This window comes from Amycolatopsis sp. SB7-3, from assembly GCF_041021335.1.
GTDB classification, from domain to species: domain Bacteria; phylum Actinomycetota; class Actinomycetes; order Mycobacteriales; family Pseudonocardiaceae; genus Amycolatopsis; species Amycolatopsis japonica.
The window spans coordinates 1,023,300-1,136,729 of sequence record NZ_JBFPJQ010000002.1 but is presented as its reverse complement, the minus strand read 5'-3'; the positions used below and the strand labels follow the sequence as shown (position 1 = coordinate 1,136,729).

103 protein-coding genes and 2 tRNA genes (2 of these 105 running past the window's edge) are annotated in these 113,430 nt (G+C 69.6%); 67 read left to right on the top strand and 38 right to left on the bottom strand.

Annotated features, from left to right (window positions below; translation table 11 throughout):
* The 3 genes from AB8M46_RS23395 to AB8M46_RS23385 all read left to right on the top strand — a co-directional run.
* Nucleotides 1-1,718, top strand: partial view of a protein kinase gene (locus tag AB8M46_RS23395; protein ID WP_394361573.1) — the 3' portion only. It extends 127 nt beyond the left edge of the window; only the last 1,718 of its 1,845 coding nucleotides appear in the window; the start codon falls outside the window, past its left edge; it ends in the stop codon at nt 1,716-1,718.
* 79 nt (nt 1,719-1,797) lie between these two features.
* Nucleotides 1,798-1,872, top strand: a tRNA-Val gene (locus tag AB8M46_RS23390).
* A 36-nt stretch (nt 1,873-1,908) separates the two neighbouring features.
* Nucleotides 1,909-1,980 (top strand) — tRNA-Val (locus tag AB8M46_RS23385).
* Between the two features lie 159 nt (nt 1,981-2,139).
* On the opposite strand, the gene AB8M46_RS23380 is transcribed toward AB8M46_RS23385, so the two are convergent.
* Entirely contained in the window at nt 2,140-2,724 is a 585-nt protein-coding gene (locus AB8M46_RS23380; RefSeq protein ID WP_125736062.1) for a TetR/AcrR family transcriptional regulator, read from the bottom strand.
* An 88-nt stretch (nt 2,725-2,812) separates the two neighbouring features.
* Here AB8M46_RS23380 and AB8M46_RS23375 point away from each other — a divergent pair, with 88 nt between their 5' ends.
* Complete coding sequence (locus AB8M46_RS23375) at nt 2,813-3,232, top strand: VOC family protein (protein WP_125736061.1); 420 nt, start codon at nt 2,813-2,815, stop codon at nt 3,230-3,232.
* Here AB8M46_RS23375 and AB8M46_RS23370 read toward each other — a convergent pair.
* From AB8M46_RS23370 to AB8M46_RS23355, 4 genes are read right to left on the bottom strand one after another with little or no spacing between them, the layout of a single operon-like run.
* Nucleotides 3,207-4,697 (bottom strand): MFS transporter, encoded by a 1,491-nt coding sequence (locus AB8M46_RS23370; RefSeq protein ID WP_394361572.1) that lies wholly within the window; start codon nt 4,695-4,697, stop codon nt 3,207-3,209. The genes AB8M46_RS23375 and AB8M46_RS23370 overlap by 26 nt on opposite strands.
* Nucleotides 4,694-8,890: a beta-ketoacyl synthase N-terminal-like domain-containing protein gene (locus AB8M46_RS23365; protein ID WP_394361571.1), complete on the bottom strand. Its 4,197-nt coding sequence runs from the start codon at nt 8,888-8,890 to the stop codon at nt 4,694-4,696. The genes AB8M46_RS23370 and AB8M46_RS23365 overlap by 4 nt, the downstream gene beginning before the upstream one ends.
* The gene (locus AB8M46_RS23360; RefSeq protein WP_394361570.1) at nt 8,887-10,623 is read right to left on the bottom strand and encodes a fatty acyl-AMP ligase; all 1,737 of its coding nucleotides are present in this window, start codon (nt 10,621-10,623) and stop codon (nt 8,887-8,889) included. The genes AB8M46_RS23365 and AB8M46_RS23360 overlap by 4 nt, the downstream gene beginning before the upstream one ends.
* Nucleotides 10,624-10,660: 37 nt before the next feature.
* A complete protein-coding gene (locus AB8M46_RS23355; protein WP_394361569.1) occupies nt 10,661-11,320 on the bottom strand; it encodes a hypothetical protein in 660 nt (219 codons plus the stop codon).
* A 447-nt stretch (nt 11,321-11,767) separates the two neighbouring features.
* Here AB8M46_RS23355 and AB8M46_RS23350 point away from each other — a divergent pair, with 447 nt between their 5' ends.
* From AB8M46_RS23350 to AB8M46_RS23330, 5 genes are read left to right on the top strand one after another with little or no spacing between them, the layout of a single operon-like run.
* Nucleotides 11,768-12,805, top strand: a complete 1,038-nt coding sequence (locus tag AB8M46_RS23350) for an alpha/beta hydrolase (protein WP_394361568.1) — start codon at nt 11,768-11,770, stop codon at nt 12,803-12,805.
* Complete coding sequence (locus tag AB8M46_RS23345) at nt 12,802-13,635, top strand: SDR family NAD(P)-dependent oxidoreductase (RefSeq protein WP_394361567.1); 834 nt, start codon at nt 12,802-12,804, stop codon at nt 13,633-13,635. Before AB8M46_RS23350 ends, AB8M46_RS23345 begins: the two co-directional genes overlap by 4 nt.
* Nucleotides 13,632-14,858 carry a glycosyltransferase gene (locus AB8M46_RS23340; protein ID WP_394361566.1) on the top strand — a complete coding sequence of 409 codons (1,227 nt, stop codon included), beginning with the start codon at nt 13,632-13,634 and terminating at the stop codon, nt 14,856-14,858. The genes AB8M46_RS23345 and AB8M46_RS23340 overlap by 4 nt, the downstream gene beginning before the upstream one ends.
* A gap of 28 nt (nt 14,859-14,886) precedes the next feature.
* A complete protein-coding gene (locus AB8M46_RS23335; protein WP_394361565.1) occupies nt 14,887-15,261 on the top strand; it encodes a hypothetical protein in 375 nt (124 codons plus the stop codon).
* Complete coding sequence (locus tag AB8M46_RS23330; protein ID WP_394361564.1) at nt 15,258-15,689, top strand: MarR family winged helix-turn-helix transcriptional regulator; 432 nt, start codon at nt 15,258-15,260, stop codon at nt 15,687-15,689. The genes AB8M46_RS23335 and AB8M46_RS23330 overlap by 4 nt, the downstream gene beginning before the upstream one ends.
* Here AB8M46_RS23330 and AB8M46_RS23325 read toward each other — a convergent pair.
* Nucleotides 15,655-16,095: an SRPBCC domain-containing protein gene (locus AB8M46_RS23325; RefSeq protein WP_394361563.1), complete on the bottom strand. Its 441-nt coding sequence runs from the start codon at nt 16,093-16,095 to the stop codon at nt 15,655-15,657. The genes AB8M46_RS23330 and AB8M46_RS23325 overlap by 35 nt on opposite strands.
* 220 nt (nt 16,096-16,315) lie before the next feature.
* On the opposite strand from AB8M46_RS23325, the gene AB8M46_RS23320 reads away from it, so the two are divergent.
* The 5 genes from AB8M46_RS23320 to AB8M46_RS23300 all read left to right on the top strand — a co-directional run bounded on the left by AB8M46_RS23320 (nt 16,316) and on the right by AB8M46_RS23300 (nt 21,699).
* Nucleotides 16,316-17,119 (top strand): LLM class flavin-dependent oxidoreductase, encoded by an 804-nt coding sequence (locus tag AB8M46_RS23320; RefSeq protein WP_394361562.1) that lies wholly within the window; start codon nt 16,316-16,318, stop codon nt 17,117-17,119.
* Between the two features lie 159 nt (nt 17,120-17,278).
* Nucleotides 17,279-18,262 (top strand): TerC/Alx family metal homeostasis membrane protein, encoded by a 984-nt coding sequence (locus AB8M46_RS23315; RefSeq protein WP_394361561.1) that lies wholly within the window; start codon nt 17,279-17,281, stop codon nt 18,260-18,262.
* Between the two features lie 256 nt (nt 18,263-18,518).
* Entirely contained in the window at nt 18,519-19,742 is a 1,224-nt protein-coding gene (locus AB8M46_RS23310) for a PP2C family protein-serine/threonine phosphatase (RefSeq protein ID WP_394361560.1), read from the top strand.
* Nucleotides 19,739-21,265 carry an ATP-binding protein gene (locus AB8M46_RS23305; RefSeq protein WP_394361559.1) on the top strand — a complete coding sequence of 509 codons (1,527 nt, stop codon included), beginning with the start codon at nt 19,739-19,741 and terminating at the stop codon, nt 21,263-21,265. The genes AB8M46_RS23310 and AB8M46_RS23305 overlap by 4 nt, the downstream gene beginning before the upstream one ends.
* On the top strand, nt 21,262-21,699 hold the full coding sequence (locus tag AB8M46_RS23300; RefSeq protein ID WP_038512078.1) for a response regulator: 438 nt from the start codon (nt 21,262-21,264) through the stop codon (nt 21,697-21,699). Before AB8M46_RS23305 ends, AB8M46_RS23300 begins: the two co-directional genes overlap by 4 nt.
* Nucleotides 21,700-21,701: 2 nt before the next feature.
* Here the strand turns inward: AB8M46_RS23300 and AB8M46_RS23295 are convergent, their stop codons facing one another.
* Nucleotides 21,702-22,004 carry a hypothetical protein gene (locus tag AB8M46_RS23295; RefSeq protein WP_172843588.1) on the bottom strand — a complete coding sequence of 101 codons (303 nt, stop codon included), beginning with the start codon at nt 22,002-22,004 and terminating at the stop codon, nt 21,702-21,704.
* Between AB8M46_RS23295 and AB8M46_RS23290 the strand changes: the two genes are divergently transcribed.
* The 3 genes from AB8M46_RS23290 (at nt 21,961) to AB8M46_RS23280 (ending at nt 25,127) form a co-directional block, all read left to right on the top strand.
* On the top strand, nt 21,961-22,503 hold the full coding sequence (locus AB8M46_RS23290; RefSeq protein ID WP_394361558.1) for a hypothetical protein: 543 nt from the start codon (nt 21,961-21,963) through the stop codon (nt 22,501-22,503). The genes AB8M46_RS23295 and AB8M46_RS23290 overlap by 44 nt on opposite strands.
* Nucleotides 22,504-22,674: 171 nt before the next feature.
* The gene (locus tag AB8M46_RS23285) at nt 22,675-23,463 is read left to right on the top strand and encodes a hypothetical protein (protein ID WP_394361557.1); all 789 of its coding nucleotides are present in this window, start codon (nt 22,675-22,677) and stop codon (nt 23,461-23,463) included.
* The gene (locus AB8M46_RS23280; RefSeq protein WP_394361556.1) at nt 23,460-25,127 is read left to right on the top strand and encodes a serine/threonine-protein kinase; all 1,668 of its coding nucleotides are present in this window, start codon (nt 23,460-23,462) and stop codon (nt 25,125-25,127) included. The genes AB8M46_RS23285 and AB8M46_RS23280 overlap by 4 nt, the downstream gene beginning before the upstream one ends.
* 21 nt (nt 25,128-25,148) lie before the next feature.
* Here AB8M46_RS23280 and AB8M46_RS23275 read toward each other — a convergent pair whose 3' ends face one another.
* Nucleotides 25,149-25,961 carry a DUF2382 domain-containing protein gene (locus AB8M46_RS23275; RefSeq protein WP_394361555.1) on the bottom strand — a complete coding sequence of 271 codons (813 nt, stop codon included), beginning with the start codon at nt 25,959-25,961 and terminating at the stop codon, nt 25,149-25,151.
* A gap of 370 nt (nt 25,962-26,331) precedes the next feature.
* Here AB8M46_RS23275 and AB8M46_RS23270 point away from each other — a divergent pair, with 370 nt between their 5' ends.
* Complete coding sequence (locus AB8M46_RS23270) at nt 26,332-27,933, top strand: ABC-F family ATP-binding cassette domain-containing protein (protein ID WP_394361554.1); 1,602 nt, start codon at nt 26,332-26,334, stop codon at nt 27,931-27,933.
* Nucleotides 27,934-27,937: 4 nt separating this feature from the next.
* On the opposite strand, the gene AB8M46_RS23265 is transcribed toward AB8M46_RS23270, so the two are convergent.
* The 3 genes from AB8M46_RS23265 to AB8M46_RS23255 form a co-directional block, all read right to left on the bottom strand.
* Entirely contained in the window at nt 27,938-28,759 is an 822-nt protein-coding gene (locus AB8M46_RS23265; protein ID WP_394361553.1) for a class I SAM-dependent methyltransferase, read from the bottom strand.
* A 211-nt stretch (nt 28,760-28,970) separates the two neighbouring features.
* Nucleotides 28,971-29,984, bottom strand: coding sequence for a YdcF family protein (locus AB8M46_RS23260; protein WP_081975836.1), 1,014 nt, complete (start codon nt 29,982-29,984; stop codon nt 28,971-28,973).
* Between the two features lie 109 nt (nt 29,985-30,093).
* Complete coding sequence (locus tag AB8M46_RS23255) at nt 30,094-31,713, bottom strand: ATP-binding cassette domain-containing protein (protein ID WP_350599033.1); 1,620 nt, start codon at nt 31,711-31,713, stop codon at nt 30,094-30,096.
* A 63-nt stretch (nt 31,714-31,776) separates the two neighbouring features.
* Here AB8M46_RS23255 and AB8M46_RS23250 point away from each other — a divergent pair, with 63 nt between their 5' ends.
* The 3 genes from AB8M46_RS23250 to AB8M46_RS23240 all read left to right on the top strand — a co-directional run bounded on the left by AB8M46_RS23250 (nt 31,777) and on the right by AB8M46_RS23240 (nt 33,584).
* The gene (locus tag AB8M46_RS23250; protein WP_016335128.1) at nt 31,777-32,133 is read left to right on the top strand and encodes a DUF6412 domain-containing protein; all 357 of its coding nucleotides are present in this window, start codon (nt 31,777-31,779) and stop codon (nt 32,131-32,133) included.
* Between the two features lie 68 nt (nt 32,134-32,201).
* Complete coding sequence (gene yidC, locus AB8M46_RS23245) at nt 32,202-32,984, top strand: membrane protein insertase YidC (RefSeq protein ID WP_394361552.1); 783 nt, start codon at nt 32,202-32,204, stop codon at nt 32,982-32,984.
* Between the two features lie 42 nt (nt 32,985-33,026).
* Nucleotides 33,027-33,584 (top strand): hypothetical protein, encoded by a 558-nt coding sequence (locus AB8M46_RS23240; protein WP_394361551.1) that lies wholly within the window; start codon nt 33,027-33,029, stop codon nt 33,582-33,584.
* 63 nt (nt 33,585-33,647) lie between these two features.
* On the opposite strand, the gene AB8M46_RS23235 is transcribed toward AB8M46_RS23240, so the two are convergent.
* A complete protein-coding gene (locus AB8M46_RS23235; protein WP_394361550.1) occupies nt 33,648-35,996 on the bottom strand; it encodes an excinuclease ABC subunit UvrA in 2,349 nt (782 codons plus the stop codon).
* 57 nt (nt 35,997-36,053) lie between these two features.
* Here AB8M46_RS23235 and AB8M46_RS23230 point away from each other — a divergent pair, with 57 nt between their 5' ends.
* Nucleotides 36,054-37,019, top strand: coding sequence for a helix-turn-helix transcriptional regulator (locus AB8M46_RS23230; protein WP_394361549.1), 966 nt, complete (start codon nt 36,054-36,056; stop codon nt 37,017-37,019).
* A gap of 104 nt (nt 37,020-37,123) precedes the next feature.
* Here AB8M46_RS23230 and AB8M46_RS23225 read toward each other — a convergent pair whose 3' ends face one another.
* Nucleotides 37,124-37,588 carry an Lrp/AsnC family transcriptional regulator gene (locus tag AB8M46_RS23225; RefSeq protein WP_125736038.1) on the bottom strand — a complete coding sequence of 155 codons (465 nt, stop codon included), beginning with the start codon at nt 37,586-37,588 and terminating at the stop codon, nt 37,124-37,126.
* Nucleotides 37,589-37,750: 162 nt separating this feature from the next.
* Here AB8M46_RS23225 and AB8M46_RS23220 point away from each other — a divergent pair, with 162 nt between their 5' ends.
* Both AB8M46_RS23220 and AB8M46_RS23215 read left to right on the top strand, forming a co-directional pair.
* Nucleotides 37,751-41,200 (top strand): indolepyruvate ferredoxin oxidoreductase family protein, encoded by a 3,450-nt coding sequence (locus AB8M46_RS23220; RefSeq protein ID WP_394361548.1) that lies wholly within the window; start codon nt 37,751-37,753, stop codon nt 41,198-41,200.
* A 423-nt stretch (nt 41,201-41,623) separates the two neighbouring features.
* A complete protein-coding gene (locus AB8M46_RS23215; RefSeq protein ID WP_394361748.1) occupies nt 41,624-42,748 on the top strand; it encodes an HAF repeat-containing protein in 1,125 nt (374 codons plus the stop codon).
* A gap of 233 nt (nt 42,749-42,981) precedes the next feature.
* On the opposite strand, the gene AB8M46_RS23210 is transcribed toward AB8M46_RS23215, so the two are convergent.
* Nucleotides 42,982-43,395: a hypothetical protein gene (locus AB8M46_RS23210; RefSeq protein ID WP_394361547.1), complete on the bottom strand. Its 414-nt coding sequence runs from the start codon at nt 43,393-43,395 to the stop codon at nt 42,982-42,984.
* 419 nt (nt 43,396-43,814) lie between these two features.
* Here AB8M46_RS23210 and AB8M46_RS23205 point away from each other — a divergent pair, with 419 nt between their 5' ends.
* The 3 genes from AB8M46_RS23205 (at nt 43,815) to AB8M46_RS23195 (ending at nt 48,916) form a co-directional block, all read left to right on the top strand.
* Nucleotides 43,815-44,690 carry an aminoglycoside phosphotransferase family protein gene (locus AB8M46_RS23205; protein ID WP_394361747.1) on the top strand — a complete coding sequence of 292 codons (876 nt, stop codon included), beginning with the start codon at nt 43,815-43,817 and terminating at the stop codon, nt 44,688-44,690.
* A 37-nt stretch (nt 44,691-44,727) separates the two neighbouring features.
* Nucleotides 44,728-45,255, top strand: coding sequence for a hypothetical protein (locus AB8M46_RS23200; RefSeq protein ID WP_037339374.1), 528 nt, complete (start codon nt 44,728-44,730; stop codon nt 45,253-45,255).
* A gap of 346 nt (nt 45,256-45,601) precedes the next feature.
* Nucleotides 45,602-48,916 (top strand): fibronectin type III domain-containing protein, encoded by a 3,315-nt coding sequence (locus tag AB8M46_RS23195; RefSeq protein WP_394361546.1) that lies wholly within the window; start codon nt 45,602-45,604, stop codon nt 48,914-48,916.
* Here AB8M46_RS23195 and AB8M46_RS23190 read toward each other — a convergent pair.
* Entirely contained in the window at nt 48,894-49,334 is a 441-nt protein-coding gene (locus tag AB8M46_RS23190; RefSeq protein WP_394361545.1) for a DUF6463 family protein, read from the bottom strand. The two genes, AB8M46_RS23195 and AB8M46_RS23190, sit on opposite strands and share 23 nt — an antisense overlap.
* Nucleotides 49,335-49,433: 99 nt before the next feature.
* Between AB8M46_RS23190 and AB8M46_RS23185 the strand changes: the two genes are divergently transcribed.
* Together AB8M46_RS23185 and AB8M46_RS23180 are read left to right on the top strand one after the other, a co-directional pair.
* Nucleotides 49,434-50,024, top strand: coding sequence for a TetR/AcrR family transcriptional regulator (locus AB8M46_RS23185; protein ID WP_394361544.1), 591 nt, complete (start codon nt 49,434-49,436; stop codon nt 50,022-50,024).
* A gap of 106 nt (nt 50,025-50,130) precedes the next feature.
* On the top strand, nt 50,131-52,554 hold the full coding sequence (locus AB8M46_RS23180; RefSeq protein ID WP_378428868.1) for a glucan 1,4-alpha-glucosidase: 2,424 nt from the start codon (nt 50,131-50,133) through the stop codon (nt 52,552-52,554).
* A gap of 450 nt (nt 52,555-53,004) precedes the next feature.
* On the opposite strand, the gene AB8M46_RS23175 is transcribed toward AB8M46_RS23180, so the two are convergent.
* Nucleotides 53,005-53,640: a DUF1345 domain-containing protein gene (locus tag AB8M46_RS23175; protein WP_394361543.1), complete on the bottom strand. Its 636-nt coding sequence runs from the start codon at nt 53,638-53,640 to the stop codon at nt 53,005-53,007.
* 208 nt (nt 53,641-53,848) lie between these two features.
* Here AB8M46_RS23175 and AB8M46_RS23170 point away from each other — a divergent pair, with 208 nt between their 5' ends.
* Both AB8M46_RS23170 and AB8M46_RS23165 read left to right on the top strand, forming a co-directional pair.
* A complete protein-coding gene (locus tag AB8M46_RS23170) occupies nt 53,849-55,072 on the top strand; it encodes a hypothetical protein (RefSeq protein ID WP_394361542.1) in 1,224 nt (407 codons plus the stop codon).
* The gene (locus AB8M46_RS23165; RefSeq protein WP_394361541.1) at nt 55,069-55,494 is read left to right on the top strand and encodes a hypothetical protein; all 426 of its coding nucleotides are present in this window, start codon (nt 55,069-55,071) and stop codon (nt 55,492-55,494) included. Before AB8M46_RS23170 ends, AB8M46_RS23165 begins: the two co-directional genes overlap by 4 nt.
* On the opposite strand, the gene AB8M46_RS23160 is transcribed toward AB8M46_RS23165, so the two are convergent.
* A complete protein-coding gene (locus AB8M46_RS23160; RefSeq protein ID WP_394361540.1) occupies nt 55,476-55,877 on the bottom strand; it encodes a winged helix-turn-helix transcriptional regulator in 402 nt (133 codons plus the stop codon). The genes AB8M46_RS23165 and AB8M46_RS23160 overlap by 19 nt on opposite strands.
* A gap of 98 nt (nt 55,878-55,975) precedes the next feature.
* On the opposite strand from AB8M46_RS23160, the gene AB8M46_RS23155 reads away from it, so the two are divergent.
* The 3 genes from AB8M46_RS23155 (at nt 55,976) to AB8M46_RS23145 (ending at nt 58,692) form a co-directional block, all read left to right on the top strand.
* Nucleotides 55,976-56,839 carry an alpha/beta fold hydrolase gene (locus AB8M46_RS23155; protein ID WP_394361539.1) on the top strand — a complete coding sequence of 288 codons (864 nt, stop codon included), beginning with the start codon at nt 55,976-55,978 and terminating at the stop codon, nt 56,837-56,839.
* Nucleotides 56,840-56,938: 99 nt separating this feature from the next.
* Nucleotides 56,939-57,277, top strand: coding sequence for a type VII secretion target (locus tag AB8M46_RS23150; protein WP_037339362.1), 339 nt, complete (start codon nt 56,939-56,941; stop codon nt 57,275-57,277).
* A complete protein-coding gene (locus tag AB8M46_RS23145) occupies nt 57,274-58,692 on the top strand; it encodes a WXG100 family type VII secretion target (RefSeq protein ID WP_394361538.1) in 1,419 nt (472 codons plus the stop codon). The genes AB8M46_RS23150 and AB8M46_RS23145 overlap by 4 nt, the downstream gene beginning before the upstream one ends.
* Here the strand turns inward: AB8M46_RS23145 and AB8M46_RS23140 are convergent, their stop codons facing one another.
* A complete protein-coding gene (locus AB8M46_RS23140) occupies nt 58,693-61,635 on the bottom strand; it encodes a BTAD domain-containing putative transcriptional regulator (protein ID WP_394361537.1) in 2,943 nt (980 codons plus the stop codon). It abuts the gene before it with no gap.
* Between the two features lie 172 nt (nt 61,636-61,807).
* Between AB8M46_RS23140 and bluB the strand changes: the two genes are divergently transcribed.
* A complete protein-coding gene (gene bluB / locus AB8M46_RS23135) occupies nt 61,808-62,467 on the top strand; it encodes a 5,6-dimethylbenzimidazole synthase (protein ID WP_394361536.1) in 660 nt (219 codons plus the stop codon).
* A gap of 78 nt (nt 62,468-62,545) precedes the next feature.
* On the opposite strand, the gene AB8M46_RS23130 is transcribed toward bluB, so the two are convergent.
* The gene (locus AB8M46_RS23130) at nt 62,546-63,046 is read right to left on the bottom strand and encodes a MarR family winged helix-turn-helix transcriptional regulator (RefSeq protein ID WP_037339351.1); all 501 of its coding nucleotides are present in this window, start codon (nt 63,044-63,046) and stop codon (nt 62,546-62,548) included.
* Nucleotides 63,047-63,242: 196 nt separating this feature from the next.
* Between AB8M46_RS23130 and AB8M46_RS23125 the strand changes: the two genes are divergently transcribed.
* The 9 genes from AB8M46_RS23125 to AB8M46_RS23085 are packed head-to-tail and all read left to right on the top strand — an operon-like array spanning nt 63,243 to nt 73,602.
* Nucleotides 63,243-64,289 (top strand): hypothetical protein, encoded by a 1,047-nt coding sequence (locus AB8M46_RS23125; protein ID WP_016335108.1) that lies wholly within the window; start codon nt 63,243-63,245, stop codon nt 64,287-64,289.
* Nucleotides 64,286-65,083, top strand: a complete 798-nt coding sequence (locus AB8M46_RS23120) for an aspartate/glutamate racemase family protein (protein WP_037339347.1) — start codon at nt 64,286-64,288, stop codon at nt 65,081-65,083. Before AB8M46_RS23125 ends, AB8M46_RS23120 begins: the two co-directional genes overlap by 4 nt.
* On the top strand, nt 65,061-66,332 hold the full coding sequence (locus AB8M46_RS23115) for an FAD-dependent monooxygenase (RefSeq protein WP_378429084.1): 1,272 nt from the start codon (nt 65,061-65,063) through the stop codon (nt 66,330-66,332). The genes AB8M46_RS23120 and AB8M46_RS23115 overlap by 23 nt, the downstream gene beginning before the upstream one ends.
* Before the next feature lie 34 nt (nt 66,333-66,366).
* Entirely contained in the window at nt 66,367-67,755 is a 1,389-nt protein-coding gene (locus AB8M46_RS23110) for an MFS transporter (protein WP_037339342.1), read from the top strand.
* Entirely contained in the window at nt 67,752-68,618 is an 867-nt protein-coding gene (locus AB8M46_RS23105) for an FAD binding domain-containing protein (protein ID WP_394361535.1), read from the top strand. Before AB8M46_RS23110 ends, AB8M46_RS23105 begins: the two co-directional genes overlap by 4 nt.
* On the top strand, nt 68,615-71,020 hold the full coding sequence (locus tag AB8M46_RS23100) for a xanthine dehydrogenase family protein molybdopterin-binding subunit (protein WP_394361534.1): 2,406 nt from the start codon (nt 68,615-68,617) through the stop codon (nt 71,018-71,020). The genes AB8M46_RS23105 and AB8M46_RS23100 overlap by 4 nt, the downstream gene beginning before the upstream one ends.
* The gene (locus tag AB8M46_RS23095) at nt 71,017-71,517 is read left to right on the top strand and encodes a (2Fe-2S)-binding protein (protein WP_038512183.1); all 501 of its coding nucleotides are present in this window, start codon (nt 71,017-71,019) and stop codon (nt 71,515-71,517) included. The genes AB8M46_RS23100 and AB8M46_RS23095 overlap by 4 nt, the downstream gene beginning before the upstream one ends.
* Nucleotides 71,514-72,146: an SRPBCC family protein gene (locus AB8M46_RS23090; protein WP_394361533.1), complete on the top strand. Its 633-nt coding sequence runs from the start codon at nt 71,514-71,516 to the stop codon at nt 72,144-72,146. The genes AB8M46_RS23095 and AB8M46_RS23090 overlap by 4 nt, the downstream gene beginning before the upstream one ends.
* On the top strand, nt 72,133-73,602 hold the full coding sequence (locus AB8M46_RS23085) for an isochorismatase family protein (RefSeq protein WP_394361532.1): 1,470 nt from the start codon (nt 72,133-72,135) through the stop codon (nt 73,600-73,602). Before AB8M46_RS23090 ends, AB8M46_RS23085 begins: the two co-directional genes overlap by 14 nt.
* A 184-nt stretch (nt 73,603-73,786) precedes the next feature.
* Here AB8M46_RS23085 and AB8M46_RS23080 read toward each other — a convergent pair whose 3' ends face one another.
* Nucleotides 73,787-74,887 (bottom strand): cytochrome P450, encoded by a 1,101-nt coding sequence (locus tag AB8M46_RS23080; protein ID WP_394361531.1) that lies wholly within the window; start codon nt 74,885-74,887, stop codon nt 73,787-73,789.
* Between the two features lie 10 nt (nt 74,888-74,897).
* On the bottom strand, nt 74,898-75,419 hold the full coding sequence (locus AB8M46_RS23075) for a MarR family winged helix-turn-helix transcriptional regulator (RefSeq protein WP_125736016.1): 522 nt from the start codon (nt 75,417-75,419) through the stop codon (nt 74,898-74,900).
* 264 nt (nt 75,420-75,683) lie between these two features.
* Here AB8M46_RS23075 and AB8M46_RS23070 point away from each other — a divergent pair, with 264 nt between their 5' ends.
* The 3 genes from AB8M46_RS23070 to AB8M46_RS23060 are packed head-to-tail and all read left to right on the top strand — an operon-like array spanning nt 75,684 to nt 77,703.
* Nucleotides 75,684-76,388 carry an ABC transporter ATP-binding protein gene (locus AB8M46_RS23070; RefSeq protein ID WP_394361530.1) on the top strand — a complete coding sequence of 235 codons (705 nt, stop codon included), beginning with the start codon at nt 75,684-75,686 and terminating at the stop codon, nt 76,386-76,388.
* On the top strand, nt 76,385-77,101 hold the full coding sequence (locus AB8M46_RS23065; protein WP_394361529.1) for an ABC transporter permease: 717 nt from the start codon (nt 76,385-76,387) through the stop codon (nt 77,099-77,101). The genes AB8M46_RS23070 and AB8M46_RS23065 overlap by 4 nt, the downstream gene beginning before the upstream one ends.
* Nucleotides 77,098-77,703, top strand: a complete 606-nt coding sequence (locus AB8M46_RS23060; protein ID WP_394361528.1) for a hypothetical protein — start codon at nt 77,098-77,100, stop codon at nt 77,701-77,703. The genes AB8M46_RS23065 and AB8M46_RS23060 overlap by 4 nt, the downstream gene beginning before the upstream one ends.
* Here AB8M46_RS23060 and AB8M46_RS23055 read toward each other — a convergent pair.
* From AB8M46_RS23055 to AB8M46_RS23045, 3 genes are read right to left on the bottom strand one after another with little or no spacing between them, the layout of a single operon-like run.
* On the bottom strand, nt 77,678-78,373 hold the full coding sequence (locus AB8M46_RS23055) for a response regulator (protein ID WP_394361527.1): 696 nt from the start codon (nt 78,371-78,373) through the stop codon (nt 77,678-77,680). The genes AB8M46_RS23060 and AB8M46_RS23055 overlap by 26 nt on opposite strands.
* Nucleotides 78,370-79,230, bottom strand: a complete 861-nt coding sequence (locus AB8M46_RS23050) for a sensor histidine kinase (RefSeq protein ID WP_394361526.1) — start codon at nt 79,228-79,230, stop codon at nt 78,370-78,372. The genes AB8M46_RS23055 and AB8M46_RS23050 overlap by 4 nt, the downstream gene beginning before the upstream one ends.
* Before the next feature lie 27 nt (nt 79,231-79,257).
* A complete protein-coding gene (locus AB8M46_RS23045; RefSeq protein WP_394361525.1) occupies nt 79,258-79,968 on the bottom strand; it encodes a TSUP family transporter in 711 nt (236 codons plus the stop codon).
* 178 nt (nt 79,969-80,146) lie between these two features.
* Here AB8M46_RS23045 and ald point away from each other — a divergent pair, with 178 nt between their 5' ends.
* From ald to AB8M46_RS23020, 5 genes are all read left to right on the top strand, one after another.
* Nucleotides 80,147-81,262, top strand: coding sequence for an alanine dehydrogenase (gene ald / locus AB8M46_RS23040; protein ID WP_394361524.1), 1,116 nt, complete (start codon nt 80,147-80,149; stop codon nt 81,260-81,262).
* Between the two features lie 64 nt (nt 81,263-81,326).
* On the top strand, nt 81,327-82,787 hold the full coding sequence (locus AB8M46_RS23035; protein WP_073844680.1) for a PLP-dependent aminotransferase family protein: 1,461 nt from the start codon (nt 81,327-81,329) through the stop codon (nt 82,785-82,787).
* A 103-nt stretch (nt 82,788-82,890) separates the two neighbouring features.
* On the top strand, nt 82,891-84,537 hold the full coding sequence (locus tag AB8M46_RS23030) for an amidohydrolase (protein WP_394361523.1): 1,647 nt from the start codon (nt 82,891-82,893) through the stop codon (nt 84,535-84,537).
* On the top strand, nt 84,534-84,746 hold the full coding sequence (locus AB8M46_RS23025; protein ID WP_394361522.1) for a DUF3311 domain-containing protein: 213 nt from the start codon (nt 84,534-84,536) through the stop codon (nt 84,744-84,746). Before AB8M46_RS23030 ends, AB8M46_RS23025 begins: the two co-directional genes overlap by 4 nt.
* Complete coding sequence (locus AB8M46_RS23020) at nt 84,746-86,185, top strand: sodium:solute symporter (protein WP_394361521.1); 1,440 nt, start codon at nt 84,746-84,748, stop codon at nt 86,183-86,185. The genes AB8M46_RS23025 and AB8M46_RS23020 overlap by 1 nt, the downstream gene beginning before the upstream one ends.
* A 140-nt stretch (nt 86,186-86,325) precedes the next feature.
* On the opposite strand, the gene AB8M46_RS23015 is transcribed toward AB8M46_RS23020, so the two are convergent.
* Nucleotides 86,326-87,564: a polysaccharide pyruvyl transferase family protein gene (locus AB8M46_RS23015; protein ID WP_394361520.1), complete on the bottom strand. Its 1,239-nt coding sequence runs from the start codon at nt 87,562-87,564 to the stop codon at nt 86,326-86,328.
* Nucleotides 87,561-88,166: an OmpA family protein gene (locus AB8M46_RS23010; RefSeq protein ID WP_394361519.1), complete on the bottom strand. Its 606-nt coding sequence runs from the start codon at nt 88,164-88,166 to the stop codon at nt 87,561-87,563. The genes AB8M46_RS23015 and AB8M46_RS23010 overlap by 4 nt, the downstream gene beginning before the upstream one ends.
* Nucleotides 88,167-88,475: 309 nt before the next feature.
* On the opposite strand from AB8M46_RS23010, the gene AB8M46_RS23005 reads away from it, so the two are divergent.
* Entirely contained in the window at nt 88,476-88,673 is a 198-nt protein-coding gene (locus AB8M46_RS23005; RefSeq protein WP_037339279.1) for an antitoxin, read from the top strand.
* On the opposite strand, the gene AB8M46_RS23000 is transcribed toward AB8M46_RS23005, so the two are convergent.
* From AB8M46_RS23000 to AB8M46_RS22990, 3 genes are read right to left on the bottom strand one after another with little or no spacing between them, the layout of a single operon-like run.
* Nucleotides 88,656-90,344: a cobalt chelatase gene (locus AB8M46_RS23000; RefSeq protein ID WP_394361518.1), complete on the bottom strand. Its 1,689-nt coding sequence runs from the start codon at nt 90,342-90,344 to the stop codon at nt 88,656-88,658. The genes AB8M46_RS23005 and AB8M46_RS23000 overlap by 18 nt on opposite strands.
* Nucleotides 90,341-91,273 carry an AAA family ATPase gene (locus AB8M46_RS22995; protein WP_394361517.1) on the bottom strand — a complete coding sequence of 311 codons (933 nt, stop codon included), beginning with the start codon at nt 91,271-91,273 and terminating at the stop codon, nt 90,341-90,343. Before AB8M46_RS22995 ends, AB8M46_RS23000 begins: the two co-directional genes overlap by 4 nt.
* 9 nt (nt 91,274-91,282) lie before the next feature.
* Entirely contained in the window at nt 91,283-92,083 is an 801-nt protein-coding gene (locus AB8M46_RS22990; protein WP_394361516.1) for an IclR family transcriptional regulator, read from the bottom strand.
* Between the two features lie 144 nt (nt 92,084-92,227).
* Here AB8M46_RS22990 and xsc point away from each other — a divergent pair, with 144 nt between their 5' ends.
* The 3 genes from xsc to AB8M46_RS22975 all read left to right on the top strand — a co-directional run bounded on the left by xsc (nt 92,228) and on the right by AB8M46_RS22975 (nt 96,711).
* A complete protein-coding gene (gene xsc / locus AB8M46_RS22985) occupies nt 92,228-94,036 on the top strand; it encodes a sulfoacetaldehyde acetyltransferase (protein ID WP_063271618.1) in 1,809 nt (602 codons plus the stop codon).
* A 247-nt stretch (nt 94,037-94,283) separates the two neighbouring features.
* Nucleotides 94,284-95,648 carry an aspartate aminotransferase family protein gene (locus tag AB8M46_RS22980; protein ID WP_394361515.1) on the top strand — a complete coding sequence of 455 codons (1,365 nt, stop codon included), beginning with the start codon at nt 94,284-94,286 and terminating at the stop codon, nt 95,646-95,648.
* Nucleotides 95,649-95,718: 70 nt separating this feature from the next.
* Nucleotides 95,719-96,711, top strand: a complete 993-nt coding sequence (locus AB8M46_RS22975) for a phosphotransacetylase (protein ID WP_394361514.1) — start codon at nt 95,719-95,721, stop codon at nt 96,709-96,711.
* Here AB8M46_RS22975 and AB8M46_RS22970 read toward each other — a convergent pair.
* The gene (locus AB8M46_RS22970; RefSeq protein ID WP_394361513.1) at nt 96,689-97,684 is read right to left on the bottom strand and encodes a YeiH family protein; all 996 of its coding nucleotides are present in this window, start codon (nt 97,682-97,684) and stop codon (nt 96,689-96,691) included. The two genes, AB8M46_RS22975 and AB8M46_RS22970, sit on opposite strands and share 23 nt — an antisense overlap.
* Before the next feature lie 72 nt (nt 97,685-97,756).
* On the opposite strand from AB8M46_RS22970, the gene AB8M46_RS22965 reads away from it, so the two are divergent.
* Together AB8M46_RS22965 and AB8M46_RS22960 are read left to right on the top strand one after the other, a co-directional pair.
* On the top strand, nt 97,757-98,644 hold the full coding sequence (locus AB8M46_RS22965) for a LysR family transcriptional regulator (protein WP_394361512.1): 888 nt from the start codon (nt 97,757-97,759) through the stop codon (nt 98,642-98,644).
* Between the two features lie 194 nt (nt 98,645-98,838).
* Nucleotides 98,839-100,215, top strand: coding sequence for an amino acid permease (locus AB8M46_RS22960; protein WP_394361746.1), 1,377 nt, complete (start codon nt 98,839-98,841; stop codon nt 100,213-100,215).
* Between the two features lie 57 nt (nt 100,216-100,272).
* Here AB8M46_RS22960 and AB8M46_RS22955 read toward each other — a convergent pair whose 3' ends face one another.
* Nucleotides 100,273-101,181 (bottom strand): RNA polymerase sigma-70 factor, encoded by a 909-nt coding sequence (locus AB8M46_RS22955; RefSeq protein WP_394361511.1) that lies wholly within the window; start codon nt 101,179-101,181, stop codon nt 100,273-100,275.
* Between the two features lie 164 nt (nt 101,182-101,345).
* Here AB8M46_RS22955 and AB8M46_RS22950 point away from each other — a divergent pair, with 164 nt between their 5' ends.
* From AB8M46_RS22950 to AB8M46_RS22940, 3 genes are read left to right on the top strand one after another with little or no spacing between them, the layout of a single operon-like run.
* On the top strand, nt 101,346-101,843 hold the full coding sequence (locus AB8M46_RS22950; RefSeq protein WP_394361510.1) for a carboxymuconolactone decarboxylase family protein: 498 nt from the start codon (nt 101,346-101,348) through the stop codon (nt 101,841-101,843).
* Between the two features lie 28 nt (nt 101,844-101,871).
* On the top strand, nt 101,872-102,618 hold the full coding sequence (locus AB8M46_RS22945; protein WP_394361509.1) for an SDR family oxidoreductase: 747 nt from the start codon (nt 101,872-101,874) through the stop codon (nt 102,616-102,618).
* Between the two features lie 13 nt (nt 102,619-102,631).
* Complete coding sequence (locus AB8M46_RS22940) at nt 102,632-103,696, top strand: DUF6348 family protein (RefSeq protein ID WP_394361508.1); 1,065 nt, start codon at nt 102,632-102,634, stop codon at nt 103,694-103,696.
* On the opposite strand, the gene AB8M46_RS22935 is transcribed toward AB8M46_RS22940, so the two are convergent.
* Entirely contained in the window at nt 103,693-105,012 is a 1,320-nt protein-coding gene (locus AB8M46_RS22935; protein ID WP_394361507.1) for an MFS transporter, read from the bottom strand. The two genes, AB8M46_RS22940 and AB8M46_RS22935, sit on opposite strands and share 4 nt — an antisense overlap.
* Nucleotides 105,013-105,208: 196 nt before the next feature.
* Here AB8M46_RS22935 and AB8M46_RS22930 point away from each other — a divergent pair, with 196 nt between their 5' ends.
* Entirely contained in the window at nt 105,209-105,772 is a 564-nt protein-coding gene (locus AB8M46_RS22930) for a dihydrofolate reductase family protein (RefSeq protein ID WP_394361506.1), read from the top strand.
* 24 nt (nt 105,773-105,796) lie between these two features.
* Here AB8M46_RS22930 and AB8M46_RS22925 read toward each other — a convergent pair whose 3' ends face one another.
* The 3 genes from AB8M46_RS22925 to AB8M46_RS22915 form a co-directional block, all read right to left on the bottom strand.
* Nucleotides 105,797-106,255 carry a GNAT family N-acetyltransferase gene (locus AB8M46_RS22925; protein ID WP_394361505.1) on the bottom strand — a complete coding sequence of 153 codons (459 nt, stop codon included), beginning with the start codon at nt 106,253-106,255 and terminating at the stop codon, nt 105,797-105,799.
* 109 nt (nt 106,256-106,364) lie between these two features.
* The gene (locus AB8M46_RS22920) at nt 106,365-106,805 is read right to left on the bottom strand and encodes a hypothetical protein (protein ID WP_394361504.1); all 441 of its coding nucleotides are present in this window, start codon (nt 106,803-106,805) and stop codon (nt 106,365-106,367) included.
* A gap of 57 nt (nt 106,806-106,862) precedes the next feature.
* Nucleotides 106,863-107,021 (bottom strand): hypothetical protein, encoded by a 159-nt coding sequence (locus AB8M46_RS22915; RefSeq protein WP_394361503.1) that lies wholly within the window; start codon nt 107,019-107,021, stop codon nt 106,863-106,865.
* A gap of 71 nt (nt 107,022-107,092) precedes the next feature.
* On the opposite strand from AB8M46_RS22915, the gene AB8M46_RS22910 reads away from it, so the two are divergent.
* A complete protein-coding gene (locus AB8M46_RS22910; protein ID WP_394361502.1) occupies nt 107,093-107,476 on the top strand; it encodes a hypothetical protein in 384 nt (127 codons plus the stop codon).
* Between the two features lie 47 nt (nt 107,477-107,523).
* Here AB8M46_RS22910 and AB8M46_RS22905 read toward each other — a convergent pair whose 3' ends face one another.
* Both AB8M46_RS22905 and AB8M46_RS22900 read right to left on the bottom strand, forming a co-directional pair.
* A complete protein-coding gene (locus AB8M46_RS22905; RefSeq protein ID WP_394361501.1) occupies nt 107,524-108,606 on the bottom strand; it encodes a hypothetical protein in 1,083 nt (360 codons plus the stop codon).
* 126 nt (nt 108,607-108,732) lie between these two features.
* Complete coding sequence (locus AB8M46_RS22900; RefSeq protein ID WP_394361500.1) at nt 108,733-109,125, bottom strand: ArsR/SmtB family transcription factor; 393 nt, start codon at nt 109,123-109,125, stop codon at nt 108,733-108,735.
* A 126-nt stretch (nt 109,126-109,251) separates the two neighbouring features.
* On the opposite strand from AB8M46_RS22900, the gene AB8M46_RS22895 reads away from it, so the two are divergent.
* Both AB8M46_RS22895 and arsB read left to right on the top strand, forming a co-directional pair.
* Nucleotides 109,252-109,656, top strand: a complete 405-nt coding sequence (locus AB8M46_RS22895; protein WP_037340261.1) for an arsenate reductase ArsC — start codon at nt 109,252-109,254, stop codon at nt 109,654-109,656.
* Nucleotides 109,657-109,685: 29 nt separating this feature from the next.
* On the top strand, nt 109,686-110,759 hold the full coding sequence (gene arsB / locus AB8M46_RS22890) for an ACR3 family arsenite efflux transporter (RefSeq protein WP_394361499.1): 1,074 nt from the start codon (nt 109,686-109,688) through the stop codon (nt 110,757-110,759).
* A gap of 19 nt (nt 110,760-110,778) precedes the next feature.
* Here the strand turns inward: arsB and AB8M46_RS22885 are convergent, their stop codons facing one another.
* Entirely contained in the window at nt 110,779-112,095 is a 1,317-nt protein-coding gene (locus AB8M46_RS22885; RefSeq protein ID WP_394361498.1) for an NAD(P)-binding domain-containing protein, read from the bottom strand.
* Nucleotides 112,096-112,190: 95 nt separating this feature from the next.
* Here AB8M46_RS22885 and AB8M46_RS22880 point away from each other — a divergent pair, with 95 nt between their 5' ends.
* Entirely contained in the window at nt 112,191-112,997 is an 807-nt protein-coding gene (locus AB8M46_RS22880) for a helix-turn-helix domain-containing GNAT family N-acetyltransferase (RefSeq protein WP_394361497.1), read from the top strand.
* A gap of 74 nt (nt 112,998-113,071) precedes the next feature.
* Nucleotides 113,072-113,430, top strand: partial view of a hypothetical protein gene (locus tag AB8M46_RS22875; protein WP_394361496.1) — the 5' portion only. It continues 55 nt past the right edge of the window; only the first 359 of its 414 coding nucleotides appear in the window; its start codon is at nt 113,072-113,074; its stop codon lies beyond the right edge, outside the window.

Genomic DNA, 113,430 nt, shown 5'->3' with positions numbered 1-113,430 from the left:
AACAGCTGCACGCCCAGTTCGCGCACGACCCGCGTTTCCGTGAGCGGTTCCGGCGCGAGGTCGCCACGTCGCGGCTGGTCTCCGGCGCCTACACGGCCGCGGTCATGGACGCCGACGCGGAAGCGGAAACCCCGTGGCTCGCCTCGGTCTTCGTCACGGGACCGTCCTTGAAGGAGGCCGTGGACGCGGCCGGACCGCTGCCCGCCGAGTCGGTGCGGCTGCTGGCGTCCGGGCTCGCCGCGGCGCTGACCGAGATCCACCGTGCCGGACTGATCCACCGGGACCTCAAGCCCAGCAACATCATCCTGACGAGTGACGGGCCGAGGGTGATCGACTTCGGCATCGCGCGGGTGGCGGAGGAGGCGCAGGACCTCACCGGGACGGGCGCGATCATCGGCTCGCCCGCGTTCATGTCCCCGGAACAGGCGGCCAGCGGGCAGATCACCGGCGCGAGCGACGTGTTCTCCCTCGGCGCGATCCTGGTCATGGCCGCGACCGGCCGCGGCCCGTTCACCGGCCCGACCGCACCGCAAACGCTGTATAACGTCGTGCACGGCGCGGCGGATTTCAGCGCCGTCCCGGACGAGATCCGGCAGCTCGCCGAGCCGTGCCTGGCCAAGGATCCCGCGCGGCGGCCGACCCCGGAACAGATCCTGGACTTCCTCGGCCCCGTGCCGCCCGGTGCGGCGCCTTGGCCACCGGCCGTGCACGCCCGGATCCGGCAGCAGGACACCGAGGTGCGTTCGGTGCTGGCCCTCCCGCTGCCGATCTGGCGGCCGCCGCCCAAGAAGATGGCGCCGCGGACGAAGAAGATCCTGTTCGGCTCGCTCGCCGCGGTCGTCCTGCTCATCGTGGGCGGGATGGTCGCGCTCGGCCTCGCCATCGCCGAGCACGCCAAACCCGAGAATCCCGGGGTCACCTCGCTGTCGGCGAACGATGCGCTCGCTGCGGAACGGCTACGGCTGGTGGATCCGTGCAAGGTGCTCGCGGGCCGGTTCGTGCAGGAGTTCGGCACCCTGAAACCGGAAACGAGCCCGATCTACCCGGCGCGCTGCAAGTACACCGGGCTCAAGGGCGTCAGCTTCGAACTGCGGCTCGGCGAAGGGGTGAGCACCAGCAGTGTCGAACGGACGGACCGCACGGCCGAAGGGCTGCCGTTGCTGCGCAGCACGATCAGCGGCGGCTGCGATTCGGTCGTGCAGCTGCCGTCGGACCGGCGGCTCGGCGTCGTCGTCTCCCATCCGGGGCGGGAAGGCGATCCCTGCAAGGCCGCCGACGACATGCTGAGCGCCGCGCTCACCCGGCTGCGCACACACGAGGTCGATCGCGTTGGTGACCCGGCGAGCATCCTGCCGCTCGACCCGTGCGCGGTCGCCGACCCCGCGGTGCTCGGCAAGGCCATGCCCAACACGCAGCCCGCCCCGCGGACGTTGCGGATCTGCGAGTGGGTGGGTGGAGGGAACACGCTGACCGTCGAGCTGCAGCGAGGCGCCTACGCGCCGGAGGGATCGCCGGTCGACCTCGGCAGCGGTGTCACCGGTGACATGCGGGAGTTCGGCGGCTCGAACTGCGTCGTCACGTGGCAGCATCGGCCGCTGCCGGACCGCGAGGTCGAGCACGTCGCCGTCCGGCTCCTGGCGCGCGAGGGGAGCGGAAGCCCTTGCGACCGGGCGAAGGAGATCGCGGGCTCGATCGCGTCCCGCCTGCCGAAACCCTGAGCCTCGCGGATTGGGAACCCCCTGTGCGGCCCCGAAAACGGGGTCCGCTAAGCTGTCTCCAGTACGAACGAAACACCACGCGCGTTTAGCTCAGCGGGAGAGCGCTTCCCTGACACGGAAGAGGTCACTGGTTCAATCCCAGTATCGCGCACCAGGTTCGCTTCCTCCGGTGGACCGAAGTTCGTACCACGGGCGATTAGCTCAGGGGGAGAGCGCTTCGTTCACACCGAAGAGGTCACTGGTTCGATCCCAGTATCGCCCACCGCAGTGAAGGCCCCACCCGGCACCGGGTGGGGCCTTTTCGCGTTGTGCCCGGACGCGTGACTCGCGTGCTTGAAGCCGTAACTCGCGTGATTGGACGCCGAACTCGATGATCCGGCCCCAATCACGCGAGTTACGCCTCTAATCACGCGAGTTCGGCTCAGCGGAGTGCTTCGATCATCGGTGTCAGGGTGTCCATGGTCGCGGCGAGGTCGGCCTTCGGGTCGGGGGAGTGGGCGAGCCAGACGGCGGCCTCGTTCATCGCGCCGGAAAGCAGGCGTACCAACGGTTCGACGGGCCGCTTCGCCAGGACGCCCTCGGTCATGAGGCCGGTCAGGGCTTCGGCGAGGTGCCGGGCGGACGACTCCGCGTCCAGTTCGCGCCAGTCCTGCCAGCCGACCACCGACGGACCGTCCAGCAGCATGATCTGCTGTGTCTCCGGATCGGTCGCGGCGGCGAGGAACGCGCGGCAGCCGGCGAGCAGTCCGGCCCACGAGTCCGGCGCGGCGTCCGCGGCCCGCGCGATCTGCTCGCCGACGTCGTGCTGCACGACGCCGAGTACGTGCCGGAACAGCTCCGCCTTGCTGCTGAAGTGGTGGTAGAGCGCGCCTTTGCTGACGCCGGCGGTCTGCGCGATGGTCTCCAGACCGACCTTGCCGTACCCGTGCTCGGCGAACAGCCGCCGGGCGGTGGCGGTCAACGCCTCCATCGTCTCTTCGCGTTGCTGCTGTTTCGTGCGGGCCATGCCCGGATCTTGACATACCGACCGTCGGTTGGCTAATTTCGATAAAACAAACCGACGGTCGGTATTGTTCACGAGATAAGGCGGCACCATGCGTCTGACCAGCTTCTATCCCGTTCTCATGACCGAGAAGATCGCCGAGACACGGGACTTCTACCGCGATCACTTCGGCTTCGAGCTCACCTTCGAGGCCGACTGGTACGTCAGCCTGAAACGCGGTGAGTGGGAGCTCGCGATCCTCGCCCCGGGGCACGACACCATTCCCGGCGGGGCGGGCAAACCCGTGCAGGGACTGTTGCTGAACTTCGAGGTCGAAGACGTCGACGCCGAGTACCGGCGGCTGGTCGGGGAGGCCGGGCTGCCCGAGGCGCTTTCCCTGCGCAGTGAGGAGTTCGGGCAGCGGCATTTCATCGTCGCCGACCCCAACGGCGTCCTGATCGACGTGATCCAGGAGATCCCGCCGACCGGGGAGTTCGCCGGGCAGTTCACCGACGAGGCACGCCCGAGCTGACGAGCACGGCCACCAGGAACAGTCCACAAGCGACGGCCGCCGACACCTGAAGCCCCGTGGTGCAGGCGGCTTTCGCGGCGTCGAGCAGTTCGTCGGCTAAATGCGACGTGAGGCCGGATACGGCCGCCTCCGCTTGAGCCGGGCCTGACAACGCCAGCGCTCGCGCCGGTTCGGGCACGCCGGCCGGGATGGTCAGATGGCCCGCGTACACGGCCGCGGCCAGGGAACCGAACACCGTCGTCCCGAAACCGGCGCCCAGTTCGTAGCCGGTCTTCTCCACGGCCGCGGCACCGCCGGCCTGGTCCGCCGACGTCGCCGAGAGCAGGGTGTCGGTGCTCGACGTGAGCGCGAGCGCCATCCCCAGACCCAGCCCGGTCAGCCCGGCAGCCAGCAGCACCGGCGAAGTCAGCGCGGCCGGACCCGCCGCCGGGACCAGCAACGAGACCGCCGCCACCGCGAACCCGGCCGTCCGGACCCGGGCGTTGCCGAAGCGTCCCAGCAGGGACGGTGTCACGACGCTTCCGACGGCCGACGCGCCCAATACGAGCAGCAGCCGGCCCGCCGCCGCTGTGGGCGATAGGCCGAGCACCACCTGCAGGTATTGGGCGAACAGCAGGCCGAGCCCGACGAGTGTGCTCATCACCAGCAGCACTCCGCCGACCGCGGCCCGCACGCCCGGCCGCCGGAACAGGGCGAGGTCCAGCAGCGGTGGATCGGTCCGGCGCTGGCGGCGCAGGAACAGTCCGATGAGGACACACCCGGTCACGCCCGAGGCGACGGCCGTGGTCCAGGCGCCCGGATGCCCGACGGCGAAAGCGATTCCGAGGACACCGCCCGCCGCGAGCGCCGCACTGGCCGCGTCCCACGGACGCCGCCCGGGTGGGTTCCGGGGGAGCCACCGCAGCGCCAGGACGACCGCCGCCAGAATCACCGGCGGATTCAGCAGGAACGTGGCCCGCCAGCCCCACACCTCGACGAGCACGCCGCCGAGGATCGGCCCGAACACCGAGCCGGTGCCCGCGATCCCGCTGCACACCGCGATCGCCGTCCGGCGACGCCGCTGGTCCGGGAACAGCTCGCGGAGCAGCGACATCGTCACCGGCATGATCATCGCGCCGCCGCAGCCGAGCAATGCGCGACAGCCCAGCAGCACCGGGACGTTCGGCGCGAACGCGCAACCGAGCGACGCGATCCCGAACACGACGTACCCGGCGACCAGTACGCGCCGCCGCCCGTACCGGTCGCCGAGGGTGCCGAACGGCAGCAGCAGCGGCGCGGCGGTCAGTGGGTAGATCGCCACGATCCACACCTGAGCCGCCGCGCCTGGCCGCAACTGCCGGACGAGGTCGGGCAACGCGACGTGCAGCACGGTCGCGTCGACCGCCACGAGGAAGAGCCCGGCGCCGAGTACTGCCAAAAGCGGCCAGGCGCGGTCGACCGCTCGCTCGGCCCGGGCCGTGGTCACAGGAGTCCCGTCAGATGCCTCGCCACGACATCGACGTGGGGTGGGTCGACCACCGACAGGTGATGCGCCTCGACCGGCACGATCTCCAGCTCCGGGCACAGTTCCGCCCAGCCCGCCGCGAGATCCGTGCGCGAATACCGGGGTTCCATCGCCAGCCCGGCGGCGTACTGCTCGGTCGCCCGGTAGAGCACGACGCGCCCGTCGTAGCGACGGGGCGTGCCGCGTTCGGCCGCCAGTGTGTCCAAAAAGGACTGACGCTGGTGCCGGAGTACGCCGGGGCTGAGCAAGCCCGCTTCGGCGACCCGCCGCATGGTCAGCTCGATCTGCTCCTCTTCGGGCAGCGGTGCGAGCTCCTCGTGGCCGAGCCGCACTTCGCGGCCGTAGGTCCCCTCGACGTATCCGGTGAAGCGCAGGAACCGCCGGGCCGACGACGCCCTCGCATCGAGGTCCGGCTCCGGAAGCGGGAGCATCGTGTCGATCAGCGCGACGAACTCGACCTCCTCGCCTTCATCGGCGAGCCGCGCGGCGACCCCGTACGCTAGCGCCCCGCCGAACGACCAGCCCGCCAGCCGGTACGGCCGGTCGCGACGTTGTTCCCGCACCAACGGCAGCAACTGCTCGACCCGCTCTTCGATGCTGACACCGGGAACGCGTTCGAACCCGATGCACGGCACACCGGCGGGCAGCCGCTCCAGCAGCGGCCGGTACACGGTGCACGTGCTGCCGCCAGGGTGGAACAGCAGCAGCGGAGCGACTCCGGGCTCGCCGGGCGCGAGGACGTGCACCGGCCCCCGCTCCTCCCTCGTGTCGAGGACCGCGCGGGCGACGTCGGCGATGGCCGCGAGGGTGTCGTGCCGGCGGAGTTCTGTGGCGTCGACAGGCGTGGCGAGTTCGGTGCCGAGCCCGGCGGCGAGCAGTTCGGCCAGCCGGTCCGGTGTGGCCGTCTCGGTCAGCCGGACGTGTGTTCCGGCCGCTTCGGTGCCGGTGTGTTCTTGCCACAGGCGCAGCACCAGCCGGTCCGCCGCGTCCCAGGCGCGACCGCGCGGCGGCAGCGGCGCCTCGTTCTCGCGGGGCGCGAGATCGCGGCTGAGATCGGCGAGTGTGGCGCCGCGGAGCACGGCCGCGGAGTCGGGTTCGGTGCCGAACTCGCGGCGGACGGCCTCGCGGATCCGGTTCGCCATCAAGGAATCGAGCCCGAGTTCCACCAGTGGGACGTGGGCGTCGAGGCGGTCGGGACGCAGCCCCATCACGGCGGCGACGATCTCGGTGAGCCGGTCGCCTCCGCCACTGCGCGCCGGTTCGGGCTCCGGCGTGCGGGTCGCGAACGACGGCGCCTCTTCGGTTGTCGTGTACCAGTGCCGTTCGTGCCGCCACGGCATCGGCGGGACGTCGACCAGCCGGGCCCCGTCGTCCGGATCGGCGGTGGTGATCCGGGTGCCCGCGCAGTAGAGCTCGGCCGCGGCGGCGCCCAGCGCGCGGACCTCGTCCTGGCCCCGGCGCAAGGTCCCGGTGACGAGCGCGTCGTCGATGCCCTCGGCTTCGAGTGTCCTCGCCACCGAACCCCGCAGGATCGGATGCGGCGACACTTCGAGGAACACGCGGTGCCCGTCCGCGGCGGCGGCCGCCACGGCCTGCCGGAACCGCACCGGACGCCGCAGATGCGCGGCCCAGTACCCTGCGTCGAAGTCCGGCAGCTCCCGCGGATCGGTCAGCACCGTGTCGTACCAAGGAACCGTGGGACGACGGCCGCCCAGTTCGACGAGCGCCTCCCGGAGCGCGGGCAGTACCGGGTCGACGCGGGCGGAGTGGCCGGCGACCTCGACCGGCAGCAACCGCGCCCTCAGCCCGGCCGCTTCGAGTTCCGCCACGAGCAGATCGAGCACGACCGCGTCCCCGGCCACGGTCAGCTGACCCGGCGCTGATTCGACGGCGAGTTCGATGTCCGGGTACAGGTCGAGCTCTTCGGGCGCCAGCTCGACCGCCGCCATCGCGCCACCCGGACCGATGGTGCCCAGGAGCCGGGCCCGGGTCGCGACCAGGTGGACGGCCTCGTCGGGCGTGAGCACGCCGCTCACCACGGCGGCCGCCGCGGAGCCGAGGGAGTGCCCGAGGACGGCCGCGGGCCGGACCCCGAGTGCCTCCCACTGGGCGGCGAGCGCGATCTGCGTGCCGAAGATGGCCGTCTGGGTTTCGGGCAGAGACAGGGGATCCCCGCTGGTGAGCAGGGCGCGCAGCGAGCGGCCGGTGTGCTCGGTGAACAGGTCGTGGAGCTTGTCGACCTGGGCGGCGAACGCGGGTTCGGCGGCCAGCAGTCCCTGCCCCATACCCGGCCACTGCGAGCCGTGGCCGGAAAACACGAACACCGGCCCGTCGGTGCTCCGCGCGGTGCCGGTGACCGCGCCCGCGGGCAGCGGATCGGCGCCGGAGCCGACAGCGCGCAGCAGCTCGGCCAGCTCAGCCGTGTCCCCGGCCACGACGGCGGCGCGGTGCGGACCGCCGTTGTCGCGACGGGCGAGCGTGTGGGCTACGTCGGCCAGGGACAGCGACGGCGTGGCTTCCAGCCAGTTCGCCAGCTGCGTCGCCCGTTCGGTGAGGCGGTCGCGGGTGCGGGCCGACAGCAGTCCGATGCGGACGTCACCGCGGTCCGGGACCGGCTCCGGCGGCGGCGCCTGTTCGAGGACGACGTGCGCGTTGGTCCCGCCGAAACCGAACGCGGACACGCCCGCCGTGGCCCGCCCGGACCGGCGCGGCCACGGCGTCGGTTCGGTCACCACCTTCAGACGCAGGTCGTCGAACGGGATATGCGGGTTGGGCGCGGTGAAGTGCAGCTGAGGCGGCAGTTCGTCCCGGGTCATCGCGAGGACGACCTTGATCAGCCCGGCGATGCCCGCGGCCGCCTCGGCGTGCGCGATGTTCGTCTTCACCGAGCCGATCAGCAGGGGTGCGTCGGCGGGGCGGTCCTTGCCGAGCACGGCGCCGAGCGAGCGGGCCTCGATCGGGTCGCCGAGCAACGTGCCGGTGCCGTGCGCCTCGACGTAGTCCACAGTGGACGGATCGAGCCGGGCGCCGTGGTACGCCGTGCGCAGCATGTCCTGCTGTGCGACGGGATTCGGCGCCGCCATACCCTGTGACCGGCCGTCGGAGTTGACCGCGGTGGAGCGGATCACCGCCAGCACCCGGTCTCCGTCGTATTCGGCGTCCGCCAGCCGTTTGAGCACGACGACACCGCAGCCCTCGGCACGCGCGATGCCGTCCGCGTCCGCGGCGAACGTCTTGCACCGGCCGTTCTCGGCGAGCAGCCCCGCCGCGGCGAACGCGGCCGTCGGGCCGGGCAACAGCATGAGGTTCACTCCGCCGGCCAAGGCCAGATCCGCCTCGCCGTCGCGCAGCGCGCGGACCGCGTGGTGCACCGCGACCAGCGACGAGGAGCAGGCGGTGTCCACCGCCATACTCGGCCCGCGCAGGTCGTAGACGTAGGAGAGCCGGTTGGCCGCGATACTCCCGGCCGCGCCGGTGGCGGTCCACAGATCCACGCCGCCGCCCGCCATCGTGAGATGGCCGTAGTCGTGGGTCGAGATCCCGGTGAACACGCCGGTCCGGCTGCCACGCAGGGACGCCGGGGCGATGCCAGCGTGTTCCAGCGCGGCCCACGCGACTTCCAGGAGCATCCGCTGTTGCGGGTCCATTGTGGACGCTTCACGCGGGGTGATGCCGAAGTGGTCCGCGTCGAAACCGGCCACGTCGTCGAGGAATCCGCCGACGATCGGCGCCGCGTCAGCGCTCCACCGGCCCGGTGGCGCGGTTCGGACGGCGTCGCGGCCAGTGCGCAGCAGTTCCCAGAATTCGTCGAGGCCGTCCGCGCCCGGCCAGCGGCAGCCGAGGCCGACGACGGCGATCGGATCGGTCCGGCGACGGTCGGTGCCCGCCGGTTCGGGTTCGGGCTCGGTGCCGCCGGTGAGCGAGCGGGCCAGGTGGTCGATGGTCGGGCTCTCCCACAGCAGGGTGGCCGGGAGCGGGGTGCCGAGCAGGTCTTCGAGGTCGGCGGCGATGCCGACGGCCTGGCGGGAGGACAGGCCGTAGTCGCTGAGCGGGCGGTCGGCTTCGAGCCGGGCCGCGTCGACGCCGGTGTGCCCGGCGACGGTGTCCAGCAGCCAGCGGCGCAGCGTGGGGGTGTCGAACGACGGGTTTCTCATCGCACCAAGGCCTTTCCGTAGTCGCCGGCGAGGTAACGGTCGCGGCAGGCGCTCCGCGCGATCTTGCCGCTGGAGGTCCGCGGGACCAGGCCCGCCGGGACGAGCACGACGTCGCGCAGTGCGAGGCCGTGCGCGTCGGAAACGAGCCGCCGGACCGCCACGGCGAGCGCCCGCTCGTCCTCGGTGGTCAGCGCGCTGTGCCCGCGGTGTTCGGCGACGACGACCGCGGCTTCGGTGTCGGTGCCTTCGACGGCGAACGCGGCGACACTGCCGGGGCGGATGTCACGGTCGGCCGAGGCCGCCGTCGCTTCGACGTCCTGTGGGTAGTGGTTGCGGCCGTCGACGATGAGCAGGTCCTTGATCCGGCCCGCGATGTAGACCTCGCCGTCGTAGCGGACGCCGAGGTCACCGGTGCGCAACCAAGGGCCGGTCGGCAGCCCCTCGTGGTCGCCGGTCAGCCTGGCGCCGAAGGTTTCGGTGCTCTCCAAGGGTTTCTGCCAGTAGCCGGTGCCGACGTTGGGGCCGTGGACCCAGATCTCGCCGACCGAACCGTCCTTCAGCGCGACGCCGGTTTCGGGATCGACCAGCGCGACTCGCTGGCCCACCGGGACACCGCAGGCGACCAGCTTGAGACCGTCGTCCGACGGCCGTGCCGTTCCGGCGCCCAGCGCGGCGCGGTCGAACGTGGTGACCCTCGGCGGCACGCCGGGGCCGGTGGTGACGAACACGGTCGCCTCGGCCAGCCCGTACGCGGGCCTGGTCTTGTCCGGGGTGTACCCGACTGCGGCGAAGGTTTCGTGGAACCGGTCGAGCACGCCGGGGTTGATCGGCTCGGCGCCGTTGACGATCGCGGCGACCCGGTCGAGACGGAGCTTGGCGCGGTCTTCCTCGCGCACCCGGCTCGCGGCGTAGTGGAACGCGAAGTTCGGGGCGGCGCTCCAGCTGCCGTTGTGGTCGCCGAGCAGTTCCAGCCAGCGCACCGGGCGTTCGATGAAGGCCAGCGGATCCATCAGCACCGATCGCATGCCCATCGCCAGCGGCGTGATCAAGCCGAGGACGAGACCCATGTCGTGGAACAGCGGCAGCCACGACACCGTGGTACCCGTCGGTGCGATCCCGAGCCCGTGCACCGCCTGGCGGACGTTGGCGAGCACGTTCTCGTGGGTCAGCACCACGCCGGCCGGGCTGCGCGTCGAACCGGAGGTGTACTGCAGGTACGCCACGTCGTCCGGCGCCGGGGCGGGGGCGGGCCAGGCGCGGACGGGCCCCGTCTTGTCGGCCGCGACGACCGTGACGTGCTCGCCGCCGGGCAGGCCCGCCAGGAACTCGCGGACCGCGTCCTCGGGCGCGGCGGTGGTGATCACCGCGGTCGGGGAGCAGTCGGTCAGCACTGCGGCGAGCCGTCCGGCGTGCCCGGGCAGCCCGGGATCGAACAACGGCACGGCGATCGCGCCCGCGGTGATCGCGCCGAGGAAGGCGACGACGTACTCGGCGCTCTGCGGGCACAGGATCGCCACGCGGTCTCCGGCCCGGACGGGCAGGGCGCTCGCGACGGCGTCGACACGGTCCTTGAGTTGTTTCCACGTCAGCGTCCGCCGTCGCCCGGCGCGATCGGTCGCGAAGTCGGTGAAGGTGACCGCCGGCCGGTCGCCGTCGGTGTCCGCCCAATGCCGCAGGCAGTCGGGGAGGGTTGAGCCGGCCGTGGCGGGCAGGTTTTCGGGGGCCAGGGACATGACGTCTCCTCGGGGGATCGGCGGGTGGTGCGGGGGATCAGCGGCCGAGCGGACCGGCGGCGTGCCGCCAGGCGTCGACGGCGAGCGCGTCGAGATCGAGGCCGGTGGTCCCGGCGTCACGAAGCACGACCAGCACGTCGTCGGCGGCGATGGCGACGGTGCGCAGACGCAGTCCCGGCAGCTCGGGGGGCTGTCCGGGGAGCGCCAGGAGTTGTTCGTAGGAAAGGCATTTCGCGCCCGGCACGACGGGAGCCGGGTGGACGGTGACGGTCGACACCGCGGTACCGGCCGCGTCGTCGACCGTCACCTTCGAGCACCGCCCGGCCTGCGCGGCCCAGGCCGCCAGATCGGGTGGGTTCGTCATGCGGGCGACCAGTTCGGAGACCTGGCCGCCGGGGACCGCGGACTGGAAGCCCTGGCCGGCGGCGCCGTCGCCGACCAGCCTGCCGTGGACGACGTCTTCGCAACCACCGACGTCGACCCTGCTCTCTCGACGGTCCGGGGTGGACAGTGCCGAGGCCACGTCGAAACCGTCGCGCGCGGACGCGTGCGGGACGGTTTCCGGTGGCAGCAGGGCGGCCTCCGGAACGACGGGGGGAGGCGGTGCGGGCGCGGCCTGAATCGATTCTCCGGGGGTGCCGGAAATGGTCGCGACCGCGGCGGCGGACACGACGAGAGCGCGAATTCGGGCAGCCATGAATAGCCCTTTCGGAAGGGTCCTTGGGGAGGGGTGGTCCCTTCGGTGGGACGCGGGCGCCGGGGTCGCGTCGGGGAACGCCGAACCCGGGCGGCACGACGAAGGCTACGACGGGAAATCGAATACCGGAAGGCATCAAGAGAACGTAAATGTCCTTCGTGTACAGGGTGTGACCTGCGTTTTCCGGACTTTTCGCTGGTGTGCGAGCCGGTCTGGTACTCCCGTGCCACAGTCGCTCACCGTCCGTGAGCGATGGGTCACCCGACTGGGGGAGGTCAAGGGATTTCTTGTTTCCCTGGCATTCATATTTTCCTCCCGGATTGTGGGCAGGACAATTGCCTGTAGGGGCTCGTTCCGCTTAACGTGTCGCCACCGCTGATTTTCTTTCTCGGGTAATCGCCGTCACATTTTCGAATTCTGTCGAACGACCGGGACAAAGGATTACGTATGCGCAATATTTCGAGGCGGCTGTGGGCGGTCGTGGCCGTCACCTGCCTGCTGCCGGGCGTCGTCGCGGCCCCGGCGCGGGCCGAAAGCGGTGTCCCGGACGCCAAGGCCGACGACGGCTCGCACGTCGTGGCCCAGACCACTGTGGACGGTGATCCGCGGATGCTGGACCTCACCGTGCGCTCGGTCGGCGTCGGGAGTTACGCGATGGTCCGGCTGATCCTGCCGTCGGGGTGGGCCACCGAGCCGGACCGGAAGTGGCCGGCGGTGTACCTGCTCGCCGGGGAGACACGGCTGCAGGACTATCGCGGCTGGACCGCCAACACCGACATCCGGAAGCTCGCCGACGACTCCGGCGCGCTGGTGGTGATGCCGGGCTCCGGTTCGGCGGGGTTCTTTTCCGACTGGTGGAATTACGGCAAGAACGTCGTGCTCAATCAATGGGAGACCTTCACCGCCGTCGAGATCCCGCAGCTGATCGATCGCGGCTATCGCGGCGACGGTCGCCGAGTGGCGGCGGGGCTGTCACTCGGCGGCTACGGCGCGGTCGAACTCGCCGCCCGGCGGCCGGGGGTGTTCCGGTTCGCCGGATCGTTCAGCGGCAACCTCAACCCCACGGGTCCATACGGCGAGCTGCTCACCAGTGCGATCGTCGCCTCCGCCCGGCAAGACCCCGAAGCGCTCTGGGGTGACCGTCGTCGAGAGGCGTCGCGCTGGGACGCGCACGACCCGCTGGTGAACGCCGACCGCCTGCGTGGCACCGAGCTGTACCTCTCGACGGGCAACGGCCTCCCGGGGCCGTTCGACGGCAAGCTCCCGATCGACGTGCTGCCCGGCGCCATGCTGCTCGAATTCCTCTGCTCCGGGCAGACCACCGCGATGGCCGACCGGCTGAACCGGCTCGGTGTCCCGGTCATGACCGACTTCTACGGGGCGGGCACGCATCATTGGGCGTACTGGCAGGACCAGTTGCACAAGACGTGGCCGCGGATGCTGCGTGCCCTCGCCGCGCCGGTGAAGGCGGGGGAGGCGTCGTGACCCGTCCGTCCTTTGTGGTCACCGGGGCGTCGAGCGGGATCGGCCGGGCTTGCGTGGCCGAACTCGTCCGGCGGGACGCCCACGTCTGGGCCAGTGTCCGCACCGACGCGGATGAAACGGACCTCGCGCGGACCTTCGGCGAGGCGGTCACCGTGCTGCGGATGGATCTGCGGGATCCGGCGTCGATCGCGGACTGCGGGGAGAAGGTCGCGGCGGCGGGCCCGTTGCGTGGACTGGTGAACAACGCCGGGATGGCCCGGCCGGGACCGTTGGAACACGTCCCGCTCGACGATTTCCGGCAGCAGCTGGAGGTCAACGTCACCGGTCAGCTGGCCGTCACGCAGGCGATGCTGCCCGCGCTGCGCGCCGCGACCGGTGCCAGGGTCGTCACGGTCGGGTCGATGGGCGGGCGGATCGCGGGGCCGATGGTCGGGCCGTATCACACGTCGAAGTTCGCCTTGGTCGGGTTGACCGACAGCCTGCGCGCCGAGCTGGCCCCGTCCGGGATCGGCGTTATCCTCGTCGAACCCGGCGCCGTCGCCACCTCGATCTGGCCGCGTGCCCGCGCCGCCGCCGAAGAGGTGCGTGCCGCACTGCCGGAAGCCGCGCGGAAAAGGTATGCGGCGCAATTGGACGAGGCCGAGCGCAGTGCCGAGCGGTCCGCGCGGAACGGGGTGCCGCCCGAGCGGGCGGCGCGGGTCGTGGTCCACGCGCTGACCGCACGCCGTTTCGCGCCGCGGTATCTGGTGGGCAGGGACGCGCGGATCGCCGCCGTGCTGGCGAACCTGCCGTTCCGTCTCCGTTACCGGCTGACGGCGGCGAAGCGATGAGCCGGCTCGTCGTGATCGTCGCTCCCGGCTCTCGGGGCGACGTCCAGCCGTGTATCGCCTTGGGGCGTGGTCTCGACGGCGATCGGGTGCGGGTGCTGGCGGCCGAACGGTTCCGGACCCTGGTGACCTCGCACGGCCTGGATTTCGCCCCGCTCTCGGCCGATCCCGCGGAGATCCTCGGTTCGGACGGCGGACGCGAATGGACGGAGGGGCGCACGTCCGCGACCTTCCTGCGCGGGTTGCGCGGCGCGCTGGCCCCGGTGATGGAGCGTCTGCTGGCCGACGTCCACCAGGGATCGGCGGGAGCGGACCTCGTACTCGCCCCGACGCTGGGATTCCTCGGCGCGCATCTGGGCGCGTCGCTCGGTGTTCCCGACGTCGAACTGCACTACCAGCCCAGCGTTCCGACAGGGGCTTTCGCGCATCCGCTGGTGCCGTGGGCGGCCAAGACCGGGCCGTGCGGCAGGCGGCTGAGCTTCCGCGCCGTCGACACCGTCGCGTGGCAGGTGCTCCGGCCGGAGGTGGACCGGTGGCGCGAGCGGTCACTCGGCCTGCCCTCGGCCGGTTTGCGTGGGCCGCGGCGGACGGAAACCCCGGTGCTGTGCGGGTTTTCCGACGCCGTGGTGCCCCGGCCGAAGGACTGGCCCGCGCGGGTCCACGTCACCGGCTACTGGTTCCTCGAGGCGCCCGCCGCCTGGCGGCCGGACCCGCGCCTGCGGGATTTCCTCGCTTCGGGACCGCCTCCGGTGTATGTCGGTTTCGGCAGCATGCGTCCGTCGGAGGCGGAGCGGACGTTCACGGCCGTCCGCACGGCGTTGCGCCGGATGGGGTTGCGCGGTCTGCTCGGCACCGATGCCGGCGCCGACGAAGACGATCTGCTGACCGTCGGGGATGTTCCACACGCGTGGCTGTTCCCGCGCACCGCGGCGGTGGTGCACCACGGTGGCGCGGGCACGACCGCGGCCGCGTTGCGCGCGGGCGTTCCCTCACTGGTCTGCCCGGTCTTCTCCGACCAGCCGTACTGGGGCGACCGCGTCTTTCGACTCGGCGCAGGGCCGCGTCCACTGCCGCTGCGGGAGCTGACCGCGGACTCGCTGACCGCGCGGCTGCTGGAGCTGTCCGGCAACCTCCTGTTCCGCCGCGGGGCGCAGTACGTCGCGGCGCGGCTACGGGAGGAGGACGGCGTGGCGCGGGCCCGGCAGGTACTGCGGGAGGTGGGCTAAATGTATGCGATTCGCATATAGTTGAGCCATGGAACTCGAAGCGGCGATCAACGAGTGGCACGAGAGCGTCAACGCAGGCGACCTGAGGCGATCGGCGGCCGCGGTCGGGGATCCCGTCGTGGTCCTCGGGCCGAAGGGCGCCGGGCCGATCACGTCCGCGCAGTTCGCCGACTGGGTGGATCGGTCGGGGATCAGGCTGAAGCCGCGATCGTGGCATCCCGTCAGTGATCGCCTGATGGTGGTGGAGGAGGACGCGACCTGGCCCGAAAGCGCGGGGCCGACGCGGGTGGCGACCGTGTTCCGGGTGGGCGGCGGCAAGGTCACCGCGGCGCTCCGGCTGCCCGATCTGAAGTCCGCGCTCGAACTGGCGTACCTCTGCCGCGAGATGGCGGCGACCGAATGAGCGCCCCAGGTCCGGGCCAGGCCCTGTTCGCCTTCGTGCGGCACTGGTCGCGCCGGACCGCGGCCGTCGCCGACCAGGGGCGTCTCGTCCTCGTCTGTGAGGCGGCCCACTCCCTCGCCGAGCGCGGGGCCGCGACGACGGTGAACGCGATCGCCGTCGAGATCGGCCTCGATCAGAGCGGTGCGTCTCGGCTGGTCAAGGCCGCGATCGAGGCGGGGCAACTGACCATGGAGACTTCGCGGAGCGATGGGCGTCGTCGCGAGGTTTCGCTCACCGCGGTGGGCCGGGTCATGCTCGACCAGGCCCACCGCTGGCAGGAACAGGTTTTCGATCAGCTGACCGACGGATGGAGCGAGAAACGGCGAAGCGAGTTTCAGCGGGCCATGAGTGATCTCATCGACCGCTCACATCTGCTACATACTCCGTGAGGCGGCCGAAGCAGGACTGCCAGCCTTCGACGTGGCTGTCGCGCTCCGCCACGGTCTCGAAGATCGCTTGGTGGAACGACATTTCCGTCTTGCCGTCGAGGTCGGAGAAGTCGACCGTGACGAGGGTGTCGTGCCCGCGGAAGCCTTCCGGCTCCTCCCAGGCGAAGCTGAAGACGAGCCGCTCCGGCGGGACGATCTCGTGGTAGACGCCTGACATCCACAGCACGGTCTCGCCGTCGCTGATGCAGGTGCGCCACTTACCGCCCTCGGTGAGGTTGACCGTGCAGGACTTGCTGGTGAAGCCGGCCGGGCCCCACCACCGGGCGAGATGGTCCGGATCGGTCCACACGCGGAAGACGAGCTCGCGCGGCGCGTCGAGGAGACGGGTGATCGTCAGGTCGGTCATCGTGGTTCTCTTCCGCAGTTATTCAACCGAGAGGTTAATCAATGCCCTGGTTGAACTCTAGTGGGGCTGTCAACCTGGGCAACACATGTGATCAGACGGACGACACGCGTGACTGAATGGACGACACGCGTGTCCAGCCGGACGTCTCGCGGCGGGACCGGCCGACGTCCGACGCCGGAAACCGCCCCGACTGTCGGTGCCGGTCCGTACGGTCGCAGGCATGACTCTGCGCTCAGCACTCTGGCTGCCGATTTTCGACGACCTGGCCGACCCGGTGATCGTCGCGCGTCTCGCCGCCGAAGCCGAAGAAGCGGGCTGGCACGGCTTGTTCGTCTGGGACCACATCCGCTGGCGCGAGCCGGTGCGCGCGATCGCCGATCCGTGGATCACCCTCGCCGCCGTCGCGTCCGCCACCGAGAACCTCGCCTTCGGCCCGATGGTCACGCCGCTGGCCCGCCGCCGTCCGGTCAAGCTCGCCCGCGAGACGGCCACGTTGGACCGGCTGAGCGGCGGACGGCTGATCCTCGGCGCGGGGCTCGGCAGCGACCGCTTCGGCGAGGAGTTCTCGAGGACCGGCGACGAACCGGACGATCGCAAGCGCGCCGAGATGCTCGACGAGTCGCTCGAGATCCTCACCGCCGCTTGGTCCGGCGAGCCCGTTCGGCACCACGGCGTGCACTACACGGTCGACGACATCACCTTCCTGCCTCGCCCCGCGCGTCCGGTACCCGTGTGGCTGGCCGGTTTCCCGGGGAAGACGAAGCCGATGCGCCGGGCCGCGCGGTACGACGGGTTCTTCCCGGTGAACCTGCCGCACGCGGACGAGTTCGCCGAGGCGGTCGAGACGATCACCGCGCTGCGCGAAGGCGACGAGACGCCGTACGACTTCGCCATCGGGGTGCCCGCGGGTACGGATCTCGCGCCCTATGAACGGGCGGGCGCGACCTGGTGGATGGCCGAATTCCCCTGGGGCGACCTGTCCGTCGACGCGGTGCGCGGCGTCTTGCGGGAGGGCCCGGCTTGACCCCCGCTTTAATATCTCTTTACTAAATGCGATACTGGACCGACGAGGGGAGTACTTCCCAAGAGCCTGCCCGGTCAGTACGGACATCCCGCCGATGTCCCCGGGAGGCCGCCCCACCGGGGTGAAGGAGACCTCGAACTTCGAGTTCGAGGAGGCTTCATGCCCGAGTCCGTGGCAACCGTGGGATCGCCGGCGTTGTGGGCGATCAGCATCGCCGTGCTGCTGGCACTGCTCGTCGCCGATTTCGCGGTGACCCGGCGTCCGCACGAGGTTTCGATGCGGGAGGCCGCCGGCTGGTCGGTCTTCTACCTGGCGCTTCCGGTGGTGTTCGGGCTCTGGTTGTGGCTCGAGTTCGGCGGCGGTCAGGCGCTCGAGTTCATGACCGGGTTCGTCGTCGAGAAATCCCTGTCGGTCGACAACCTGTTCGTCTTCATGCTGTTGCTCGCCGCCTTCGCGGTCCCGGCCGAGGTGCAGCAACGTGTGCTGCTGTACGGCATCGTGGGCGCGCTGGTGCTCCGCGGCGTGTTCATCGCGGCCGGTGCCGCGATGCTTTCGGCGGGAACCTGGGCGTTCCTCGTCTTCGGCGTCATCCTGTTCGCTTCGGCGGTCAAGATCCTGCGCGAGGCCATGTCCGGCGGTCAGAGCGAGCTGGACCTTTCGCAGCTGCGGTCGGTCCGGTTGCTGCGCAAGCTGATGCCGGTCACGGACGACTACCGCGGCACCCGGCTGATCGTGCGTGAACACGGACGCCGCGCGCTCACCCCGCTGGCGGTCGTGGTCGTCGCGGTCTTCGCGACCGACGTGGTGTTCGCGGTCGATTCCGTGCCCGCGGTGTACGGCATCACCGAAGACCCGTACCTCGTGTTCGCCACCAACGCCTTCGCCCTGATGGGCTTGCGTGCCTTGTACTTCGTGCTCCACACGGCGCTCGCGAAGCTGGTCCACCTGAACCACGGCCTCGCGATCATCCTCGCCTTCATCGGCGTGAAGTTGGTCCTGCACTGGGCTCACGGGATCTGGCCGTCGGTGCCGCAGGTCCCGACCCCGGCCTCGCTGGGCGTGATCATCGCCGTCCTCGTCACGGTCTCGTTCACCAGCCTGTACGCACGCCGTCGCGAAGCCGCCCGGACGGCACAGGAGTGAGCGATGATCACCGGACTCGTCGTCGGCTTCCTGATCGATCTGGCGGTCGCCGCCCTCTTCCTGGCCGCGCTGGTCCTGGTGGGCGCGGCGATGCGTCCGCCCCGGCCGCCACGCGATCCCTGACCGTGGGAAACCTGGCGTGTCGGTGGTCCGGACCGGCGGCATGTCCCGTACGGCCGGTACGCTCCCGGTGGTTGAGAAGACAGCCGTCTTCTGTTCGCACGCCGGAAAAGCCGGTGAGGAAAGGTGGCTGTCCGTGTCCAACGCCGTGCGTCACGGCGAGCAATCCCCGCCACGTAGACCTTCCACCCAGCCGACCCGGTTGCATGTCCTGCTGGTCGAGGACGACGACGGCGACGCGCTCCTGGTCGAAGAGATGCTCGCGGACGCCGTCGAAAACCTGGAACAGGTCGTCCTCGACAGGGTGACGACGCTCCAACGGGCACTCGCGCGGCCGATCACCGCCGACTGTGTGCTCCTGGATCTCCAGCTTCCGGACGCGACGGGCCTGACCGGTCTGACCAGGCTCCGGCAGCACGCGCCGTCGACCGCGGTGATCGTCCTGACCGGTCAGGAGGACGAGGCCACCGGGGTGGCGGCGCTGGGCGCGGGTGCCCAGGACTATCTGGTCAAACAGCATGTCGACGGCAGGCTCCTGGCGCGGACCCTCCGGTATTCCTGGGAACGCAGCCGTGCCGAACGCATCGAGCAGCAACTCCTGCAGCATCAGTTGCTGGCGAGGGAGAACGCGCGCCTCGAACGCGGCCTGCTGCCGACCCCGCTGGTGACCGATCCCCGGCTCGGGCTCGCGGTGCGATACCGGCCCGGCCGGAACGGGGCCTTGCTGGGCGGCGACTTCTACGACGCCGTCGAACTCCCCGACGGCACCCTGCAGCTGGTCATCGGGGACGTGTGCGGACACGGCCCGGACGAAGCGGCGCTCGGTGTCGCGCTGCGGATCGCGTGGCGTTCGGTCGTGCTCGCCGGGCTGCCGATGGCGGGAACACTGGCGTTGGTGGAGGAAATGCTGCGGCACGAGGCCTTGGGGCCGCTGTTCGCCACCGTCTGCATGATCACCGTCGCCCCGGACCGCCGCTCGCTGAAGATGACACTGGCCGGTCATCCGCAGCCGCTTCTGGTCGACGACTCGGGCGGCAGGCTGCTGTCCAGGGAAAAACTCGGCCCGCCGCTCGGCGTGGCGCCGGGTGCGGGATGGCGAGAGCTGACGGTGCCGATGGGACCGCGATGGTCACTGCTGCTGTACACCGACGGCCTTTTCGAAGGACGGGTCGAAGGCAGCGGGGAACGCGTCGGGCTCGAACGGATGGCCGCCGCCGCGCTGAACAGCCTGGACGCCGAGGGCGGTTCCGCCGCGGCACTCGATCACCTGATCAGCGAGATGGACGTCCTGCACGGCGGTCCGCTGGACGACGACGTCGCGCTGGCGTTGCTCACGTTCGATTCCGGTGAGCCGTCGTGACGAAGCCCGTTTGGTCGATCAGCCGCTGGGCGGTGTTGTCCGGGGTGATCGCCGGTCTGCTGCTCGGGAGCGCGATCGTGGCCGGCGCCCTGGCCTTGACGAACCTCACCGATTCGCGCGCCAGGCTGCTGGACGTCACCGGTCCGCAGGTGCTGCAGTCCACCTCGCTCTCGACGGCGATGCTGAACCAGGAGACCGGTGTCCGCGGCTACATCCTGGCCGGACGTCCCGAGTTCCTGGAGCCGTACCGGGACGGTTTGAGGGCCCAGGACGCGGCCGTCGCCGAGTTGCGGCGACTCGGCGCCGTCCCCGGTACCGCGATCGGTGCCGATCTGGATCGGGTGCTGAGCGCCGCCGCGACCTGGCGAAGGACGGTCATCGAACCCGTGCTCGCCGGCGCACCGGCCACCGGCGCACAGGTGGACGCGAGCAAACCGCTGTTCGACCAGGTCCGCGCGGCCCTGAGCGTGTTGCAGAACCGCCTGGAGGCCGACCGGCTGGACGCACGGGAAGACCTGTCGGCCGCCGCCGAGGTCCTGCGGGCCATGCTCATCGTGATCGCGGTGCTGCTCTGTGCCGCGTTCGCGCTGGTCTTCCTTGTCCTGCACCGGAAACTGATCAAGCCGATCCGTCAGCTGGCCACCGAGGTCCGGGATGTCGCGCAGACCGACGTCCATCGGGAGGTCCGCGGCTCCGGTCCGAAGGAGATGCGGGAGCTGGCGTCCGATGTGGAGTCGCTGCGCTCGCGGATCCTCGACGAGGTCGCGCTGCTGGAGCGGGCGCAGGAGCTGATCGTGACCCGGACCCGTGAGCTGGAGCGGTCGAATTCGGACCTGGAGCAGTTCGCCTACGTCGCGTCGCACGACCTCCAGGAGCCACTGCGCAAGGTGGCCAGTTTCTGCCAGCTGCTTCAGAAGCGGTACCAGGGAAAACTGGACGAACGCGGGGACCAGTACATCGGTTTCGCCGTCGACGGCGCGAAACGGATGCAGGCGCTGATCAACGATCTGCTCGCCTTCTCCCGCGTCGGTCGCCGCCCGGGGGAAAGTGTCCTGCTGGAGTCCGAGGACCTGCTGGACGCCGCGCTGGGCAACCTCGAAGACGCGGTCGCCGAGTCCGGCGCCCGGGTCACCCACGGCGAGCTTCCCGCTGTACGCGGGGAGAAATCCCTGCTGACGGCGGTCTTCCAGAACCTCGTCGGCAACGCGATCAAGTTCCGCGGCGAGGAGCCGCCGGAGATCGAGATCTCCGCGGAGCCGGACGGCGAGGACTGGCGGTTCTCCGTCACCGACAACGGGATCGGCATCAGCGACGAGTACGCCGAGCGCATCTTCGTGATCTTCCAGCGGCTGCACGGCCGCGGCGAATACCCGGGTACGGGGATCGGCCTGGCCCTGTGCCGCAAGATCGTCGAACACCACGGCGGGAGGATCTGGCTGGACACCAGTGTGCCGTCGGGGACCCGGTTCTGCTTCACCCTGCCCGCCACCCCGAACCCCGACGAAGGAAACGAGCAAGCATGACCGAGTCCTTGGAGCCGATCCACATCCTGCTGGTCGAAGACGACCCCGGCGACGTTCTCATGACGCAGGAGGCGTTCGAGCACCACAAGATCCGCAACACCCTTTCGGTCGTCTCCGACGGCGAGCAGGCCTTGCAGTTCCTGCGCAGGGAAGCGCCGTTCGAGGACGCGGAACGTCCGGGGCTGATCCTGCTCGACCTGAACCTGCCCCGCAAGGACGGCCGTGAGGTGCTCAGCGAGGTCAAGGCGTCGCCGGAGCTGCGTACCATCCCGGTGGTCGTGCTCACCACTTCCGAAGCCGAAGAGGACATCCTCCGCAGCTACGACCTGCACGCCAACGCCTATGTCACCAAGCCGGTCGACTTCGACCGGTTCATCGACGTGGTCCGCCAGATCGACAACTTCTTCGTCACCGTGGTGAAGCTTCCCCGCTGAGCTCAGGGGAAACGGATCACGGTGATCCCGGCCAGCACGAAGAACACCAGCACCACCAGGGTGCCGCTGTGCCCGCCGGACGAACTGGTCACGACCTGCTCGACGGCGCCGGTCAGCCGCACCCCGCAGTCCGCGACGACGGTGTGCCTGCCTGCCTCGATCCGGGTGAACTCGACGGCCGCGGTGAAGGCGCCGGTGCCGTCGGCGTAGGCGCCACCGACGCGTTCGCCGTCCGACGTCAGCGTGACGCGTTCGCCGGGTGTGCAGCCCTTGCCCGTCGCGGACAGCGCGTCGCCGGGCTGCACGCTCGGCCGGTCGAGGACCAGGTCGTTCGGGCCCGGCGGGGTGCTGCTCGTCGACGGGACGTCCGTCGGCGGCGGGGGAGTGTCCGTTGTGGACGGTGGCGTCGTGGTGGGCGGCGTCGTCGTGGTCACGGGAGTGGTCGGCGTGGTGGTCGTTCCCGGTCTGGTCGGGGTGGTCACCGGGACCGACGGCTTGGTCGTCGGAGGCACCTTCGTCGTCGGAGGCGCCGTGGTCACGGTCCCGGTCACGCGGAAGGTCGCGTTCCCGGTCAGCGGCTGTCCGGTCCGCGCGTTCGTGCAGGTGCCGGTGACGGTGTGGCCACCGGGGGTCGCGTTGCCCGGAACGGTCGCCCCGACCTGTCCGCTGGGGGCACCGACCGACGTGATGGCCGTTCCTTCCCACGTGAAAGAAATAGGTCCTTTGCACGGGGAGAAATTCCAGGAAATGGTGAAAGAACTCCCGGCGGGTCCGCTCGAAGGTTTCAAACCAACCGTGGACTGATAAGGGGACTGCTGCGCGTTTCCCGTCCCCACCTGGGAAAGCAGGAACAACAACCCGGTCACGGTGCCGAATATCAGGCGAACCACGATACGCATTGGGACGTCCCTCTCCGGTAAGTACTCGCTGTAGCATTCCGGACCAGTCGGCCGAGGAAAACAGGGGATGCGCAAAATGGGACGTGTCATCGCGGCAGGGGTTGCGTTGGGGCTGTGCGCGGTCCTCTTGGGCTCACCACCGGCCAATGCGGACGATGTCCTCGACGGCAGGCTCGACCTGGCGGTCACCCTCGATGACCAGCCGATCGCCAACGCCACGGTCATGGTCGATCCGGCGAAACAGGTCGAGCTCACCGTCACGGCCACCAACAGTGGTGGGACCTCGGTCAAGGTCCGCAGCGTCCGGGTGTCCGGGGTGGCGCTGGCCCTGACCTTCTTCGCCTACGACACCACGGCGCCGTTCGAGGTCCCCGCGCACAGCCGGGTCACCAGGACCTTCGTGCTTGACATGGCGGATCTCTCCGGTCAGGCGATCGGACTGCTCCCGTCGACGGTCGAACTGCTCGACGCGCAGCGCGAAACGCTCGGCGAGGCGACCACCGTCGCGGACATCCGCGGATCCTTCTGGTCCGTCTACGGCGCTTTCGGGCTCGCGATGCTCGTGCTGACCGTGCTGGCGTGGCTGACCGCCCTGCTCGCGCTGGCCCGCCACCGCCTTCCCGCCAACCGGTGGCGGCGCGGCCTGCGTTTCCTGCCTGCCGGATTCGGCACCGGGCTCGTCGCCGTCGTCTCGCTGTCGGTGCTGCGGCTCGTCCCGCCGGAGCCGGCGATCGAGATCCCGGTGGTCCTCGGCGCCGCCGTGATCGCCTTCCTGCTCGGCTACCTGACCCCGCATCCCGAGCCGGGCTCCAGCGGCGACGAGACGGTCCGCTTTCCCGACGGCACCAAGGAATTCAACCGATGAGCGCACCCGCCGAGGTCGTCGCCGCGCTGCCGCAGTACGAGATCGGGCCCGCGATCGGCCAGGGCGGGATGGGGGTCGTCTTCGCCGGTGTCCACCGTTCACTACGGCGCGACGTCGCCATCAAACAGCTGCCGTGGGACGTGCTGAACCACGCCGTCAGCAGCGAGCTCTTCGACCGCGAAGCGCGCGTGCTGGCCAGCCTCGACCATCCGCACATCGTGCCCGTGTACGACTACGTGCGCACCGGCCGTGAACACCTGATGGTGATGGAAAGGCTCGACGGCGGCACGGTGCACAGCCGGTTCCACAGCGGCGAGATCGGCGGGGAACAGGCCTGCGCGATCGGGCTGGCGATGCTCGCCGGGCTCCACGCGGCGCACGAAGCGGGCGTGCTGCATCTCGACGTCAAACCGAAGAACCTGCTCTTCACCACGCAAGGCGTGATGAAGGTGGCCGACTTCGGCATCGCGAAGGTGATCAGCGAGGGCGCCACCCTCGTCACGCACGGCGGCGAAGTCCTCGGCACACCCGCCTACATCGCGCCCGAGCAGGCGATGGGCAACGCGCTGAGCCCGGCGGCGGACGTCTACTCGGCGGGCACGGTGCTCTACGAACTGCTGTCCGGGAAGCTGCCGTTCGACAACACCCGTGGCGCGATCAGCATGATGCGCCAGCACATGTTCACCGATCCGCGCCCGATCGACGGCGTGCCGTCACCGCTCGCCGGGGTCGTCATGCGCAGCCTCTCGCGCGAACTCGACTCCCGGTACCGCGACGCGGAGACCTTCGCCGCCGACCTCGCCTCCGCCGCCACCGCCGTGTACGGGCCGGGCTGGCTCGAACGCTCTCGCGTGCCGGTGCGGCACCTCACCCCGAGGGTGATCTCCGCGATCGGCGCGGCGGTGCCCGCCGGAGATGGGCCGACCCGGCCGGTCCGGCGTCCCACACCGGATCCGACGCTGTCGGCGACCCGCGCGGAACTCGAACCGGGGAAACGTCCGGGCTCGGTGCTCTGGTTGCGGCTGGCTGCGGCCGTCGCCGCGATCGTGCTCGTGGTGCTCACCCTGCTCACGCCGGAACGGTTGCCGCACGAGGCCACGACGCTGAAGATCGACGGCGTCGCGGCCTCGTCGGCGTCCCTCGACCTCAGCAAGACGTTCGCGGTGACGGGGGAGGGGAACCCCGGCCAGATCACCCTCGCCCTTTCCGCCGCCGGGATCCCACTCGGTTCCGCGTCGGCGGTCCCGAAACCCGAGGGCGAGGGCTTCCGTGCCGATCTCGCTTTTCCCGGTCTCACCCGGTGGATCGCCGGCGGCGCCGTCACCGCGACCCTGACCGCGGACGGCGTGCCGCGGACCTTCACCGTCGTCACCGACCAGCATCCGCTCGCGAGCGCGCTCGGCGCCGGCAGCCTGATCCTCGCCCTGTTCGCCTTGGCGTACCTGGAATCCGGGCTGCGGACCATCCGCAACGGACATCGCTGGCGGGGCGCGCTCGTCGGCGGGCCGGTGCTCGGCCTGCTGTTCGGCGCGACGGCGTGGCTCTGCGTCTCGGTGCTGAGGGTGCACGAGCCCGCGGTCCTGTTCGGCGTCGGCTGCTCGATCGCGGGTGCCGTGGCGACCGGTTTCGTGGTCGCGGCCGCCCGCGTCCGGCGCATGCGCTGAACCCGGGCGGCCCGCCCCAGGTCACGACTTGCGGTGCTTGCCCTCGTCGTCGACGACCTCGAACTGTTCCTTGCGGACCTTGCCGGAGATCGTCTGGTCCTCGGTGACGGTCTCGGTCTTGAGCCTCGCCCGCTCGACCGCGACGGTTTCCTTGTCCACCACCGGTTTCTCGGCGTGCAGCACGACTTCCTGTTCGTCCTCGGCGATCTCGGCCCGCTCACCGCCCGGCTTCGTGATCGGTTCCCGCTCGATCCGGACCTCCTCGTGGCTGACCGGGACGGTGACCTGCTGCTCCTCGGTGACGACGTACTTGCGCAGCCGGACATGGCCGGTCTCGACCTGCTCGGTGCCGACGTTCAGCCGTTCCTCGGACCGCGTCATCGTGCGCTCGGCGTCCCGATCCTTCCGGCCGGAATCCGCACGCGTGCCCGGGTCCATGCCCGCCATACCCGCCTTGCCGCGGCCCGCGTCGCCCTGGCCCTGCGTCCGGTCGTCCATCCGGCCGTCCGGCGACGTCCGCGGCATCGGGAGCCCGTAATGCCGGTACAGCTGCGCGCTCTCCTCCGCGGACAAGTGGCCGTCGGCCTCGATCCGGGGCGCGTCGGTGACCGCGTCCTTGTCGACGCGGACGTGCACGCCTTCCTTGTCCGCGTGCGCTCCCGAGAGCGGGACGAAACTCTCCTTGGTGCCGAACAGGCCCGTTTTGACGGTGATCCATTCCGGCTGGCGCGTCGCGTCGGCGAGGTAGACGTTGCCCACCTTCCCGAGCTTGTTGCCGGTCGGGTCGACCACGGCACTGTCGATGAGTTCCTGCGGCTGCATGGTCTTCGCCATCGGTCCTGCTCCTCTCGAAAGATGCTGCTGAGAAGCCCACCGTCGGCCGGGCCGGTGATCATGGCAACCGTCGTGGTGCACCTGTGGGTGACCCCGGAAAGTGGTGGTTTGAAGCGACGTTCGCGGGCTAGGCACGACGCCGCGTCGCAGGTGGAAGCGGGTGTCCGGGAGGTGGCGAGCGCGCCTGGGGGATGGCGCGAACGTGTGGTTCCGAAAATCGGATGCGGGGGCTTCCGGCCGTGTCCTACCCTCGTGAGCGTGATGCAGCACCTGTTCTTCCTCTGAGGAACGACGCCTCCACCGGTACCGCGAGCCGCGGCACCGGAGTTCGTTCTTCCTGCTCATCACCTTCACCGGAGGCAGTTCCTTCATGTCATCCCCTCTCTCGCCCGCGCCTGTGCGCGCGGCGCACGTCCGCCTGTCCGGCGTCCACCTCTCCTTCGGAGGACGGCCCGTGCTCTCCGGCGTCGATCTCGTCGCCGCGGCCGGGGACCGGGTCGCCATCGTCGGGGAGAACGGTCGCGGCAAGACCACTCTTCTCCGGGTGCTCGCCGGTGACCTGGCCGCTGATCGCGGCGAGGTGCATCGCTCGGGTTCGGTCGGCGTCGCCGATCAGCAGATCCCGCTCGGCGCGGCCGACACCGTCGGCGCGCTGATCGACCTCGAACTCGCCGCCGTCCGCGATGCGCTGAGCCGCCTCGAGGCCGCCACCGAAGCACTCAGCGAGGGCCTTCCGGGCGCGGACGACGTTTTCGCCGCCGCGCTGGAACAGGCCGAAGCCCTCGACGCGTGGGACGCGGACAGGCGCGTCGAAGTGTCGTTGGCGGCCTTGAACGCCGTGGACGACCGCGACCGTCCACTCGGGACACTCTCGGTCGGGCAACGCCACCGGGTCCGGCTCGCGTGCCTGCTCGGCGCCGGGCATCCGGTCCTGTTGCTCGACGAACCGACGAACCATCTCGACGCGGCGGGCCTCGAACACCTCACCGAGCGGTTGCTCGCGCACCCGGGGGTGGTCGTGCTGGTCAGCCATGACCGGGCGTTGCTCGCGGACGTCGCCACCACGGTGATCGACCTCGATCCGTCGAGCGACGGCAGGCCGCGCGTCCACGGCGGCGGGTACGCGAGTCATGTCGAGGCCCGCCGAGCCGAACGCGCCCGCTGGGAGTCCGAGCACGCCGAGCAGATCGCCGAACGGCAACGGCTGGCCGACGACCTGTCCGCCGCCCGGAACCGGTTGCGGGACAACTGGCGCCCGCCCAAGGGCACCGGCAGGCATGTCCGTGCCACCCGCGCGCCCGGACTGGTCCGCGCGGTCCACCGGCGGCAGGAAGAACTGGCCGGGCACGTGGTGGCCGTCCCGCCGCCGCCCGCCCGGTTCTCCATGCCGGACTTGCCGTCACACGGAGGCGCTGTCCTACTCCGAGCCGCCGGGGTGACGGTGGCCGGACGGCTGGCGCGTCCGGTCGACGTGGCGCTGGAAAGCGGCGACCGGCTGGTGGTCACCGGCCGCAACGGAGCGGGCAAATCGACGCTCCTGAGCGTGCTGGCCGGGGAACTGGAACCGGACACGGGCACGGTCACCCGCTCCCGATCGGCGAGGATCGGGCGGCTGGGACAGGAATCCGACCTGCCGGGCAGGCGGACGGCGATGGAGCTGTACGACGAACGGCTCGCCAGGTCGGGGATCTCCGGTCCGGGGCTGGGCGAACTGGGCCTGCTCGGCGGTTACGACCGCAACCGGCCGGTGGCCGAACTGTCGGTCGGCGCCCGGCGCCGGCTGGACCTGGCGCTCGTACTGGCCGGTCGCCCGCACGTCGTGCTGCTGGACGAACCGACCAACCACCTGTCCGCCACGCTCGTCGACGAGCTGACCGTCGCGCTCGGGACGACGCCGGCCGCGGTGGTGATCGCGACGCACGACCGGCAGCTTTCGCGGGACACGGCGTCCTGGCCGAGGCTCGCGTTGTGAACCGTCACTCGTGGTGGGCGAGGGTGTAGCGCACGGTCTGCGCCAGCACCACGCTCCCGTCGGGCTCGCGGAGCGGTTCGAGCTCCGCGAGCACGGCCTGGCGAACGGCGTCGAGGCGGTCTTCCGGGATCAGCTCCCAGAACATCCGCTGGCCGTGCGACCAGGACCAGGTGATCCAGTGCCCGGGGTCGGCGAACTTCACCGGATAGACGCGTTCCACGGACGTGACGCCGGTGAAGCCCGCCGACTCCACGGCCTGGCCGAAACCTTCGAGGGTGGCGAACAGCCCCGACCTGATGGCCAGCGTCCAGGCCAGCTCCGGCGGTACGAACGGTTTGAACACCTCACGCACGGCGGCCCAGCGCGGATCGTCGGCGCCGAAGGTGGTCACGCCCAGCCGACCGCCGGGCGCGAGGAGACGATGCCAAGACCGCAGCCCGGCGACCGGATCGGGCAGGAAGAAGACCACGAACGACGCGAGGACCACGTCGAAGGCTGCGTCGGGCAGCGTCGGTTCTTGGGCGTCCATAAGGGAAACCGAGGCGTTGACGCCGCGATCCTCGACGTCTTTCGCGGTGCGCTCGACCATTTCCGCGGACAGGTCGATCCCCAGCACCGATCCGCCCGCGCCGACCCGCTCGGCCGCAGGGAACAGCACCGCGCCCCGCCCGCAGCCGACGTCCAGCACCCGCTCGCCGGGGACGAGCGCGACCCGGTCGAGCAGTTCTCCGGCGAACGTGCCGAAGAAGTCGACCCCGAGGGCGTCGTAGGTCTCCGCCGTCCGGTCGAACAGCCGCGCCATCGCCTGCCGGGTGTAAGCGCTCATGCGCAGGACGATGGCCCGGTGAAAACGATGTTGTCAAACGGATGGCTGGGATTTGTCATGCGGGCTTGAGTGGTGATGGCGGGAATTCGGCCCGGCGTGAGCGAAGGCGAGACTCGCGTGATCAGAGACGTGACTCGCGTGATTGGAGGCCGCACTCGCGTGTTCCGCCTCTGATCACGCGAGTTCCGGCTTCGATCACGTGAGTGCGGTCTCACGAGAAGGCGCGGGAAACCTGCGAAAGCACGATCAGCCCGCACACCACCAGGTTCTTGTACTTGTGCTCCACCACGATGGCGACGAATTCGCGGATGGTGGCGCTCGGCCAGAAGTACCACGCCGTCGGTGACCCGATGACCTGGCCGTTCACCTTCGCGCGGCGGGCGATGAGGGCGGCGCGGAGCACGTGGAAGTTGTTCGTGACGACCGTGCAGCGGTAGTCCGCCTTCCGCTGCCGCATGATCTCGTCGCTGAAGGTGAGGTTCTCGAAGGTCGTCCGCGACCGGTCTTCGAGCAGGATCCGCTCCCTCGGCACGCCGTTCTCGACCAGATACCCGGCCATGGCGTGAGACTCCGGCAGGTCCTCGTCGGGTCCCTGCCCGCCCGAGGTGACCACCATCGGTTCCCCGCCGCGGCGGGCTTCGGCGTCGATCACGCGCCGGGCGCGGTTCAGGCGCCCGGCCAGCAGCGGCGGGACGCGGTGACCGTCCAGCAGTCCCGAACCCAGCACGACCACGAAATCCACGCCCTTCTCGGTGCGGATGCGGCCGTAGACGATCGAGTACAGGAGGAAGCAGACGAACAGGAACGAGAAGTAGACGACCAGCCCGTTCAGGATGCCCCGGACGATGTCGAGGGGTTCCCAGGCCAGTTGCGTGACGGTGGCGTTGAAGACGATCAGCGCGCAGATGCCGAGCCCCGCCAGCAGCGAAAGGACGTTGGCGAGCCTGCGGCCTTCCCGGCGGAGCATGGTGATCCCGTTGCAGATCAGGAAGACCGTCAGCGCGAGGACCGTCGGGATGATCAGCAGGATCACACCGACCGCGACGAAACCCGCCGCTTCGGGCGAAACCGAGGCGAGCAGCGCGATGAACGTCACGCCGAGGAAGAGGAGCGCGAAGAACAGGTAGAAGCCGTTCCGCAACCGGCGTCGGTCGCGCAGGAAGCTCACCAGGAACGCCGCGCAGCACAGGGCCGCGATGGCGAAGGGGATGGCAGCGGCCTCCACGGGGAACTCCAGCCTTGGGACGATGCGGACACGCGGCGGCATTCAAACACACGACGGACCCGCCGAACGCACTTCCCGTTGGTGTGTCGCCATCACTGACCCGAGTGAGTCAGCGAGCGCGTTGTACTGGCCGTTCGTCCCACACCGGTTCCGTCGTCTCCCGCACCTGCCCGTCCGAGCCGAACACGAGGTACCGATCGAAGGAGCGCGCGAACCAGCGGTCGTGCGTCACCGCGACAGTCGTGCCTTCGTACGCTTCCAGCGCCTGTTGCAACGCTTCCGCCGAAGCGAGGTCGAGGTTGTCGGTCGGTTCGTCGAGCAGCAAGATGGTGGCGCCGCCGATCTCCAGCAGCAGGATCTGGAACCGCGCCTGCTGCCCGCCGGACAGCTTCTCGAACCGCTGATCGCCCTGCCCGTCGAGTTCGTAACGGCGCAGGACGTTCATCGCCGGCCCCCGGCTTCGCGCGTAGCCGGTCCAGAGGATGTCGACGAGCGTCTGCCCGAGCAGTTCGGGATGGGCGTGCGTCTGCGCGAAATGGCCGGGGACGACGCGGGCGCCGAGCTTCCAGCGTCCGTCGTGCGCGACGTCCTCACCGGCCAGCAGCCGCAGGAAATGCGACTTTCCGGAGCCGTTCGAGCCGAGTACCGCGACCCGTTCGCCGTAGAAGACCTCCAGATCGAAGGGTTTCATCAGGCCGCTGAGTTCGAGTCCTTCGCAGGTGACGGCGCGAACCCCGGTCCGGCCGCCGCGCAGGCGCATGGTGATCTTCTGCTCGCGCGGTGGAGCGGCGGGCGCTCCGGCCTCCTCGAATTTGCGCAGCCGCGTCTGCGCGGCGTGGTAGCGCGAAGCCATCTCGTCGCTGCGCGCGGCGTACTGGCGCATGTCGGCGACGAGTTTCTTGAGCTGGGCGTGCTTTTCGTCCCACCGGCGGCGGAGCTCCTCGAACCGTTCGAACCGTTCCGCACGCGCCTGGTGATAGGTGTCGAAGCCGCCGCCGTGCACCCAGACGTCGCCGCCGGCGGGCCCGGGCTCGACGCTGATGATCTTCTTCGCCGCTCGCGCGAGGAGTTCCCGGTCGTGCGAAACGAACAGCACGGTCTTCTGGGTCTCACGCAGCCGTTCTTCCAGCCACTGCTTGCCGGGGACGTCGAGGTAGTTGTCCGGCTCGTCGAGCAGGAGGACACCGGATCCGCCGAGGAGCAGCGCCTCCAGCACCAGCCGTTTCTGCTCGCCGCCGGAGAGCGTGCGCACCTCGCGCCAGCGCGCCTTCTCGTACGGCAGGTTGAGCGCCGCCGTCGTGCACTTGTCCCAGACGACTTCGGCTTCGTAGCCGCGAGCGTCACCCCAGTCGCCGAGCGCCTGCGCGTACGCCATCTGGTTCGCTTCGTCGTCGCGTTCCATCAAGGCGAGTTCGGTCTCGTCGACGGCACGAGCGGCGGCGCGGAGCGCGTCCGGCGACACCGAGACGAGCAGGTCCCGCACGGTCCGTTCGTCGCGTACCGACCCGACGAACTGGGGCATCACCCCGAGCCCGCCGCTGATGGTCACCGAGCCCTCGCTGGGGGAGAGTTCCCCGGAGATGAGCCGCAGCAACGTCGTCTTGCCCGCCCCGTTGGCGCCGACGAGCGCGCAGACGCTGCCCTCCCCGACCCGGAACGAGACATCGTCGAGGAGAAGTCGTCCGTCGGGCAGGTGGTAATCGACATGTGCGACTTCCACGTGACCCATTTCGACAGACTGCCCGCGCACTCGGCGATCACGCAACGCAATATCTCCGGTAGTGTCGGCGACGTGGAGCGAACCTACTTCGGCGTGCGGCTCAAGCTGATGCTTGCGCTGTTCCTGCCCGAGTTGTTCGTCGTGCTCCCGGTCGTCGGCGGGATCAACCCGCTGAGCCTGGCCACCGCGCTGACGGCGTCGGTGGCGGTCGCGAACCCGCTCGGGCTGGCCGCCGCCCTGACCGCGTCCCTCGCCGCCGTCCTGCTCGCGCTCGCGGTGCATTTCCGCCTGGAACCGGCGGCCGCCGCGATGCGGGTGCGCGCCATCAGCCTGCGCGAACGCGCGCAGCTGTTCCTGAGCCTGCGCGATCCCGACGCGCGCGGCCGCGTCCGGCCCAGGGCTCCGTCACCGGGCATCGCGACTGCCTGACCTTTCTCGTCCGAAGGTGTGGCAGTCACTCCTGCCCGCATACCTTCGACCGACGGAGTGACCTGGTCATGTTCGATGTCTTTCTGTACCCCGTTTCCGCCATTCTCTGGTTCTGGCACAAGGTCTTCGGTGCCGTGTCGAGCCCCGACTCGGGCGTCGCCTGGGTGCTGTCCATCGTGTTCCTCGTCTTCACGCTGCGTCTCCTGCTGGTCAAACCCGCGCTCAGCGCGTTGCGTGCGGGCCGCCGCATGCAGGCGCTCGCCCCGGAGATGCGGCGGATCAAGGAGAAGTACGGCAAGGATCGCCGGCGGATGGCGGAAGAGGTCCGGAAACTGCATGCCGAAAGCGGCTCCAACCCGCTGGGCGGCTGTCTCCCGGCGTTGATCCAGCTCCCGGTGTTCCTGTCGCTGTACTGGGTCCTGCGCGATTTCACCCCGGGCGCCGCCTCGAACCACATCTTCGACCACTCCGGTGTGCAGTCGTTCCTGAACGCGGACCTGTTCGGCGCGAAGCTCGGCAACTGGCTTTCGCAACCCGCGGCGGAACTGGCGGCGTTCGGCACGGACCACGTCCACATGATCGCCGTCGGCGTGCCGCTGATGCTGATCGCGAGCCTGGCCACGTTCTTCTCGATGCGATCGGGCCTCGCGCGGCAGTCCGCTCCGGAGACCGCCGGGATCACCAAGCTGATGATGTACCTGGCGCCGGTCGGCATGCTGGTCTCGGGATCGTTCTTCCCGGTGCCGATCGGGGTGCTGCTGTACTTCCTGGCCACCAACGTGTGGACATTGGGGCAGCAGCACTTCCTCACCAAGGTCGTCGACCGGGAGGAGGCGTCGCGAGCGAGTTGATCGTCGGGACCGGTCCCGTCGGACGGCTTTACCCTCTGCCGGATGAAGAGCCAGACGACAGCGCGCATTCGAGTGACCGTGGCGCTCGCCGTCGGCTGCCTGCTCGCGGGCTGCGCCACGAATCCGCCGGAACCGGAACCGAAACCCGCACCCCCGCCGTCTCCGACCGGCCCGGATCCCGCACTGGTCTCCTGGGCGGGCGGATACTGCGGCGCGGTCAAGGACATGCGGCTGATCGTCTACAGCATGGCCAAGGGCTATGACATCGAGACAGCCGCGGACCTGCCGAAGGCCGAGGACTCGCTGAAGAAGCTGGACACCGCGCTGACCGCGGCGATCGTCGGGCTCGAGAAGCTCCCGAAGATCGCTCAGGACGCCGACAAGCTGGCCGCGGGCGAGCTGGCGTTCTACCGGAAGCTCCACGGGAAGGTGACCGAGTTCCGCTCCCTGCTGCCCCGAGGCGGCGTCGAATACGCCAAGGCCGCCCTCGATCTGAGCGGGGCCGATCTGGTCACGCATGTACCCGAGGTCAAGACCGGCGACGTGCCGGGTCTCGATCAGGCGATGAAGGCCGACAAAGCCTGCGAACTTGTCGGCTAGATCACGCGGAACAGGGCCAAGAACTGTTCGGTACCGGCGTGTCGGGCAAAGCCCGATGGGGAATCATCGCGCTCGCCCGGGAACTGTTCCCGGGCGGGTGGGTGTTCCCGGCGCCGTCCGGCGCCGGGAACGCGTTCGCAGATGACGTCCGGTGAGGGACGCGGAGTCCTCGGCCAAAGCCGACGGCGTGCCCTCGAACACCACCGTCCCGCCTTCGGCGCCCGCACCCGGTCCGATGTCGATGACATGGTCGGCGTGCGCGATCACCCGCTGATCGTGTTCGATCAGGACGAGGGTCGCGCCGCCGTCGACGAGTTCGTCGAAGAGCGCGAGCAACCGGTCGACGTCGCTGCCGTGGAGTCCGGCCGTGGGTTCGTCGAGGATCAGGCGCAGTTCGTGCGCGGGGCCGGCGTCGGCGAGGTGCCTGGCGAGCAGCAGCCGTTGCCTTTCGCCGCCCGACAAGGTGTCGAGGCTTTGCCCGATCGTCAGGTAGCCGAGCCCGACGCGGTCCAGCCAGCGTGACCGCTGCCCGATGGGGGACCGCTCGCCGAACAGCGCGGCGACGTCCGCCGGGTTCATCGCCAGCACGTCGGCGATGGTCCGGTCGTGCAGGCGCGCGGCGAGCGCGTCCTGGTTGAACCGGGTGCCGCCACAGGCGTCGCAAGCGGTCTGGACGTCGTCGAGGAAGGCCAGGTCCGTGATGATGACGCCTTTGCCCTTGCAGACCGGGCAGGCGCCGCGGCCGTTCGCGCTGAACCACGACGGATGTTTCCCCGTGGCCTTCCCGAAGGTTTCGCGGATGGGCTCGGCGATACCGAGCACCGTGGCGGGCGTCGACCGGATGCCACCACGCAGCGGAGCCTGTTCGACGACGACGAAATCGGGATGCCGCCGGGGGAGTTCGCCGGCGATCAGGGTGCTTTTGCCGGAGCCGGCGACCCCCGAAACGACGGTCAGGACGCCGAGCGGCACGTCGACGGTGATGTCACGGAGGTTGTGGCTACGGGCGCCGGAGATCGTCACGGCGCCTCGCGCGACGCGGGTCCGCTCGCGGAAGCGAAGCGGGACACCGAGGATCCGTCCGGTTTCGGTACCGGCCGTGAGGAGTTCGCCGGGGCCGCCCTCGAACTGGACACGTCCGCCGCCGTCGCCTCCGGCGGGCCCGAGGTCGATGACGTGGTCGGCGGCCGCGATGACCGCGGGATGGTGTTCGACCACGAGGATCGTGTTGTGCGCGTCGCGGAGCCTGGCCAGCAGTTCGAGCAGGCGGTGCACGTCGTGCGGATGCAGGCCGGTGCTGGGTTCGTCGAACACGTAGCAGACGTCGCTGAGCGCGCTGCCGAGATGGCGGACGATCTTGACGCGCTGGGCCTCACCGCCGGACAACGTCCGCGACTCCCTCGACAGGCTGAGGTAGCCGAGACCGACGGAATCCAGGGCGTCGAGGCGTTCCCCGATCGCTTGTGACAGCGGGGCCACCGACGGATCGCGCACGGCCGCGACGACGTCACGCAGCTCGCCGACCGGCATGGCGGACCAGTCCGCGATGGACCGCCCGTCGATCAGGCTTCCGCGCGCAGCCTCGGAAAGGCGGGTTCCCGCGCACTCCGGGCAGACGCCGCGGGTGACGACTCCGGCGAGGCCTTCCTGTTCCTCGGCCGTGAGGCGCGACGGCGTCTTGCGCAGGTACGAATCCCGCAGGCGCGGGACGATGCCGTCGAACAGGCCGTGCTTGGGGTATTCGGAGCCGGGGTCGTCGAGGGGGAGTGCTTCGGCGTGCAGCAGGGTCTCGACCTTCGCCGCCGGTAACCGTCCTAACGGGACATCGGGATCGACGAGTCCGGAATGGACGAGCCGTTTCCAGCGGTAGGTGCCGGGGGCGAACGTCGGGAACCGCACGGCGCCTTCGCGCAGGCTTCGCGAGCGGTCGAGCAGCCGGTCGAGGTCGATGTCGTCGACCGTGCCGAGCCCTTCGCAGCGCGGGCACATCCCGGCCGGATCGTTGAACGAGTAGGCGGGCGAGAACCCGGCGCCCGGCTTTCCGAGACGGGAGAACAGCAGACGCAGCAGCGGCGCGATGTCGCTCGCCGTGCCCACGGTGGACCGCGCGTTGCCGGTGAACCGGCGTTGATCGACGATCGTGGTGAAGACGAGGCCGTCGATCCGGTCGACGTCGGCGGGCGGATGTTGGGGGAGCCGGTTCCGGACGAAGGCGGGATAGCTCCCGGTGACCAGGCGCTCGGCTTCGGCCGCGATGGTGTCGAACGCGAGCGACGACTTCCCGGAGCCCGATACACCGGTGAACACCGTCAGCCGGTGCTTCGGCACCCGCACCGAGATGTCGCGGAGGTTGTGCGTCCGGGCTCCTTCGACGGTGATCCACCGGCCTCGGTCAGCTTGAACTTTCGCCATGAACCGAGGCTACGATGAGTTGTGGCCGGATTACGGCCACAACTAGCGGGAGGCGTCGTGACGGAACCACGGGAACGGATGTTGCGGCTGCTGTCGCTCCTGCAATCCGGCCGGGCGTGGCCCGCCGCCGAACTCGCGACGGCGATGGAAGTCCCGCCGCGCACCCTGCGCCGGGACATCGACCATCTGCGCGGCCTGGGCTATCCCGTGGAGAGCAGCCGCGGTCCGGGCGGCAACTACCGGCTGGTCGCGGGCACCGCGCTGCCGCCGCTGATGCTGGAACACGACGAGGCGATCGCCACCGTGCTCGGCCTGCGGCTCGCCGCGGCGGGTGGAACCGGCGTGGACCTGACCGCCGAATCGGCCGACCGCGCCGCCGCGAAACTCCGGCGTGTGCTGCCGTCCGCACTGCGACGGCGGACCGATGAAATGCTCGCCGCGGTCGAGTTCGGAACCGGCGAACGGCCGCGAGTCGCCCAAGACGTCCTGAACGTCCTCGCCGCGGCGATCGCGGCTCGGCGGTGCCTCGAGTTCGCGTACACGGGCAAGGACGGCCCGTCGTCGCGGACGGTCGAGCCGATGCGGCTCGTCCAGCTCGGCAGGCGGTGGTATCTCTACGCCTGGGACCTCGGCAGACGCGATTGGCGGAGCTTCCGGCTCGACCGGATCGACGCGCCGTCGATGACCGAGGTGGCGTTCGAGCCGCGTCCGCTCCCCGTCGAGGATGTCGCGGCGCATCTCCAGGAACGCTTCCACAGCCCGAAATCCCTCCGGATCACGCTGACCCTCGACGTCGGCGCGAGCGAGGCCGCTGCCCGTCTTCACCGGGTGGACGGGAGCTTTGAGGCTCTTGGGGAGGACAGGTGCCGATACGTCGCGTACGTCGATTCGTTCGAGTGGCTGGCGGTGGTTCTGACGCTCACGGATATCGGGTTCACGGTGGAGGAACCGGCGGAATTCGCCGAGTACCTGGTGCGGACGGGGGAGCGGCTGCTGCGGGGTGGGGCGAGTTCGAGTCCGTGAAGGCCTCCTTGAGGGACTCTGGGTCCCTCAAGGAGGCCTTCACGGACTGCGAGACGCCACATACGCCCCACGTGCACCAGCAGTCACAGCGGCCGCGCCACCACTCAAGAGGGCTGAGGCCACTGCTGCCCGCGCGTCCACGACTCCAGCACCATCAGCGTCTTTGTACCCGTCACCTGGTGATGCCGCCGGATCTCGTCGATGGTGCGTTGCAGGTGGCCCATGTCCCGCACCCGCAGCCAGACGAGCGCGTCGGGGTCGCCCGCGATGGTGAACACCGCCTGGGCCTCGGGCATCCGGGTGGTGGTGCGGACGATCTCGCCGACCTTGGTGGTCCCGGTGAACCGCAGTTCGGTGAACGCCTCGATGCCCCAGCCGAGTTTGGCGTGGTCGATCTGGACGGTGTAGCCGACGATGACGCCGTTCTCCTGCATGCGGTCGATCCGGCGTTTGACCGCCGCGGTGGACAGCGTGACGCGGGCCCCGATGTCGCCGAGGGTGCGCCGAGCGTCTTCCCGCAGCAGTTCGAGGATCTCGCGATCGGTCTCGTCGATGAGCTGGTCCGCCATGAGCCAGGATGGTACGCAGACGCAACGGATATCGGCCAGCAGAGAAGATGGGCCGGATTTTTTGCGTGCCGGGTGCCAATAGACTGCCGCCTGTTGCGACGGCCCGCGCGGTCGGGTCTCCTGTCGTGACGTCACGCGGGGGTGCCGAAGGAGGCAGGTCTGGTGGAGCAGTTCACGTTGGAGGACCGGTATCTGCGGGAGGACGGCACCGTCTACCTCAGCGGTGTCCAGGCCTTGGTCCGGATGCTGTTCGACCGGGTGCGGCACGATCGCGCCGCCGGGGCGTCCCCCGCCGTGTTCGTCTCCGGCTACGAGGGATCGCCGCTGGCCGGCTACGACCTCGAACTCGGCCGCCGCTCCCACCTGCTCGAAAAGCACGACGTCGTGCACCGTCCCGGCCTGAACGAAGAGCTCGCCGCGACCGCGGTCATGGGCAGCCAGCTCACCGCGTCGGTCGGCTCGTCGCGCGGCGGGGTCACCGGGTTCTGGTACGGCAAGGCACCCGGCCTCGACCGGGCGACCGACGCGCTGCGGCACGCCAACCTCGCGGGGACCGACCCGGCGGGCGGCGCGGTGGCGCTGGTCGGCGACGATCCGAACGCCAAATCCTCGTCGGTGCCGTGCGCCTCCGAGCTCGCGCTGGCCGATCTGGCCATGCCGGTGTTCTTCCCCTCCGACTCCCAGGACGTGCTGGACTTCGGGCTGCACGCGGTGGAGCTGTCCAGGGCGAGCGGACTGTGGTCGTCGATGAAACTCGTGGCGAACGTGGCCGACGCCGCGAGCACCGCGCATGTCCGGCCGACCTGGACGGCGCCCGAGCTGGCGCTGCCCGCGTACCGGCACAAGCCCAGCACCCGGCTGCTCGGCACCACGTTGATGGCGCTCGAACGCAGCCTGTACACCGAACGCCTGCCGCTGGCCGTCGAATACGTGCGCGCGAGCGGGATCAACCGGATCGTCCAGGAAGGACCGGCGGATCGCGTCGGCATCGTCACCGCCGGAAAGTCCTATTTGGACTTGATGCAGGCGCTGCGGTTGCTCGGCCTGGACGCCGACGCGTTGTCCCGGAACGGGATCCGGATCCTCAAGCTCGGTGTCATCCACCCGCTCGAACCGTCGATCGTCCGCCGCTTCGCCGATGGACTCGACGAAATCGTCGTGGTGGAGGAGAAGCGCTCCTTCGTCGAATCGGCGATCAAGGAAATCCTGTACGGCACCGCCGGCGCGCCCGCCGTGTACGGCAAGACCGGCCCGGACGGCCGCACGCTGTGCACCGAACTCGGCGAGCTCGACCCGGACGCCATCGCGAGGGTGCTGGCCACCCGGCTGAGCGAGCACCACGAGATCCCGTCCGTGACCGCGTGGCGGCGACAGCGCCGCCGTGAGCGCATTTCCGTGCCGCTGCTGACCAGGACGCCGTACTTCTGTTCCGGCTGCCCGCACAACTCCTCGACCAAGGTGCCCGAGGGCACGGTGGTCGGTGGCGGCATCGGCTGCCACGCCATGGCGCTGTTCATGGAGCCGGAACAGGTCGGGGACGTCGTCGGCCTGACCCAGATGGGCGGCGAGGGCGCGCAGTGGCTCGGGATGGAGCCGTTCGTCGACGCCTCGCATTTCGTGCAGAACATCGGCGACGGCACGTTCACCCACTCCGGCAGCCTCGCGGTCCGGGCGGCGGTGGCCGCCGGGGTGAACATCACCTACAAGATCCTCTACAACGCGACGGTCGCGATGACCGGCGGGCAGGACGCCGTCGGCGGCCTTTCGGTGGAACGGTTGGCGTCGCTGCTCCTCGTCGAAGGCGTCGCGAAGGTGGTCATCACCAGTGACGAGCCGAAGCGGCTCCGCGGCGTCCGGATGCCGGACGGTGTCGAGGTCCGGCACCGTGACGAACTGCTGAGCACCCAAGAGGAACTGGCCCGCGTTCCCGGGGTGACGGTGCTCATCCACGACCAGGAATGCGCCGCCGAGAAACGCCGCAAACGCCGTCGCGGCAAACTGGAGACCCCGGCGGCCAAGGTCGTGATCAACGAGCGGGTGTGCGAGGGCTGCGGCGACTGCGGCGAGAAGTCGAACTGCCTGTCGGTTCAACCGGTCAGCACAGAGTTCGGCCGCAAGACCACGATCCACCAGTCGTCGTGCAACGTGGACTACTCCTGCCTGGCCGGCGACTGCCCCTCGTTCATGACGGTGGTGCCCACCGGCCGCAAACACCGGCGGAAGGCCGGGGAGATCACCGCGGCCGAACTGCCCGCTCCCGAGACCTCCGGCACCGACTTCACCGTGCGCATCACCGGGGTCGGCGGGACCGGCGTGGTCACCGTCGCGCAGATCCTCGCCACGGCCGCCGTACTCGAAGGCAAGCAGGTCCGGACACTGGACCAGACCGGGCTCGCGCAGAAGGGCGGCGCCGTCGTCTCGGATCTGAAGATCACCGCCGAACCGACGCCGCAGGCCCCGAAACTCGCGGCCGGGGAATGCGACCTCTACCTGGCCTGCGACGTCCTCGTCGGCGCGGATCCGGCGCATCTGTCGGTGGCGGACTCCGGCCGGACCACGGCCGTGGTCTCCACGACCGAGGTGCCGACCGGCCGGATGGTCGTCGACACCACGGTGTCCTTCCCCGATGCCGCCGCCGTGCGCGGGGCGATCTCGGACAACGCGGCGCGGACGGTGGCGCTCGACGCGCGGGAACTGGCGGAGATCCTGTTCGACGACGACCAGTTCGCCAACATCCTCCAGCTCGGTGCGGCGCACCAGACCGGCGCCATCCCGCTGGACGCGGCCAGCCTGGAGCGCGCGATCGAACTCAACGGGGTCGCCGTCGCGGGCAACCTCCAGGCGTTCCGGCGAGGCAGGCAGCTCGTCGCCGATCCCGGCGCGCTGCACGCCGTGGTCGCCCCGGCCGCCGTCGCCGCGAGCCCCACTCCGTCGGCGGCCGCCCTGCGTGCCCGTGCGCTCGTGCACGCCGAACCGGGTTCGGAACTCGCGCGGCTGCTGGACATCCGCGTCCCCGAACTCGTCCAGTACCAGAACGTGCGCTACGCGAGGGAGTACGCCGAGTTCGTCGAGCGTGTCCGGGTCATGGAACGGGATTCGACCGCCATCACCGAAGCGGTGGCGCGGAATCTGCACAAACTGATGGCCTACAAGGACGAGTACGAGGTCGCGCGGCTGTCGCTCGATCCCGCCGTGCTCGCCGGGATCGAGGAGGAGTTCGGCGTCGGGAGCCGGTACGCCTACCGCCTCCACCCGCCCTTCCTGCGCGCGATGGGCATGAAGCGGAAGATCGCGCTGGGCCCGAAGTTCCGCCCGGTGTTCGTCGCGCTGCGTGCCGCGCGGAAACTGCGCGGCACCCGCTGGGACCCGTTCGGCAAGGCACACGTCCGGAAGGTGGAGCGGGAGCTCGTCGGGCAGTACCGGGAGACGATCCTCACCGCTTTCGGCACCGAGGACGCCGATCGCGGAAGGCTGCTGGCCTTGGCCGAGCTGCCCGATCTGGTCCGTGGCTACGAGGACGTCAAACTGGCGAACGTCGAGGCATACCACCGGGAACAGGCCGCGCTCCTGGCCGATCTCGTCCGGGCGGACCGGCTCGGCGCGAACACCTGACGTAGACGGTCTTGTCGTAAGGCAGCCCATCGAGGACGTCCGGGCGCCTTCCGTCAACAGGACGGATCACGTCCACCCTCGTCCCGGCTCCGGCGGAGAAGAACAGACGCATCGCCGAAGAATACTGCCGAACGTACCAATGCCGCGGCCCGATTGTCTTTCCTGACGGCTTTTTCCGCATCGTCCGTGCTTCTTGTGTCAAGAATGTGCCGGGTTTTCGTCGACAGACACGCGCGACCGGCAAAACTGGCTGCTGTCAAGAGTTTCCGCTGCGCGACGGTCCCGGTCGGCTGTTCGTGTGGAACGTGCGCGATTCGTGAAGTGAGTGCATTAGTGTCGCTTCGGGGTCCGCACATCCACACCACTGATCGGGATTGGGGAGTCATCGTGAAGAGGAATCGTGTGCCTGTCGCGCGAAGACGGATGTTCACCCTGGTGGCGGCTCTCGCCGTGGTCACCGGCGCGGTGACGGGGACCGCGCGGGCCACCACGACGGGGCCGGTGGACCTCGGCACGTTGCCGGGAGACGACGAGAGCACGGTCCTCGCGGTCAACGAGGCGGGGGAGATGGTGGGGCTGTCGCTCACGGGCCCGACCCCGAAGCGCAGCCATCCGGTTCGCTGGGACGCCAACGGCCAGATCATGGCGCTGCCCACGCCGGGAGGCACCGAGGGGCAGGCGCGCGACATCAACAGCTTCGGGGTGTCCGCGGGCTACGTGCTGACGGCGACCACCGCCGTACCCGCTCGCTGGGACGCCGCGGGTCAGGCGACTTTGCTGCAGCTTCCGCCCGGCTATCACAACGCCACCGCGTGGGCGATCAGCGACACCGACGTCGTCGTCGGGGCCTGGCTGACGCCGGCCGAGCAGTACCACGGGTTCCGCTGGGATCCCGATGGCACGGCCACCGACCTAGGCACGTTGCCCGGCGAGACCTGGAGCATGGCCGAGGGCATCTCCGGCGACGGCACCATCATCGTCGGCAGTGCCGTCCGCTCCGCGGCGAACCAGGCCGCGCGGTGGGTGAACGGCGGGCCGATCACCGAGCTGGCGCCGCAAGGGGTGAGCAGCGGCGCGAGCCGGATCAACAAGGGCGGAGTGGCCGCCGGTGTCCTGCGGGAGACCAGCAGCGGGCCGCCGATCCCGGCGAAATGGGATCGGGACGGTGTGATCCATCCCCTGGACTGGCCCAGCCCGTACTCGGTGTGGATCTATGGGATCGGCTCCACGGGTTACGTGGTCGGCAGCGGCTATCTCAACCCGCCGCGCCGATCGGCCCTGCTGTGGGATCTCGACGGCGACGTCATCGCGTTGCCTGACGACGGCCTCGGCGCCGACGCCGAAGCGGTCGACTCGCAAGGCACCGTGGTGGGCACTTTCCGGAGCAAGGCGACGGTCTGGTTCCGCGACGGGGAACGCAGGCAGCTCGGCACGCTGCCCGGCGGCACCCGCGGCCAGGGTTACCGGATCACGGACAACGGCCGCGTCGTCGGAACCGCTTCGAACGCGGCCGGGAAGTCGCACGCGGTGTACTGGACCCTCGGCTAGGGGCAGATCTGCGTCGCGAAAGCCACTTTCGAGACGTCAGATGTCCCGAAAGTGGCTTTCGCGACACCGGATATCGGCAGCCCGGCCGGTCAGCCGAGGTGGACGACCGTGGTCCGTTCGCCGTCGGTCACCGCGAAGCGTCGCCGGATTTCGTCCACGGCGACGCGTCTGGGGCCCGAGAAGGATCTGGCAGACACGATCGGGCCTTCCGCGTGACCGGTCGGGAGGTCGGGTCAGGCGGCGATCAGGTCTCCGGTGGCCCCATCGTAGAGGCGCGGATGGTCATACAGGGCAAGGAAATCACCGGCGAACGGAACGACATCGCCCGCGGGCTGGTCCAGCTGACTACGCCAGACGAACGACCGGTCGGCGAGAGACCATCGGGCCAGCATGGTGGGGCCGAGGTCGTCGGGGCCGTCCGGGTCGTTTTCCTCCGTGGACGTGCTGATCACGATGCCTTCGCCGACGAAGCAAGCGCCCGCGACCTCGGCCTGGACGACACCGATCTGAGTGAACACGTCTCCCACCGAGTCGAGCGTCGTAGGGTCGGCCAGCGCCTTCTCCAGGTCGTAGACCGCCAAGCCGTACCAGGGCTGCCAGACCCAGCCGGCACTGAGCAAGTACCGGCCGTCCGGCGAGACCGCCAACCGTCCTGCCGTCGGGCAGGGTGCACAACACCAGCGGATAGCGGTAGGCATCCGCCTTGTAACCGCTGCGGGTGAGCTCGCGGATCGGACGGCCGTCCGGCGAGACCAGCAGCCCGGTCGTGCCGGTATCGGTCATCAGCGCGATCAGGTCGCGGCGGGGAGAGATCGCCACCGTGTCGAACGTTTCGCAGTACTCGCCGAACAACGTGGAATCCGGTGACACGTGGTGGAGTGTTTCTCCGATCCAGACCAGCGCCTTCGTACCCGCGACAGCGGTGACTTCGCGTCGAATTTCTCGCACGGACTGCAGCCTGCCCGACCCCGCGCCGGAAGTCCGCCGAATATCCACTGGACGGCACGACGAGACTCGGAGTGTGGACTCCCGTCGACCGAAGAGCGCTACGCCGGACCTGGGCCCGATGCCGCGGCGCATCACCGTGGACGCGCCGCAGGTGCGCGCGCTGCTGAGCGAGCAGTTCCCGGAGTGGGCCGGTCTTCCGGTCCGCCCGGTTGCCGAATCCGGGTGGGACAACAGGACTTTCCGGATCGGTGACGACATGGTGGCACGGCTGCCGAGCGCCGCCGAGTACGCCTTGGCGGTGGACAAGGAACAGCGCTGGCTCCCGGCGCTCGCTCCCCGGTTGCCGGTGCCCGTCCCGGTTCCGCTGGCGAAGGGTCGTCCTGGCGCGGGCTATCCCTTCGAGTGGTCGGTCTACCGATGGCTCGACGGCGAGCCCGCGAGTCCCGCTCGTATCTCCGACCCGGTCCGGTTCGCCCTCGACCTCGCCGGTTTCCTGGCGGCGTTGCGGACCATCGACACCACGGGCGGCCCGCGACCCGGCAAGCACAACTGGTTCCGGGGCGCCACCCTGCGCACTTACGACGCGCAGACCGAGCGCGCGCTCGCGGCGTTGGACGGCGACATCGACACCGGCCAGGCCCGCGAGATCTGGAAGGCCGCGCTGGACAGCCCTTGGGACGGAACGGATCGCTGGTTCCACGGTGACTTCGCGCCGGGGAATCTCCTGCTCGACGGCGGGGGACTGGCGGCCGTCATCGATTTCGGCACCTGTGGCGTCGGGGATCCGTCCTGCGACTTGGCGATCGCCTGGACGTCGCTGACCGCCGACGGCAGGCGAGCGTTCCGCGAGCGGCTTTCGGTCGACGATTCCGAATGGGAGCGTGGCCGTGGGTGGGCGCTGTGGAAGGCCTTGATCACCCGCGTGCGGACGCGGGACCGCGTCGACGAGGAAGCGGTGAACGCGCGCCGCGTCTTGGCCGCGATCGCTGAGTGACACTCGCCGGGCGGCCGATCGTGGTTGGATCGATCGCATGTCTTCCATCGTCGTCGCCGTGATCGCAGCCGTCGCCTCGGTCTCCGCGGCGGTGGTCGCCGGGATCTTCGCGCTGGCCGCGCGCCGTCTCGAGGCGCGGGTGCAGAGCGCCGACCAGGTCCGCGAACGGATCTCCGAGCAGAAACGCGAGATGTGCGAACCCGTCGTCGACATGCTTGAGCGCATGTTCACCACCGACGACCTGCCCACGGAAGAGGAACTGAAGCACAAGCGCCGCTTCGACACCTGGGTGAACGTCTACGGCTCGGACGGCATCGTCAAGGCGTACTCCCGCCTCATGCAGGGCCTTCCGGCCGGGGCGCCGCCGGACATCCAGTTCCGCCTCTACGCGGACTTCCTGATCGAGGTCCGCAAGGACATCGGCGACCCGGGTACCGCGGTCGACCGGATGCAGATCCTCGGGCCGCGCTCGGCGAACCTCTCGGATCGCCGGAGCCTGACCGACGCCGACCTCGACACGGTCTGCAAACGCCTCGGCTGGGTCCCGCCCTGGCGCGGCAAGTAGGCCGACCCGATCGCGGCCCTGTTGGCCAGTAACCACCCTCGCGGGGGTGGCGGCGGACGTTTTGGGGGCGCGGCTGACAGATTCGCGAACGGCGAATCGACCGCGTATGACAAAGACGAAGAATGGTCGCGCGGGCTCTGTGATTTTCCTTGCCTGCCGAGCCTTGCGGGTGTGTTAATTCCCTGTGGCATACCCGTAAATGTGCACACGCGCCCGCTGGGAAGGGCCCGCGAAAGCGGCCATTAATCGTTTGTCCGATGGTTTCGGCGGGTGTGGTCTATGTGTTGGAGAGGGACCTGTGAAACACAGAAGACGTAGTCGAAGACTGGCCGGGGGCATCGCCGTCGTGAGCACGGCGGCCTTGGTGGCACTGGGTCTCGCGATCGGCTCGGGCACCAGTGCCGCGGCTCCGGGTGAGCTCACGCAGAATTACTCGTGCCCGTTCCCGTTGATCGGCAATCAGAACGTCTCGGTCACCATCAAGACCACGCAACCTTCGACGATCGAGACCGGGAAACTGACTCCCGCCATCGAGATCACCGCCGTGTCCAACGCGGGCAAGACGGCGACGGAAGGCCTTCGTCTCGTCGGCGCCGAGTCCATCAAGGGCACCGCGAAGGCGACTTCCACCGTGACGATGCCCGGCAGCCAGGGCACGATGACGGTGAAGGTCGATTCCGACGTGCCGAAGCAGCCGATCCCGGCGGCGGGCAACGACCTCGTCGTGAACGCCACGGGCAGCGCGCCCGCGCTGAGGTTCGACCAGCCCGGCACCGCGACGCTCGCCGTGAACAACCTGCAGCTGGTGATGACCCCGCTCAAGGCCGACGGCACCGAAACCGGTCTCGGCACCTTCACTTCGGACTGCACGCTGGCGGCGGGGGCCGAGACCGTCCTGCAGACCTACACGGTGACCGGCTCGCCGGTCACCCCGGAAGCCGTTGTCGGCTCGGGGAACCACCCGCCGCTGAAGCAGGTCTACAGCTGCCCGTTCCCGTTGATCGGCAACCAGGACGTCACGGTCGACATCAACGCCACGCTGCCGAACTCGATCCCAGTGGGCCAGTTCACCCCCAAGATAGACATCACGGCGGTCTCCAACGCGGGCTCGACCGCGACCGAAGGGCTCCGGCTCGTCGGCGCGGAGACCATCAAGGGATCGGCGCTGGCCACCTCGCTGGTCTCGAGCCCGCAGGGGCATCTCGCCGTCGGCGTGCCGACCGCGGTTCCGCAGCAACCCATCCCGCCCAAGGGCAACGACCTGGTGATCAACGCGACCGGTTCCGCGCCGTCGCTGCGGTTCGACCAGCCGGGGACGGCCACGCTGTCGGTGCACGACCTGGTGCTGACCATGACGCCGTTGACCGCCTCCGGTGCGGAGACCGGCCTCGGCACGTTCGTCGCGGACTGCACTCCCGCGAGTGGCCAGGCCAACGTGCTGCACACCTTCACCGTCACCGCTGCGGCGGACACGACCGCGCCGTCGGCTCCCGGCGCCGTGACGGTCGGTGACGTCACCCAGAACAGCGTCGCGCTGTCTTGGGGCGCCGCCACCGACAACGTCGCCGTGACCGGGTACGACGTCTACTCGGGCGCGAACCTCGTCAAGTCCGTGACCGGCACCTCGGCCACGGTCGACGGTCTCACCCCGGACACGGAGTATTCCTTCACCGTCAAGGCGAAGGACGCGGCCGGCAACGTCTCGCCCGCCACCGCGCCCGCGACCGCCCGGACCGCGAAGGCCCCGGACACGCAGGCGCCGACGACGCCCGCGAACGTGCACTCGACCGGAACCACCCAAACCAGTGTGACGCTGGCCTGGGACGCTTCGAGTGACAACGTCGGTGTCACCGGCTACGACGTCTTGAAGGGCACCGAGGTCGTCAAGTCGGTCACGGAACCGCAGGCCACGATCGACGGTCTGGCGGCCGACACCGAGTACTCGTTCACCGTGGTGGCGAAGGACGCCGCGGGCAACCCGTCGGCGGCGAGTGCCGCTGTCACGGTGCGGACGCAGGCGGCGCCCGACACGCAGGCTCCGGGTGTGCCCGGGAACCCGCGCTCGACCGGTACCTCCGCCTCCAGCGTCGGCCTGGCGTGGGACGCGTCGAGTGACAACGTCGGCGTCACCGGTTACGACGTCTACAACGGTGCCACGCTGGTGAAGTCGGTGACCGAAACCAGCGCCACCGTCGACGGTCTCGCCGCCGACACCGAGTACACCTTCACCGTGGTGGCCAAGGACGCGGCCGGGAACAAGTCGGAGCCCAGCGCGCCGGTGACCGCCCGGACCGCCACCGCTCCGGACACCGAAGCGCCCAGCGTTCCGGCCGGTCTCGTCACGAGCGACGTCACCCAGTCCAGCGTCGCGCTGTCCTGGACCGCGTCGAGCGACAACGTCGGTGTCGTCGGCTACGACGTCTTCAACGGCGGCACCTTGGTGAAGTCGGTGGCGGGGACTTCGGCCACTGTGGACGGTCTCGCGCCGGACACGGAGTACTCGTTCACCGTGGTGGCGAAGGATGCCGCGGGCAACGTGTCGGCTCCCAGCGCCGCCGCGACGGCGCGGACGCAGGCCGCGCCGGACACGCAGGCTCCCGCCGCGCCGGGCAACCCGCGTTCCACCGGTACCACGCAGACGAGCGTGAACCTCGAATGGAACGCGGCGACGGACAACGTCGGTGTCACCGGCTATGACGTCTTCAACGGCACCACGCTGGTGAAGTCGGTGGCGGGGACTTCGGCCACTGTGGACGGTCTCACGGCTGACACGGAGTACTCGTTCACCGTGGTGGCGAAGGACGCCGCGGGCAACACGTCGACCCCGAGCGCCGCCGTCACCGTCCGGACGCAGGCCGCGCCGGACACGGTGGCTCCCGGCGTGCCGGGTAACCCGCGGTCCACCGGCACCACGCAGACCAGCGTGAGCCTCGCGTGGGACGCGGCGACGGACAACGTCGGTGTCACGGGGTACGACGTCTTGAAGGGCACCGAGGTCGTCAAGTCGGTCACGGGGACTTCGGCCACTGTGGACAGTCTCACGGCCGACACGGAGTACACCTTCACCGTGGTCGCCAAGGACGCCGCGGGGAACAAGTCGGCCGCCAGCGCGCCGGTCACGGCGAAGACCAAGCCGAACACGTCCCCGGTCGTCAAGTACAGCTACGACCTGACCGGCAAGACGCAGCTGAAGAAGCTCTCCGGCCCGATCGACCTGCGCGGTGGCATCAACGCCGCGATCAGCCTGGCGAACGGGACCTTCGAGGCCGACCTGACGCTGAACCCGACGAGCGCGAACCTCACGCTCTGGGGCTTCGTCCCGGTCAACGCGAAGATCGAGTTCGCGTCGGCGGGCAAGACCACCGGCACGCTGGCCGACGGCGTGCTCAAGTCGACCTCGGCGGTGACGGTTAAGCTGCCGCGGATCAGCGTCTTCGGCTTCCCGGTCTCGGCGAGCGCGAAGTGCCAGACGAAGACGCCGGCTCAGATCCCGCTGCAGTCGAAGGCGGGCTTCGACCCGCTGGCCGGTGGCAAGCTCACCGGCTCCTACACCCTGCCGCCGCTGCAGGGCTGTGGATTCCTCAACGACATCATCACCGGTGTCACCTCCGGCCCCGGCAACACGGTGGAGGTGAACCTCAAGCCGCGTCCGGTCGGCTGATCCCGCGCACCAGCTGATCCGGCCCCGTCGCATCCCGCGGCGGGGCCGGTTCGCTGCGCCGGATTCCGGCCAGCAGGAGCGCGGTCGCGACCAGGAGGATCGGCCAAGGGGTGAACAGGAGGACCGCGGCGATCAGCAGGGTCCAGATGCCCAGCGCCCAGGCGAGGAACAGGGGAGGGGTGATGCCGCGCCGCTCCAGCCAGAGCACGGTCAGGCCGACCAGGACGAGCGGCACACCGAAACTGGCCGCGCTGAGCCAGAAGGCGCTGTTCGCGGGGCTCATGGCGGCGAGATCGTCGTGCCACAACGCCCCGCTGAACCAGGTGCCGGCGTGACCGGCGGCCTTCATCACCGTCAGGGCGCCCAAGGTGTGGGCCGCGCCGAACAAGGTGATGAGCCAACCCGCCCATTTGATCATGTCCACTCCCCAGGTCGTGTTATACGGTTGCGTATAAAGGCAGGCTAGACCGGTTATACGGTGGCGTACAACCAGTGGAGAGGTGAGGTGGGCCACGGCATGGGCGCATTGCGCACACCGCGGGAGAAGTGGGTCGAAGAAGGTCTGCGGGCGCTGGCGGAGGGTGGGGTGGACGCGGTGCGCGTCGAGGCGCTGGCCAAGGCGCTCGGCGTGACGAAGGGCGGGTTCTACGGCTACTTCGCCGACCGCGCGGCTCTGCTGGAGGCGATGCTGGACGCCTGGGAGTACGAAAGCGTCGACGAGGTCCTCGCTCGCGTCGAGCGGGAGGGGTGCGACGCGCGGGACAAGGTCCGGCTGGCCGGGCGGCTCACCTTCTCCGGCGGCCGGCTGCTGCCCATCGATCTGGCCGTGCGTGACTGGGCTCGCCGCGACGATGCCGTGGCCGAACGCCTGCGACGCGTGGACAACCGGCGAATGCAGCTGGCCAGAGACGGGATCGCCACGTTCTGCGATGATCCCGATGAGGTCGAAGCCCGGGCGCTGCTCGCCTTCTGTGCGGCCATCGGTAACCACTTTCTCGCCGCCGACCACCCCGGGCAGACCCGTATCCAGGTCCTCGCTCGCGCCGCCGACCTCATTCTCGGCGGCCCGCCCAGTGATCCTGGCCGATTCACCGGACCACCGGCGTAACTGGTCCGGGTTACTCCGATCGGCCCTGCCGGGCGCGACGGTTCAGGTAATAAGTTGCCGCTAACAACAAATCCTGCCGTCGATGAAGCCTGTGGGAAGGACCCTCATGAAGTCACCGAAGCGGCATCGCGCGATAGTCGCGCTGTTGACCGTGCCGGCACTCCTGGCCGCCACGCCGGTGAGCGCCGCTCCCTTGGCGGACGCGCCGGGCGCACCGGGTACCGGGGCGGCCTGGACGACCGGGGGCAAGGAAGGTTTCGGTACCGCCGCCGGGGCCGCGTCGAAGGTGTGGTTCACCCTCGGCCAGGGCATCAACCACGAGATCTATTACCCGACCGTGGACACCGCCAACGTCCAGGACCTGCAGTACGTGGTGTCCGACGGCGCCGGGTTCACGCAGCTGGAACGCGATCACACCACCAAACAGCTCGTGCTCACCGATCCGCGTTCGCTGAGCTACCGGCAGATCAACACCGCCACCAACGGCCGGTATCGCATCACCAAGACCCACACCGCCGACCCGGCGCGGTCCACCGTGCTGATCCAGACCAGGTTCGAGGTGCTCAGCGGCGGTCCGCTGCAGTTGTACGCGCTGTACAACCCGTCGCTGAACAACAGCGGTATGGGGGACACGGGCGCCACGTCCGGCGGGCAGCTGGTCGCTTCGGACGGGCCGGTGTCGAGCGCGTTGGCCGCCTCCACCGGTTTCGTCAAGGCGACCAGCGGCTACAGCGGGACCGCGAGCGACGGTTACGTCGACCTGAGTGGCGACCACGTCCTCGGCGCGCAGTACGACTCGGCCTCGACACCCGGCAATCTGGTGCAGCTGGGGCAGATTCCCGTGGGGACCGACACGACCTTCACGCTCGCAGTCGGTTTTGGGAGTGATCGCGGTGCCGCGTCGGCGAACGCGTCGGCCTCGCTCGCGGGTGGTTTCGCGGCGGCGGACACCGCGTACCGGTCCGGCTGGAACGGCTATCTCTCGTCGCTGGCCGCGGTACCCCGGTCGATCTCGGGTGCCGGGCTGACCACGCAGTACAACGTCGCGTTGATGACCCTCAAAGCCCACGAGGACAAGACCTATCCCGGGGCGAACGTCGCGTCGCTCACCAATCCGTGGGGTGAGGCGAAGGACGCGAACGGCACGGGGGACTGCGGGTACCACGCCGTCTGGTCTCGCGACCTCTACCAGGTCTCGACCGCGCAGATCGCGGCGGGCGACTCGGCGGCGGCCAACCGGTCGGTCGACTACCTGTTCACCGTGCAGCAGCGGGCGGACGGTTCCTTCCCGCAGAACACCCGGCTCGACGGCACCAACTGCTGGACCAGCCTGCAGATGGACGAGGTCGCCTTCCCGATCGTGCTCGCGTGGCAGCTGGGCCGGTTCGACGCGGGGATGTGGGCGAAGGTGAAGAAGTCCGCGGACTTCCTCGTCGCACGCGGCCCCTCCACGCCGCAGGAACGCTGGGAGGAGAACGGCGGCTACTCGCCGTCCACCATCGCCGCGGAGATCGCCGGTCTGATCTGTGCCGCCGACATCGCCGAACGCAACGGGGACACCACGAGCGCCGCGCGTTATCGCCAGCTCGCCGACCAGTGGCAGGCGCAGGTCAGCGCGTGGACGTTCACCACTTCCGGCCCGCTCGGCGACGGCCGGTACTTCCACCGGATCGACGGAAACGGCAATCCGAACGACGGCCAGAACGTCTTCCTGCAGAACGGCGGCGGCAACCACGACGAGCGCGCCATCATCGACGCGGGCTTCCTGGACCTCGTCCGCCTCGGCGTGAAACCGGCGGCCGATCCCGACGTCGCCGCCTCACTGTCCGAAGTGGACTCCACGCTGAAGGTCGACACCCCGAACGGCCCGATGTGGTACCGGTACAACCACGACGGCTACGGCGAGACGGCGTCCGGTGGTCCCTACACTGGCGCCGGCGTCGGACGGCTGTGGCCGCTGCTCACCGGTGAACGCGGCGAATACGAACTGGCCAACGGCCGCTCGGCGACGACGCATCTGGCCACCATGGCGGCCTCGGCGAACGCCGGTTTCCTGATCCCGGAACAGGTTTGGGACCGGCCGAGCGCCGCGGGCTTCACCTTCGGCGAAGGCACCGGTGCGGCGACACCGCTGGCGTGGTCGATGGCGCAGTTCGTCCGGCTGGCGCACTCGATCGACGCCGGTGCCCCGGTCGAGACGCCGTCCGTGGTGAAGCAGCGGTACAGCGCGGCGTGCTCCGGCGTTTCGGCGCAGTTCACGGTGAACGCCACGACCTCATGGGGCCAGAACATCTTCGTCGTCGGCGATCGTGCCGAACTCGGTGCGTGGAACCCGGCGAACGCCGTGCCGCTTTCGTCTGCCAACTATCCTTTGTGGACGGGGAAGGTCGCGCTGCCGAAGGGGGCCGCGTTCCAGTACAAGTACATCCGCAAGGAGGGTGGCGCCGTCGTCTGGGAATCGGGTGCCAATCGCGTCGGTAGCGCTTCGAGTGGCTGCACGTTGGCGTTGAACGACACCTGGCGCCCCTGACGTCGCGCGCAACCGCTTGCCGACGTTGCGAAAGCCACTTTCGCAACCTTCAATGTCGCGAAAGTGGCTTTCGCGACACCCGCACCTTCGGCTTGGTGGGCCGCGTCCCTGATGTTGTTAGTGGTAAGGCGCTTGGCGTCGAGATGGTGGCGGCAGTGGGGTCGTAGTCCGTGAAGGCCTCCTTGCCTACCTTGAGGGTAGTGAAGGGGGCCTTCACGACCCTCCGGAGCGCCGCAGGTGCACCAGTAACCACAGTAGTCACAGCGATCGCGCGTGAAGGTCCCCTTCCCTCGGCTCAGCCGAGGGAAGGAGGCCTTCACGCGTTGCCAAGTACATGAAGGCCCCCTTCCTTGCGCTAGACGCAAGGAAGGGGGCCTTCATGTACTTCAGCAACCCGCTGCCGAAGTCACCGGCAGCCCGATCCTGCTCCGGCTCGGCTGAGCCCGGACTTCAGCCGCTGTTCAAGGCGGACACGACCGCCGCCACGGTCACGGTGTTGAACACGAAGGCGATGATCGCGTGCGTCGTCACCGTCTTGCGCATCTCGCGGGAGACGACGTCCACGTCGGTCGTGCCGAACGTCGTCATCACGGACACCGCGAAGTAGATGTAGTCGGACCACTCGGCGGTTCCCTCGTCGGGGAACCGCATCGCCTTGCCCTCTTCGATCACGTTGTCCGCGTGGTAGGCGATCGCGAAGGACACGAGGACACAGATCCAGGCGACGACGACCAGGGCCACCGCCACTCCCACGCGCATGCCCGCGGGCAGGCTCTCGCCGCCCAGACCGGGCATCCACACGACCGCCACCGCGAGCGCGGCCGCGGCGATGAAGATCGACACTCCCGGCCCAGGCGCCGTCCCGAAGACGTAGCGCTGCACGAACGTGCCGCGGCGCTCCCGGTTCGCCCAGTCCTGGATCTGCTCCGAGGTCGCCGCGCCGAACGCGGCCACTGTCACGACGAGATAGCCGACGAGGTAGGCGAGAAGAACCAGGACGCCGCCGTCCACCGAGGCGAGTGCAAGCACGTCGTCGCCGAACGCGAGCGCCAACGCGGCGACGAGCAGCGCGAACGCGAGGCTCAAGCCGCTCCGGCGCCGCTCGGGCAACCAGATCCGAGCCGTTTGCCGAGACAGTGCCGTCCCCTTTCGCCCGAGTCGAGGGCCAGTGTCGCACCAGGGCCTGTTTCGCAGCGCGCAGGCGGTACTCCATTCCAGTGATGTGACATTTCGTGGCAATATGTCAAACTTCAGGGGTGGCGAAGGGGATATGTCCGGAGTACGAGGGGGACGAATGGGGCAGGGGTTCTCGGTCGAACCGGCCGCGGTACGCGCGCTCGGCGACCTGGTCCTGCGGGCGGGCGCGGGTGCCGACAGCTATCGCCAGTGGTTCGACCGGCTGCTCGGCGCCGGGGCGGGGTTCGACACCGAACGCGGTGAGGGCTTCCTCGCCGCGGCCTGGCCGAAACTGGACCTATGGCAGCGCACGGCATTGAGCCAGTCGAGTTTCGCGGCCGATCTCGCCGCGAGCGGCGGGCACGAACTGCGCTGCGTGGCGCACTGGTACGGCGTGGTGGACGCGCGGGCGGCGGAGTTGCTGGACCGGCTCAACCCGGAGCCGGACGCCGCGCGGATCCCGGCGGACGAGGTGCGTGACCCGGTGGGGGCCGCGTCGTTCCGCGACGCCGTCCCGGTGGGCTACGGCGGCCCCGATCCGGCGGCGGTCAGCGACCCGGCCTGGTGGCCGGTGAAGGCCGAGCAGGAGCGCCAGGAACTGCTCGACCTCGGCGGGTCGCTGGGCGACGTCGCCGAGGTGATCAAGATCCTCACCGGGTCCGACAAGGACTTCATCACCATGATCGCGGACCTGCTCGTCGGCGACTGGACCGTGCTGCAGGAACAGGCGGTGCTCTACAACGACGCCGCGACGGGCCTGGAGAACATCGCGGCGAACATCGACCAGGGCCGGTTCGGGATCCAGGAGGTGTGGGCGGGGGAGGCCGCCGATCGGGCGAAGAACTGGCTGGCCGCCTACCGGGCCTGTGTGCTGCAGCTCGCGCAGTACTTCCGCGGCGCGTGCCGCGCGATCCAGGCGCTGGCGAAGCTCGCGTACCACCTGATGCAGGAGATCCGGCACGGCTACAGCTCGACGATCGACATCGTGCTGATGATCCTCACCAAAGGCAGGAAACTCGGGCTGGAGCGGGGGCTCCGGGTGGTGGACGTGATCAGCGAGCTGCTGGACGAGATCGGTCGCGGCGGCAAGATCGCGAAAATCGTGGAGGACCGCGAGGTACGGGACATCATCCACCTGATCCTGTCCTTCGACGAGGTCGTCGGTGCCATCCAGACGCTGATCAGCGCCGCGCTCGGGCTGGCGCATTCGTTCGCGGGGCAGAAGACCCTCGACGAACTGCTGCAAGCCACCATCGCGATGGGTGAACCGCCGCAGTGGCCGGAGGACTACGAGCACCGGGACGCCGAATGTCCCGCCAAGGGCAAGAGGGTGCTGTTGTGACGGGACACGGTCCGTTCGATTCCGAGCAGGGGGAGCGGGCACGGCAGACGGTGATTCGGTTGCTGGCGGCGACCGGCGGCGCCGCCGGGGATTTCGCCGGCGAGGTGCTCGCCGGGCGACGGCGGCCGCACGAACTGCTGGCCCACGGCCCCCTCCTGGACGAATTCGTCCGGGACGCGCAGGGTTGGTGGAAGCTAGTCGACGCGTTGCCCGCCGAGGAGCGGCAACGCCTCGCCGCGGAAGCCTGGCCCTCCCTGGAACGACAGGTCGGCGAACTGGCCACTTTGGACGTCGACGACGAGGTCGCCGAGCTGGAAGAGCTGGCCGCGCTGGCACAAGGCGCGCCCGCCCCTTCCCGGCGGACCCGTGACGACGACGAGGACGACGACTGGTCCGGCCGCTCCTATCTGGAGCCGCTCTGAGCCGAGGTGTCGTCCGCCGCGTCGCTGATCGCGTTCGCCTCGTCGATCCGTGACATGTGCTCTTCGGCCCAGTTCCGGAGCGCCGCCAGCGGGACGTCCAGTGACAAACCGAGGTCGGTCAGCCCGTAGTGCGCGCGGGGCGGCACGGTGGGCTCCACCCGGCGGACGACGAGACCGTCGCGGACCAGGCTGTGCAAGGTCACCGACAGCATCTTCTGGGACACCCCGGGGATCCGGCGCCGCAGCTCGGCGAACCGCACCTCGTGCGGAGCCGCCTCCGCGAGGACCTTGACCGCCATCGACGTCCATTTCGTTCCGATGCGGTCCAGCAGACGGCGAGTGGGGCATTCGGGGTCGAAGAGATCGCCGCGCCGTGTGGTCACCTGGAGCTCACCACCTGTGTCGAAAGTGCCGTCTTGGCGGCACCACTGAAGTTACCTACGGTTTTCTGGTAACCAATGGTAACCACAGCGGAGGCGACGTGCCCTCATCACGGCGGATCACCGTCAACGGCATCCAGGTCAACGTGACCGTCGCGGGCAGCGGGCCCGCGGTTCTGCTGCTGCACGGGTTCCCGCACACCTGGCGGCTCTGGAGCGAGATCATCGGCCCGCTCGCCGAGCACCACCGGGTCATCGCCCCGGATCTGCGCGGCTTCGGCGACAGCACGCGCGCCGCCGAAGGCTACGACGCGAGCACGCTGGCCTCGGATGTCGAGAGCCTTCTTGACGCGCTCGGCGAACCCAGTGCGGCGGTGGTCGCGATCGACGCCGGCACGCCGGTCGCCTTCCTGCTCGCCCTGCGGCGGCCGGATCTGGTGCGGCGGCTCGTCCTGATGGAGTCGCTGGTGGGCTCGCTGCCCGGCGCCGAGGACTTCCTCGCCGGTGGCCCGCCGTGGTGGTTCGGCTTCCACTCCGTTCCCGGGCTGGGTGAAACGGTCCTTATCGGACACGAAGCGGAGTACGTCGACTGGTTTCTCGCCTCGGGCACCCTCGGGCGTGGTGTGGCGCCGGAGATTCGCGACGCCTTCGTCGACGCCTACACCGGTGGGGAAGCCTTGCGCTGCGCCTTTTCCTACTACCGCGCCATGCCGGTCAGCGCGCGCCAGATCGGTGAGGCGGTCGCGACGCGCCGTCTCACCGTGCCCACGATGGCGATCGGCGCGCATCCCGTGGGCCGTGCACTGGAACGGCAACTGCGTCCCGTCACCGACGATCTCACCGCCCATCTGCTGCCGGACTGCGGCCACATCATCCCGCTGGACAAACCCGGGGAATTGCTCCGCCTGCTGACGCCGTTCCTCGCCGATGGCCCGCGTGTGTCCACAGTGGATCGTGCCCGTTAGGGCAAGGAATGTTGTCTGTCCGCACAGAGCGAGCACGCGGGCGGCGGGAGGCTGGCATCGTGTCCGCGTTGACGCTCCGGCCCCTCGAAGGGATGGCAGATGAGTTTTCAGGTCGTACCGGCCGAAATCGGCAAGCACGCGGCCAATGTCGACGGGATCGCCGAGCGGTTGGGCACCGTGCTGTCGGCGGCGAACACCGCGGCCATGTCGGACGAGGCCTACGGTCTGATCTGCGCGTTCGTCCCGCCGTTCATCAATCCGGCGGAGGAGAAGACGATCGACTCGATCAAGGCCGCGATCGACGGCGTGAAGGCGACCGCCGCAAACTTGCGTACGGCCGAACGGTCCTACACCGAGCAGGACACCGCCGGTGTCGAGATGTTCAAGCAGTACGAGGCCGCGATCCCGGCGACGCCGAAGGAGAGGGCGCAGCGATGACCAACCCTCTCGTCGCCACACCGAAGGATTCCACCACCGCGGTGTCCGGCGTTCCCTTGCTCGAGTCCGCGACCGAGCTCAAGGCGTCCATCGAAAGCGGTGACTGGGCGTCCGTCGCCGTCGGCGCGGTCGGCACCGCCATGGACGCGGTGTCCGCCGCCCTCGATCCGTTCGGCACCATCCTCGCCGCCGGGGTCGGCTGGCTGATGGAGCACGTCGGACCGCTGAAGGAGGCGCTCGACGCCCTCGCCGGAGCACCGGACGAGATCGCCGCGCACGCCGAAACCTGGCAGAACGTGGCCGTCGAACTCGGCTCGATCAGTGCCGACCTGGACGCGATGGTCGTCGCCGAAACCGCGAACTGGGCCGGTGCAGCGGGCGACGCCTATCGCGCGCGGGGAGCGGACGTCGCGGCGCTGATCGGCGCCTGCCGGCAGGCCGCAGGCGGCGCGGCGTCCGGCACGAAGATCGGCGGGGAGGTGGTCACCGCGGTCCGCACCCTGGTCCGTGACACCATCGCCGAACTGATCGGCAGGCTGATCAGCTGGGCCCTGCAGGTACTGGCGACGCTCGGCCTCGGGATGACCTGGGTGCTGCCCCAGGTCACCGCCGCGATCGCGAAGACCGCATCCAAGATCGCCACCGTCGTCACCAAACTGGTCAAGGCGATGAGCGCGCTCGCGCCGTTGATGAAGAAGGCGAAGAACATCTTCGCCGAGGCGGAGAAGGCGCTCCGCAAGATCGACACGGGCAAGACCGGCCCGGCGGGGAAACCCCGCGGCCCGAAACCGGGCGGCGGCGAATACAGCGGCACGCGTGGCGGAGGCGGCGGCAAGGGGAAGAACTCCAAACCGCAACCCGAGCAGCCGCCCGGGCTTTCCCCGAACCTCGGGAAGTTCGACGAGCTGACCCAGGCGCAGAAGGACGCGGCGATCAAGATGAAACAGTGGATCCGCGACCACAAGGACAGCGGCCAGTTCGGCGCCTGGCACAACGGCGTGGACGACAACAAGCTCAACTCGCTGGGCTTGGGGAACAAGCCCACCCCCGGTCCCGGCTCGACCTGGGGCGGCAGGATCTACGGGAACCACGGCCAGGCGGGCGGCAAGATCGGGAACGAGGGCCGGTTGCCGCACAACGGCAAGACGAGCGATGGCAAGAATCACGCCGATCAGCCGTTCGGCCCGGACGGGAAGCCGACGAAACCGTACGACGGCAAGTACTACGAGTTCGATGTCCACCCGACGCCGCGGTACGACAACAAACCCATCCGGGACGCCGACCAGTACACGGACTTCAACGGGAAACCGTTGCCGGAGAACCAGCGTCCGAAGCCGGATCGCATCGTCATGGACGACAACGGCAAGTTCTATTACGCGCCGGGCCACTACGACAAGTTCTACGAGATCCCCTGATCACGACCTGCTCGAACCCGCGAGTTCCGTCCTGGTGCACTCCGCGGCGGGAAGACCCAGCTCGGCGTAGCGGGCGATCGCGCGTTCGTAGTGGTCGCGGACGGTTTCCGGGTCGGAGGCGACTCGTGCGAGCCCCCGGTGGGCGCGCGCGACCTGCTCGTGGCAGCCGTACCGGGTCGCCACTTCCAGGGCTTCGGCGTGGTTCGCGCCGGCCGTGTCCGGGTAGCCACAGGCCAGGCAGGCTTCGCCGAGTCCGTTGAGCGCCCACGATTCGCCGTCGCGTCCGCCGTGCCGCCGGAACAGGTCGAGCGCCTGACGGTGGTGGGCGGCCGCGTCGACCGGACGGCCGTCCAGCGCCTCGGCCCGTCCGAGTCCGTCGATGGCCCATGCCTCGCTGCCCCGATGACCGAGCCTGCCGAACAAGGCCGCGGCTTCGGCGTGCAGGCGGCAGGAATCGGCGTGTCCGCCTTCGTTCGCGGCGAGCTCCCCGAGACCGATCTTCACCCAGGCCTCGCCGAAACGGTGGCCCGCTTCCCGATGCAGCGCCATCGCCTGCCGAAGATGCTCGTATCCCTCTTCCCGGCGGTCGATCCGGGCTTCGACGGTGCCCAGCCGGGTGAGCTGATGCGCCTGACCGGTCAGGTCGCCGAGACGGTGGAACAGGGCCAGCGCGCGGGTGTAGTAGTCGGCGGCCTTGCGGTAATACCCGGCGCTCTCCTCGATCATTCCGACGTTGCCCAGTGCGCGTGCCTGGCCGAGCGGATTCCCGGCCTCGCCGAACAAGGCGTACGCCGCCCACATGTGCGCGGCGGCGGACTCGGCTCGGCCCGCTTGCATGTGGAGGCCACCGGCGGCGACCAGCGCGTCCGCTTCGGCGGCGCGGTCACCGATGGCGCGGGCGGCCTTGATGGCGTGCCCGTGGACGGCCAGCGCCGCCGTCTCGTGCCGTCCGTCGAGGTAGCGGAACAGCAGCGCGGACAGTGTCACGGCGTGTTCGGGTCTCCCGGCCGGGGCCAGCGCCTGGACGGTCGGCAGTTCGGCGTCCAGCCAGTCCCGGGCGCTGTCGGCGTCGTCGAACGCGGGCATCGCGCACTCCGGCGAAGCGACCGAGGGCCGGCGGTTCGCTTCGGCGGGGTAGAGGCGATCCATCGCCGCCGCGATGGTGGCGAGGTAGTAGCCGTAGACCCGGTCGAGCGCCGCGGGCTCGTCGCCCTCGATCTCCGCGGCGTACGCCTTCAGCAGGTCGTGCATGCCGTAGCGGTCGACACCGGTGGGGTGGACCAGATGCGCGCGGGCGAGAGCGTCCAGCACGGCCCTGGCCTCGTCGAAGGAGCGCCCGGTCAACGCGGCCAAGGCGTACGAGTCGAACACGGGCGCCGGATGCCTGCCGAGGAGGGCGAAGGCGCGGATGGTGTCTTCGCTGAGTTGCCGCAGCGACCACGAGAACACCGCCCGCACCGCGGCCCGCTGATCACCGCCGGAACTGAGCAGCTTCAACGTCTGCTGGGCGGCCCGCAGTTCGCCGACCAGCCGCGACAACGGGGTGGCGGGCCGGGACACGGCGAGTTCGGCCGCCAGGCGCAGGGTGAGCGGCAGCCGGACACACCGTTCGGCCAGTTCGGCGGTGGCCTCGGGTTCGGTGTCGACCCGGGCGCCGATCAGCCGCCGGAGCAGGTCGGCCGAGTCGTCCTCGGACAACCGGTCGACGTCGACCCGGTGGGCGCCGTGGAGCGCGACCAGCCCGGCGAGTGAATCGCGGCTGGTGACCACCACGGCGCAGGTGTGCGTGCCGGGGAGCAGGGGCCGGATCTGTTCGAGCGTCGCCGCGTTGTCCAGCAGGACGAGCATCCGCCTGCCCGCCACCTCGGTGCGGAACCGGGCGGCGCGTTCCGCCTGCCCCGGCGGCATCCGCGTGCCTTCGGGCAGCAGCGCGGACAGGAGGGCGGCCAGCGCGTCGGCCGAGGACATCGGCTCGCCGGGGGCGTAGCCGCACAGATCCAGGTACAGCTGCCCGTCGGGAAAGCGGTCGCGGACCCGGTGGCCCCAGTGCACGGCGGTCGCGGTCTTGCCCGCCCCGGCCGTACCGGTGAGGCAGACGAGGACCGGTTCTTCGCCGGTGCCGTCGGCGACCCGGTCCAGTTCGGCCAGCACGTCGGCCCGGCCGGTGAACGCCGCGACGTCGGCGGGCAGCTGGGCGGGCACGGGGGCAGACGCCGCGCTCGTCGTCGGCAGGTCGTGGCGGAGCACGGCCTCGTGCACGGCGGCGAGCTCCGGCCCGGGATCCGCGCCCAGTTCTTCCCGCAGTGCGCGAAGAATCCGCTCGTAGTGGGTGAGCGCGTCGGCGCCGCGGCCCACGGCGTACAGCGCCCGCATCAACGCCGCCGCGGCGGGTTCCTGCAACGGATTCTCGTCGGTGAGTTCGGTCAGGCGGGTTAACGTCGCCGCCGCGTCGCCGTCGCGGATCTTGGCGTCGGCCCACGCGACGATCGCCGCCGTGTACTCCTGACGGAGCGTGCGGCGGGTGCGTTCGGCCCAATCTCCGCGCAGCCCGGCGAGTGGCTCCCCTTCCCAGAGTTCGAGTGCCGCGCTCAGCTTGGTGACGTCGGCCGGGTGCTCGCGGAGCAGACGCCGGAACCGGAAGACGTCGACCTGTTCGGGCCGGGCGACGAGGCGGTAGCCACCGGGATCCCTGGCCACCCGTGCGCCACCGGGATCGGCCTGTTCCAGCGCGCGCCGGATCCGCGTGATGTGCGCCTGCAGGGAACGGCGCACCTGCCCGGGCGGCGACTCGCCCCAGACCCGGTCTATCAGCAGATCGACGCCGACGGTTCGGCCAGCTTCGAGCAGCAGCACGGCGAGTACGGCCTGCCTGCGCGGCTCGCCGATGGCGACGGCCTGCCCGCCCACCTGCAGCCGGACCGGCCCCAGTAACCGGAAATCCACGTGATCCCCTCGCAATCCTCCCGCCCGGAAGAATGGTAGAACCGGTATTTCGGTCACCACAACATCTTTCGGGACAAGCCGAACAGAAATCCTTTTATCGCAAGGGAAAGGAACAGAAAGAACCGATACCCTGTTGGCGGATAACGGCGGTGGTCAGGCATGATCACGACTCATGAAGCGTGACGCAGACGACCGTTCGTTGTACGAGACCATCTTCCGCCGCCGGGACACCAGGGGTGAGTTCACCGGAGAGCCGATTCCGGCGGAGGTCCTGCGTCGCGTGCTGAGCGCGGCGCACGCGGCACCGAGCGTCGGCCTGTCCCAGCCATGGGATTTCGTCGTCGTGTCCGATATGGACCTTCGCAAGAGGTTCCGTGAACATGTGCTGGCCGAACGCGAAGTGTTCGAAGGCGGGCTGGATGCCGAGAGGGCCCGTGTTTTCGCGCCGATCAAGATCGAAGGGATCGTGGCGTCTTCCGCGGGCATCGTGGTCGGCTACGACCCGTCGCGCGGTGCGCCGGATGTCCTGGGACGGCACGCGATCGCCGACGCCGGCCTGTACTCGGTGTGCCTGGCCATCCAGAACCTCTGGCTCGCGGCGACCGCCGAAGGGCTCGGCGTCGGCTGGGTCAGCTTCTACCGCGAAGAGTTCTTGCGTGACCTGGTCGGGTTGCCCGAACACGTGCGCCCGGTGGCGTGGCTGTGCGTCGGCCCGGTGCGCGATCTGCCGACGGTGCCCGATCTGGAACGGCACGGCTGGCGGGAACGTCTCCCGCTCGACTCGGTGCTGCACTACGACCAGTACTCGAAAGGGCAGGTGAGCGGTCCGTGAAGGCCTCCTTGAGGGACCCAGAGTCCCTCAAGGAGGCCTTCACGGACACGACGCCTGGGGGAGCGCCGCGCGAGACGGTCAGCGCAGCTTGTCGACCTCGGCGATCCGTTCCCAGCGCGCACCGAGTGCGTTGAGCAGCGCGGCCATGTCGATGTCGTCGTCGCCGTCGAGGAGCGCCTTGTCCAACCTGCGGGCACGGCGGTTGACCTGGCTCAAGACCGACTTGCCCTCGTCGGTGAGCGAAAGCAGTTTGCGCCGCGCGTCGTGCGGGGATTCGACGCGCCGGATGAGCCCTCGCCGCTCCAGCCTGCGGCACAGGTCGGCCATCGTCGACGTGTCGAGGGCGACCGCGCCCGCGAGCGAGCTCTGGTCGCTCTCCGGGTAGGCGCGGACCGCGGACAGGACCGCGAACTGCGGACCGGTCAGCACCGGGTCCACGTGACGGTTCCACGCGGCGAGGTAGGCCTGATACAGCCGCCGGGCGCCGTAGCCGGGGGCCGCCAGCAGGTCCGACGGCGTCGCGGGAGTGACGGCTGGTGCGTCGTCCCTGCGCCGGCCCGTGCGCGCCGATTCACCCATCGCTACTCCTTGTCGGCTCCAACCCGCTGCCCGGGCCCCCGCGGTGATCCTACGTGTCCGGACGGTCGCTCACGGGAAGGCCGCCGAGATCCGTCCGCTGTCACCTCTTGCGTATCCGGATAGTACGTGTTCGTATGAAGCACGGTCTTCCGTATCCGGATAGTACGTGCTCGGATCAATATGGAGGTGGTCGGCGATGGACCGGAACCTGTTCAACGACATCTGTTTGCGCCAGCTGACGTTCTCGGGGGTGCACGAGGGCGAGACCGTGGTGGTGCTGACCCGCGGTGGTGAGCGGGCGGAGTACGCCGACGCCTTCTTGTGGGCCGCGCAGCAGCTCGGCGCCTCGGCCTACCACATGCGGCTGCCCTCGCCGGTCAGCGCGGCGGGCGCGTGGGCGGTGGGCGACTCGGGGCTCGGGAACATCCCGTTGGCCGTGGAGGCGCTCAAGAGCGTCGACATGGTGGTCGACTGCACGTTCCTGTTGTTCAGCAAGGAACAGTTCGCCATCCAGGACGCGGGCACCCGGATCCTCACCGCCGTCGAACCGCCCGAGCTGCTGGCCAGGCTCATGCCGACGAAGGAACTGCGCGAGCGCGTGGAGATCGGCGCGGAGCTCCTGGCCAAGGCCGGCACGATGCGCATCACCAGCCCGGCGGGTACCGACGTCACGTATCAGCTCGGCGTGTACCCGACGTTGTCCGAATACGGCTACACCGACACGCCCGGCCGCTGGGACCACTGGCCGGCGGCGTTCGTGTTCACCGGCGGCGCCGACGACGGCGTCGACGGGAAGATCGTGCTGTCGCCGGGCGACGTTCTGTTGCCGTTCAACACCTACGTACAGACCCCGGTCGAAATCACCATCGAACAGGGCTTCATCCGGGACATCCGCGGCGGAGCCGGATCGTCCGGGCTCGACGCGGATCTGCTGCGCTCCTACATCGAGAGTTTCGACGATCCCCGCGGCTACGGCATGAGCCACGTGGGCTGGGGCCTCGACGAGCGCGCGCACTGGCACGGCCTGACCCAGTTCCCCGGCGGGATGGGCATGGAACTGCGGAGTTTCTACGGCAACGTCATGTTCTCCATCGGCCCCAACAACGAACTCGGCGGCCCGAACGACACACCTTGCCACTTCGACATCCCGATGCGCGGCAATTCCCTTTACCTGGACGACGAACTGATCGTCGACAACGGCGAGCTGACCGTCGCCGAGATGCGTCCGGCGGCCCGCCGATGACCGACCACCACATCGGGATGATCGTCCCCAGCTCGAATCTCACGATGGAGACCGAGCTGCCGCGGATGCTGCGCGCCAGGGAGGAGGCCGAGCCGGGGGACCGGTTCGTCTTCCATTCCGCGCGGGCCCGGATGCGGCACGTCGAACCCGAACAGCTGCGGGCGATGAACGCCCAGGCCGGGCGCGCCGCGGCGGAACTCGCCGACGCCAAGCCCGGCGTCGTCGCCACCGCGTGCCTCGTGGCGATCATGGCTCAGGGACCCGGCTACCACTGCACCGCCGAAGACGACATCACGCGTGTCCTGCGTGAGGAGGGCTGTGACGCGCCGGTCGTCTCCAGCGCCGGTGCGCTGCTGTCCGGGCTCGAAGCGCTCGGCGCCCGCAAGGTCGCGATCATCACGCCTTATATGAAGCCGTTGACCAAGGCGGTGGCGGACTACATCGAGGACGCCGGATTCGAGGTCGCCGACGCCCTTTCGCTGGAGGTGCCGGACAACCTCGCCGTGGCGCGGCTGGATCCCGCCGGGCTGCGGGAACACCACCGCAGGCTGAATCTGTCCGATGTGGACACCCTGGTGCTGTCCGCCTGTGTGCAGATGCCGTCGCTGCCCGCGATCCAGCCGGTGGAGGACGAGATCGGGATCCCGGTCCTGTCCGCGGCGACGGCCACGACGTTCCGGATCCTGACGGAACTCGGCGTCGAACCCACGGTGCCCGGCGCCGGGAGGTTGCTCAGTGGCGCGGAAGCGTTGACGAAGACGGGAGGCGGGCATGGCCGCGAGTCAGTCGTTTGAGGTCGTTGTCGTCGGAGGCGGGCTCGGTGGGCTCTGCGCCGCGTTGTCCTTGCGGCAGCGGGGTCTGCGCGTGACCGTGGTCGAGGCGGCCCCGGCGCTGGGCGAGATCGGCGCGGGGATCCAGACCGCGCCGAACGCCAGCCGGATCCTCATCGGTCTCGGGCTGCGCGCCCGGCTGGAGCGGGTGCGGACCGAGCCGCAGGACCAGGTGCGCCGTCGCTGGGCCGACGGCAGCATCATCGCCCAGCTGGAGCTGGGCGGGCGGGTGACCGACCAGTACGGCGCGCCCTACTGGCACTACCACCGCGCCGACCTGCACGGAGTGCTGCTCGACGCCTGCCTGGATCCCGACGGCATCGGTCCGGTGGTGCGGGTGGCGACCGGCGCGCGGGTGGTCGACCTCGACCGGACGGTGCCCGACCGGCCCGCCGTGATCGCCGCCGACGGACGCCGGTTCACCGGCGACCTCGTGATCGGGGCGGACGGCATCCGGTCTTCGGTGCGCGATCTCGCCGGTTTCGACGACACCCTCGCGTTCTCCGGCGAGATGGCGTACCGGGCGCTGATCTCGGGCGACCTGATCGCGCAAGATCCCGCCACCCGCTTCCTGTCCGACCGGTACCACTCCACGATCTGGTACGGCCCCAACAAACACCTGGTGCACTACATGATCCGCGGCGGGGAGTACCTCAACGTGGTCGCGATCGTGCCGTGCACCGAAACGGTGGAGAAGGACTGGAGCGGACCGGCGACCGCCGCCGAACTCGCCGCGGAGTACCACGACTGGGACGATCGGGTTCCGACGATGCTGGCGAAGGCGAAGGACGAGGACGTCTCGGTGTGGGCGATGTACCGCCGCCGCCGTGACCCGGTCTGGGTCGACGGCCGGGTCGCCCTGCTCGGCGACGCGTGCCACGCGATGCTGCCGTACCAGGCGCAGGGCGCGTCCCAGGCGATGGAAGACGCCGCGGTGCTGGCCGAGGAGCTGGGTCGCGTCACGCGCGACGGGATCGACGATGCCCTGGTCCGCTACGTGGACCGGCGCGCCAAGCACGCGGGCATGGTCCAGGACGCCTCGCTGCAGAACATGGACTTCTATCACCTGCCCGACGGTCCCGAACAGCGTGAACGGGACGAGAAGCTACGGCGCTTCGACGGCGAATCCGACGTGTCCTACGACTGGCTGTGGAACGGCAGCCCGCTCACCGACCCCGACACCGAGTCCATCCACTACCAGTTCGCCCGCTGAGGCGCGCTGGCCGGCAATCGCATCGGAGTGGTTCATGCGTACTGGTGATCAGATCGTCCAGGATCTGCCCTGGCGATGGAGCGTGCAGGGAAAGATCTTCCTCATCGGCGGGCTGGGCTACATGTTCGATGCCTGGGACGTCGCGCTGAACGGATTCCTCACCCCGCTCGTCGGGACGGAATTCGGCTTGTCCGCCGGCGGGAAGGGCCTGGTGGCCACCGCGAACCTGATCGGCATGGCCGTCGGCGCGGTCGTCTGGGGCACGATCGCGGACCGGATCGGCCGGAAACGGGCGTTCAGTGTCACGCTGCTGCTGTTCGCGCTGTTCTCCGTGCTGGGCGCGCTCGCGCCGAACGTGGAGACGTTCCTGGCGCTGCGTTTCCTGGCGGGGATCGGACTCGGCGGCTGTATCCCGGTGGACTACGCGATCGTCAGCGAGTTCTCCCCGCGCAAGCAACGCGGCCGGGTGCTGTCCGCGATGGACGGCTGGTGGCCGATCGGGACCACGCTGGCTGCCATCACCGCGACGCTGCTGCTCCCGGTCCAGGGGAACTGGCGCTGGATGCTGGTCTTGATGATCCTGCCCGCGCTGTTGCTGTTCTGGGTGCGGCGTGGCGTCCCGGAATCACCGCTTTACCTGGTGCGCAAGGGCCGCGAGGCGGAGGCGCGGGCCGTGATCGACGACCTCGTGCGCCGCACGGGAGCGACACCGGAGCCGTATTCGGTCCCGCCCGCGGTGGTCGAGGACACCCGCGGCGGCGCGGTCGCGGCCGCGTTCGATCAGCTGCGCCGGGTGTGGGCGTTCAACCCGAGGATCACGGCGGTGGCGTGGTCGCTGTTCATCAGCGTCATGCTGGTCTACTACGCCGCGCTCAGCTGGATGCCGTCGATCCTGCGGGCGCAGGGATTCGGCGAGATCGCCGCCTTCGCGTCGACCGCGCTGATGAACGCGACCGGCATCGTCGGCGTCGCGGTGGCCGTGCTCCTGGTCGACAAGGTCGGCCGCAAGCGGATCATCATGGTCGCCGGCCCGCTCACCGCGCTGTCGCTGGTGGTGTTCTCCCTGCTGCTCGACACGCCTGCCGCCGCGGTGGTGGCGATCGGCGCGTTCGGCCTGTTCGCGCTGGTGGTCATCCCGGTGATGTACGCCTACGTCTCCGAGCTCTACCCGACGGAACTCCGGGCTTCGGGGTTCGGCTGGGCGTCGTCGTCGAGCCGGGCGATCACCGGATTCGCGCCCCTGCTGTTCGGCAGCGTGCTGTGGCCGGTGCTCGGGTTGCCGCTCACCTTCACCGTGCTGGGTGTGCTCGTGGTGGCCGCGGTCGTGTTCATGAAGCTGGGCGCGCCGGAGACCCGCGGCCGCGAACTCGACCGGATCGTCGACCCGGTCGAGGCGCCCGCCGAGACCAGGACGGCTCTGTGAAGCCCGCCGCGTTCCGGTACCACCGGGCCCGCGACGTCACCGACGCCGTCGGCCTGCTCGGCGAACTCGCCGCGGCGGGCGAGGATCCGAAACTCATCGCCGGCGGCCAGAGCCTGATGCCGATGATGAACTTCCGGCTCGCCCGCCCCACGGCGCTGGTGGATCTGGGACCGTTGCGCCGGGACCCGGCGCTGAACTCCTTCCGGCGCAACGGTTCCAGCCTCACCATCGGCGCGCTGGTCACCCATCGGGCGGTCGAGCTCGCCGAGCTGGGACCGGATTTCGACGTGCTTTCCCGCGCGATGCGGTGGGTGGGGCATCTGCCGATCCGGTCCCGCGGCACGGTGGCGGGCAGCGTCGTCCACGGTGACTCGACCGCGGAATGGTGCCTGCTCGCCCTCCTGCTCGACGCGGTCATCGTCGCCGAAGGGCCGCGCGGCCCCAGGGAGATCCCGGCCGAGGAGATGTTCCACGGCTTCTACACCACGGCCGTCGAACCGGACGAGGTCGTGACCGCGGTGCGCTTCACGAGGCCGTCGCCCCGGGCCGCGCTGACCGAATTCGCCCGCCGTCACGGCGATTTCGCGATCGTCGACGCCGCGGTGAGCATCGACGCGGAGCATGGCAGCCGCGTCGTGCTCGGCGGCGTCGCCCCCGCGCCCGTCCGGGTGCCCGAAGCCGAAGCGCTACTCGACGGCGGCGTTCCCGGGCCGGAGTTGTTCGCCGCGTGCGGGGCTGCCGCTGCCGCGGCGATCGAGCCGTCCGACGACGCGGCGGGCAGCGCGGCCTACCGCCGCCGGCTGGCGCGCACGCTCGTCACCCAGGCGCTGCACGAGGCATGGGAGAAAGGAGAAACGCGATGACCGCACGGTTCGACGGGCGCCACGGCCGCTGGGTCGGCGCGTCCGTGCCCCGGCGCGAGGATCCCCGCCTGCTCACCGGCCGCGGCCGGTTCGTTGACGACATCCAGCTGCCGGGAATGCTGCACGCGGCCTTCGTCCGTTCGACGGTCGCGCACGGCAAGCTCGCCGGGATCGACCTGTCGGCCACCTTGGCGGTCGAAGGAGTGGTCGCCGCGTATACGGCGGAAGACCTGGGGCTCGGGGACATCGTCGCGTTGCTCGACCGCCCGCCCGAGGAGTTCTCGCCCACCGCGATGCCGATCCTGGCCAGGGAGAAGGTGCGGTTCACCGGCGAACCGGTGGCGCTGGTCGTCGCCCGCGATCCGTACAGCGCAGAGGACGGTGTCGAGGCCGCGGTGGTGGAGTACGAGCCGCTCGGGGCGATCGTGTCGGAGGAGTCGGCGTTCGCCGAGGGCGCTCCGCTCGTGCACGACGAGGCGCCCGGCAACGTGCTGGTCGACGTGTCGATGTTCGACACGCCTGGTGTCGACGCGGCGTTCGAAGCGGCCCGCGCGAGCGGCGGCCGGGTGGTCGAGGTCGTCACGAAGAGCGGGCGGCAGAACGCGCTCCCGCTCGAAACACGGGGAGTCGTGGCGTCCTGGGACGACCACGACGACCAGTTGCTCGTCCAGATGTGCACGCAGGTGCCGCATCAGGTGCGCACGGCGATGGCCCGTTCGCTGCGGGTCCCCGAACGCACCGTGCGGGTGACCGTCCCGGACATGGGCGGCGGTTTCGGCCAGAAATGTGTCGTCGGCCGCGAGGAGATCGCGGTCGCGGCGGCGGCCCGGCGGCTGAACCGGCCGGTGAAGTGGATCGAAGACCGGCGCGAGGCGCTCACGGCCGGATTCCTTGCCAGGGAACAGCGTTACCGCACGCTGGCGGCGTTCGACGAGGACGGGCGGATCACCGCGCTGGACGTCGACGTCGTCTGCGACATGGGCGCCTACTCCTGCTACCCGTTCACGGCGGGGATCGAGCCGCTGATGGCGTCGGCCGAGATGCCGAGCGTGTACCAGGTGCCCGAGTATCGCGTCCGTGCCCGCGCCATCGCGAGCAACAAGGCGCCGACGGCGCCGTATCGCGGGGTCAGCCGTCCGCAGTACGTGATGGCGATCGAACGGATCATGGAACGCGCGGCGCGGGAACTCGGCCTCGATCCGGTCGAGATCCGGCGGCGCAACGTGATCACGCAGTTCCCGTACACCGGGGTCAACGCCATCACCTACGACCCCGGCACCTACCGCGAATCGCTCGAACTCGCCGAGGCGGCGATCCGGGACGAGGGCTGGTACGAGATCCGGGAGCGCGCCGCCGCCGAGGGCAGGCACATCGGCATCGGTTACTGCTGTTTCTCCGAGCGGACCGGATACGGCTCGGGTGCCTTCGCCAAACGGAAGATGGCCGTGGTCCCCGGTTTCGACATCTCCGAGATCCGGATGGACACCACCGGCTCCGTCGTGGTCACCAGCGGGACCATGAACCACGGCCAGTCGCACGAGACGACGCTGGCGCAGATCGTGGCCGACCGGCTCGGGCTGCACCTCGACCAGGTCAAACTGCGTCAGGGCGACACCGAGCGCATCGCCTACGGCTGGGGGACGTTCGCTTCCCGCTCGGTGACGATCGGTGGCTCTGCGGTGTCCCTCGCCGCCGGGAAACTCGGAGAACTGTTGTGCAAGATCGCCGCGCATCTTCTCGAGACGAGTCCCGACAACGTCCGCCTCGACGGTGACGGCGGCGTCGTCCAGATCGACGATCCGGAGCGTCGCGCGTCGTTCGAGGAGATCGCCGACGTGGCGTACCTGCGCAGTCATCTGCTGCCCAAGGACGTCGAGCCGACGCTGACGGCCACGGCGAGCTTCGACGTACCCGGCGACGGCACCTTCTCGAACGCCACGCACGCCGTGGTCGTCGAAGCCGATCCGGGCACCGGCCAGATCAAGATCCTGCGCTACGCGTGCGTCGAGGACTGCGGGGTGGTGATCCACCCGCAGGTCGTCGACGGCCAGTGCCGCGGCGGGATCGCGCAGGGTATCGCCGGCGCGTTGTTCGAGGAGATCACCTATGCGGGTAACGGGGAACCGTCGGCCGCGAGCTTCATCGACTACCTGGTCCCGACCGCGACGGAGATACCGGACATCACCGTCACCCATCTCGAAACCCCTTGCGCGTTCACGGAAAACGGCGCGAAGGGGGCGGGGGAGGGCGGCACTATCGGCGCACCCGCCGCGGTGCTGAACGCGATCAACGACGCGTTGCGCCACACGGGAGTCGAACTCGACGTGACCCCGGTGCATCCGCAGACCGTGCTCGCCGCGCTCGACGCGGGGGTCCACAAGGAAATGAGCGTTCCATCATGAGCGACCGGCACCTGATCGACCTGAACGTCAACGGCGAGACGCACGAGGCCCTCGTCGAACCGCGCAAGACCCTGCTCGACGTGCTGCGGCACGACCTCGGGCTCACCGGCACCCATGTCGGCTGCGAGCACGGCGTGTGCGGCGCGTGCACCGTCCTCGTCGACGGCGAACCGGTGCGGGCGTGCCTGATGTTCGCCGTGCAGGCGGAGTCGGCCGAGATCCGCACGGTCGAATCGCTGGGGCGCGACGGCGAACTTTCCGATCTGCAGCGGTCTTTCAGCGAGCACCACGGCCTTCAGTGCGGCTTCTGCACCCCCGGATTCCTCATGCTGGCCGAAGGTTTTCTGGCTCAGCGGCCGGACGCCGGCCGCGAGGAGATCCGCGAGGCCGTCTCGGCGAATCTGTGCCGCTGCACCGGTTATCAGACGATCGTGGACGCGATCGAGGCGACCGCGACCCGTCGATGCCACGCCAAGGAGAAGGAGGCGACAGCGTGATCCTGGAGAACCAGCTGTCCGTACCGGCGGGACCCGACGAGGTCTTCGCCTTGATCAACGACGTCGAACGGGTGGCGGGCTGTCTGCCCGGCGCGACCCTCGACGGACGGCAGGACGACGCCTATCTCGGCCGTGTCAAGGTCAAGGTCGGCCCGATCACCGCCGCCTACTCGGGCACCGTGCGGTTCACCGACGTCACCGAGGCCGATCGCAGCCTGCGGCTGGTGGCCAGGGGAGCGGACGCCCACGGCAACGGTGACGCCGAGGCCGACGTGACGCTGACCGTGCGCGAGGCACCCGGCGGCGCCACCATCGAGTTGCGCACCGATCTGTCGATCCGCGGCAAGCTCGCCCAATTCGGCAAGGGCGCGATCGGCGCCGTCTCCACCCGGCTGCTCGATCAGTTCGCCCGCAATCTCGCGGACCAGCTTCGAGCGGGGCCCGTCGCGGCCGCTCCCGCGCCGGTACCGGAGGCCGTCGACGGTCTCGCCATGATGCTTCCGGAGGGCGTCAAACGTTACGGCGTGATCGCGGCCGCCGCGGCGCTCGGGCTGTTCCAGGGCTGGCTGCTGGGCCGGATCCGCACCCAGGACAAACTGATCAAGGAGTTGCAGCGTGCCCGTCCATGAAAGCCTCGACAGCGTGTACGACCGGGCCGGTTTCGGGGCGAGCGTGCTGCGCGGATCGCGTCCGGCGCTGGTCGTGGTCGACCTGACCCGGGGGTTCACCGAACCCGCGTTCCCGTCCGGCGCCGACCTCACCGCCGAAGTCACCGCGACCGCCGCCCTCGTCGCCGAAGCCCGGCGACGAGGTGCGCCGGTGATCTACACCGCGATCAGTTACACACCGGCCGAGGCGGACGGTGACGCCGTCGCGTGGCTGCGGAAAGCGCCCGGGATGCGGGCGCTCCGCGAAGGCAGCGACGCGGTCGCCCTCGATCCGCGGCTCGAACAGCGTGAAGGCGACCATCTCATCCTGAAGAAGGGCGCGTCGGCGTTCCACGGGACGTCGCTGGCCGCGCTTCTCACGAGCCTGGGCACCGACACCGTTGTCGTTTGCGGCGCGACGACTTCGGGATGTGTCCGCGCGACCGCCGTCGACGCCGTCCAGTCCGGCTTCGACACCCTCGTCGTCCGGGACGCCTGTGGTGACCGTGCCGCCGGGCCCCACGATGCCGCTTTGTTCGACCTGCAAGCGAAATACGCGGACGTCGTCGATCTCGACGAGGCCCTGACGTATCTCGGGAATCCGGATCGCCGCACGCTCGGCCAGCCCGCGTTGGCGGATCTCGGCGACGTGCCGGCGACCAGCCGCTGGGTGACGTCGGGTTCGGTCCGCCTGCACGTACTCGACTACGGTCCCGCCGACGGCGTCCCGGTGCTCGTGCTGCCGGGAATCACCAGCCCCGCGGTCACGATGGACTTCGTGGCACGGGAACTCACCGATCTCGTGCGCCCGCTCGTGCTCGACGTCCGCGGGCGCGGGTTGTCCGATGACGGCGCGGAGTACGACCTGGCGAGCTACGCCGCGGACGTCGACGCTGTCGTGGACGGGCTCGGGCTGCGTGATCCGATCCTTTTCGGACACTCGATGGGTGCGCGGATCGCGGCCCGTGCCGCCACCACCCGGCCATTTCGGGGCACGGTGCTGGCCGATCCGCCGCTGAGCGGCCCCGGACGGGCACCGTATCCGACCACTCTCGACGCGTTCCTCGGGCAACTCGGCCAGGCCCGCCGGGGCACCGACGCCGACGAAGTGGCCCGATCCTGGCCGCGATGGCCGCGCCGCGAACAGGAATTGCGCGCCCGCTGGCTGGCTTCGTGCTCCCGCGACGCGATCGTCGCCACGCACGCCGGGTTCGAATCCGAGGACTTCTTCGACGACTGGCCGAAGGTGCCCGCTCCGACGTATTTCCTGTACGGCGGCGCGAGTCCGGTCGTCACCGCGCGTGGTGCGGCCGAAGCGGCCGAGCGCAATCCGTCGGCGGAGTTCGTCGAGATCCCGGAGGCGGGGCACATGATCTTCTGGGACGAGCCGGAGGCTGCTCTCTCCGCGCTGCGGGAAGCGTTGCGAAAATTGCTGTAGCCGCCGTACCTCGGGTGACCGGACGGACGACACACGTGACTGGACGGACGGCACGCGTGTTCAGACGGACGACTCGCGGCGAAACCCCTTCGCGCGGGTGTCGTCCATCCAGTCACGCGTGTCGTCCGTCTGATCACACGTGCCGTCCCGTCGATCACGCGAGCTGTCGGCGCTGTACAGGTGATCACCAGTCGATCGGCACCGCGACCGGGCCTCGGAGCGTCAGGAACATCCGCCGCCAGGCGACTTCTTCGAGCGGTACCGCGAGGCGCAGTCCCGGGGCGGCAGCCAGAAGCGCGGCGACACCGGTCCGCAGTTGCAGGCGGGCCAGTGCCGCGCCGAGGCAGTGGTGCGGTCCGTGGCCGAAGGTCAGATGTCCTTGCGTGCGAAGGGGATCGACTCGCTCAGGTTTGGGAAACCGCCGGGGGTCGTGGTTGCCCGCCTGCAGGGAGGCGAGGACGAACTCGCCCGCGCGGATCGTCACCCCGCCGACGTCTGCGTCTTCGACCGCGACCCGCCCCTGGTCTGCGGCCGAACCTTGGTCCTGGCGAAGGAATTCCTCGATCGGCGCGGGATCGCGGGGCAGTTCAGGGTCGGCCGCCAGCCGCAACACGACCTGGGCCAACGCGTTCGCGGGCGGGACGTATCCGCCGAGAAGGATCGCGAAGGCGAGTTGGGTGACCTCGTCCGGCCGCAGCGCGTCGCCGTCGTCGTCCCGGGCCTGCAACAGGCCGGTCAGGAGATCTTCGCCGGGCGCGCGGCGTTTCGCCTCGACGAGTTCCGCGAGGTAGTCACCCAGCTTCCGGGAGGACTCGGTCATCTCCTCGTAGCTCGGCGCGGTGAACACCGCGAGCATGCCGTCCGCCCAGCTCCGCAGCGCGTCACGAGCCGACGGTGGAACACCGAGGAGTTCGTTCAGCACCGAGAGGGCGAACGGGATCGCGTATCCCTCAAGGACTTCCGCGGGCGGACCCGGTGCGAGCAGCTTCGCGACCAGGTCTTCCGCGATCGCTTCGACCCGCGGCCGCAGGAACTCCACCCGGCGCGGGGTGAGTGCCTTGCCCGCGATGCGCCTGAGCCGCGCGTGGTCGGGGCCGTTCATGCTGAAGAGCAGAGCGTCGGCGCCGGTCTCGGGAACCCCGGGCAGCCAGACGCGGAATCGCGGATCGGTCAGCAGGGCACGGATGTCGTCGTAGCGAGTGACGAGCCAGGCGTCCTCGCCGGTCGCGAGACGCACGCGGCTCACGGGCTCCTCGAGTTCGGTCGCCGTGAACGGGTAGTCCATTTGCTTCCCCCTATTTCTTCGGTTTGCCGGTCACCTCTTCGGCCAGCGAGTGCAGCGGCATCAGCGCGGCGGGGTCCCCGCCCACCTTGAGCGCACGGGCGGTGAGCAGGCGGTACAGCTCGTCCGCCGCCCGGACCAGGCGCGCCGCGCGTTCCGCGGCCGAATCCTCGTCCGGATCGAGTTCGGTGAGCGCCGCCGCGAGAACCTGCTCTGCGTCACGCTGCTGGCGCTGTGCGACCGCCGTGACCAGGCCGTCGACCGGGGAGACCAGGGTGCGGCGGCGGTCGGCCGGATCCGGATGGGTGCGCAGGGCGCCCCGCTCACGCAGCTTGGCGACGGCGGCGGAGACGTGGCTCTGCGCGAAACCGGTGCGCGCGGTCAGCTCGCTGATCGACAGCCCCGGCGCTTCGACGACCACCGAGATCAGCACGAGATAGATCTCCGGCACCTCGGGATCGGCGTCGTCGCGCATGCCCTGGGACGCCAGTTCCATCAGGTGCTTGCCGAGCAGGTACAGCTCACCGGCTTTCATATCGGAAACGATACATCTAAAACGATGTATTTCGCCAGGTGATTGCCGTGGTCGCGCACGGCGACCCGTCCGAGCGAGCCGTCCGCGAGGCTAGCGGAGAATCCCTGACTCGATCCCGATCTCTGACCAGGCGATTCAGGCCATGACGTAGGCCCCAGGTCCGACTGGCACCAGTCAAGATCGGTCCTCGGTCCGACGCGAGCGGATGCCCGGCCGGGATGGACTGGCGAGCGACGTGATCACGCTCGACGGAAAGAAGACCTGATGATCCAGTTCGACCGGCTCACCAAACGACGAGGATCGGCGACGATCCTTTCCGACGTCGGTTTCGAAGCGCGCCCAGGCCGTGTGACCGGCTTCCTCGGGCCCAACGGCGCCGGGAAATCGTCGACCCTGCGGATCCTGCTCGGACTGGACCGGCCGACGTCGGGAACCGCGCTGATCGACGGCGTTCCGTTCGCCGGGCTGCGCGACCCCCTGCGCAAGGTCGGCGCCGTACTCGACGGCTCGGGAGCACATCGCTCGCGCACCGGCCGGGCACATCTGAACTGGGTCGCCGCGGCGGGCGGCATCCCGCGCGGCAGGGTGGACGAGGTCCTCGCGGAGGTCGGACTGTCCGACGCGGCGGGCAAGCGCGTCCGCGGCTACTCGCTGGGGATGGGGCGGCGGCTGGCCCTGGCCGCGGCACTGCTGGGCGATCCCGAGGTGCTGGTGCTCGACGAACCGGTCAACGGCCTCGATCCGGAGGGCATCCGCTGGATCCGCGGTTTCCTCCGTGCGCGGGCCGCGGCCGGGCGGACCGTCCTGCTTTCGAGTCATCTCATGGGAGAACTGTCGGAGACGGTCGACGACGTCGTGGTCATCGACCGCGGCAGGATCGTCGCGCGGGGAAAACTCACGGAAGTCGTCGGCGGGCACCGAAGCCTGGAGGACGCCTTCTTCGCGCTCACCACGGGGGCGGCGCGATGAGGGCCTATCGGGGAGAACTGCGCAAGCTCACCTCGCTGCCGTCGGTCTGGGCCGCGGTCGCGATCGGCGTACTGCTTCCGGCGGCTCTGACGTTCCTCAACGCGAGGGCGGCGGCCAGGCGCGGCGGTAACGTGGACCTCGGGTTCCAGGAACTCGCGTTCGGCGTGGTGGGCGCGATCATCCTGGGCGTCGTCGCGGTGAGCAGCGAATACACCACCGAAGGGGAGAACGCCGGTGGCGGACGGCAGATCACCACGAGCCTCACGGTCGTGCCGTCCCGGTGGCGATTGCTGATCACGAAGCTGGCGGCGATGGTCACCGTGGTCGCGGCGCTGGCGGCGGTTTCGTCGGCCGTCACCCTCACGATCGTCGAAGCGCTGGGCGTGAGCGATTTCGGGCGCCTGCCCGGAGTCGTCCTCTACTGGGTGCTGACCGCCCTGCTCGCGTCCGGCCTGACCCTGGTGACACGCAACGGAATCCTGCCGCTCACCGTGCTGATCCTGAACACGTCGGTGGTCACGGTCACCTACCTGCTCACGAAACTCACGCCGCTGGCCGCGTTCTTCCCCGACCTGGCCGGATTCCGGATGTTCATCGAGCGGGTGGAGCTGCCCGTCCGGCTCTCTCCGGTCACCGGGGGCCTGGTGATGACGGCCTGGGTCACGGCGCTACTCACCGCGGGCTTCCTCGTCTTCCGCGGGAGGGACGCGTGACGGGCGGCCGGGCGCTCCGGGCCGAGATCCTCAAACTGCTCAGCCTGCCGGCCACGTCCTTCACCCTGTTCGGCACCTTGGCGGTTTCGGTGATCCTCGCGACCGCGTTCGCGCGGCAAGGCGTCTCACCCGTCGGCTACACCCAAGCCGGGTTCCTCGTCCTCGGCGTCGTCGCGGTGACGTCGGAGTACAGCGGGGGTCAGATCCACCGGACCCTGACCGCCATGCCACGCCGGATCACCTTGCAGCTGGCCAAAATGGGCGCACTCCTGATCGTGGCCGTTCCAGCGGCCGTCCTGACCGCACTGGCCGGCGGACCGTGGTCCGACGTGGTGGGAGCGAGCGCCTACCTCGCGCTCACCACGGTCTTTTCCGCCGCCGTCGCGACGGTCGTGCGGTGGAGTGTCCCGGCGGTGGCCGGGCTGCTCGGGTACTACTTCATCGTGGGCCCGCTTCTCCACGGCCGGGCCACTTTCGCGGACTACCTGCCGGACGCCGCGAGCCACGACGTGCGCTCACTCGGCGGCTCGGCCGTCGTGCTGGGCTGGGCGCTCGTCGCGGTGGGGATCTCCGCGATCACGTTCCACCGGCGGGACGCTTGACCGCCCGCGGGACCACCAGGCCCAGGTCGTACGCCGTGATCACCAGCTGAGCACGGTCGCGGGCCGAAAGCTTGCTCAGGAGCCTGCTGACATGCGTCTTGACCGTCTTGACCGAGATGATCAGCGTCTCGGCGATCTCGGTGTTGGACAGCCCGCGGCCGACGAAGGTGAGGATCTCGATCTCCCGCTGGGTCAGCCCGGCAGGCGGGGGCGGGCTGCGGTGCGGCGGCGTCGTGACGTAGTGCTCTATCAGCCGGGTGAGGATGGCGGGCGCGAAAAGCGATTCGCCGCTGTGCGTCCGGCGGACGGCGGCGAGAAGCTCGTCCGGTTCGGTGTCCTTGAGCAGGAAACCGCTCGCTCCGGCGCGGAGCGCGCCGTAGACGTACTCGTCCAGTTCGAACATGCTCAGCACGAGGATCCTGGTCCCGGCCAGGCCGGGGCAGGCGCCGATCTCCTGGGTGGCCACGATCCCGTCCTGGCCGGGCATGCGGATGTCCATCAGCACGACGTCCGGGCTCAGCCGCCGCGCCATTTCCACCGCTTGGATCCCGTCCTCGGCCTGTCCGACGACGACCATGTCCGGTGTGGCGTCGATGATGATCGCCAGGCTGTGCCGCAGCAGCCGCTGATCGTCGGCGAGCAGGACCCGGATCGGTGGCTGTTCGGTCACCGGCGTGCTCCGTCCGGAAGTCGTGCGGTGAGGCGGAATCCGGTTCCGGCCGGTGCCGCGTGCAGCTCGCCGCCGAGGATCTCGGCACGTTCCCGAAGCCCGGCGAGGCCGTGGCCGGCCCCGGCGGCGGGGGACCAGGCATTTCGCGGCCCGTCGTCCTCGACGGTCACGACGATCGTGTCGCCCTCGCGCCGCAACCCGACGCGAGCGGTCGTCGGTCCGGCGTAGCGAGCGGTGTTCGCGACGGCTTCGCGGACGATCTCGCAGACAGTCGCTTGTATCCCAGGGGAAACGTCTCCGAGCTCACCGACGTCCAGTCGCGGTTCGAGGCCCAGCGGGCGGACGGCCTCGACGATGGCGGGAAGATCCGACAGGTTCAGCACGGGCCGCAGCGGCGCGCCGCGCTCGTCAGGATCGCGAAGCACGGCCAGCATGCGCCGGAGTTCGGTGACCGCGTCCCGGCTCGTCCGCTCGATATCGGCGAGCGCCTGTTCGCGCTCCGCTTCCCGGACTTCTCCTCGAACCCGCCGTGCCGCACTGGCGCGCAACGTGATCACGCCGAGGCCGTGGGAAACGATGTCGTGGAGTTCCCGGGCGATCCGGAGCCGCTCGTGTTGCGTGGCGTGCTCGGCCGCCCAGCCGGTGAGGCGGGCTTCGTAGTCGAGGCGCCGCTTGCGCGCGCGGACCACCGTCCACGTCGTCACGCCGATGGCCGTGGCCACGACGAGAATCGGCACGACGACCGCGCCGGGCCCGTTCGCGCCGACGGCCAGCAGCGCGACCGCGGCCACGACCAGCACCGCGGAGGCGACCAGCCACGCACGCGATCGCCATTCGGGGCGGTCCGGCGGTGTCATCACCGGCCATCGTATTACCGGCGGTGCTCAGGCCGCGTGCGCCAGCGTCAACGCGCCACCCGCCGCCGAAAGCAGCAGGACGGACCAGCGGACGGACCGTTCGCCGACCCGGCGGCTCAGCGCCCGTCCCAGCAGATCGCCCGCGAGTGCGGCGAGAGCGACCGCGAGGAGCACGCTCGCGGGCACCTCCACCCAGCCGAGACTGGGCAACGCGACCAGGCCGAGCAGGAAGAAGTAGATCGACAGCGTGCCGCGTGTCTCGTCCGCGCCCCAGCCCGCGCTCGCCCCGTACACCGCCACTGCGGGACCGGAAAGCCCGGCGACGGAGTTCATCGCCGCGCTCAGCACGCCCGCGCCGACAGCGGCCGTTCTGCCCGCCAGCCGTCTGCTGGTGACACCGCTCGCCAGCACACCGACGGCGAGGACACAGCAGCCGCCCGCGGCGAGCAGCAACGGCCGTGCCGGGACATCGCGGACCACGAGCGCGACGACCGGGGTGAACACCACCGCGGGCACCGTCAGCCACGCGACCTGCGTCCACCTGATCGCCCGCCAATGGGTGATCGCGACCGCGAGATAGACCGGGAAGCCGAGCAGCAGGGTGAGCCGGACGGCGTCGAGCGGGCCCAGTGCCAGCGCCAGGAACGGTACGCACAACAGGGAAAGCCCCATCCCGGAAAGGCGCTGGGCGACGACCCCGGCCGCCGCCGCGAGCGAGGTCAAGGCCAGGGTTCCCACGAGTCCATTGTGGATCCGGGCGCGGTGTGGCGGTAGCCGTCGCTTGGCGAAGACGTCATAGCCCAGCGCTATGAGCGGCGAACTGGACCCGTCGAACGCGCGGGTTCTGGCACTTCTGGCCGTTCCAGCCGTGCCGCACGCTCAGCGTCACTGCCTTTGGAACAGACGGGAGCGTGAGATGAAGATCGGTGTCCCTCGTGAAGTCAAGAACCACGAGTACCGGGTCGCGGTGACGCCCGCGGGCGTGCACGAGTTCACTTCGGCCGGGCACGAGGTGTTCGTCGAGCGCGGAGCGGGCGAAGGGTCCTCCGTGCGCGACGAGGACTACGCCGCCGCCGGCGCGAAGGTGCTCGACAGCGCTGACGACGTCTGGGCGACCGGAGACCTCGTGCTCAAGGTCAAGGAGCCGATCGCCGAGGAGTACCACCGCCTGCGCCGCGATCAGCTGCTGTTCACCTACCTGCACCTCGCCGCGAGCGAGCCGTGCACGCGGGCGCTGCTGGACGCGGGCACGACGTCGGTGGCGTACGAGACGGTGCAGCTGCCGAACGGATCGCTGCCCCTGCTGTTCCCGATGAGCGAGGTCGCCGGACGGCTGGCCCCGCAGGTCGGCGCGCAGACGCTCATGCGCGCCAACGGCGGGCGCGGGGTGCTCATCGGCGGTGTCTCCGGGGTGGCCCCGGCGCGGGTGGTCGTACTCGGCGCCGGTGTCGCGGGGATGAACGCGGTCGCCGGCGCGGCCGGGACCTGGGCCGACGTCGTCCTGTTCGACAAGAACGTCGACAAGCTCCGTGCCGCCGACCGGATGTACCAGGGCCGGATCCGCACCGCCGCGGCCAACGCGTACTCGATCGAAGAGGCCGTGCTCGAAGCCGACCTCGTGATCGGCGCGGTGCTCGTGCCCGGTGCCAAGGCGCCGAGCCTGGTGTCGAACGATCTCGTGTCCCGGATGAAGCCGGGCAGCGTGCTCGTCGACATCTCGGTCGACCAGGGTGGCTGCTTCGAAGACACGAGGCCGACGACGCACGCCGAGCCGACTTTCCAGGTGCACAACTCGGTGTTCTACTGCGTCGCCAACATGCCCGGCGCTGTCCCGCACACCTCGACATACGCGCTGACGAACGTCACGCTGCCGTACGCGCTGGAACTGGCGAACCACGGCCTGTCCGGCGCCGTCGCGCGGTGCCCCGAGCTGCGCGGCGGCGTCAGCACGGTCGACGGCAGGCTGACGTCCGCGCCGGTCGGCGAGGCGCTCGGAATCGGCGCCGTTTCGCTCGACGACGTGCTCGGCTAGGTGGTGCGGGCCGGGATCCGGAGTTAGGTTCAGATCCCGGCCCGTCGCCGAAAGGGAGGTGCCGTTGCCGCGAACGTTGATCGAAATCGACCGGACGTCCACCGAGCCGCTCTACCGGCAGGTGCGGCGCGCCATCGAGCACGGCATCGCGATCGGCACGTTCGATCCGGCGCACCGGCTGCCGAGCTCGCGGGAGCTGGCCGCCGAACTCAGCGTTTCCCGCAACACCATCAACCTCGCCTACCAGGAGCTGGTCGCCGAGGGGTTCGTGGAGAGCCGCGAGCGCAGCGGGCTGTTCATCAACGCGGAGATGCGGCCGCACTGCGCGGTGCAGGAACGCGGCACCAGCCCGGCCATCGACTGGAGCGCGCGGGTGCGCCGGTATCCCGACGCCGGGGTGCCGCATATCGAGAAACGCCCGGACTGGCACACCTATCCGTACCCGTTCCTCGCCGGTCAGGTGGATGTCACCGCCTTTCCCGCGCGGTCGTGGACCCGCTGCCTGCGTGACGCGCTGTACCGGCCGCACGTGTTCCCGAGCCTGCAGGACAGCGTCGGCTCCGACGACCCGATGCTGGTCGACCTGATCTGCCGTCAGCTGCTCACCGCGCGGGGGATCGAGGCCGACCCGTCCGAGGTCCTGATCACCGTCGGCTCGCAGCAGGGCCTCGACCTGCTCGGCCGCGCGCTGCTCGGGCCGGACAGCGTCGTGGCGATGGAGAACCCGGGCTACCTCGACGCCCGGCACATCTTCCTGCGCACCGGCGCCGGGCTGCGCGGCGTCGACGTCGATCAGAGCGGCCTGCGCCCGCCGGACACGCTCGACGGCGTCGATCTCCTGTATCTCACACCGAGCCACCACCACCCGACGAACGCGACGTTGAGCATCGGCCGCCGCCGACGGCTGCTCAGCCTCGCCGCGAGTGCGGGCACGGTGCTCGTCGAGGACGACTACGACAGCGAATTCCGGTACCACGGCAGCCCCACGCCCGCGCTCAAGGCGCTCGACGGCACCGGAGACGCGATCTACCTCGGCACCTTCTCCAAGTTCCTCTCGCCCGGCCTGCGGTTGGGATACCTGGTCGGCCCGCGCGAACTGGTTCGCGAGCTGCGGGAGATCCGGCGATACGTGCTGCGGCATCCGCCAGGTCATCTCCAGCGGGCGCTGGCGTTGCTCATCGACAGCGGCGAGTACCACCGCTCCCTTCGCCGGTACCGCACGAAACTGATGCGGAAATGGGAGGCGACCTGCGCCGCGGTCACCGAACACCTGCCGTGGACGCAGACGGCGTATCCGCCGGGCGGGGTCAGTCTCTGGATGACCGGACCGTCCGAACTGGACTGCCGGGCGCTGATGGAACGGGCCGAGCGTGACGGCGTCCTGATCGAGCCCGGCGACATCTTCTTCGTCGGGGACGACCCGCCGAAGAACCATTTCCGGATCGGGTTCGCGGCCGTCCCCTTGCGCGACATCGACCCCGGCATCCGGCTGCTCGGTGAGGCCTGCCGCGACCTGATCGCGTAACTGGTACCACCGCGCCGGACCGTTCTGGACCTGTTCAGGCGGCCAGACGTGCCGCAGTGTCTGGGGATCGCTCGTGAGCCAGGACACGTCGCCAGGAGGTCGTGTGGTGGAGTTCGTTCGAGAAGCCGATTTCGTCGCGTTCGGTGGCACCGTGCTCACCCTGGACGCGGCGGGGAGACGGGTGCGCGCGCTGGCCGCGAGCGGCGGCCGGATCACCGCGCTGGGTTCCGAACGGGAGATCTCCCGGCTGATCGGCCCGGAGACCACCGTGCTCGACCTGGCCGAGCGCACGGTGATCCCCGGTTTCGTCGAATCCCACAACCATCCGGCGTTCTTCGGGATGACGCTGGCCGCGCCGGTCGACGCCGGCAGCCCGCCCAACGACACCATCGCCGACATCGTGGGCCGGGTCGCGCAAACGGCGAAGGACCTGGGCCCGGGGGAGTGGATCCGGGGTTTCCGGTACGACGACACGCTGCTCGCGGACGGCCGTCATCCGACCCGCGCGGACCTCGACCCCGTCTCCGGCCGCAATCCCGTGGTGCTGACCCATGTTTCCGGCCATTTCTGCACCGCGAACTCGCTCGCCCTGCGCGAGGTCGGGATCACCGCCGAGACCCCGGACCCGCCCGGCGGGCTCATCGTGCGCGACGCCCGTGGGGAGCCGACCGGGGTGCTCGTGGAGACGGCGGCCTTCCTCGTCACGTCCCGGCTGCCCGGGCAGAGCGCGGGCGAACTGGCCGATGCCCTCCTGCTGGCGGACGAGGAGTACCTCGCCAACGGCGTGACCTCCGTGCACGACACCGGTGTCGGGCTCATCGGCGGAGCGGCGGAACTGGAGGCGTACGCGCTGCTGAGGCGCGCCGGGAAGCTGCGGGTCCGGGTGCGCGGCTACCTGTTCGACGGTCTGCTGCCCGGCCTCGGCGAAGGCCGGCCGGAATCGCCGGAAGCCCAGGTGGACGACAAGTTCGCGATGACGGGGGTGAAGATCGTCGCGGACGGTTCGATCCAGGGCAAGACCGGCTGTCTCGCGGAGGGTTACACCTGCGCTCCGGACGAGCACGGCATGATGCTGCTCGAACCCGCCGACCTCGGCCGGCGGATCGCCGCGCTCGACGCGGCGGGCTGGCAGGTCGCGGTGCACGGCAACGGGGACGCGGCGATCGATGCGATCATCGACGGCTACTCCCGGCTGGGCTCGCCGCGGGGCACCGGCAGGCGGCACCGGATCGAGCACTGCCAGACGGTGCGCGAAGACCAGCTTGACCGGATGGCCGCCCACGACGTCCTCGCGTCGTTCTTCATCAAGCACGTCTACTACTGGGGAGACCGGCATCGCGACGTCTTCCTCGGGCCCGAGCGGGCGCGGCGGATCAGCCCGCTGGTCTCGGCCCGCTCGCGCGGAATCCATTTCGGACTGCATTCGGACACCCCGGTGACGCCCGTGCCGCCGCTGGAGGGGATCTGGTGCGCGGTGCGCCGGATCACCAGGCAGGGCAAGGTACTCGGCGCCGAACAGGCCGTGGACGTCGACGCCGCGTTGCGCGGTTACACGATCGACGCCGCGTATCTCGCGGGCGAGGAAGACGTCAAAGGCAGCCTGGAGATCGGGAAACTCGCCGATCTCGCGGTGCTGTCCGGCGATCCCACCACGGTCGACCCCGACCGGATCCGCGAGCTGACCGTGGACGCCACCGTCAGCGGCGGCGAGGTCGTCTGGCGGCGCGACACGACGGGAGCGCGACGATGATCCGCAGCTGGCCGAGTGTCCTCATAGGACTATTCGTCCCCGCTTTCGCCCTGCTGGCGGGAATTCTCATCCTGTCCGGATCGACGGCGTCGGTGCTGGGCATCCCGGTGCTGTTCTTCTGGGTGTTCTGCTGCTGCCCGCTGACCACGCTGTGCCTGTGGATCAGCTGGCGTTTCTTCGACCGCGCCCACTACCCGGAGGACGACTGATGCTGATCGCGATCGTGGCGGTGGTGATGGCGGGCTCGATCGGGCTCGCGGTGTGGGCGGGACGGTCCACCCGGGGCGGCGGGATCTCGGAATTCCTCGTCGGCGGCCGGTCGTTCCCGGCGTGGCTGGTGTACTTCCTCGCGGTCGGCGAGGTGTACAGCATCGGGACGATGATCGGCTTCCCGAGCGGGATCTACGCGCACGGCGCGAGCTACGGGATCTGGTTCCTCGGCTACATCCTGCTCGCGTACTCGCTGGGCTACTTCCTGGCCCCGCTGGTGTGGCGGGCGGCGAAACGGTACGACGCGATGACCGTGCCCGACGTGTTCGGACGGCATTTCGGCAGCAGGCGGCTCGAGCTGATCACCTGCGTGACGATGCTGATCGCGCTGGTCCCGTGGGGGCAGTACCAGTTCATCGGACTCCAGGTGGTGCTGAGCAATCTGGGGCTGCGGCTGGATCCGGTGCAGTGCGTGGTGCTGGCGGGCATCGTGGCGTTCGTCTACATCGCCGTCTCCGGCGTACGTTCGCCCGCGTTCGTTTCGATCCTCAAGGATCTCTTCATGCTGCTCGGCGTCGTGCTCGTCGGGGTGGCGGTCGTGATCGCCGCCGGCGGCACCGCGAAGGTCAGCGGACCCGAGGTGCTCAGCGCGGCGCAGACCACCATGGGCGGCTCGGAACTCACGTTCGCGATGACGACGATCCTGTTCCAGAGCATCGTGTTCTACCTCGGCTTCGGTGGCGCGTACGTGTTCCCGGCCCGCTCCGAACGCGCGGTGAAGAGCTCGACCGTGTGGATGCCGATGTACATGCTGATCTACCCGTTCCTGGTGCTGGCCGCGTACTACGGCGTGCGCGCGCATCCGGACCTGAAGAACCCGAACACGGTGTTCATGGTGACGGCCAAGGGTTTGCTGCCCGACTGGCTGCTGGGACTCGTCGCCGCCGGCGCCGCGCTCTCCGGTGTGCTGGTGCTCGCGGCGACCGCGCTCACCATCGGCGGCATGGTCTGCCGCAACATCGCGCCGAACGTCCCGGCCGCGGCGCAACGACGGTGGACGGTCGTCGCGGTGGCGAGTTTCCTGGTGCTGGCGGCGGTCCTGACCCTCGTCGCGTCGACGTTGATGCTCACGATCCTGAACCTGACCTACAACCTGCTGGCCCAGGTCGTCCCCGGCTGGCTCGCGATCCTCTTCGTGCGCCGGGTGCGGACGGCCGCGGTCGCCGCCGGGATGATCGCCGGGGTGCTGACCGCGATCGCCCTGTACGTCACCGGCGCGACCTTCGGCGGGTTCAACGCGGGACTGGTGTCGCTCGGGGTGAACCTGGCCGTGGTGGTGGCCTGGAGCCTGGTGAAACCGGACGTGGCGCGGACACCGGTGTCGCGATCGGCCGAGAGCGCCCCGGCCGCCGAGGCGGTCCCGTCACTCAGCACGTGACCAGAGACGGAACTCGCGTGATCGAGGACCGAACTCGCGTGATTGGCGGCGGAACTCTCGCCTCGAGGGTGATGCGCCTCCAATCACGCGAGTTCCGCCCGGAATCACGCGAGGCCCGGCTCCAATCACGCGTGATCCGGCTAGCTTGACCGGGTGCGCCACGAGCGCAGGGCGAGGCGCCGCGTCGCGGGGCGGACCTCCTCGATCACTTGACTCCCGTACACCGCCGTCGCGACCGAGCGTTTCAGGTCACGGCACCGCCTGAGGACGTGGGGCGGGAACCCGGTACCGGTCGGCCGGTCCGGGGTTCCGCCCTCTTCGGCGTCGAACGACGTCCAACCCGAGCCGAGGTCGATGAGGCTGCGGTGCTTGGTCGTGTAATACCCGCGCGACACGCTGAACGCGAGACCGCTCGCGCCGGCCGCGGCGGCGACGAGATGCAGGTGGTAGCGGCTGGAGATCCAGGTCTGCCCGGGCGCCAGCGGCAGGCCGTGACGCCAGATGTCCCGGAACGGGTGGAATTCGGCACCGGCGAGTTCGTGTTCCAGCAGCGCCGGAACCGCGCGGTCGACGCGAGGAATCCCTTCGACGACGGCGAGTTGCTCGGGGTGGACTTCCCAAGCCCGCAACAAACCCAGCACCTGGGCGGCCAGCACGGACGGCTCGAAGGCGCCGATGTCGGATTGGACGCACAGCACGAATTCGCGCGCCTGCGCGGTGGGTCTCTGCTCGGGTGGTTCCAGGAAGACGTCGTCGCACGTGCGGACGACCCCCGGCAGCAGTTCGGCCGACGGATCGTCGCGGACGTCGACGACGTCGAAACGGTCGGCGAGCGAGCGGAAGAGGTCGGTGGCGCCTGGCGGGAACGGCGTCAGTCCCTGCCCTGTCATGGCGGTGCGGGCCCCTGACCGCCGGGCGGCGGCCGCGGCGCCCGCGAGCAGTCCGATGTGCCGCGGCCACAACGCGTTGAGGTAGCCGCCGCCGATCAGGTGCAGCACGTCGGTCCGGCCGAGCAGGTCGATGCCCGCGTCCCAGCGTGGCGCGAGCCCGGGGTCGTTCACCGCCGACTGCACCCAGTTCGCGACCTCCCACGGATCGTCCGACGGCGCTTCACCGCACAGCCGCCACAAGGTGTCCGTGCACCGGAGGCGCGGGTGCAGATCGTTCAGCAGCAGTTGCGCGGGCCCCGGCGAGTGCGTGTCGAGCCAGACGTCCGCCTCCGGCTCGGTCCGCGCCAGATAGCGAAGCCAGGTCGCCGCGATCAGCTCGTCGCCGAAATTCGGGAAACCGCTCGGGCCGATCAGATAGTGGCGACGGCGGGGACGCGGCGCGCGGGCGGGGGATTCGGTTCCCCCGCCCGCGCTTCCGTCGAAGGTCACTGCGCGACGGTGATCTGCGTGTCCAACGCCTTGTCGCCCTGCGCCTTTTCGTTGCCGGTCGCCTCGGTCTTGACGCGGTCCTTGGCCACGCCCGCCCCTTCGAGCGCGGCGGCGATCGCTTCCGCCCGCTTTTCGGAAAGGGTCTTGGACTTTTCCGCGTCGGGATAACCCGCGTGCGTGGCGACGGCGATCTTGACGTCGTTGCCCTGCATGGCCTTGGCGATTTCACCGAGGGCCGATTTGCTCTTTTCGGACAGTTCCGCACTTTCCGTGGTAAAGGTGATCGGTGACTGCTGCAGCGCCTGCTGGATCGCGGCGGTCACCTTCTGGGCCGCCTCGCCGCCGGCCTGGCCCGCGTCACCGGTTCCCGCTCCCGACGAGGCCGAAGCGTCGGCGCCGGAGGACGGCGCGCCCGCCGCACTCGAAGCGGTTCCATTCGTGCCAGAAGACCCAGCCGCACCGTTTTCGCCTTCGGAGCCGCACGCGGCCACGAGGCCGGCCACGATCGCCACGCCCGTTACCGTTCGGGCAATTGTCCTGCGCATGAAGTTCGAACTCCCTTTGGCCGTCTCCGCATTGGCTGACGCCAGGGATACGAACACGAAAGGACTAAAAGCGCCAACCGCGAGCGAGTGCGCCCCTCGGCCGTCGTCCGCGGCCGAAGCGCGGATAAATCGCTTCGACCAGGAAACTCGTTACAGCCACGGGCCGGTGAAGAGATCGGCAAGTCCACCCGAGTGAGCGACCGTGAGCGTCGTCTCTTCCCGGTCGAGGTGGATTTTCCTTACCTGGTCGAAGGAAATCGCGCCGGACTCACCCACCCGTCGCCCCCGAGTTGCCCCGCGACGCGAATGCACTTTGATGGAAGACAGGCGCCGGATCGACGGCGTACCGAAAAGTGAGGAGTTCTCATGGGTATCGACTTCGAAGGCATGAAGGACAAGGTGAGCGGGGAGCACGTCGACAAGGCCGCCGATTTCGCGAAGTCCCGCTTCGGTGAACACTCCGACAAGATCGACTCGGCCGCCGACAAGGCGAAGGACTACCTCGGTGAGTCCGGTGGCGAGCAGCAGAACGAGGGCCAGCAGGATTCACCGCAGGGCCAGTAATCCGAGGACGTCCCGGAACGGCGCGTACCCGGACGTGACCGAAGTGTCGAGCACTCGCGAGCGGCGGTAGAAGGGGCTGAGGTCGAGGCCGACGCCGACCCCACGGATCTCGACGGTGCTTTCCTCCCGCAGCACCGTTTCCCGAAGATGCTCGTCCAGGTAATGCGGATCGTTCGCCAGGCTCGTCGCGCTGTCCATGGGGCTGCCGTCGGAGAGGACGAGCAGGATCCGGCGTGCTTCGGGTCGCGCGCGCATCCGGGCGCAGGCCCAGGCCACCGCCTCGCCGTCGATCCCTTCGCGGAACAGATCGGCTTTCAGCAGTGCGGCGAGATCGGGCCGTGCCCGCCGCCACGGCGTCTCGGCGGCCTTGAACACGAGGTGGAGTCGTTCGTTGAGCCTGCCGGGATGCCGTGGGCGTCCGGCCCGGATCCAGTCCCGCCTCGGCCTGCCCCCGTTCCAGCCGCCGGTGGTGAACCCGAGCACTTCGCAGGTCGCCCCGGCGAGTTCGATCGAGCGCGTGAAGAGGTCGACCAGCGCGGCGACGGGTTCCGCGTGCGCGGTCATCGAACCCGAGCAGTCGATCAGGAACGTCACGAGTGTGTCCGCCACCGGTTCGATCCGCTCGGTGCGGAAGATCCTCCGCTCCGTGGGGGAACTGATCAGCTGCGCCAGGGTCCGGCCGTCGAGGAGGCCTTCCTCCTGCGCGCCGTCCCAGCCGTCGCGCGCCGGTTCGGCGAGCACCGCCTTGAGGTCGCGTGCCAGCCGTCCCGGTCCGACGCCCTGCCTGCCGACGCGCCGGTCGAGCCGCTCGCGGAGTTCGGCGAGCATCGCGGGGCGGACCAGCTCCGACGCCCGCTGTTCACGGTCGTACGCGGTGGTGTGAACCCGGTACGCCGCACCGGATTCGCCCAACGTCCGGCTGGTGCCCGCGGTCGCGACGGAAATCTGTTCGCCGTGGCTCTTGTCGAAGTCGATCACGAGGCTGAACCGCGGGTCGGTGGGATCACCGTCGTTCTCGGCGTCCTGTTCGGTCCCGGCGAGCAGTCCGCCGGTCGTGCGGGCGATCGCCAGCGCGTGTTCGGCAAACGCCTTCTGGTCCGTCCGGTGTCGTCGAAGTCCGGCGAGGTCGTGACCGAGAGAAGGCGCCAGCGCGAATCTGGTCGCTTCGATGAGATCCTCGGTCTCCTCGACCACCGGTTCGCCGGTGATCCGAGACCGGCAGATCTGCGCGACGGTGTACAGGAGCAGTCCACGCGCGGTCTCGGTCAGCCCGGACCGGTGGAACTCCAGTGACCAGCGCAGATGACGCAGTCGCAGGTTCCGTCGCATTCCCGGCATGTCCGGGGGCGGGAGCGACTCGACGCGGAACTGTTCCAGTAGCTCGAAAATCCCGCGTTCGGCCGGGTCGGGCGGGCACAGGCTCCGGTGCAGGCCGGCGTCGGAGGACGTCAAGCGCAGTGCCATGCCGTCCGCGATCCCGCGGGACGACACCAGATCGTCGTCGGCGGACTGTCGCAGATGCGGCGCGTGCAGGGGGAGCGGCTCGCGTCCCCGATGCAGCCGCCGCGCCCGGAAATGCAGGGCCGGGTCGCCGCTGAGCGCCCGGACCGCGGCCGCGCACAGTTCCTCGACCTGGTTGCGGCGCCGGGTTTCCGCCTGCCCGGCGGTCATGCCGAGAGCAGGTGGAGTTCGTCGTCGAAGCAGCGCTGGAAGTACTCCGCCACCAGGTCGCGCTCGGCTTCGTCGCATTTGTTCACGAAGGACAACCGGAAGGCCGTCGCCGGATCACCGAAGATCTCGATGTTCTCCGCCCAGGTGATCACCGTGCGCGGGGACATCAAAGTGGACAGATCACCGGCCTGGAAACCCCTGCGGGTCAAGGTGGCCACCGCGACCAGGGACGCCGCCAGGGACTCCGGGATGCCGGGCACCCTGGCCCGCACGATCGCGATCTCCTCGGCGAGGGGCAGGTAGTTCAGCGACGCCACGATGTTCCAGCGGTCGATCTGCGCGTGGTTCAGCCGCTGCGCGCCGTGGTAGAGCCCGTTGAGGTTGCCCAGCCCGACCGTGTTGGCGGTGGCGAACAGCCGGAACGACGGATGCGGCCGCAGCACCCGGTTCTGATCGGTGAGGGTGAACTTGCCGTCGCGTTCGAGGACCCGTTGCAGCACGAACATGACGTCCGGGCGGCCAGCGTCGTACTCGTCGAGCACCAGCGCGACCGGCCGCTGCAAGGCCCACGGGAGGATGCCCTCCTGGAACTCGGTGACCTGCTTGCCCTCGCGCAGCACGACCGCGTCGCGGCCGACGAGGTCGAGGCGGTTGAGGTGACCGTCCAGATTGACCCGCACACACGGCCAATTGAGCCGCGCGGCGACCTGTTCGATATGGGTCGACTTCCCGGTGCCGTGCAGCCCCTGCACCAGCACGCGGCGGTCGCGGGTGAACCCGGCGAGCAGCGCCAGCGTCACGTCCGGGTTGAAGCGGTACGCCTCGTCGACCTCGGGGACGTGCTCGGTGCGTTCGCGGAACGCGCCGACGACGAGATCCGAATCGATGCCGAAGACGTCACGTACCGGGAGCCGAAGCTCGGGGATCATGAGAACTCCTTACGACGGAACACTTTCCGGTTCGGACCCGCCCTCGGCGTCGACGCGGCTGATCGCCTCGGCCGCGCGCTGAAGCGCGGGGAGCGTCTGCAGGGCCTTGTCCGGCGTCAGCCGCATGACCGGCGCCTGCACGGCGACGCAGAGGTTGGCGCGCCCCGGCACGAGGACCGCGACGCACACCAGACCGGGCAGGAACTCCTCGTCGTCGAGCGCGAACCCGTCCCGGCGGACGCGGGTGAACTCGGCCTCGAGCGCGTCGAGGTCGGTGATGGTCTTGTCGGTGTACCGCTTGAGCGGCGCGTGCGCGAGCAGTTTCCTCCGTTGCGACGGGCTCATCTGCGCGAGGATCATCTTGCCGCTGGCCGAGCAGTGGATCGGCACCCGCGAGCCCGGCCGAAGATAGAACCGCAGCGGCTCCGGGGTTTCGACCCGGTCGAGGTACACGATCTCGTTGCCGGACAAGGTGGTCACGTTGCAGCTCTCGCCGAGTTCGTCGACGAGGTGACGCAGGACGGCGTGCCGGGCGCCGTGGTGGGTGGCGTTGAGGAGCAGGTTCTCCGCGAGCCGTCGCAGCCGGTGACCGGTGCCGTAGTGGCGCCCGTCGGCCTGCCGGATCAGCAGACCCGCGCCTTCGAGCTGTTGCAGCATGCGGTGCAGGGTCGGTTTCGGCAGGCCGGTCTCCTCGACGAGACCCTGCAGGGAGACCAGCTGATCCTTGGCGGCGATCAGCTCGAGCAGGGAGAACAGCCGCATGGTCGGCGTGTCCCCGTTGATCGGATCCGGTTCGCGAAGCAGCTCCATGTTCCGAAAAGTAGCACACGGCGTCTCGGTTTCCAGAATCTGGCGTTGACGCTGGACGGTTGGCGTCCTATCGTCGGTCGCATCCTGATTTCAGGAACGCCACGTACCGATTTTTGTAAATCTCGCCTGTCGAAGGAGCGGAACATGACGGAACGGAAGACGGGTGACGGCCGCGTGGTCGTCAGCGGCCGGAAGAAGATGACCCCGTCCGAGGCCTTCGTCGAGACGCTCGTGGCGAACGGCGTCACCGACATCTTCGGCATCATGGGGTCGGCGTTCATGGACGCGATGGACATCTTCGCGCCGGCGGGCATCCGGCTGGTACCGGTGGTGCACGAACAGGGCGCCGGGCACATGGCCGACGGTTACGCCCGGGTGAGCGGCAGGCACGGTGTCGTCATCGGGCAGAACGGCCCCGGTATCAGCAACTGCGTGACCGCGATCGCGGCCGCGTACTGGGCGCACAGCCCGGTCGTCATCGTGACGCCGGAAGCGGGCACGATGGGCACCGGCCTCGGTGGCTTCCAGGAGGCCAACCAGCTGCCGATGTTCCAGGAGTTCACCAAGTACCAGGGACACGTCAACAACCCGAAGCGGATGGCCGAGTACACCGGCCGCTGCTTCGACCGCGCCCATTCGGAACTCGGCCCGACGCAGCTCAACATCCCGCGCGACTTCTTCTACGGCGAGATCGAGGCCGAGATCCCGGAACCCGCCCGGCTCGACCGCGGCCCCGGCGGCGAACGGAGCCTCGACGAGGCCGCCGCGCTGCTGGCCACGGCGGAGTTCCCGGTGATCATCTCCGGCGGCGGCGTCGTGATGGCCGACGGCGTCGAGGAGTGCAAGGCGCTCGCCGAACGTCTCGGCGCGCCGGTGGTGAACAGCTACCTGCACAACGACTCGTTCCCGGCGAGCCACCCGCAGTGGTGCGGGCCGCTGGGGTACCAGGGTTCCAAGGCCGCGATGAAGCTCATCTCGCAGGCGGACGTCGTGATCGCGCTCGGTTCGCGGCTCGGCCCGTTCGGCACCTTGCCGCAGCACGGCATGGACTACTGGCCCAAGGACGCGAAGATCATCCAGATCGACGCCGACCACAAGATGCTCGGCCTGGTCAAGAAGATCACCGTCGGCATCTGCGGTGACGCCAAGGACGCGGCGGTCGCGCTGACCAAGCGGCTGGCGGACCGGACGCTGGCCTGCGACTCCACAAAGGACGCTCGCGCGGCGAAGATCAAGGCGGAGAAGGACGCGTGGGAGGCCGAGCTCGACGCCTGGACGCACGAGACCGACCCGTTCAGCCTCGACATGATCGCGGAGCAGGAAGGCGAGGAGGGCAACTGGCTGCACCCGCGGGAAGTGTTGCGGGAACTGGAGAAGGCCATGCCGCCGCGCGTGATGGTGTCGACCGACATCGGCAACATCAACTCGGTCGCGAACAGCTACCTGCGCTTCGAGGAGCCGCGCAGCTTCTTCGCGCCGATGAGTTTCGGCAACTGCGGCTACGCGCTGCCCACCATCATCGGCGCCAAGGCCGCGGCGCCCGACCGGCCCGCGATCTCCTACGCCGGCGACGGCGCGTGGGGGATGAGCATGGGCGAGATCATGACCGCGGTCCGCCACGACATCCCGGTCACCGCGGTGGTGTTCCACAACCGGCAGTGGGGCGCGGAGAAGAAGAACCAGGTCGACTTCTACAACCGCCGGTTCGTCGCGGGCGAGCTGGAGAGCGAGAGCTTCGCGGGGATCGCCAAGGCGATGGGCGCGGAAGGCATCGTCGTGGAGAAGCTCGACGAGGTCGGCCCCGCGTTGCAACGCGCCGTCGAGGCGCAGATGAACGAGGGAAAGACCACCGTCGTCGAGATCATGTGCACCCGCGAGCTGGGCGACCCGTTCCGGCGCGACGCGCTGTCGAAGCCGGTGCGGTTCCTGGAGAAGTACAAGGACTACGTGTAGGCCTCGTTTTGCGCGTGAAGGCCCCCTTCCCTCGGCTCAGCCGAGGAAAGGGGGCCTTCACGCGCGTCGGGGGGAGGGCTGCGGGGAGGCGTCGGTCCAGTTGGTCGTGAGTGGCGATTCGGGTTCTAACCCGAATCGCCACTCACGACCAACTGGACCCATCGAACGTCGCCGCTCTGGTGCTGGGCCGGTGCCAGCCGGGTTGCGAAAGTCAAAGCACAGACTCGTGTCTCGAAGGAGGTCTCCGGTGGACGTCACCAAGCTGCGAGCGCAGGCTCGACGGCATCTCGGCCCGCACTTCACCCGCAAGGACACCTGGGCCTCGGATTTCCCGGTGTTCGTACGCGGCGAGGGAAGCTACCTGATCGACACCGAAGGACGCCGTCATCTCGACGGGCTCGCCGGGCTCTTCTGCGTCAACATGGGCCACGGACGGGCCGACATCGCCGCGGCCGCCGCCGACCAGGTCGGCACCCTGGCCTACGCGAGCAACTGGGGCTCGGCGCATACGCCCGCGATCGAGGCCGCCACGCTGCTGGCCGAACTGGCGCCGGGCGACCTCGGGACGACGTTCTTCGTCAACTCCGGTTCGGAGGCGGTCGAAACGGCGCTCAAATTCGCCCGGCAGTATCACCGCAGCCAGGGGCAGCCCGAGCGGACGAAGATCATCAGCCGCGACATGGCCTATCACGGCACCACCATCGGCGCCCTCTCGGTGACCGGGCTCGCGAAGATCAAGGAACCGTTCGGCCCGCTCATGCCCGGCGTCCGCCACGTGCCGAACACGTTGGGGCTGCTGGGAGACTGCGGCCCCGCGTCCGAATTGGACTGTGTCACCGCGATTGAGCGGGTCATCCTCGAAGAAGGGCCGGAGACGATCGCGGCGCTGTTCGCCGAGCCGGTGCAGAACGGACGCGGCGCGCTGGTCCCGCCGAAGGGGTACTGGCCCGCTTTGCGCGCGCTGTGCGACAAGTACGGCATCCTGCTCGTGTCGGACGAGGTCATCTGCTCGTTCGGCAGGCTCGGGCACTGGTTCGGGCACGGGCTCACCGGCGTCGTGCCGGATCTGATCACCTTCGCCAAGGGATCGACGTCGGGGTACGCGCCGCTCGGCGGAGTGATCGTGCGCGAGAAGCTGGTCACCGAGCTGTACGACTCGCCGAAGGGCGGTGTCTTCACCCACGGCGCCACCTGGGGCGGGCATCCCGTCGCCACCGCCGTCGCGGTCGCGAACCTCACCGCGATGCGGGACGAGAACGTGCTCGGCAACGTCCTCACCGAGGGCCCGGAGCTGTTCGCCGCGCTGAACTCCCTCAAGTCCGCGCACCGCTGCGTCAAGGACGTCCGCGGCACCGGGTTCTTCTACGCCATCGAGCTGATGGCCGACCGCGACAGCGGCCGGGAGCTGACCGACGCGGAATCGCTGAAGGTGCTTCGAGAGGTGCTTCCGGAGGCGTTCCGGCGCACGGGCGTCATCCTCCGCGGCGACGATCGCGGCGCGACGATGCTGATGATCTCCCCGCCGCTGGTCGCCGACCGCGAGGTGCTCACCGAACTGCTGCACGGCGTCGACGCGATGCTCAACGACGTCGAGAAGGCCGTCCAGCCCTGAATCAGCCCTTTTCACCCGGTGGGGGTCGCCGTCTTCCGGCGGCCCCCGCTTCGTACGTGGAGGTACTTCGATGAGCCTGACCACCGAGGTCACGCCGGACGCGACGCTCGACGGATGGCGGAAGGCCTTGCGCGGCCGGAACCTCCGCGTCGCCTTGCCGGATGGCGACGACGAGCGCGCCGTCCGTGCCGCGCTGGCGCTCCGGGACGAAGGTGTCGTGCGGCCGTTGCTGTTCGGCGACGGTGCGCGCCTGCGCGCTGCAGGGGCGACGGACGACTTTATCGTGGACGTCGCGGAAGCCCTTGCCGACGAACGGACCGAAGCCGCGCTGGCGGCGGGATTCGCGCGGCATCCGGAGAAGCTCGCCGCCGCCCGGCGCGATCCGGTGTTCGTGGCGGCCGCCGCCCTGCGGGCAGGCAAGGTGGACGCCTGCGTCGCCGGGGCGACGCGGCCGACCGCCGACGTCCTGCGCGCGGGGCTGCGGGTCGTGGGTCTCGCCCCGGGTGTGTCCACCTTGAGCAGTTGCTTCCTGTTGCTGCTTCCGGATGGACGACGGCTGACCTTTTCGGACTGCGCGGTGGTGCCCGAGCCGGGTGCGGCGCAGCTGGCGGACATCGCCCTCGCCGCCGCGGAGACCCACCGCGGTCTGACCGGTGAGGACCCCGTCGTCGCCATGCTGTCGTTCAGCACGCAGGGGAGTGCCGACCATCAGCGGGTCGAGGTCGTCCGCGAGGCGACTTCGCTGGTGCGGCAGCGCGAACCCGGCCTTCCGGTGGACGGAGAGCTGCAGTTCGACGCCGCGCTGGTGGCGTCGATCGCGGCGGCCAAGGCGCCCGGTTCCGCGGTCGCCGGCCGCGCGAACGTCCTCGTGTTCCCGAATCTGGACGCGGGCAACATCGGCTACAAGATCGCCGAACGGCTCGGCGGTGCCGTCGCGCTCGGCCCGATCCTCCAGGGCCTCGCGGCGCCGCTCAACGACCTCTCGCGCGGCTGCTCGGCGTCCGACATCGAGACGCTCGCCCTCCTGACCGCGGTCCAAGCTAGCCGAGCAGCGCGAGGGTGACGTAGGCGATGGTGCCGACGAGCAGCGTGGAGAGCAGGCCGAGCAGCAGCGCCCGGCCACCGGTGCGGACCAGCGTGCCGATCCGGACCGCGCAGCCCAGCCCGAAGAGCGCTCCGGCCAGCAGCAGCGTGCAGACGACCTTGGCGACGTCGAGCACCACGCCGGGCAGGATCCCGGTGCTCCGCACCACCACCATCGCCAGGAAACCGAGGACGAACAGCGGGACCAGCGGGGCGCGCTTCCCGGCGGCGGACGGGCGGCGCCGCCGTTCGTGCACGCTCACCGCGGCGACCATCGGCGCCAGCAGGACGACACGGCTCAGCTTCACCACCACGGCGACCGCGACGGCGGCGGTCCCGGCCGGGGTGGCGGCCGCGACGACCTGGGCGACCTCGTGCACGCCCAAGCCGGCCCAGCCGCCGATCCGCAGCGCGTCCATCCCCAACCAGCCGCCGATGAGCGGGACCGCCGCGATCGCCAGACCGCCGTAGAAGGTGACCAGTGCGACCGCGGTCGCGACGTCGGAGTCCTCGCGTTCGACGACCCCTTCCATCGCCGCGATCGCCGACGCGCCACAGATCGAGAAACCGGTCGCGACCAGCATCGCGAGTCCCCGTGGGACGCCGATCAGCCTGCCGAGCCCGATCGTGCCGAGGAATGTGAGGCCGACCGTCAGCACCACCGCGAGCAGCGTGCCGGGGCCGAGGGAAAGCACCGAAGGGAGCGCGAGTTGCAGACCGAGAAGGACGACACCGGCACGCAGGAGCTTCTTCGTCACCTTGGCGATCGCTTGCCGGGTTCCGTCCGAGAGCACCGGCAGCGAGCCCGCGAGCACCCCGAGCACGACCGCGAGGGTGAGCGCGCTCAGCACGGGAACGGCGGTGCTCAGCAGGTACGCGACGACCACACCGAGTGCGGTGACGGCCAGACCGGTGAGGTGCGGCTTCGTTCGCCGCGCAGACGTGGTGCTCATACCGACGAGCGTCGTCCGGAAAGGACGGCGCCGGTAGCCGGGAGAACGGCGGATAGGTCATGCACTTTGGCTATGACCGCACCGGAGCTGGACTCCTTGCGCCTGCTCGTCCTCGTCGGTGAATTGGGCAGCATCGGTCAGGCCGCCGTCGCACTCGGGATGACACGGCCGTCGGCGGGAAAGCGTCTGTCCTTTGTGGAACGGAGGCTGGGTCTGGTGCTGGTGGACCGGACCCGTCGCGGTTCCGCGCTCACCCCGGACGGCCGGGTGATCGCTGGCTGGGCGCGGCGCGTGCTCGCCGAACTCGACGGACTGCTCGACGGCGCCCAAGCCCTGCGGAACCGGCACGAGACCGGGCTCCGGATCGCGGCGAGCATGACGCCGGCCGAGCATCTGGTCCCGCGCTGGATCGGCGAACTCAACCGCGCGCACCCCGGACTCCACCTCGGCCTGGAGGTCACGAATTCGGATCGGGTCGCCAGATTGGCTCGCGAGGGCAAGGCCGACATCGGCTTCGTCGAATCACCGGGCCCCTTCACCGGGCTCACGTCGCGGAAGGTCGCCGTGGACCATCTCGTGGTCGTGGTCGCCCGCACCCATCCTTGGGCGCGCGAACGCCGTCCCCTGACCCCGGCTGAGCTGGCGGCCACGCCGCTCGTGGTGCGGGAACGCGGCTCCGGAACCAGGGAGACCGTCGACATCGCGTTGCGCATGGCCGGCGCGGGACCGGTGAAACCGTTGCTGGAACTGGGTTCCGCCTCCGCCGTCCGCAGCGCCGTGGTCGCGGGCGCCGGGCCCGCGGTGATCAGCGCCCTGGACGTCGCGGACCACGAGCTCGTGCCCGTCGCGGTGGACGGTGTCGACTTCGGACGGGTGCTGCACGCGGTCTGGCCGGAGGGGCGGCGCCTCACCGGCCCGGCGGCGGAACTGCTGGCCTTGGCCGTGCGGCGCTCGTCCTGAGAGTGATCTGGACCCCTTTCCCACATCGTAACTGGCACTCGCCCCTGGCCCGACTTGTTCCTACGGTGACCGGAACCACAATGGAGCTCCCAGCGCCACCGCTCCGGCGGTGCGTGCGAGAAGGAGGAGACGTGACTTCAACGTCCGGTCCCGCACAGAGCAGCGGCCTGAAACCAGGGCTCAAACAGCGACATATGAACCTGATCGCCCTCGGCGGCGTCATCGGCGCCGGGCTGTTCGTCGGCAGTGGCGTGGTCATCCAATCGGCGGGCCCGGCGGCGGTGGTCTCGTTCCTCATCGCCGGTCTCATCACCGTGCTCATCATGCGCATGCTCGCGGAGATGACGATCGCCAAACCCGCGCTCGGGTCGTTCTACGTCTACGCCAGGGAGGCGCTCGGCAACCGCGCGGGCTTCGCCGTCGGCTGGATGTACTGGTACTTCTTCGTCATCGTCGTGGCGGTCGAGGCCGTCGCGGGCGGCCGGATCCTGCAGCTGTGGGTACCCGACGTGCCACTGTGGGTGCTCAGCCTCGGCCTGCTGCTGATCCTCACCGGTACCAATATGGTCTCGGCGCGGTCCTACGGGGAGTTCGAGTACTGGTTCTCGTCGATCAAGGTCGTCGCGATCGTCGTGTTCCTGGTCGTCGGTGCCCTGTACCTGTTCGGTTTCTGGCCGGGTGCCAACGGCGGCCTGACGAACCTGGTGTCCCACGGCGGGTTCGCGCCACTCGGGATCGGCGCGGTACTCGCGGCGGTGGTGCCGTGTATCGGGTTCTACACCGGCGCGGAGATCGTCACCATCGCCGCCGCCGAATCCGCGGAGCCGCAGAAGGCGGTCGCGAAGGCCATGCGCTCGATCATCTTCCGCGTGGTGCTGTTCTACGTCGGATCCGTGTTCCTCGTCGTCGCGATCAAATCCTGGGACGATCCGGCGACGGCGGTCAGCCCGTACGCGGCGGTGCTGGACGTGCTCGGCATCCCGGCCGTGGCGACGATCATGAACGCGATCGTCCTGACCGCGGTGCTCTCGTGCCTGAACTCGGCCCTGTACACCTCGTCGCGGATGTTGTTCGCGCTGACCAGCAACGGCGACGCGCCGAAGGCGTTCACCCGCCTTTCCGGCAGCGGCGTGCCGAGGCGCGCGATCCTGGCCGGGACGGTCATCGGTTACGTCTCCGTCATCGCCGCCTACACCTCGCCGGACCTGATCTTCCAGTTCCTGGTCAACTCCTACGGCGCCGTCGCGCTGTTCGTGTACCTCTCGATCGCACTCGCGCAGGTGCGGCTCCGCCGACGGCTGGAGCGGGAGGATCCGGACAAGCTGACGCTCAAGATGTGGCTGTTCCCTTGGCTGAGCTACGCGACCATCGCGCTGATGGGCGGCGTGATCCTGGCGATGGCGCTGCTGCCGTCGACCCGCTCGCAGTTCTGGCTCAGCGCCGTGACGCTCGCGCTGATCCTCGTCGGGTTCGAAATCCGCAGGCGGCGCGGCAAGCCGGCGGTTCCGGCCGCGCCCGTCGATCCCGTTCCGGACGAACCCCAGCGTTCCCCGGCCACCGTCCGGGAGTGACCCTGGACGGGCTGAAAGCGTCCTTCGCCGCGTCTGATGCGGCGAAGGACGCTTTCGTCATCGGCTCACCGTGATTTCCCTGGCCACACCTGAGAGTTTTTCGGGATTGCGGACGTGGTAGGCGCCGGTGACGTGGCCGTTTTCGACCCGCACCGCCAGCACACCATCGATCTCGCCGCCGATCCGGATGAGCAGACCGGGTCCGCCGTTGACCTGTACCGGCTCGACGGTCCGTTCCGCCCCGCGTTTCCACCAGCCGACGGCCAGCAGCCGCGCCACCGCGTCCGCGCCGACGACCGGCCGCGGCAGGGCGTGCTTGAGCCCGCCACCGTCGCTGAGGGCGACGACGTCCGGCGCGAGGATGTCGAGCAGCCCCTGCAGATCGCCGGTTTCCACCGCGGCCTGGAACGCCTGGAGCGCGGCCCGGTGCTCGGCCGGGGACCCGGTGCCGCGCGGTTTGCGCGCGGCGACGTGGGCTCGCGCCCGATGAGCGATCTGCCGCACGGCGGCGGGAGTCTTGTCGACGGCCTGGGCGATCTCGTCGTAGTCGACGGCGAAAACCTCCCGTAGTACGAAAACCGCCCGCTCGGTGGGCGCGAGTGTCTCCAGCACGAGCAGCATCGCCATCGAAACGCTCGCGGCCAGTTCGACGTCCTCGGCCACGTCCGGTGTGGTCAGCAGTGGTTCGGGCAGCCACGGGCCGACGTAGGACTCCTTGCGGCGGCCGAGTGTCCGCAGACGTTTGAGCGCCTGCCGCGTCGTGATCCGGACCAGGAACGCGCGCCGGTCCAGCACCGTGTCGAGCGCGACACCCGACCAGCGCAGCCAGGTCTCCTGCAGCACGTCCTCGGCGTCGGTGGCCGAACCGAGCATCTCGTAGGCCACGGTGAAAAGCAGATTGCGATGGGCCACGAAGGCTTCGGTCGCCGGATCCAGGGCGCCGGATCCCTCGTGCCGCTCGCTCATCGCAGTTCCCCCTGTTCGTTGTTTGCCCCTACGATCCCGGCCGCCGCTGGTTTGTGACACCCGAGAATGGTGGCCTGCGCCACAAGGTGGACTTGTCACACCGGGCGTGCCGCCGGGATCTCTTGCTCGTCACCAAGCGACAGACGAGTGAGGAAGTCCCGATCATGTCCACAACTTCGGCGAAGGGTCCGCGGTCGCGGATGCCCAATCCGCTCCCCTTCGTGCCCGAGCTGGCGGAAGTCGGCGCGGGCCTGCACACGGTCATCAAGAACGGCACCATTCCCGCGACCACCGTCAGCCTGGTGCAACTGCGTGCCGGGCAGCTGCTGGGCAGCACGTACTTCGTCGTCCGTGAAACGCGCGTGCTGCGAGAGCTCGGTGAATACGAAGAGCGGATCGCCTCCGTGGTCACCTGGCGCGACGCCACCTGCTTCACCGATGCCGAACGGGTCGCGCTGGAGCTGGGGGAAGCCGTGTTCACCGCCGATCCGTCGGGGGAGCGCGTTCCCGACGAGCTGTACGCCAGGGCGTCCGCGCACTACGACGACAAGGCGCTCTGGACGCTCGTCATGGTCATCGCCCACATCGGGTTCTTCGCCCCCGCCGCGCTCATCGCGAAGCCGATCCCGGGGATGCCGCCCGGCCGGAACTACACCGACTGACCTTCCACCTCCACGAAAGGCCTGAACCATGAGCAAGTTCGCAGTGGCGGGAGCGACCGGGCGGCTGGGACGCCACGTCGTCGACGTCCTCACCGAACGCGCGCACGAAGTCGTCCCGATGTCCCGGGCCACCGGCGTGGACATCATCACCGGTGAGGGGCTCGCCGAGGCGCTCACCGGGACCGACGTCATCATCGACGTCGCTTCCTGGCACGCTTCCGACCAGGAGGCGGCGACGGAGTTCTTCCGTACCTCGGCCCGCAATCTGCACGAGGAAGGCAGGCGGGCCGGAGTCGGCCTGATCGCCGCGGCGTCCATCATCGGCGTCGACAACGCCACCACCGGTTTCCTCGCCGCCAAGAAGAAGCACGAAGAGTTCCTCTTGTCGGGGCCGCTCCCGGTCCGTCTTCTGCGGGCGGCTCAGTTCCACGAGTTCGTGCTTCAGCTGCTCGACTGGCGGCGGGACGACGTCGCTTATGTTCCGGCGGCGCCCACTCGACTCGTGGCCTGCCGCGCCGTGGCCGAGGAGCTCGCCGATCTTGCGGCCGCTCCGGTCGCGCCGGGAACTCCGATCCCAGAGATCGCCGGGCCACGCCAGGAGATCATGGCGGAGGCGGCCCGGCTCGCCGGCGACGCCCGGGGGATCAAGGTCGTCGGCATCGACGCGGCGGACGTGCCCGACGGCGAGATCGCCGCCAAGGGCGGGTTCCTGCCCGGTCCGCACGCCAAGCTGGCAGGCCCCACCTTCCAGGAGTGGCTCGAAACCCGCTGCTGACTAGACTTCGGCGATGATCGCATCACGGGGGCTCGATGCCGCGCTCGAAATCGGGATCGCCGCGTTCTGCGCTGGCGAAGAACCGCCGAGCGACGACATGTTCTGGGAACGGCTGACGGGCGCGGGAGTGGAGCCGTGGCTGGCCGAGCGGCTGTTGGTTTTCCTGCCGATGGCCTACGTCCGGCGGTTGCTGCCGGACGTCACGTATCCGGACACCGTGCGCGACTCCCGCGGGCAGGTCTTCCTCGCGCAGGAGCCGGTTTTCGTGGCGGCGTATGAACGCGCCCAGTACGCGAACCGTGCGGAGTTCGAGCGGATCGCGTTTCGCAGCAGCACGTTCGCCGTGATCAACGAGGCGCTGAACGCCGGATCGCAGCTCGCGGACCTGGAACTCGGCGAACCCGTGTTGTTCAAGGATCTGGAACCGGTCGTCGAGGGCGACGGCGGTGTGCCTTCACCGCAAGCGGTATTCGAAGCTTTCCTTCGCGAGCACGGTGTCCTGCTGGGCGATGACACTCGTGTCGATACGAAACTCATCGTGCATCCCGCCCCGGAAGGCATGGTGATGGCTCAGGTCGACTTCGCCGTGTCGCATCCCGCGCTGGCCGAGCCGTGGCTCGTCGAGAGCTTCGCCGGGCACGGCACCACTTGGCGTGAGGCGATCGGCCGTGCGGTGGACGGTTTCCGCCATGGGGCGTTGCATCCGATCGTCGACGGGTTGCTGTCGCCCGGCGCCGCGGCCGATCAGGTCGACCGCGAGCGGTACGACCATCCTGACGGTGCGTTCGAACTGGTGCTGGGCGCGCAGATCACCCTGTTCGCCGAGAACGTGCCTTCCGTCGAACCGCTGCTCGACCGGTTGCTGGAAGCGTTGCGCGCGGAGAAGCTCAGCCGGAAGGTGCACGGGCTCCGGTTGTTCGTCGCGCACAACGAGGGCGCGTTGCTGAACAACGAAGTCCTGCTGGACAGCCGTCCGTGGTCGGGCGGCGAAGCGGTGGTGGCGGATCACCCGGCGCTGGTCGCCGAGGGTCGGATCGCGACGCGGGTGTTCGGGCTGCTCGTGCCCATCGGCGCCTAGTTCAGGTCGGCTCCACGGGTTTCGCCGCTGAGGAGCAGGGCGACGACGGTGACGGCGATCGTGCCCACGAGGTACAGCACGACCGCCGTGGGGCCCTGTTTTTCGGCCAGCCACACCGCGATGAGCGGGGCCGGCGCACCGGCGATGATCGAAGATCCTTGGAAGACCAGGGAAGCGCCGGCGAAACGGCGGCGCGTCGGGAAGAGTTCGGCGATCCAAGCCGCTTCAGGCCCGGCGAGGAGCCCGTGCAGCGCGGCGCCGACGCCGACACCAAGATACAGCAGAGGCAACGCGTCGGCTTGGACGATCGCGAAGAAGACCGGCGCCCAGACCGCGAGACCGAGCGCGGGGACCAGCATCGCGGTGCGCCGTCCGACGCGGTCGGACCAGTGGCCGCCGGCGAGCATCCCCGCGAATTGCAGCAGCGACCCGATGGCGACGGCGAGGAGCACGTCGGACTTGTCGTAGCCGAAAGTCTTTGTGGCATAGGCGACCACAAAGACGGTGTAGACGTAGAACGCCACGTTTTCGCCCAGACGCACGCCGAGACCGCGCAGGACGGGGCCGGGGTGGGCGAGCGTTTCGAGGATGCTCGACCGTTCGCGGACGGGTTTCGCGGCTGCCCGTGCCTGTGCTTCCTGGAACACCGGCGACTCGTCGATGCGGCGCCGGATCCAGAAACCGATGACCAGGAGCGGGATCGCGAACAGGAACCCGACTCGCCAGCCCCACTGATCGAAGGCGTTGCCGGGAAGTACCAAGGCGATCCCGCCGACCACGGCCGTGGCCAGCACCGTGCCCAGAGGCGCTCCCGCCTGCGGCCACGCCGACCAGAACCCGCGTCGTTTCGGGCTCCCGTATTCGCTGACCATAAGCACCGCCGCGCCGAACTCGCCGCCGAGGGCGAATCCCTGGATCAGCCGCAGCACGACGAGCGAGATCGTCGCCCCGATCCCGACCTGCGAATAGGTGGGGAGCAGCCCGATCGCGGAAGTCGACAACCCGAGTAGCAGGAAAGTGGTCACCAGCATGGGTTTGCGTCCGAGGCGGTCGCCGAGATGCCCGAAGACGATGCCGCCGATCGGGCGGGCGACGAAACCGAGCCCCTGTGTCGCCAGCGCGAGCAGCAACTGGGCGAATCCGTTGCCACCGGGGAAGAACAGCGGGCCGAGAACAGTGGCCGCCAGGATCCCGTAGAGCGCGAAGTCGTACCACTCGAGCACGGCGCCCGCCGTACTGCCCGCCAGGACTCGCCGGAACGCCGACCGGCTGACACTCGAATCGGCCGTCGCGCGCGAGGCGGGCACGTTCGTCACTTTCGCTCCTCGTCTTCGGCCGATTCCGGCGAGGTGTCCGATAAACGGACAGTCCGGGACGATATCCGGACATGTAGGAACATAGACCGCGTCGGCCGGATCGCGCAATCGCCGATGTCGAGATGGCCGGGTCTGCTCCGACTCTTCGATGAACGCGCCCGGATCGCGGCGCCGCGGAGAAGAAGGAGGCCTTGCGATGAGCAAGGTGGTGCTGGACGTGTCGATGTCGCTGGACGGTTTCACCGCCGGGCCGAACGTGCGGGCCGACGAGCCGATGGGGGACGGCGGTGAACGGCTGCACGAGTGGATGGCGGGGGAGGGGCCCGACGCCCGTGCCGTCGAGGAGGTGAACGCGATCGTCGGGGCCACCGTCATCGGGCGGCGCACCTTCGACCTCGGCCTGCGGCCGTGGGGAGGTACGCCGTGGCCCGGCGTGCCGAGCTTCGTGGTGACTCATCGGATCGAGGAAGACCTCCGCGGCGACAACGGCGGGACGTTCTCCTTCGACGGACTGGAGGCCGCGGTCCGGCGGGCCAAAGCCGCCGCGGGAGACAAGGACGTCCTGGTGCTGGGCGCGGACGTCGCCGGGCAACTGCTCGTCGCGGGCCTGCTCGACGAGGTGCATCTCCACGTCGCCCCGGTGCTGCTGGGGCAGGGGACCGGGCTGTTCGGCGGACGCGGGGGTGAGTTGGTGCCGGAGGGTGAACCTGTCGCGGGGGTCGCCACTCACCTGCGTTTTCGGGTCGTCGGCGCCTCGTGAGAGGCGTGACGCTCTGAGTGCGTCTCAACGACCGCAGCGATCCACCCGTTCCCACGGCCAATCCGAGACGAGCCAGCGCGCGACGGCGTCCGCGAGCGCGCCATCCAGCTCCGCTTTGTCGGCCCGCACCCAGGACTGCACCGTGACGTCCCAGTCCTCGGATGCCGTGGGGTACAGGTAGACGCAACCGATGACGTCGCCGTCGGCCGGGCCGAGGACGGTGAACGTGAAGCCTTTGTGTCGCGCGAAGTCTTCGGCGTGGCGGCGCAGGTCGGCGAGGTTCTCGTCGAGGGTCATGCCGCCGCGCGGCGGCCAGTCGCCGTCGGGATAGCCGGGAGTGGAGCGGATGTGCTCGATACTCGACATCCAGGCGGCATGGTCGGCCGAATTGTGTTCCGGTCCCAAGGGTTCGAGGCGGAACTCGTCGGTGACCAGCGCGGTCGGCGGGGCGAAACCGGCTGGTACGAAAGCATCCGCGGGCATGGTCGGGACCGTAGCGGCAGACCGGGCCGATCGCACCCGAGTTTCGCGCTTGCCGGGCCCTGCAGCTGGCGGCGCGGGCTTCACCGGCGCCGTCCGGAAGACCCGACGGCTACCTCTCGAAAACGAGGTCGAAATCCTTGCGCCAGGTGGATCCCTGATCCTCGGACGCCTCCCAGCGGCCCGTGATCCGATCCGGCCCGACCTCGGCGACGAACCGTTGGAACATGTCGGGGTCTTCCCGGCTCAGGCTCCAGTTCGTTCCGTCGAAGGTCATGGCGAAGACCCGGCACACACCTCGTTCGTCGTGGTACAGAGCCGTATACGCGTCGCGGGCGTCGCTGCGACCGAGAACCAGGACCATCTCGCTCGCGGCTTGCCCTTCCTCGCCGTCCATCGTCCAGCGAAGGACCACGAACGCGTCACCGAGCCATTCGATCGTCGCCGAACCCGGCACCTCCTGATCGGGCGGGTCCAGAAACCACGCGTCGCTCAGCGTCGTCCGCCACGAACCGACCAGGACGTTCAACCGTTCCATGGCTTCGTTGCGCATCGCTGCCTCCTCGCGTGGCCCGGTGATCCGCCAGCGTAGGCGCAACACCCGGCGAGGTCAGCGCCGGAGCGCTCGATAGCGCTTGAGCAAGGTGGTGATCCGTACTGGGTCCGCGGCGTCGTTCAACTCGGCGAGTAGATCGTCGGGGCACAACTCGTAATGGTCGCCCCACCATCGCCGCCCCTTGTTGTCCCAGATCCGGTATCCGCCGGGCACTCAATGATAAGCATGTGCGTATCATAAGCACGGCGCAGCCATCTCGGGCTGGGACGACGTGAGGAGCGAGCATGATCAGAGGTAAGTGGATGCCCGGCCATGCCGCGGACTTCTCCGGAGACATGCTGGTCAGCGTCACCGCGTTGACGCTCGACGGCTTCCGGAGCACACCAGGTGCTTACCGGGCGGGCTACGTGCTCAGCCGCGAGTGGCCCCGGCTGCCCGGCGCGGTCGGCCAATGGCTGTGGGCGGAGCCGCTTCGCCGGCGGCTGGGCTCGGTTTCGGTGTGGCGCGACCACGAGGGCTTGCGTGGGTTCGTCGGCTTGCCCGCCCACGTGGCGATCATGCGGAAGTACCGCGACCTCGGCACCACCCGCGCCACCACCTGGCGCACCGCCGACCTCGATTCGCGGGCCATCTGGCGAAAAGCGGAGCAGTGGCTGAGGGAGAAGTGAGGCCACGAACCGCCGCCGGGAACGGCGCCCCGGCGGCGATTTCGCGGTCACAGCGAGGACGAGCAGACCCGTAGCGGTCCGACACGGGCGTCGACCGGGAAGTTCGTGGCGGCGAAGTTCCAGCCGCCGAACGCGTTCGCGGTCGCTTCGGGGTTGTTGGGCGACGGGGTGCCATAACCCGCGTCGACCATGATCCAGCCCGACCAGGTCAGCCCGCCGTCGAACGAGGAGTTGCGCGTGATGGGGCGGAACTGCGCGGGAGCCTCGTCACCGCGGGCGAACACGACCAGTTCGCCCGAACTCGTCGCGGCCGCGCCCGGTTCGGACACCGCGCCGCCCCGTGGCGCCCCGAGGTCGAACCAAGAGCCCCAGGACGAGCCGTTGTAGCTGATCCCCGCGATCCGCGAGTTGGTCGTCCGCACGAACACGTCGACCAGTCCCGGCCCCCGCGAGACGGCGATCGGGTCGACGGCGAACCTGCCGCCGAGCCCGACCCAGTTGCTCCAGCCGGCCCCGACCCGTTCCAGGTAGTACAGATCGTTCGCCTGGCCCCGGGTGACGACCGCGACATGGCCCGGCCGCGAGGAGACCCCGATCGGACTGGATGTCAGCACGCCGCCGAGGCTGGTGTGCGGACCCCACACGCCGTTCACGTATTCGCGGTACCACAGTTGTTTGTTGGAGCCTCGATAGAAGACGATGAGATGCCCGGGCCCGGCCGAAACCGCGTGCGGGTTCCAGGTGATGACCCCGCCGAGGTTCTGCCAGCCGGACGACACACCGTTCTCGAATTGCATGAAGTACAGCGCGTCGTCGGCGCCACGGACGAATACCGCCGAATGTCCAGGGCCCCACGAGACGGCGCCCGGCTCGGAGCGGGACACCCCGCCGAGGTTCTCGGCGCTGATCACACCGTTCGTGCGCGGATCCACCTGAGTGCGGAAGACGTTGCCTGCCGAGCTGACCTGGAAGATGTCCAACGGCCCGTTCGGCATCGACGCCAGACCGGGGTCGATGTTGCTGCCCCGGCTCAGTTGGGCGCACCCGACGGCGGCGTCGGCCGTCGCCGGGCACAGCATGGTGGCGGCCACTACGGCGACCATCGCGGAAAGCTTCCTCAATGCGCGCAAGTTCCCTCCCTGCGTCGAAGAGATCGAGCGGGAATCCTGACCGGCGGCACGACACGAGACTGTTGTGGACATGTTGTGGTGGCCCGCGGAACCGTCAGGTGCCGCGGCCTATCGTCAGCCGGACGGTCACGTCTTCGACAGCGGCGCGGCCCGGTCGGCCAGCGGGCCACCGGCGTGCAGAAGTGTCTCCAGCGATCGGAGCGGCTCGGGAAGGACGGTGTACCAGCTCCAGGTGCCGCGTCGCTCCCGATCGAGGATGCCCGCCGCGACCAGAACGCGGAGATGATGACTCAGCGACGGCTGCGGCATGTCGAACTCTTCGGCGAGATCGCAGAAGCAGGCCTCGCCGCCGGGTGAAAAGCGGACCAGTGACAGCAGCCTGATCCGGACCGGATCCGAGAGGGCCTTGAACAACTTCGCGGCCTGCTCGGCCTCGTCCTGGGCGATGACCGCCGCGGGCTCGGCCATCAGCAGTGTGATGGGCACCGGTTTCCGGCCGCGCCCGTTCTCCGTCGCCACGTGCCCTCCTCGGTCCGGGTGACCTTCGACGGCGAGCGTACCCGGTGGATTGACAAATATCGATGCAAGCTCTTGAATCTGGATTCGCAGATTTCGATCCAGTCCAGCATCGAGAGGACTCCGCCGATGGCCCGCACACCCGAGGTGCTGTTCGTCTGCGTGCACAACGCCGGTCGTTCGCAGATGGCCGCGGCGTTGCTGCAGCACTACTCGCTCGGCCGTATCGCCGTCCGGTCGGCCGGTTCGGAGCCGGCCGGGACGGTGAACCCGGCCGCGGCCGCGGCGCTCGCGGAGTGGGGCTTGGACATCACCGCCGAGGTGCCGAGCAAGCTGTCCACCGAGGACGTCGAGGCATCCGATGTGGTGATCACCATGGGCTGCGGGGACACCTGTCCGGTGTTCCCCGGAAAGCGGTACCTGGACTGGCCCCTTGAAGACCCGGCGGGGCAGGGCGTGGACGCCGTCCGTCCGATCCGGGACGAGATCGACCGCCGCGTCCGCGGTCTGGTCGCCGAAATCCTCGACGCCTGAACGACTTCCCGGAGCCAGGAGGCCCCAACGTGACGCTTGCCGCCGACGAACCCGACGTCCTGCGCCAACTGTCCTTTCTGGACCGTTATCTGCCGGCTTGGATCATTGGCGCGATGGGTGCCGGGCTGCTGCTGGGCAGCGTGATTCCCGGTCTGCGGGAGGTGCTGGACGCGGTGAAGATCGGGCAGGTGTCGCTGCCGATCGCGCTCGGGCTGTTGCTGATGATGTACCCGGTGCTGGCGAAGGTCCGCTACGACCGGCTCGGCGCGGTGACCAAGGACCGGCGCACGATGGTGCTTTCCTTGGTGCTGAACTGGATTCTCGGCCCCGCGCTGATGTTCGCGCTCGCCTGGCTGATGCTGCCGGACCTTCCCGAATACCGGACCGGCCTGATCATCGTCGGTCTCGCCCGGTGCATCGCGATGGTGATCATCTGGAACGACCTCGCCTGCGGTGATCGCGAGGCCGCGGCGGTGCTGGTCGCGGTGAATTCGGTCTTCCAGGTGCTGATGTTCGGGGTGCTCGGCTGGTTCTACCTGGACCTGCTGCCCGGCTGGCTCGGTCTGGACACCTCGAGCGTCGACTTCTCACCGTGGGAAATCGCGCTCAGCGTCGTCGTTTTCCTCGGGATCCCGCTCGCCGCAGGCTATCTGTCCCGCCGCGTGGGGGAGCGAAACAAGGGCCGTGACTGGTACGAGGGCACGTTCCTGCCGAAGATCGGCCCGGTCGCGTTGTACGGCCTGTTGTTCACCATCGTGATCCTGTTCGCCCTGCAAGGGGAGACCATCACGTCCCGGCCTCTCGACGTGGCCCGGATCGCCTTGCCGCTGCTTGTCTACTTCGCCGTCATGTGGACCAGCGGATATCTGCTGGGCAAGGCGTCCGGGCTGTCCTACGAACGCACCACGACACTCGCGTTCACCGCCGCGGGCAACAACTTCGAACTCGCGATCGCCGTCGCCATCGGCGTTTTCGGCGTGACGTCGGGTCAGGCGCTCGCCGGGGTCGTCGGACCGTTGATCGAGGTCCCGGTGCTGGTCGCCCTGGTGTACGTGAGTCTCCGGCTGCGGAAACGCTGGACCACGAAAGCCCCGGCGGAATGAGCGGAACCGCGGGTGGTGATCATGACGGGGTCAGAACTTCCGCCTCCGCCGTAACGCAGCATCCCCCGGACTGCGCGTCGTCCGGCTCGTCGAACAGTCCGGCGCCGCCGCATACGCCGGTTTCGGCCATGCGCAGTTCGATGCGCGTCGCCGCTTCGTGGTCACCGGCGAGTTCGGCGGCGATGCTGCGGACCTGTTCGTAACCGGTCATGGCGAGGAACGTCGGCGCTCGGCCATAGCTCTTCATCCCGGCCAGGTAGAAGTTCTTCTCCGGGTGGGCGAGTTCCTTCGCACCGTGCGGGTAGACGGTTCCGCAGGAATGCACGTTCGGATCGATCAGCGGCGCGAGTGCGACCGGTGCCTGCAGAGCCGGGTCCAGCTCCAGCCGGAGCTCCGACAACCAGGTCAGGTCCGGTCGGAACCCGGACAGCGTCACCACTTCGTCGACGTGCTCGATCCGCTTTCCCGCGGAGGAGATCAGCGTGAGCCTCCCCGCGTCGTCGCGTTCGAGCGCTTCTGTGCGGAACCCGGTCACGACGTCGATCAGCCCGGATTTCACGGCCTCCTGAGCCCGCAGGCCGAGCGCGCCCCGCGCCGGGAGCTGGTCGGCGTCGCCACCGCCGAAGGTGTTGCGGACCGACCCGCGGCGCAACACCCAGCTGATCCGCGTACCGGGCGCGTCCTTCGCGAGTCCGGACAACGCGACCAGTGCGGTCAGCGCCGAGTGTCCGCTCCCCGCGACCGCCACGTGTCCTCTCGCGTACCGGGTCCGCACCGCCGGGTCGCCCAGATCCGGCACACGGTAGGCGATCCGGTCCGCCGCCGCTCGTTCGCCGATGGCGGGAAGTCCTTCCCCGCCAAGGGGATTCGGCGTCGACCAGGTTCCCGAAGCGTCGATCACGGCCCGTGCCGCGATCCGTTCCTCCGTGCCGTCGGCGCGGACGTGCACGGTGAACGGCTCGTCGTCGCGGCCGCTGTCCACGACCCGATCGCGGCCGCGACGGGCGACCCCGATCACCTCGGCGCCGAATCGCACCCGATCGTCGAGCGCCGTCGCCAGTGGCCGCAGATAACGCTCGGCCCACTCCCAACCCGTCGGATACGTCTCGCCATCGGGTCGCGCCCAGCCGGTGCCCTGCAGCAACCGCCCGGCCGCCGGAGCCACGAGCTCGGACCACGATGAGAACAACCGCACGTGATTCCACTCGGCCACTCCCGCACCGGCCCCCGCGCCGCGTTCCAGCACCAGCGGCTCGAAACCCCGCTCCACCAGTTCGGCGGCCGCCGCCAACCCCACCGGTCCCGCGCCGATCACCACGACAGGCAGCTCGTTCATCCCCAGGCCCCTTTCATCGATCTGTCTCGATTGAAGGGAATGTATCGACCGGCGTCGATTGACGCAACCATCGATTTCGGTCGATACTGGGCGCCATGACCACGGTTGTGCCCGTTCTCCTGCCCGAGCATGAAGCCGCGACTTACGCCGGCTGGTTCGCCTGTCTCGCCGAGCCCATGCGGGTCAAACTCCTGCACGCGGTCGCGACCTCGCCGCGTGGCCTGACCGTCGGCGCGCTCACGGAGATCCTCGGAACCAGCCAGTCGACGTGCTCCCATCACGTCCGAAAACTGGCCGAGGTCGGCTTCCTGCACCTGCGCAAGGAAGGCACGGCCACGGTCGTGACGATCAACCAGGCCTGCTGCAGCGGGCTGCCACACGCCGCCGACGCCGTGATGGGCCTGCTCGCCCCGCGTCCGTGCTGCCCGGAGAACTTGTCGGAAGACGTCATCGTCCGCGCGCTGCGCGAGGAGGACCGTGACTCGGTCCGCCGGATCTGGAGTGAAGGAATCGCCACATTCGACGCCGAGGTCCTCAGCCGCGAAACCTCTGGCCACCGATGGGTCGCCGAGATCGATGGCGAAGTCGTCGGCTGGACGGTCGCCGTTCCGGTTTCGGAACGCGAGTGCTATCGGGGAGTCGCCGAGACATCGGTCCATGTCGCTGAAAGCCACCGTGGCCGCGGCGTGGGTAAAGCCTTGATGCACAAGCAAGTCACGGAAGCCGACGCGGCCGGGCTCTGGACACTGCAGACGTCGCTCTTCACCGATGACCGCGCCTCCATCGCCCTGCACCAGAGTGCCGGCTATCGCACCGTCGGCATCCGCGAGCGCATCGTCCGACGCGACGGCGCTTGGCGGGACACCGTCTTCCTGGAACGCCGCGGTCCGGTCACCGCCTAGAGGCCGAGTCGCTTTTCTGGATCAGGTTCGCGGCAGGGGTCCAACGCTGCCTGGACTCCAATTCCGCGGGCAGCGTGTACACGCATGTTTGCCAGGATGGGAACAATCATCAGAAGTGGAACAACTACGCTCCCGGAAAGTTCAAGAACAAGGCGTCCGGGCTGTGTCTCGCCGCCGGAACGTCGTCGGTCTTCGCCGGGTCCTGTGAGACCAATGCCAGCGACTGGCGGACGTCGTCCACGACGAAAGTACTTCACCAACGTGTCGACCGGGCTTTGCCTGCACAACAGTGGCGGTCAGGCGGAAGCCGTCGGTCTGCGGGTCTGCCGCGCGGGAACCGTGCTGTGGACCGTGACGAAGCTGCGGAGCTGATTCGAGGCCGCGGAGCGACAAACGCCTGGCTCGCCGACGCCGATCCCTTCTTCGGCAAGGG

Coding starts and splice junctions, on each gene's coding strand:
- AB8M46_RS23065 (WP_394361529.1), top strand. CDS start 76,385: ATGAGGGCCTATCGGGGAGAACTGCGCAAGCTCACCTCGCTGCCGTCG.
- AB8M46_RS23235 (WP_394361550.1), bottom strand. CDS start 35,996: ATGGCGAAAGTTCAAGCTGACCGAGGCCGGTGGATCACCGTCGAAGGA.
- AB8M46_RS23335 (WP_394361565.1), top strand. CDS start 14,887: ATGGAACTCGAAGCGGCGATCAACGAGTGGCACGAGAGCGTCAACGCA.
- AB8M46_RS23285 (WP_394361557.1), top strand. CDS start 22,675: ATGGGACGTGTCATCGCGGCAGGGGTTGCGTTGGGGCTGTGCGCGGTC.
- AB8M46_RS23340 (WP_394361566.1), top strand. CDS start 13,632: ATGAGCCGGCTCGTCGTGATCGTCGCTCCCGGCTCTCGGGGCGACGTC.
- AB8M46_RS22950 (WP_394361510.1), top strand. CDS start 101,346: ATGTCCACAACTTCGGCGAAGGGTCCGCGGTCGCGGATGCCCAATCCG.
- AB8M46_RS22955 (WP_394361511.1), bottom strand. CDS start 101,181: ATGAGCGAGCGGCACGAGGGATCCGGCGCCCTGGATCCGGCGACCGAA.
- AB8M46_RS23115 (WP_378429084.1), top strand. CDS start 65,061: ATGGCCGCGAGTCAGTCGTTTGAGGTCGTTGTCGTCGGAGGCGGGCTC.
- AB8M46_RS23095 (WP_038512183.1), top strand. CDS start 71,017: ATGAGCGACCGGCACCTGATCGACCTGAACGTCAACGGCGAGACGCAC.
- AB8M46_RS23360 (WP_394361570.1), bottom strand. CDS start 10,623: ATGTCCCTGGCCCCCGAAAACCTGCCCGCCACGGCCGGCTCAACCCTC.
- AB8M46_RS23270 (WP_394361554.1), top strand. CDS start 26,332: ATGTCATCCCCTCTCTCGCCCGCGCCTGTGCGCGCGGCGCACGTCCGC.
- AB8M46_RS23005 (WP_037339279.1), top strand. CDS start 88,476: ATGGGTATCGACTTCGAAGGCATGAAGGACAAGGTGAGCGGGGAGCAC.
- yidC (WP_394361552.1), top strand. CDS start 32,202: ATGTTCGATGTCTTTCTGTACCCCGTTTCCGCCATTCTCTGGTTCTGG.
- AB8M46_RS23225 (WP_125736038.1), bottom strand. CDS start 37,588: ATGGCGGACCAGCTCATCGACGAGACCGATCGCGAGATCCTCGAACTG.
- AB8M46_RS23150 (WP_037339362.1), top strand. CDS start 56,939: ATGAGTTTTCAGGTCGTACCGGCCGAAATCGGCAAGCACGCGGCCAAT.
- AB8M46_RS22975 (WP_394361514.1), top strand. CDS start 95,719: ATGAGCCTGACCACCGAGGTCACGCCGGACGCGACGCTCGACGGATGG.
- AB8M46_RS23190 (WP_394361545.1), bottom strand. CDS start 49,334: ATGATCAAATGGGCGGGTTGGCTCATCACCTTGTTCGGCGCGGCCCAC.
- AB8M46_RS23265 (WP_394361553.1), bottom strand. CDS start 28,759: ATGAGCGCTTACACCCGGCAGGCGATGGCGCGGCTGTTCGACCGGACG.
- AB8M46_RS23120 (WP_037339347.1), top strand. CDS start 64,286: ATGACCGACCACCACATCGGGATGATCGTCCCCAGCTCGAATCTCACG.
- AB8M46_RS22885 (WP_394361498.1), bottom strand. CDS start 112,095: ATGAACGAGCTGCCTGTCGTGGTGATCGGCGCGGGACCGGTGGGGTTG.
- AB8M46_RS23350 (WP_394361568.1), top strand. CDS start 11,768: ATGCGCAATATTTCGAGGCGGCTGTGGGCGGTCGTGGCCGTCACCTGC.
- AB8M46_RS23280 (WP_394361556.1), top strand. CDS start 23,460: ATGAGCGCACCCGCCGAGGTCGTCGCCGCGCTGCCGCAGTACGAGATC.
- AB8M46_RS23205 (WP_394361747.1), top strand. CDS start 43,815: ATGCCGCGGCGCATCACCGTGGACGCGCCGCAGGTGCGCGCGCTGCTG.
- AB8M46_RS23110 (WP_037339342.1), top strand. CDS start 66,367: ATGCGTACTGGTGATCAGATCGTCCAGGATCTGCCCTGGCGATGGAGC.
- AB8M46_RS22925 (WP_394361505.1), bottom strand. CDS start 106,255: ATGCCCGCGGATGCTTTCGTACCAGCCGGTTTCGCCCCGCCGACCGCG.
- AB8M46_RS23365 (WP_394361571.1), bottom strand. CDS start 8,890: ATGAGAAACCCGTCGTTCGACACCCCCACGCTGCGCCGCTGGCTGCTG.
- AB8M46_RS23075 (WP_125736016.1), bottom strand. CDS start 75,419: ATGAAAGCCGGTGAGCTGTACCTGCTCGGCAAGCACCTGATGGAACTG.
- AB8M46_RS23025 (WP_394361522.1), top strand. CDS start 84,534: ATGATCCGCAGCTGGCCGAGTGTCCTCATAGGACTATTCGTCCCCGCT.
- ald (WP_394361524.1), top strand. CDS start 80,147: ATGAAGATCGGTGTCCCTCGTGAAGTCAAGAACCACGAGTACCGGGTC.
- AB8M46_RS22970 (WP_394361513.1), bottom strand. CDS start 97,684: ATGAGCACCACGTCTGCGCGGCGAACGAAGCCGCACCTCACCGGTCTG.
- AB8M46_RS23375 (WP_125736061.1), top strand. CDS start 2,813: ATGCGTCTGACCAGCTTCTATCCCGTTCTCATGACCGAGAAGATCGCC.
- AB8M46_RS23050 (WP_394361526.1), bottom strand. CDS start 79,230: ATGACACCGCCGGACCGCCCCGAATGGCGATCGCGTGCGTGGCTGGTC.
- AB8M46_RS23200 (WP_037339374.1), top strand. CDS start 44,728: ATGTCTTCCATCGTCGTCGCCGTGATCGCAGCCGTCGCCTCGGTCTCC.
- AB8M46_RS22965 (WP_394361512.1), top strand. CDS start 97,757: ATGACCGCACCGGAGCTGGACTCCTTGCGCCTGCTCGTCCTCGTCGGT.
- AB8M46_RS23080 (WP_394361531.1), bottom strand. CDS start 74,887: ATGGACTACCCGTTCACGGCGACCGAACTCGAGGAGCCCGTGAGCCGC.
- AB8M46_RS23215 (WP_394361748.1), top strand. CDS start 41,624: ATGTTCACCCTGGTGGCGGCTCTCGCCGTGGTCACCGGCGCGGTGACG.
- AB8M46_RS22910 (WP_394361502.1), top strand. CDS start 107,093: ATGATCAGAGGTAAGTGGATGCCCGGCCATGCCGCGGACTTCTCCGGA.
- AB8M46_RS23255 (WP_350599033.1), bottom strand. CDS start 31,713: ATGGGTCACGTGGAAGTCGCACATGTCGATTACCACCTGCCCGACGGA.
- AB8M46_RS22920 (WP_394361504.1), bottom strand. CDS start 106,805: ATGCGCAACGAAGCCATGGAACGGTTGAACGTCCTGGTCGGTTCGTGG.
- AB8M46_RS22960 (WP_394361746.1), top strand. CDS start 98,839: ATGAACCTGATCGCCCTCGGCGGCGTCATCGGCGCCGGGCTGTTCGTC.
- AB8M46_RS22940 (WP_394361508.1), top strand. CDS start 102,632: ATGATCGCATCACGGGGGCTCGATGCCGCGCTCGAAATCGGGATCGCC.
- AB8M46_RS23100 (WP_394361534.1), top strand. CDS start 68,615: ATGACCGCACGGTTCGACGGGCGCCACGGCCGCTGGGTCGGCGCGTCC.
- AB8M46_RS23180 (WP_378428868.1), top strand. CDS start 50,131: ATGAAGTCACCGAAGCGGCATCGCGCGATAGTCGCGCTGTTGACCGTG.
- AB8M46_RS23000 (WP_394361518.1), bottom strand. CDS start 90,344: ATGACCGCCGGGCAGGCGGAAACCCGGCGCCGCAACCAGGTCGAGGAA.
- AB8M46_RS23325 (WP_394361563.1), bottom strand. CDS start 16,095: ATGACCGACCTGACGATCACCCGTCTCCTCGACGCGCCGCGCGAGCTC.
- AB8M46_RS23320 (WP_394361562.1), top strand. CDS start 16,316: ATGACTCTGCGCTCAGCACTCTGGCTGCCGATTTTCGACGACCTGGCC.
- bluB (WP_394361536.1), top strand. CDS start 61,808: ATGAAGCGTGACGCAGACGACCGTTCGTTGTACGAGACCATCTTCCGC.
- AB8M46_RS23185 (WP_394361544.1), top strand. CDS start 49,434: ATGGGCGCATTGCGCACACCGCGGGAGAAGTGGGTCGAAGAAGGTCTG.
- AB8M46_RS23355 (WP_394361569.1), bottom strand. CDS start 11,320: ATGGCTGCCCGAATTCGCGCTCTCGTCGTGTCCGCCGCCGCGGTCGCG.
- AB8M46_RS23330 (WP_394361564.1), top strand. CDS start 15,258: ATGAGCGCCCCAGGTCCGGGCCAGGCCCTGTTCGCCTTCGTGCGGCAC.
- AB8M46_RS23315 (WP_394361561.1), top strand. CDS start 17,279: ATGCCCGAGTCCGTGGCAACCGTGGGATCGCCGGCGTTGTGGGCGATC.
- xsc (WP_063271618.1), top strand. CDS start 92,228: ATGACGGAACGGAAGACGGGTGACGGCCGCGTGGTCGTCAGCGGCCGG.
- AB8M46_RS23170 (WP_394361542.1), top strand. CDS start 53,849: ATGGGGCAGGGGTTCTCGGTCGAACCGGCCGCGGTACGCGCGCTCGGC.
- AB8M46_RS23130 (WP_037339351.1), bottom strand. CDS start 63,046: ATGGGTGAATCGGCGCGCACGGGCCGGCGCAGGGACGACGCACCAGCC.
- AB8M46_RS23300 (WP_038512078.1), top strand. CDS start 21,262: ATGACCGAGTCCTTGGAGCCGATCCACATCCTGCTGGTCGAAGACGAC.
- AB8M46_RS22930 (WP_394361506.1), top strand. CDS start 105,209: ATGAGCAAGGTGGTGCTGGACGTGTCGATGTCGCTGGACGGTTTCACC.
- AB8M46_RS22880 (WP_394361497.1), top strand. CDS start 112,191: ATGACCACGGTTGTGCCCGTTCTCCTGCCCGAGCATGAAGCCGCGACT.
- AB8M46_RS22990 (WP_394361516.1), bottom strand. CDS start 92,083: ATGGAGCTGCTTCGCGAACCGGATCCGATCAACGGGGACACGCCGACC.
- AB8M46_RS22895 (WP_037340261.1), top strand. CDS start 109,252: ATGGCCCGCACACCCGAGGTGCTGTTCGTCTGCGTGCACAACGCCGGT.
- AB8M46_RS22945 (WP_394361509.1), top strand. CDS start 101,872: ATGAGCAAGTTCGCAGTGGCGGGAGCGACCGGGCGGCTGGGACGCCAC.
- AB8M46_RS22995 (WP_394361517.1), bottom strand. CDS start 91,273: ATGATCCCCGAGCTTCGGCTCCCGGTACGTGACGTCTTCGGCATCGAT.
- AB8M46_RS23070 (WP_394361530.1), top strand. CDS start 75,684: ATGATCCAGTTCGACCGGCTCACCAAACGACGAGGATCGGCGACGATC.
- AB8M46_RS23240 (WP_394361551.1), top strand. CDS start 33,027: ATGAAGAGCCAGACGACAGCGCGCATTCGAGTGACCGTGGCGCTCGCC.
- AB8M46_RS23125 (WP_016335108.1), top strand. CDS start 63,243: ATGGACCGGAACCTGTTCAACGACATCTGTTTGCGCCAGCTGACGTTC.
- AB8M46_RS23275 (WP_394361555.1), bottom strand. CDS start 25,961: ATGGCGAAGACCATGCAGCCGCAGGAACTCATCGACAGTGCCGTGGTC.
- AB8M46_RS23380 (WP_125736062.1), bottom strand. CDS start 2,724: ATGGCCCGCACGAAACAGCAGCAACGCGAAGAGACGATGGAGGCGTTG.
- AB8M46_RS23145 (WP_394361538.1), top strand. CDS start 57,274: ATGACCAACCCTCTCGTCGCCACACCGAAGGATTCCACCACCGCGGTG.
- AB8M46_RS23020 (WP_394361521.1), top strand. CDS start 84,746: ATGCTGATCGCGATCGTGGCGGTGGTGATGGCGGGCTCGATCGGGCTC.